The organism is Hymenobacter terrenus (genome assembly GCF_000972495.1).
Lineage (GTDB): Bacteria > Bacteroidota > Bacteroidia > Cytophagales > Hymenobacteraceae > Hymenobacter > Hymenobacter terrenus.
Genome location: NZ_LATM01000016.1, coordinates 1 through 115,343 on the forward strand (window position 1 = coordinate 1; position 115,343 = coordinate 115,343).

Consider the following 115,343-nt stretch of genomic DNA (forward strand, 5'->3'; position numbering starts at 1 on the left):
CAGGTCGGTGAAGTACCAGCAATGGCGACGGTAGCGCTTGGGCAAGGCCTGCCACAAGCGCCGGGCCGTGGCCGCGTCACGCCGGCCCGTGACCCAGGCCACGACGCGCCGGCCCACGAACGTCTACATCTCATCGAGTTCAAGCGCCTCCCAGGTGCGACGTTGGGCCTTTTTCGGCCGCAAGCGCGGCAGCGGGGGGCTGGCCGCTTGCGTTTTTTTTGCCAGCTTGGCCACCGTCATGCGCGAAACGCCGGTGGCCCGCACGATGCTGCGCTGCGAGTTGCGCTCGACCAGGAGCTTTTCCACCTGGGCGTAGCGTGCGGCCCGTTCCGGGCCCGCCGGGCGCAAGTAGCCCTGGTACCCGCACGCGGTGCACTGGTACTTGGCCCGCCCGTTGCTGCTGCCGTTCTTGCGTACCTGCTCACTGGCGCACCGTCCGCATAACTGAGTTGTGACTATCATTCCCTTCTTACGGTAATCACATCCACTTAGGGTGTGTGGACATTCAGCGCATCCAATCGATGGCGGCGAGCAGGTGGGCGAGGGCCAGAAAAGAAGTCGCGGTTTTTTCGTAGCGCGTAGCAAATCCGCGGGCTTCCTTGAGCCGGCCGAAGAAGCGTTCGACCTTGTTGCGGTCGGCGTAGAGGTTTTCATAGTAGGCCCGTTGGTCGAGGCGGTTTTTCTTGGGTGGAATCACGGACTCGGCGTTTCGATTAGCAATGGCTGCCAACACGTTGTTGGTGTCGTAGGCCTTGTCCGCCACGACGGCTCCCGGGGCTTCAGGCAAGGCCTGCAGCAAGGCCGGCAGTTGCAGGCTATCGGCTTGCTGGCCCGGGGTCAGCACCAAGTGCAGCCCATTGCCCAGGGCATCGACCACCGCGTGCAACTTGGTGGAACACCCGCCCCGGCGGCGGCCTAAGGCTTCGGCTGCGGGCGTACTTTTTTTGCCCGACGGCCGCTTTGTGGGCCTTGACCGTGGTCGAATCGACGAGCACCCAGGCGTAATCGGGCTCCTGCACGGCCTGAAAGAGCGTTTCCCACACGCCGGCCTGGGCCCAGCGGCGAAAGCGCCGGGCCACCGTGTTCCAGGCGCCAAACCGCTCGGGCAGGTCACGCCAGGAGACGCCCGTGCGTACCCGATACAAAACCGCATTGACAAACAACCGATTATTACGGCCTGTGCCCCCACCCGTGCCGGGGCGGCCCAGCGTGTGCGGTTCGACTAACTTCCATTCTCTCTCGCTTAATTCGTGGCGGCGCATGGCCCCAATTTAGCCCCCAGACTGTCCACACACCCTAGGGAGTGTTGACAATCAGAGTAGCCAGACGAAAGTAGCGGCGCATTGCGCGAAAGCCAGAAACGAAGCAGCGGTTTTGTCGTGGCGGGTGGCCAATCGGCGGTACTGCTTGAGGCGGTTAAAGAAGCGTTCCACTTTGTTGCGGTCGGCGTACAGGTTGCGGTCCAGTTCGCGGGGTGTGCGCCGGCTGCGTTTACTGGGCACGACCACCGCGGCCCCGGCCTGGCTAATGTGCGCCACAACGGCGTTGGTATCGTAGGCTTTATCGGCCAGCACGGCGCTCACCGCCAAGCCGGCCAACAAGTCGGCGGCCACGGTGCAATCGGCCTGCTGGCCCGGCGTCAGGGCCAGGCGCAACGGGTTGCCCAGCGCGTCTACGACGGCGTGGAGCTTGCTGGTGAAGCCCCCGCGGGAACGGCCGAGGGCTTCGGCCGGGGCGTTGCTTTTTTTTGCCCGGCTGCGTGCTGGTGCGCCCGCACGCTGGTCGAGTCGAGCATGGCCCAGTCCAGGTCCGGGTCCTGCACGGCCTCGAACACGCGCTGCCACACGCCTTGCTGCGCCCAGCGCCGGAAGCGCCGATAAACCGAATGCCACGGCCCGAACCGTTCGGGTAAATCGCGCCACGGCGCCCCGCTGCGGGCAATCCAGAGTACAGCATTGACAAACAGCCGGTTATCGGCGGCTGAACGACCCGCGTCCTCGACTTTGCCCGGCAACAACGGCGCTAAGCGCGCCCAATCCGCATCTTTGAGTTCATAACGTCGCACAACCCAAAGGTCGCCGATTGTCCACACACCCTAAGCGAACGAGAATGGCAACTGGTGGAACCGCACACGCGTGGACGGCTGGGCAACGGCCGCGACAATCGGCCGTTCATCAACGCGGTGCTCTACCGCGTGCGCACTGGTTGTGCTTGGCGCGACTTGCCCGAATGGGTTGGGCCGTGGAACACGGTGGCGCGGCGCTTCCGCCGCTGGGCACTGGCGGGTGTGTGGGAAACGCTCTTTCAGGCCGTGCAAGAACCGGACTACGCCTGGGTGCTGGTTGACTCGACCGCCGTCAAAGCGCACAAGGCCGCTGCTGGGCAAAAAAAGCACTGCAGCCGCCGAAGCCATCGGCCGCTCCCGCGGCTGCTTGACCACCAAGGTGCATGCCCTTGTCGATGCGTTGGGCAACGGCCTGCGCCTGGCACTCCCGCTAGGCCAACACGCAGACAGCCCGCAATTGCCGGGCTTACTAGCTGCCGCGCCGGGAGCAGTCGTGGCCGACAGCGCCGACGATACCAACGCGGTGCTTGCCGCCGTGGCCCTAACCGAGGCCGAGCCAGTGATTCCACCCAAGGTTTCGCGCAAGCAACAGCGTGCCTACGACGCAAACCGCTACGCTGACCGCAACAAAGTGGAACGCTTCTTCGGCCGGCTGAAAGAAGCACGGGGCTTCGCCACCCGGTACCAAAAGACAGCCATTTCCTTTTTAGCCGTGGCTCACTTACTCGCTGCAATCGACTGGATGCGCTACTGTCCACACACTTTAGGTCAAGGTTGGGGCTGGTAAAAAGCACCGTTTTACCAGCAGCTCGCCGCCCACGACCGACAGACGTTCACCCCCTAGCAGGCCCACTACCCCATTCCCTTCCGCACGCCCGCCGACCAGCAGCGCGCCCGCGCTGCCGTATTAGCCCGCGAGCGCCTGGCTCAGCGCCTGTTAGCTGAGGTCAATCAGTCTACTAAGGCTCTCTACGCCCCCGCCTTTAGCACTGCCCAGATGAGGTAGCTTATCCAAATGCAGGAAGCTGGGGATGTGGGCGTGCCGGGGAGGCCTGCGCCCACATCGGGCCGCCCACCAGCTTGCTGTATAGCTCAGGCATTTTCAGAAGTCCCGGCCCGTTAGTGGGCGGTTTATGGCCGCGCACCTGGGTGTGGGCCGCTCCCGCACCGTCTCGGTAGACATCCTCCGCCGGCGGCTGCCAGCCCCGGTCAGCCCGGACATCGCGCGGTTTTACCAGTTGCCCGTCGCAGCTCAGCGCCTGCAGCAGCAGCTGTTCCGCGCTCGGGCATGGCAGGACGCCGAAACAAGCCGGATATCCCACCCCGTTCCTGAGCCCAGCCGAGCAGGCCCGCCGCCGCCAGGAAGCAAAGGCGCGGGCACAGTTACAGGCACGGCTGCTGGCTCAAGCTAACCAACAACTGAAGAATTACTACCTGCCGTCTTTCCTCATCCCCCGCTTAGAAAGCACTGATGCCAAGCCCCCCGGCAGCGACTGCTTCATGCCTAATAGCTTTTGGAAATCGCAAAATCCAACCGGAAGTAAAAAGGTAGGCTGGGCGCTTTGTTGCGCGACCGTTTACGCGATGATGAGAACATTTTATGGCAAAGGCACTCAACCTACGAACCGCTACGACCTAGTAACCGAACACAAAAGTAACATATGGAAGCACGGCTATAAGGTTCATGATTACTACATGCCAGCGAAAAACAGTCAGCGAGCAACTGAAGGAATAGCTAAGTTAGACCAATATATGGACGAGCACAAACCCGTCATGGTGGGCGTCAGCCATACACTTAGTATGCTATTTTCCAGTAAAGGCGATGATGGTGTCACTCGTTACCGGGAAATTAACGATGGGACCATCGACCATTTTGTTGCCATCGTCGGCACGGGAGTGGACAGCAAGGGCAAGTATTATCGGTTTTTCGATGTAGGCACGACCAATAGCGGCAAAGACCGAGGGACTTCTGCGTTAAACCGCCTTTATTACAACCCTGCTACGGGTTTCTATGAAGGTACTAGCCAAGCAACCGGAAAGAAATACGTACTCACACAACTTCGTTTTTAGACCCTGCTTTGTTGCACGCTGAATTACTCACCAACAAAACGAAAATGAAGCACGCTTTTATGAAAAATATAAAATTACTTGCTGTTGCCGCCTGTACATTGTGCGGTTGTCGGGATAAAGAGTCTTCGGCACAAGTAGCAAAAGACACTGCTAAACCCACTCCTCAAACCTATACATCTAACCTTATTTCACAGAAGGCAAATAGCACCGTGGTATTCGATGTGCCCTCGCTGCTGCGACTTTCTATGTTAGAGGTTAAAAAAAAGCTAGGTCCACCAAATGACGAACTGCAAGCCAACGTCACAGACACAGAGCGAAGCTTGGTCTATGACAAAAAAGGATTACGGTTAACTATAAACTATTTTGTTAGAACCAATCAGATTGATAATATTTCTCTTGCTACTATAAACCACGATACAACTGCGTATAGCTATTTGGAACCCATTGGCAATCTTCGTCACCAAGATACTACCTATGTTATCAAACCTCAAGAAGGCGAAAAAGCAGGTCAGTATCATGGTCTTTTGATTACACCTAATCCGCCGGTTGAATTTCCTGTCGAACCTTAACGAAAGAAAGAGGCAGGAAGCTGGTATTTATTAAAAGTACCGCAGCTGACTAGGCTCGAGCACGACTCAATTGACACATGGCCCCACGACCCCTACGATTAGTGTTCCCTTCGCGCTCGGCTTGGTGCTCGAACATTTTATCGTGCTGACACGGAGAAGGGACGCAAATACTTCTGCTTTTCGACGTAGACACTGAGCATCTGGCTCCCCCTGACCGAGCGCCAGCCATGGCCTCACAAACAGGCTGGCCAGCTTTATACCTCCCCGGTCAGCCAGCACCCGCGGCAGGGTCGTATCTTTAGTGAGTGAATAATGATGTAGCTCAACCAGTGGTGGCCGTGCTCGGCGGCGGCGCGGCTGGTTTTTTTGGCGCCATTGCCTGCGCCGAAACCAATCCGACAATTCAAGTTCTCTTACTAGAGAAAACGGGCAAGTTGCTCAGCAAAGTGCGGATTTCAGGCGGCGGGCGCTGCAACGTGACCCATGCCTGCGACACGCCGGCGCAGTTGGTGGCGCACTACCCACGCGGCAGTAAGCAACTGAAAGCAGCCTTTCAGCAATTTGGCGTCGCCGAAACCACTGCCTGGTTTGCTAAGCGCGGCGTGCAATTGAAGGCTGAGGCCGACGGCCGCATGTTCCCCATCACTGATTCCAGCGAAACCATTGCCCGAGCCCTGGAAGACGCTGCCCACCAGGCTGGCGTCCGCATTCTCACCAACACGAGCGTGGACGAAATTCGGCCCCTACCCAATGGCAGTTTTCAGCTGCGTCTGGGCGGCAGCGGCACTGCCCGGCACGGCACTACTCTCCGGGCAACCCGCCTGCTGGTAGCCACCGGCGGCAACCCCAAAAGCGCCAACTATGACTGGCTGCGCACGCTGGGCCATACCATTGCCGAGCCAGTGCCTTCGCTTTTTACCTTCAATGTACCTAACTCGCCTTTGAGCGAGCTGATGGGAGTGAGCGTACCCCACGCCCGCGTGGTACTGGCCGGCGAAAAACTTCAGTACGAAGGCCCGCTACTCGTCACTCATTGGGGCGTGAGTGGCCCGGCCGTGCTCAAGCTTTCGGCCTGGGGCGCCCGCCGACTCAGCGAGTTGGGTTACGTAGGCACGGCACTCATCAACTGGGTTCCCGCCTTCACCGAAGAAACCCTACGGCCCTGGCTGCAACAGTTTCGGCAGGAAAACGGCAAGAAAACGGTGACTTCTAACCCGCAATTTGGCCTGCCTCAGCGCCTCTGGCGTAACCTGACCGAGCAAGCTGGCATCGCCCCGGAGACGCGCTGGAGCGACCTGCCCGCCAAGGCTCAAAACCGGCTGTTGGAAGTATTGCTGCGTACTCCACTGGCTGTGCGCGGCAAAACCACTTACAAGGAAGAGTTCGTGACCTGCGGCGGTATTTCCCTCGATGAAGTTGATTTAAAAACCATGCAGAGCCGCCGCGTACCCGGCTTATATTTTGCTGGCGAAGTGCTTGATATTGATGGCATCACTGGCGGATTCAACTTTCAGGCGGCTTGGACTACTGGCTTTCTGGCTGGCCGGGCGATGGCACTAAGTAACGAAGCAACAAGAATAGAAAAGACCAGCTTTTAAGCTTCAAAAGTCAGTTTTTTTATTCTCTTTCCTCCATTCTAATTCAGCGGAGCGGCTGTAACCTTCCCATGGTTGAGTCAGTAAAAGACTATATTATTCTCCTTACTTAATTACCCATTCCCAATGGAAGCCAAAGCCACCACTGCCCTGCTCAACGAACTGGTTGAAACCCTGAAGGACGGCCAAAAAGGTTATGCCGACGCCATGACCGACGTTGAGGATACCACGCTAAAGGATACTTTCAAAAAATACGCAGCGCAGCGCGCCAACTTCATCACTGAAATCGAGGACCAGATGTTCAAGCTGGACCTTAAGCCCGACGAAAGTTCTTCGATAACCGGCACCGTACACCGCGCTTGGATTGACCTAAAATCGGCCCTGACCAGCAAAGACAATAAAGCTGTCCTCAACGAGTGCGAGCGAGGCGAAGACTATGCCGTGAAAGCCTATCAAACTGCTTTAAAGGCTCAGGACCTGCCAAGCAACCTTAAGTCTGTAATTGAAAAGCAGTACCAAGGTGTGCAGGAAGCTCACAATACCATCCGGTCGTTGCGCGATTCGAGTAAATAAGACCGCAGATTGAACGGATTGGGACAGATTTTTTGTGGTTCCAATCGTTTAAGCATTTTCGCAATAAAAAAGTCCCCTCAATTACTTGAGGGGGCTTTTTGCTTAGCCTAGGTTTTCAACTCATTCAAACGACTGGAACCACAAAAAATCTGTCCCAATCCGTTCAATCTGCGGTCCTATTCGTCAAAGCTTTCGTTGCGGGGTGCCCGAGGAGTGCGTGGCGTTTCATACTCGCGCGGGGCGCCGTAGCTCGGCTTATTCCCGTAGCTTGGCTTATCGCCATAGCTGCCTCGGTTGCCATAGCTGGGCTTGTTGCCGTAGCCACTGCCACCTTCGCGATTACCATAGCTAGGCTTGTTGCCGTAGCCGCTGCCACCGTCACGGTTGCCTTTATAGCCCCCACCGTAGCCGCCCTCGCGGCGCTCGCCACCGCCGTAGCTACTGCCTCCGCGGTTGCCACCCTTGTAGCCACCGCCAAAACCACCTTCCCGGCGCTCGCCACCGCTGAAGGGACGCCGCTCCCGGTCGCCGCCGAACCCACCAGGCCCACCGCCGCTGCGGCTGAAGCCTTCTTCCTTGGCCGCACCTTCCTGCACGGGCGTTGCAACGCTGAAGCTGACCGGTGTGCCCTGAATGCTGGTACGGCCCAGTTTGCTCACAATTTCATCGGCGTAGTCCGACGGTACTTCCACGAAGCTGAACTTGTCGTAGAGAGCAATGTCGCCAACTTTAGCGCCGGTTAGGTTGGTCGATTCTGAAATCAAATCCACGATATCGCGGGGGTGAATCCGGTCTTTCTTGCCCATCGTTACAAACAGGCGGGTGAAGCCGGGCCGGGCAGTACCAGCCGCCTTGCTGGCGTCGAGGCTCTGCTGGGCACTCTTTTCCTCCTTCATCGTCATTTTGAGCAGCGCGGCAGCGATATCAAGCGAGGTGATTTCGTCACCTTGGTCGAGCAAGCGCTGCACGCGGCCTACATACTTATCAAGGTTACCTTTCTCGATAATTTCCTTGATTTGATTCAGGAACAGCGTAGTCTTCACTTCCGAAACATCGGCAAACGACGGCACCTGCTCCAATTTAATCTGGGCCTTGGTGAAGCGCATGATGTCACGCAGCTTGTAGATATCGCGGCCGCTCACAAACGTAAAGGCCTTGCCCGACTTGCCCGCGCGGCCCGTCCGGCCGATGCGGTGCACGTAGTATTCTTCGTCAGCGGGCAAGTCGTAGTTCACCACGGCTTCCACGTTGTCTACGTCGATGCCGCGGGCGGCAACGTCGGTAGCAACCAGTACTTCGAGGGTTGATTTACGGAATTTATCCAGCGTATTTTGGCGCTGCTGCTGGCCCATGTCACCGTGCAGCCCTTCGGCAAAATAGCCCTTGGCTTGCAAATCGGCCACAATTTCGTCCACCATGCGCTTGGTGTTCGCAAAAACAATGGTCGATTTCAGGTTGTACATGTCGAGCAAGCGGGTCAGCACGTCCTTTTTCTGGGGACCACGCACCTCGTAGTAGCTCTGCTCGATGTTGGTCACCGTCATGGTCTGATGGTTCACCTTTACAATCTGCGGCTCGCGCTGATATTTCTTGGTGAGCTCCATGATGGGCTTGCTCATCGTGGCCGAGAAAAACACCGTCTGGCGCTCCTTGGGCATCTTGGTCAGAATGAACTCGATGTCGTCGCGGAAGCCCATGTCGAGCATTTCGTCGGCTTCATCCAAGATGATTTTGGTGGTATTATCCAGCTTCAGGGTACCACGCTCGATGTGGTCCATCACCCGGCCGGGAGTGCCAATTACAATCTGCACGCCCCGCTCCAAAGCACGGAGCTGACGGTCGTAGGGGCTGCCTCCGTAAATTGGCACCACCATCAGACCGCGCTTGTATTTGCCCAGCTTCTGGATTTCGCCCGAAACCTGCACCGCGAGCTCGCGGGTGGGACACAGCACTAATACTTGCACATCGCGGCTGTCGGGGTTCACGCCTTCGATGGCGGGAATGGAGAAAGCGGCGGTTTTGCCAGTGCCCGTTTGGGCTTGGCCGATAACGTCGTGCCCGGCGAGCAGCGTGGGAATAGCGGCAGCCTGAATGGCCGAGGCTTCCTCGTAGCCCATCTCGGTGATGGCGCGTTGTACTTCCTCGGAGAGGTTCAGTTCGTCAAAACGAACTACTTTTTTTTCAGCTTCCATGAATGTGGAAATAGTAAAGGATAAGAGACTTCGCTCCGAAAACAGCCGTACTCAGCGACGTTTCCCCTCCTTCTACCGTTCACAATCAGGTGGGAAAAAACAACCAAAAAACTACGCGACCAATGCGTTATCGCCTCTCTCAGGCTTGCGCGGACTCAGGCCGTCCTCAAATGCGGGTGCAAAGGAACGGGTTTTATTTGAAAAAAGCTAAAGTAATACAAAAAGAAAGTCCTGCTGAGCGGAGCCGAAGCATCTCGCGTGCAGCAGTAATCCTTTTCTTGTGATTGGAATTACTTGCGCGAGCGAGATGCTTCGGCTCCGCTCAGCAGGACTTTCTTTTCTATCGCTCAAACTCACTCGCCCAAGCGGCACAAAAAAAAGCCCGCCAAAAGCGGGCTTTCTTATTACAAAGCTAAGGCAGGACTAAACCAGCGATACTTTTACAGCGTTCGGGCCTTTTTTGCCTTGGGCTACTTCAAATTGAACTTTGTCGTTTTCGCGAATCGAGCTTACTTGCAGGTCGCTGATGTGTACGAAAATGTCTTCGCCAGTTTCGTCGTTTTTGATGAAACCAAAGCCTTTGGTCTCATTAAAGAATTTTACCGTTCCGGTGGGCATGGTGGTTGGTTGTGGAGTTTCCCTAAGCTTTTGGGCCACCGTGGCTTGATTGCTTAGGTTGCGTCAAAGATAGGCACAATTTTCAAACCACCAAGTCGATAGATATTTTTTTCAGTAGATGTCGACCTTTGCCCGCTCATCTATTGTTGAGTACCCATGGCTGACCTTCCCGCCAATTCTTTCTCCCATGAATTTAAAGTACCGGAAAGTGCTATTGATGCGCTAGGCCACGCTAATAATGTGGAATATGTGCGCTGGGTGCAAGATGTAGCAGGGGCACATTGGCTGGCAATTTGCCCAGCGGCGGCGCGCGATAAATATATCTGGGTGGTGCGCGAACACCGCATTCGTTACCAGCAGCCAGCCTTTGCGGATGAGCTATTGCGGGCGGCTACCTGGGTAGGCGAAACCAGCGGGGCTACCTCGCAACGTTTCACCCGCATCATGCGCTTGAGTGATAATGTAGTGCTGTGTGAGGCGGAAACGACGTGGGTATTGCTTGACCCGAAGAATGGGCGGCCGGTGCGGGTGACGGCGGAGATGGTGAGTTGGTTAACAAAGAGAGCTAAGTAGCATCTATGCTTCTCCATTTGTTGCAAAGCTTAATACCTTTTTGGTATGAAGATTAATTGCCAGTTGGAAGTAGCATTTGCCTCCATCAAGGACAAATACAAGGCCGGTTCGCCACCATTTCGGCTCATCGCAAAAACAATTTACCCAAACCTCTTTCTCTCCCTCATCATTGGCCGCACAGAAATATTGTCGTCTATATTTTGCCAAGTCGATTAAAAATCTGTCTGTATTTACGTTTTGATTTTTCTCAATCCATGCTTTATATCTCGCCATTTGAGCTGCATTATAAGTTTCGACAGCATGGTGAATAAGCTGGTCGATTGTCTCAATATCCTGACTGGTAAGAGGTGTGTCCTGCTGTCCTTTTAGAATGCTTTTGTCAAACATTTTGCTGATTGACAGAACCGTATAATTTGCACTATTGGCTCGCTCTTCGTTTGGAAAGTATCCGGTTTTCATAGTTTAATTCTGACTGTTATTCGAAAACGAAAGTTTTGCAATCAAATTCGTTAGCACGATTACAAAAATGTATCGTCTTCCCTTTCTATCGAAGGCAGCGATTTTTTACTAAACATACATGCCTCCCTCCTTTCGCATCTACTCCTCTTCGGCCGGCTCGGGCAAGACGTACCAATTAACCAAAGAATACTTACTGCTGGCACTCGGCGCTGATGACCCGGCTTATTTCAAGCGCATCCTCGCCATCACATTTACCAATGATGCGGCGGGGGAAATGAAGGAGCGGATTGTGGGGGCGCTGCGGCGGTTTGCCTACCCGGAGAGTGGCAAAGTGGACGGGCTGCTGGCGGACGTGGCGGCCGAGCTAGGCAAGAGCGGGAAACTACCGCCGCACGCCCGCACGGCCGAGGAGCAGCAGCGGGAAGTACAGCGGCGGGCGGCGGCCACCTTTCGGCTGGTGCTGTACCATTATGCCGACTTTGGGGTGAGTACGATTGACTCGTTTGTACAGCGGATTGTGACGGCATTTACGCGGGAACTGGGCTTGCCGGCCACTTTTGAGGTGGAACTGGATACGGATGCGGTGCTGCAAAGTGCCGTGGCCGGGCTGCTGGATAAGGTGAACCGCGACCCGAACAGCCGGCTCCTGTCGCAGACGCTGGCGGAATATGCGCTGGGGCAGGCCGAGGAAGGCAAGAGCTGGAGCCGGCTACCCGAGGAGCTGGCGGGCTTTGGCAGGGTGCTGTTTAATGAGACGGTGCAGGAGGCGGTGGCGCAGCTAGGCAAGCTGACCCTGGCCGATTTCCGGCGGCTGGACAAGCAGATTCAGGCGAAGCGCACGGAAATTGAGGCGGCATTTGCCCAAACCAAGGAGGTGGCGGTAGCGGTGCTGGCGGAAAACGCGGCGACGGAAGCAGACTTCTTTCAGGGCAAGCGCGGCATTTTTGGCTACGTGCAGAAAGGCGTTGATTTACTAGCTCCCGATGCCGGGCCGAATAGCTATGTGCAGGCCACGCTGGCCGAGGATAAATGGTATAGCGGCAAAATAAAAACGGCCGCCGATAAGGCGCGCATTGATGCGGTGAAAGAGCCGTTGCGCGGCGTGGTGGAGGCGCTGGATAAATTACGCGCCGCGTATTTGCCGGATTATTTATTGCTGGCGGCGATGCAACCGTATTTATTTCATGCCTCGCTGCTGAGTGAATTAAATAAGCTGGTGGAGCAAATTAGCCAGGAGCGGAATGTGGTGCTGATTTCGGAGTTTAACCGGCGCATTGCCAGCATTGTGCTCACGGAGCCGGTGCCGTTTTTGTACGAGCGGCTGGGCGAGCGGTACGAGCATATTCTGATCGACGAATTTCAGGATACGTCGGTGCTGCAATGGAATAATCTGCTGCCGCTGGTGGAAAATACGCTGGCCAACGGACACTCAAGCCTGGCGGTGGGCGATGCCAAGCAGGCCATTTACCGCTGGCGCGGGGGCGAGATGGAGCAGATTCTGCGCCTGCACCAGGGCGACACGGCGGCCCTAGTGGCGCGGGCCCGTGAACCCGAGATGCGCGAGCTACTGCGGCTGCGCTACGAAACCCTCGACCCGGCGCTGGAGGCGAAGGCCTTGCAGGTGAACTACCGGTCGGCGCGGGAGATTGTCGATTTCAACAACTCCTTCTTTGAGGCGGTGAGCAGCCGGCACGCGGCGCTGGACCTGGTGGGCGGCATTTATGACGACCAGTTTGGGCAAGAGGTGCCGGGGGCCGTTCTGGCCAGCGCCTCACCCCCCGGCCCCCTCTCCGGTGGAGAGGGGGAACTTAACGACGCAAAGCCGAAATCGTCAGGCTCCCCCCTCTCCACCGGAGAGGGGGGCCGGGGGGGTGAGGCGACCGTTAGCGGCCACGTCGAACTCCTCTTTACTCAAAAAGATGCGCCTGCCCTGCGCTACGACGCGATGGCGGGCACCTATACCACCAAGACGCTGCCCGGCCACGCGCCCGACGCGCTGCTGACCTACGACGAAAGCACCTGCTACCTCACGCTGCAATTGGTGGAGCAGGCCCTGCGCGACGGCTACGCGCTGGCCGACATCGCGGTGCTGTGCCGCACGCGCTACGCCAGTAAAATCATTGCCAAGTTCCTGAAAGAGCGGGGGTACGCTATTATCTCGGCCGACTCGCTGGCGCTGGAGTTTGCGGAGGTGGTGAACCTGCTCGTGAGCATCCTGCGGGTGTTGCACCAGCCCCTCGATACACTGGCTAGGGCCGAGGCGCTGCTGCTCGTGGACAAGGTGGTGCGTGGGCTGGCCCCCACCCCGGCCCGCGCCCGGCACATTGCCGAAATAGCCAATGAGGCGGGCGGCACGGCCTTTTTTGATGAGCTGCGGCGCCTGGGCTACGACGTACGCGAGGAGGAAACCGGCAATCTGGGCCTCTACGAGCTGGCCGAGCGGCTGCTGAACCTGTTTGGCCTGCTGGGGCGCAACGGGGAGAGCGACTACCTGTTTCGCTTCCTGGATTTGACGTTGGAGTACAGCCTGAAATTCGGCAACAACCTGGGCAATTTTCTTACGCACTGGGAGGAGCGCAAGGGGCGCATCAGCATCAACGCACCGGGCGGGCGGGAGGCCATCACCATCACCACGGTGCACAAGGCCAAGGGCTTGGCGTATGGGGTAGTGATAGTGCCCTTCGCGGACTGGAGCCTGGAACCACACCGCGGCACGCTGCTGTGGGGCCACTTAGAGGAGGCGCAGAAGCCCTTGGAAGCCATGCCGGAGGTGGCGGTGGTCAGCCTCAGCAAGGGCTTGCAGCAGACGGCGCTGGCGGCGCAGTACGACGAGGAGCGCGAAAAAACCTTCCTCGAAGGGCTGAATACGCTGTACGTGGCCTTTACCCGGCCGCGCCACCGGCTCTACATCATCAGCAAGCGGCCGGAGGATAAGAAAAGCGCTAAGGCAACGGAGGAGACCGAGGCGACGGCCCCCGCCACCGTGGCCCGCAACGTGGCCGACCTGCTGCACGGCTACCTGCTGGGCCGTGGCGAATGGCAGGAAGACCGGGTGTCTTTCATCATCTCGCAAGGCACGCCGGCCCCACCAAGCACCAAGCACCAAGCCGCAAGCACCAACAGCTACCCCCTCACCAACTTGGCCGCCGCGCCCTGGGAAGACCGCCTCAAGCTGCGCCGCCACGCCAATACGCTGTTCGATTTTGATGAGCAAAAGGCCCAAGGCGAGTGGGACCGCAAGCTGCACTACGGCCTGCGCCGCCTGCTCGCGGCCACTGACGTGGGCCGGGTGGCGAGCCAGCTCGTGGCCGAGGGCATCCTCAGCGCCCGTGAGCGGCCCCGGCTGGTCGAGAGCCTCGAAAAGCTGGTGACCGACCCGCGCCTGGCCCCCTACTTCGCCCCGCACCTGAGCGTGGAAACGGAGCGCGAAATCCTGGTGGGCGGCGTGAAACTGCGCGACTACAAGCCCGACCGCGTGGTGCTCGAACCGTCACTCGAAGAGCACAACCGCATCGGCGGTCGGGTCACGCTGCTCGACTTCCGGCTGCCCCCGCCGCAGGAAAAACACAAGCGCCTGCTGCGGAATTACGCCACGCTATTCGAGCAATTGGGGTACGCGGAGGTGCGCGGGGTTATTTATTATTTCGGGTCGGGGGAAGTGGTGGAGGTGTGAATTAGGCGCCCTGTTGGCGCGCGTCTGCGGCGCGCTGCCAGTAGAAAATAACACGCTGAGGCAGCTATTTCCTAGCTACTTCCGCTGTTCTAGTGCCACCCATCACCGCAACTTTTTCTCGCAACTCCTTGTATATTTGGCACAGCAATAAAAAATAAGGGGCCGGGCACTCGGCCCAACCCCTTACCAAAGCTACCGGAGTAGTTGCGAGATGAGCAGCAGGCCCAGGCCTTTTGCCACACCTTTCAAGAACTCCAGCAAGAGCGGCGAACCGACCTTGCGAAGTAGCTTTTTCGCGCTGTCCTTTTTCATTGGAGATGAAGTAAGGGTTACCCAAGAACCCCGCTTCATGAACCCTCGGTGTCTCGCGAACGCCGGGGGTTCGCCTTTTTAGGGGCAACCGCTGGCCGGGGACTACCTACGCGTGGGGCGAAGATAGGAGCCTCTGCCACCCCGCTACGACGAGTACGAAGTCCTGCTGGGCCAAACCGATGGTCTGGTCGGCAAAGTCAGCAAGGCGGTGGGCCAGAAGGATGTCGCCAAGCAAGAGCTGCGCAAGGTGCTGCAAGCCGTGGTGTACGCATTGAAAGCCAATTTTCCGGATACCTTCGAAGCCGAGCTGCGCACTTGGGGCTTTCGGAAAGAGAATTATTAGGCTGGCCGGCGTACCTAACGGAAGAATATCCCGACGGAAACAGCCGGTCATGCAGCGAAGAAGAACGTGCTGCGGAGAAGGCCGCTCTGCCCAATTGAAAAGAACGTCATGTTAAAAAGAACGTCATGCTGAGCGCAGCCGAAGCATCTCGCGTGTGGTAGTAATCCTTTTCTTGTGATTGGATTACTTCCCCGAGCGAGATGCTTCGACTCCGCTCAGCATGACGTTCTTTTAACTGGGCGCCCTTCTCACATGATGCCCTCCGCTGCACGACTGGCAGTTGCGTTGCCTTACCAAGATAAGCGCTAAGCGCCCGCGGCGGCTACTTGCTCGCGGGAGCCGAACAGCTTCTTCGCCGCCTTGAGCACCTCCGGCGCGGCCAGGACTACCGAGGCGATGGAGAGGGCGGTGGCTACCTGGCAATACACGCACAGGGCCTTGTTCTCCTGCCACTCTTCGCGGCCCAGCTGGACGGCGGTAGCCGCGTCGGCCAAGACTTTGGCGCCCATCGCGACGGGGAGCAGCGGGCTTTCGGTGGCCCGGTGCTGGCCGCCCGCGCCGGCCAGGGCGGCAGTCAGGCCGTAGCTTACCACCATGAGCAGGGCATCGGGCGTGGCCAGGCGCTTGTAGGCATAAGTGGCCGCGTCGACTTTATCAGCATTGAAAAGCCGGTGCGGGGGTGGGTCGGGCAAGTGCTTGACGATGCCGGTTTGGTAGAGGCTGACTATTTGCCCCATGGCAGTGCCCAGCAACGAAAAGCCCAGAATCCAGCGGCGGCGGGTGAGGTCGGGCGAGGTGCCCTGGCGCAGTTCCTGGCTGAGCTGCTGCGGGGAGGGAGTAGGCATAATGGAAAGATGAAAGGTGTCCTAAAAAGTACGCACCTGCCGCAAGGGGGTTCTGGCCCAGCTTACGGCCGCTCTTTCGGAATTGAACCCCGAAAGAATACGTGGGCAACAGTGGCGCTGCCGACCTTTGCCCCTATGCACACCCTCGAACAACTGCGCACCGGGCAGCTCCTCGGCACCACCCGCCTCGACCTAAGCGCCAACCTAACCGAGTTCCCGACGGAGATTTTTGCCTTGGCCGATACCCTGGAAGTCCTCAACCTCTCCGGCAATGCCCTCTCCGCTTTGCCCGACGACCTGCCCCGGCTGCACCGGCTGCGGGTGCTCTTTTGCTCCGACAACCGCTTCACCGAAGTGCCCGCCGTGCTGGGCCAGTGCCCGCAGCTGAGCATGGTGGGCTTCAAGGCCAATCAGATACGCACCCTGCCGGCGGCCGCCCTGCCGCCGGCGCTGCGCTGGCTCATCCTCACCGATAATCAGCTGGAAGAGCTGCCGGCGGAAATTGGTAGCTGCCCGCACTTACAGAAGCTGATGCTGGCCGGCAATCAGCTCGTCACCCTGCCGGAAACCCTGGCGCGCTGCACCCACTTGGAGCTGCTGCGCATTGCCGCCAACCAGCTCACGGAGCTGCCGGCGTGGCTGCTCCGCCTGCCACGCCTAGCCTGGCTGGCCTACGCCGGCAACCCGTTTTGCGCACAGGCTGAGGCCGTAGCGGTGGCCAACCATCCCATCCAAACCATCGACTGGAGCGAGCTGGCGATAGAGCAGCAGCTGGGCGAAGGCGCCTCGGGGGTGATTTACCGGGCGCGGTGGCAGCCGCAAGCCGCCACGCCCGCGGAGGTAGCCGTCAAGCTGTTCAAAGGTGCTCTGACCAGCGACGGCCTGCCCCAGAGCGAGATGGCCGCCTGCATCAGCGCCGGCGCGCACCCCAACCTGATTGCCGTGCAGGGCCGGGTGCACCACCACCCCGCCGGCGCCGAAGGCCTGGTACTAGAACTGATTGATCCGGCCTTCGGCAACCTAGCGGGGCCGCCCAGCCTGGCCACCTGCACCCGCGACGTGTACGCGCCCGGCACGGCGTTCCACCCCGACACGGCCCTGCGCATTGCCACGGGCATTGCCGCCGCCACCGCTCACCTGCACGCCCAGGGCATTCTGCACGGCGACTTGTACGCCCACAACATTCTGACCACCGCCCCCGGCGAGGCCCTACTAGGTGATTTTGGGGCTGCCTGCTTCTTTGCGCCTACCGAGCAGCACACCGCCACAGCCCTGCAACGACTGGAAGCGCGGGCTTTCGGCTGCCTGCTCGAAGAGCTGCTGGAACGTTGCCCCGACGCAGCCACCGAAACCACCCAGACGGGCGCGGCGCTGTGGCGTTTGCAGCGGCAATGCGTATCGCCGGAGGTATCGGCGCGGCCGTTGTTTGATGAGATTTTACGGGAGCTGGAGCAGTGGCAACCGCAGGCACTCGCGGCGGCAATCCGGCTCTAGCGCAAGCACAAGGCGGCAAGCCGGACTGATGCGCCCGCGATGCGACTATTGCTCCAGCCGCTGGTACCGAATGCGGGGCGCCCGGCTGGTGGTATCGACATAAAAGGCAAATCCGCGGTTGCTGCCTTGCAGCTCGAAGCGGACTTCGGCGGCCTTTTGGGGCGGCGCGTAACGAGGCATGGCCGTAAAGCGCAGCTCGCTGGGCACGGTGGGCGTGGCGAGCGGCAGCAGGTGCAGGCCCCGCCTTTCGTCCAGCAGATAGTGCGTAGCCGTGGCCGGCAGGTAGTGCCGCGGAATGGTGAAGCCCAGCTCCTCGTAAAAGCCGCCGTAGCGGAACCGGCACAGTACCCGGCCACTGCGCGTATGCCGAACATAGGAATTGGGCGCCCGTATCTGCTGCGGTGTGGGTGTGCGGCCGTACGTCTCGGGCTCGCCCGGCGCCTTAATGACATGCGACCGGCCAGGCGTGTACACCACCAGCAGCGTGGTATCGGACAGCAGGCAAGCACCCACCAAATCGGCATTGGAGCGAGTGAGACGCAGGGGCGGCTGGTGAGGCCGCAATAGCTCGGAGCCGGTGAGCAGCGCGCGCCCGTCGGAAGCCAGGGCGGGGTCGCAGTCGGAGCCGCCGCCGGGGTTGCGTCCGTCGCTCAGGTGCAGCACCCGGCCAGATAAATCCAGTAGTACCACCACCTGCGACCCCACGTCGCTGTCGGGCACCATGAAATCAAGCGTAAAAACCAGCGCCCCAAACGGCGCGCTGTAGGCCAGCAGCTCAGGAACAAATGCTTCGCTTTCCGTCACAATGTCCTCGCCGGCGCTTCGAAAGAAATCTTTCTTGCGCAATTGCCGCCGAAATACCTGCCGGCCGCTACGGTCGCGCAGCGTGAACGTGAACCGCCCCTGGTAACCGCGCGCCTGCTCAAAGTGCCCGGCTGTGGGCTCGTAGGTAGTATTGAGGCGCTGGGTCGAATCACTTTCGGCCTCCAACAGCAAGTGGTACGGCTGCCCATTGAGCACGACCGCCGTATCGAACGACACGGGCGGGGCCCAGCCCGCCGGGTAGCTGGGTGGTGGCGCCTTCGGCACCTTGGGGCGCGAAGCAGCTGGCGGCACCGCACTCGGTTCCGGAACTACTGCCGTCGAAAGCGGAGGCGCTTTCTCGGTGACGTAAGCTTTCTGCTCACAACCAAATAATAACACAGCCGCGACCCCGGCGATAAGTATAAGTATTGCTTTCATTATCTCGTTAGCCAACCGCCCTATTTAGCCAGCCAGCCGTTGGCATCGAGCCAGTTGCGCAGCCGGTCGGTCCACCCGTCCTTGGTAGCGGTATTGTTGAGCCCAAAGCCGTGGCCGCCCTTGGGATAAAGGTGCATTTCGGCGGGCACACCGTGGCGCAGGCAGGCTTGGTAAAACACGATGCTGTTGTTGACGGGCACCACTTTATCGTCCTGAGCGTGTACCAGGAAGGCGGGCGGCGTCTGGGCCGTCACCTGCAGCTCGTTGGAATACAGCCGCACCTGCTCCGCCGATGGACTGGGGCCCAGCAAGTTGTTGCGCGAGCCCCCATGCTTCAGGCTGTCGCTAAAACTGATGACTGGATACACCAACACCTGAAATGCCGGCCGCACCGACACCGGGCCGGGGGTGGGCCCCACAGGCTGCACGAAGTGGGTGCCCGCTGTAGCCGCCAGATGGCCGCCCGCCGAAAAACCCATTATGCCAATGCGCTCAGGATTGACTTTGTACTTGGCGGCCTGCTGGCGCACCACGCGCAGGGCCTGCTGGGCATCGAGCAGCGGCGTAATCGACTTATCGGGCTGGCTTTGGTCGTTGGGCAGGCGGTATTTCAGCACGAAGGCCGCGACGCCCATCTCATTCAGGCGCTTAGCCACGTCGTAGCCTTCTTTATCGATGGCTAGCAGGCCATAGCCCCCGCCCGGGCAAATGATGATGGCCGTACCGTTGGCCGCGCCCGGCGCGGGCAAATACGCCGTCAAATTGGGTTGCACCACGTTGGAAACGTGCGTTCCACCCTCTGGGGATGTCACAGTAGTTTCCTGCACCTCGCTGGGCTTCGAATTGGGTATGGTGCCTGTGTAGATGGGGAAAGTTTGCTGGGCGAGCACAGGTCCGGAAGTAAATAGAACGAGCCCGAGGGCACGGAGGAATCGAGGTATTTTCATAAAGTATGGAATTGTACGCAAAGTAACAGCCAACAGGCATGCTCTGGATGCACGGAGTGTAAAACAATACGGCTGACGGATGGCATTATTTGGCGAACCTTCTGCACAAGGCCACCCCAGCGGAACCATGCCGGGGCACGGGCGGTCTGGGGAAAATGCGCAAGACCACTCTGCTGGCCACTGCTGCCCTCTTCGGCAGCCCCGGCCTCACCCTGGCCCAGAACACACCGGAAGAAAACAACCCCAACGTGGATGCTCCTTTCGTACGAAACATTCGCGCCGACCGCCCCGGCCAAACCATCACTGCTCAGGTGCTACGCCCCGGCCGCTTCCAGCTCGAAACTGGGTTCCAGCGGCGGTTTGGCGGCGCAGTTCCGGCTCAGAGCCGGAGCACTGCCACGATGCGCATTGGCTTTTTCAACAGCATGGAGCTGCGCGTGAGCCAACCCTACTTCCACAACGGCCCCAGAGTGCCCACCGAAACCGGCCGTATCGACTCCAGCGGCTGGGCCCCGCTGGTAGTAGGCACCAAACTCATGCTCTCGCCCAATTATGACACCCGCACCCAGGTAGCCCTCCTGGTCGAGTTGGCGGTGCCAGGCACGGGCAACAAGGTCCTGCGCGGCACTACCTGGGCTCCCGGTGGCCGCCTGCTGGTGAGCGAGCAGCTCGGCCAGCGCTTTGGCCTGGAAGCCAACTTTGGGTTCAGCCAGCCCGGCCTTAATGCCAAGGACTTTAAAAAGGGGCTTTTTTTGGGCACTCTCGCGGTAAATGGCCCCTTGGGCAACAAGGCCGGCTTCTTTGCCGAAGTCTACGGCACAGGCCGTGCAGCCCTTAGCACCGGCACTACCTCGGGGCTGTACTGGCGCCCCACTCCCCTGCTCCGCATCGACATCACGGCGGGCCATGCATTGGGTGGCGCCGACGCGGGCATGTCCACGCTCGGCGCCGGGCTCACGTTCAAAGTCGGCGAATAGAGGCCCGAAGAGCGTACCCACGTTAATGCAGACTATAGTACGCATCAAAAAGCCGGCGTAGTATTGTAGGCTTTTAGCATTAAATGAGGCATTTACTATGCGTTCTTTTTGGTTACTTCTGGCTTTAATGGCAATCAGTTGTCAGCCCCGTCCCGCTACGGAAGCGGCTAACCCGGCAGCCCGGTCTACGCGCGTCGCGCCAGACGCTCAATTACGGGAAACCCGCTGGGTACCTCGCCAAATCGGCAGCAAAGTCATTACGGTACCGGCCAATACCCGCGAGCCTTTCCTGCTGCTGCGGGCCGATGGCACGGCCGAAGGCAATGGCAGCTGTAACCGCTTCCGGGGCAATTTCTTCACCGAAACGCCGGGCGCATTACAATTTAGTCCCTTGACGAGCACCCGCATGGCCTGCCCGACGCTGGCCACTGAAGAGGAGTTCAACCGCGCCCTGGCCCAAAGCCAAACCTACCGCATCAGCGGCGATACGCTGCGGCTCTTTGACGCCACCAATGCCCCACTAGCGCGCCTGGAGGCCGTTTATCTGCGTTAGTCGTACTCGGGGGCTTATTTCCCGGCCGCTGGCTCGGGCGCGATGCGCGTGGGCGTTTGCCGACCAGCGACAATGCCGGCAGCGCTTTGCCCGATGGCTTGAATCACGGCCGTCATGTTGGTCAGATTCAGGCTCTCCACCTCGTCGTCGACGGAGTGGTAAAGCTTGTCGGTCGGAATCTGGTCGGTGCTGATGCTGTGGGCCGGCACCCCAAGCCGGGCCAGGGTGGCGTTGTCAGAGCGATAAAAGAGGTTTTGCTCGGGGTACGGGTCGGGCTCGAAGCGAAACTTGCTACCGGCCAGATTGACTTGCAGCAGCGGACCAAAATCCGACTTGTTATAGCCCGTGATAAAGGCAGTGTTCGGCCCAAACTTGGCCACTTTGCCAATCATCTCAATGTTGAACATGGCCACTACTTGCTTGGGGTCGAGCTGCTGAGAAAAGTACTGCGACCCAAAGCCCCCTACTTCCTCAGCCGCAAAGGCCACAAAAATGAGCGGACGAGCATTGTCGTTCTTTCTCTTGAAATATTCGGCCAGCGCTACCACTGCAGTCGTGCCGCTGGCATCATCGTCGGCCCCGTTGGCAATCGAGTCTCCCGCGACAGGGGCTATTGCGCCTAAATGGTCGTAGTGGGCCGAGAAAACAACATATTCCTTGCTTCGCTGCGCGTCGCGCCCGGGCAGTAGGCCCACCACGTTGCGCAGCTCTACACTGCGCGACGTGGTGCTGGCACTGATGCGGTAGGTAGACGTGGCCGGGGCGGTCGCCAGGATAAATACCGTAGAGTATGGCCCCGGTTTTTCCATGCTCGTGGTCCCGTGCCCCAGATAGTTGGCAACTTTTTCAAATACCTTGGCCTGTGATGTATCGACGAGGACCAATGTATTGGTTTGGGGCGCCAGTAGCTCCTTATTGAACTTGCGCAACTCATCTTCGCCAGGTCCAATGACCACCACGGTGGGGCGCTGGGCATCCTCGCTCGTCCAGGTCAGAGTAGGCTGCCCCGACTGCACCAGGGCCTTGCCCGGCGCTAGCGCCCGCCCATTGAGCACGACGCTAATTGGCCCAGGCTGCGTTTGGTAGGCCGTGAACGTCTGCTCAAAGCTGCTCAGCCCCGGCAATGGCTGCAAGCCGATGCGGGTGAATTCACTGGCCAGGAACTGCGCCGCTAGCAAGCCGCCGGGCTGGCCGGTGCCCCGCCCCTGCATGTCGTCGGCAGCGAGGGTGCGCACCACCCGCGCCACCGTGGCCGTCGATACTTCTGGAGCCTTAGCGGCGGGCGTTTTTACTTTAGTTTTGATTTTGGTTTGCGCCGCAACCGGCGCGGCTACCAACAGGTAGCCCAGAAAAAGCAGGAGTTTCATCCACGAAATTAGTTTAGGGTCAATACCAGGTCATCGGCCTGTACGCGGCTGCCTTCGGCCAGCACCACTTCGGCCACGGTCAGGTCTTGCGGGGCGGTGATGGTGGTTTCCATTTTCATGGCTTCGATGACGAAGAGCGGGGTGTTTTTGGGCGCCGCCTGGCCGGGCTTCACCAGCACCTTGCTGAGCATGCCTTGCAGCGGCGCGCCCATTTGGTGGGGGTTCGCCTTGTCGACCTTGGCGTTGCTGACCTTGGTGATGGCCACCGCCTGGTCACGCACCTGTAGGTTGCGCGTCTGGCCATTGAGGGTGAAGAAGATGGTGCGCTCCCCTTCCTCGTTGAGCGTGCCAATGGACTCCAGTCGCATGATAACCGTCTTGCCGCGCGCGATTTCAATCGTGGTTTCCTCGCCGGGTTGCAGGCCGTAGAAGAACACGGAGGTGGGCACGTTGCTCACGTTGCCATACTTCAGGCGGTGCGCCCAGTACTCCTCGAATACCTTGGGATAGAGCAGCGAGGAAAGCAGGTCGGTGAACTTCGCACCCGGAAACTTCTCCTGAAAAGCAACCCATTCCTCATCGAAATTGATGGGTTCCAGGTGCTCGTTGGGCCGGTCGGTGAAGGGCGTCTCGTTCTTGAGAATGAGCTTTTGCAGCTCGGCGGGCCAGCCGCCTTCGGGCTGCCCGATGTCGCCCCGGAACAGCTCACGCACCGATTCGGGGAAGTTCAAGGTTTCGCCCTTTTCCATCACGTCGGCCGGCGTGAGGCCGTTGCTGACCATAAACAGCGCCATATCACCCACTACTTTGCTGCTTGGCGTCACCTTTACAATGTCGCCAAACATGCTATTAACGTCGGCAAAGCGCTGCTTCACTTCCTCGAACTTGTCGAGCAGGCCCAGCGAAGCGGCTTGCGGGCGCAGGTTGGAGTACTGCCCGCCCGGAATCTCGTGCTGAAACACCTCCGACGTACCGGCTTTCAGGCCCGATTCGAAGGGGTAATACATCTCACGCACAGCCTCCCAGTAATTGCTGAACTCGTTCAGCGACGCCTGGTTGAACTCGCGGTGGCGGGGCGTGTGGCGCAGCATTTCCACCACCGAGTTGAAGTTGGGCTGCGAGGTGAGGCCGGATAAGGCCCCCAGTGCCACGTCGATGACGTTGACGCCGGCTTCCACGGCTTTGGCGTAGGTGGCGGCTTGCAGCGAGGACGTGTCGTGGGTGTGCAGGTGGATGGGCAGCTTCACGGTGTCGCGCAGGCCCTGAATCAGCTCGGTGGCGGCGTAGGGCTTCAGCAGGCCGGCCATGTCCTTGATGCAGAGAATATGCGCGCCGGCATCTTCGAGCTGTTTAGCAAGCTTGAGGTAGTAGTCGAGGCTGTACTTGGTGCGCTTGGGGTCGAGGATGTCGCCGGTGTAGCAGATACTGGCCTCAGCCAGCCGGTCGGTTTTGTTGCGCACGAAGCCAATGCAGGCCTCCAAGCCCTTCATCCAGTTCAGGGAGTCGAAAATGCGGAAGATATCGACGCCGGTTTCGGCTGCCTGCTGCACGAACCACTCGGTCAGGTTGTCCGGATACGCCTTGTAGCCCACGCCGTTGGCCCCGCGGATAAGCATTTGCAGCAGAATGTTCGGGATGGCTTCGCGGAGCTTGGCCAGCCGCTCCCAGGGGTCTTCGTGCAGGAAGCGCAGAGCCACATCGAAGGTAGCGCCGCCCCAGACTTCGAGCGAGAAGGTTTGGGGGTGCTGCTGGGCGTAAGCGCCTGCTACTTTCAGCATGTCCCAGGTGCGCATGCGGGTAGCCAGCAGGCTCTGGTGGGCATCGCGCAGAGTGGTGTCGGTGTAGTGAATCAGGGCTTCGTCGCGCAGCCATTGGGCGAAGCCGTCGGGACCCAGCTCATGCAGTTTTTGCTTGGTGCCGGGCGCGGGCGCGCCGTGGTCGGACTGCGGGATGTGCGGCCGGCGCGGGTTGGCGCGCGGGTCGAGCAGGTTTTTGACGTCGGCATTGCCATTCACCACCGTCTCGCCGATGAAGCCGAGCAGACGGGTAGCGCGGTCCTGCCGAGTTTCGAACTTGAACAACTCGGGGTGGTCCTTGATGAAATCGACGGTGGCCTTCCCGGTCTGGAATTCCTCGTGGCCCACGATGTTCTTTAGGAACGGGATGTTGGTACGCACGCCGCGCACCCGGAATTCGTCGAGGGCACGCAGCATTTTCTGGGCTGCGCCATGCAGCGTGGGCGCATGGGCCGAAATCTTGACCAGCATCGAGTCGAAAAACGGCGACACCACCACGCCCTGGTACACCGAGCCTTCATCGAGCCGGATGCCGAAGCCGCCGGCGGCCCGATAGGCCACGATGGTGCCGTAGTCGGGCTTGAAGTCGTTTTCGGGGTTCTCGGTGGTCACCCGGCACTGCACCGCGAAGCCTGCCCGCAGCGGCTTCACATGGGGCCCCAGGCCAATTTCGGGGTCGCTGAGGTTGTAGTTGGCCGCGATGTAAATCTGGGTTTTAATCAAATCGATGCCCGTAATCATTTCGGTTACGGTATGCTCGACTTGAATGCGCGGGTTAACTTCAATGAAATAAATTCGGTCCTGCTCGGAGTTCACCAGGAACTCCACGGTGCCCACGTTGTCGTAGCCCACGGCCCGGCCGATGCGCAGGGCGTACTCATACAGAAGATGGCGCTGGTGATCGGGCAGATTCAGGGCGGGGGCTACTTCCACCACTTTCTGAAAGCGGCGCTGCACCGAGCAGTCGCGTTCGTAGAGATGGACGAGGTTGCCGTGGTGGTCACCTACAAGTTGCACTTCGATGTGCTTGGGTCGTTCCACGAACTTCTCCAGGAACACCGTGTCGTCGCCGAAGGCATTCAGCGCTTCGTTTCGGGCTTCAAAAAAGCCTTTTTCCAGCTGCTCGTCGTCGCGGATGATGCGCATGCCGCGCCCGCCGCCACCGCTGGCGGCTTTCAGCATCACAGGGTAGCCAATGCGGTTGGCTTCGGTTTTGGCGGTTTCGAAGTCGACCAGGTCGGCCGCGCTGCTTTCAATCTGGGGCACTTGGCACTGCTGGGCCACTTCCTTGGCACGCACTTTATCGCCGAGGGCCTCCATCACCTCGGGTCGGGGGCCCACGAACACAATTCCTTCCTCGGCGCAGCGGCGCGAGAGCGTGGCGTTCTCGCTCAGGAAGCCGTAGCCGGGGTGAATAGCATTGACCCCGTTCTCCTTGGCAACGCGCAGCAAGCCTTCAATGTCCAGATACGGCTTTAGCGGCTCATCATCACGGCCGATTTGGTAGGCTTCGTCGGCTTTGTAGCGGTGCTGCGAGTACCGGTCCTCGTAGGTGTACACGGCCACCGTAGGGATGTTGAGTTCGTTGGCAGCGCGCATCACACGAATAGCGATTTCGCCGCGGTTGGCGACCAGGAGTTTAGTTATGTTCATAAGCTGAAGGTGAGGTAGGCGCGCTTACGGCGAAACTACACCAAAGGCTACTTAAAGCCGCCGCTTTGGCCACGCTACTTTCCCTGATTTATTCGAAGCCAGCATTGCGGAGGGCACTTATTGCACGCTTATCGGCCGGTTCAGCTGCCATTACCCGCCAAACCTTACTCCGCCGCCGGGGTTAGCACAGCATTCGTACTGCTTAGCTTTTCCCGCATGGACTTTACTGACAAAAACATTCTGCTCATCGGCGCTTCGTCGGGCATCGGTCTGGCCACGGCCCAGCTGCTCGCCACCCTCAACGTGAACCTCTTCACGGCTTCGCGCCACCTCTCGCCCGAGCTGCAAGCCTTGGGCACTACCCACTTCACCTACGACGCCACGCAGCCAGTCGGCACCGCTTTCGATGCGCTGCCCGACGTGCTGCATGGGGTGGCCTACTTCCCCGGCAGCATCAAGCTGCGGCCCTTCGAGCGCATCCCCACCGAGGACTTTCAGGCTGATTTCGACCTGAACGTGCTAGGGGCCGTGCGGGTAATACAAGCCACCATCAAGCGCCTGAAAAAAGCCGAGGGCGGGGCCTCCGTCGTGCTTTTCAGCACCGTGGCGGCCGACACGGGCATGAGTTTCCACGCCAGCATTGCCACCGCCAAGGCCGCCGTGGAAGGCCTCACCCGTGCCCTGGCCGCCGAGTACGCCCCCAGTGGTGTGCGCGTAAACTGCATCGCCCCCTCCCTCACCAACACGCCCCTGGCTGCCGCCCTACTCAACTCGCCCGAGAAAGCTGAAGCCGGCGCCAAGCGCCACCCCTTGCAGCGCATCGGCCAACCCCAAGACTTGGCCTACACAGCCTCTTTTCTGTTATCGTCCCACAGTTCTTTCGTGACGGGCCAAGTGTTGGCCGTGGATGGTGGCATGGGGAAACTAAAATAAGCCCAACGAAGCTGGCGGCAGTCTGAAAGGAGCACAGCGACTGGGACTGCCCGCCATAGATACGGAGGCAGTCTCCAGACTGCCGCGTTAGCCGTTACGGACTGCATACTTACGGCAGTCTGGAGACTGCTCCCGTATCCGTGGCTGACAGTCACGCTGTCTGTGACAGCTTCAGACTGTCGCCAGTAGGCACCAGTAGGCGCTAACGGGCCGTTAATTAGCACGTGACGTACATAACTGTTATTTAATCAGGAAAAATGAAAATCTGCCTCTTCTGGCACCGGCGCGACCTGCGCATCTACGACAATGCGGGCCTGGCGGCGGCGTTGGCCAGCGGGCTGCCGGTGGTACCGCTGTTCATTTACGACCAGGATATTCTCGACTATCTGCCCGATAAAGCGGATGCCCGGCTCACCTACATTTTTGATGAGGTAGAACGGTTGGCCAAAGCTACCAAAGCAGCGGGTGGCACTTTTCTAGCCCGCTATGGTAAGCCGCTGGAAGTATTGCGGGCGCTGGTGCAGGAATTCGAGGTGGCCGCCGTCCACACCAACGAGGACTATGAGCCCTACGCCACCCAGCGCGACACCGCAGTGGGCCAGATACTGCAAGCGCACGGTGTGGATTTTCTGCTGTACAAGGACCAGGTCATCTTCGCCAAAGATGATATTATGACCAAATCGGGGACCGTGCCGAAGGTGTTTGGGGCATACTACAAGAGCTATGTAGCCAAGCTCACCGATGAGGATTTGCATCCCTATGACTCGGCCGATAGGTTTATCAGTAAAAATCTACACCTCATCACTCCCGAGAAAGCCGGCCCCCGCCCCACTTTGGCTAGCATGGGTTTTGAGCGCAAGGAACAGTATGTGCCCACCTCGGACCTCCCCGCCGAAGATGTGGTGCGCAACTACCACAAAACCCGTAACACGCCCGCCCTCCAAAACGGCACCACGCGCATCTCAGTGCAGCTACGTTTCGGCACCCTCAGCGTGCGACAGGTGATGCACCAAGCCAAGGCACTGAATCCGAAGCTACTGGCTGAAATAATCTGGCGCGACTTCTTCATGATGCTGCTCTGGCACTACCCCAACACCGCTACCGAAGCCTACGACCCCAAAATGCGCCAGGTGCCCTATCGCAACAACGAGGATGAATTCCTGGCTTGGTGCGAGGGCCGCACCGGCTACCCGCTGGTCGATGCCGGCATGCGCGAGCTGAACCAGACCGGCTACCTGCCCAACCGCGTGCGCATGACTGTGGCCGGCTTCCTGGTGAAGCACTTATTCATCGACTGGCGCTGGGGCGAAAAGTATTTTGCCGACAAACTGCTCGATTATGAGTTGGCCAACAATGTGGGCAATTGGCAGTGGATGGCCGGCACCGGCGCCGTTTCGGCGCCCTGGTTTCGGGTCTACAGCCCCGAAAGCCAGTTGGCGCAAGTCGACCCCGAAATGAAATATGTGAAGCGCTGGGTGCCTGAAGTAGGCACTCCCGCTTATCCCACACCTATTGTGGAGCACAAGTTTGCGCGGGAACGGGCCGTAGAAGCCATTCGGGCAGCACGCATCACCGCTTAATGTAGAATGCAGCCTTTGCTGCGTCAGGTACTAGCACCGTCAGGTCATTTATCACGAACTGAATTGTGCAATGCCTGACGCAGCGAAGGCTGTCTCTCACAGTTGCCGAACCTATGGCCTACTGCGGCGGTTACACCACCATGGAAAAGGACCGCATCAAACAAGCTTATCTCGACTTCGTGCTCAACGAAGGCCACCCACCGCAATCGGTGTTCAAGCTCACGCAGCAACTGGGCATCGCAGAGCAGGAATTCTATCAGCATTACCCCAATTTTGAGGCGATTGACCGCGAAATCTGGGCTGATTTTGGCCGCCGGGCGCGCGAAACGGCCGCTGGCGAACCAGTGTGGGAAAGCTACGGCAGCCGCGAAAAGCTGCTGGCCTTCTACTACACACTGCTCGAAATTCTCAAGCAAAACCGCTCCTACGCCCTGATGAGCCTGCGCCGCTCCTTGCACCGCATGCCCGGCCTGTCGCCCCGCGTGCTCGACGACTTTCGGCAGGACTTCGAAAACTTCGTGAGCGACCTGCTCAGCAGCGGCCGCGTGAGTGGCGAAATTGCCAACCGCCCGCTGGTGCAGGATGGCTACCCGCGCTTCTTCTGGCAGCAGGCGCTGTTCGTGCTCGGCTTCTTTGCCAAAGACGATACTGTGAACTTCGAGCGCACCGATGCCGCCGTGGAGAAGGCTGTGACGCTGAGCTTTGACTTAGTGGGCCGCAACACGCTGGATTCGGCCGTCGATTTTGTGCGGTTTCTGGTTCGGCGGTAGGCATTTCACTTAACAATTATCATTTATCCGCCGTCGTGGCGCGGCGGTGCTGTCGTGTGCCTTAGGGGCGCCATCGTTGAAGAATCGTTTTTCGTGAACCTGCTAAATGGTAATTGCTAAATGTTAAATGACATCCCCACCACCAAGGTGGCCCGCGCCGCCCGCTTTGCCAAAACCGGCCTCAACGTGGGGGCCAACTACATAAAGCACTACGCCAAGAAGGCCGTGGGGGCCGAGTCGACCACCGAAGACCTACACGCCGCCAACGCCGCGGAGCTCTACGGCACGCTGAGCGAAATGAAGGGCTCCGTGCTGAAAGTGGCCCAGATGCTGGCCATGGAGAAAAATATGCTCCCCTCAGCCTACGCCGACCAGTTTGCCCAGGCCCAGTACCAAACACCCCCACTCTCCGGCCCGCTGGTGGTAAAGGCTTTCCGGGATGCGTTTGGCAAGTCACCGTTTCAGCTGTTTGATGAGTTTGAGCCCGAAGCACGGCAAGCTGCCAGCATTGGGCAAGTGCATTTTGCTCGTAAAAACGGCAAACAGTTGGCGGTGAAGGTGCAGTACCCCGGCGTGGCTGACAGCATCAAGTCCGATATTCGGTTGGTAAAGCCCATTGCCCTGCGGGTGATGGGCCTGAATGAGGCCCAGGTGCGGCCCTATCTGGAGGAAGTAGAAACGCGGCTGCTCGAAGAAACCGACTACGCGCTGGAGCTGCGGCGCGGCCAGGAAATTGCGGCCCAGTGCCAGGAATTGGCCCATCTGGAGTTTCCCGCCTATTACGCAGAGTTTTCTACGCCGCGTATTCTCACCATGGACTGGCTCACCGGTCAGCACCTGAAAGAGTTTCTGGTCACCAACCCCGCGCAGGACGTGCGCAACCAAATCGGTCAGGCGCTCTGGGACTTCTATCAATTCCAGTTCAACAACCTGCACCAGCTGCACGCCGACCCGCATCCCGGCAACTTCCTGATGCGCACAGAGAACGGCGGCACCCTCGGCGTGCTCGATTTCGGCTGCGTAAAGGACGTGCCGCAGGATGTTTACCAGCTCTTCACGGCGCTGCTCGCCCCCGAAACTTTTGCCGACGAAACCCGCCTGGCCGCGCTGCTCTCCGAAGCCGGCGTGCTCCGCGCCAGCGATGCGCCGGCCCTGCGGGCGCTCTACCTGCGCACCATGCACGTGTCCCTGGAGCTCGTCGGTCGTCCCTTCCGCCAAGCCACTTTCGACTTTGGCGACCCGAGCTACATGGCGGCGCTCTACGCGCTGGGCGACGACCTCATGGCCGACCCCGAGCTGCGCAAACAGCGCGAGCCACGCGGCTCCGAGCACTTCATTTACCTCAACCGGACCTACGTGGGCCTATTTGCCTTGCTCACTGAGCTGAAGGCGTCGGTACGGACGCAATAGTTGAGCTACCTTGGGGCTGTTTCATTCCCTGAGCATCCCTCGCATGTCTTTCCCCCCTTCTCATTCTACTTCGGCCCAGATAACAGCCCAAAACCGCTTCGGTCTAGCCTTGGTGCAGCAGGTGGCGCAAGCGGCCGGTACCGACAACGTATTTCTCTCGCCCCTGGGCGTATTGGCTGCCTTAGCGCTGGCCATGGGCGGCGCGGCCGGAGCTACTCGGGCAGCCTTTGCCAAAACGCTTTTTGGAGACGCCCTGGCTTCGGAAGAGATGGAGGAAACTCTCGCCAATCAGCTTCGGAAGCTGAGCCAAGCCAAGGATGGAGATGCCGTACTTAGCATTGCAAGTAGCATTTGGGCCGACCACCACTTTACCTTAGCGTCCACCTTTGTTGAGCGGGCTCATGCTCTCTACCAAGCGGACGCCGCCACGCTGGACTTTCTGTCCCCCGATGCGGCCTCCACTATCAACGCCTGGGCGCACCGGCAAACCAACGGGCGGGTGCCCGAAATTGTGTCGGCCGAGACATTGGTGGGTCCGCCGCCAGCCTCCGTGGTCCTGCTAAACGCCGTGTATTTTCTAGGGTGCTGGGAACAGAGGTTCAACCCCACCGCTACCAAGCTAGGCTTATTCCTACAGGCCGATGGCACGGTGCAGAAAGTGCCTTTCATGCAGCAGGTAAGCTCTAAGTTCGGCTACCTGGCTGGCGACGGGTGGCAGGCGGTTGCCCTGCCCTACGAAGGCTGGTCTCGCAGTAGCTCCATGCTGGTGTTTTTACCCGATGAGTACAACGGCATGCCGGCATTTCTAGCCACGCTCGATGCCTCACGTTGGGCTACCTGGTATACTGCACTTTGTATTGAACCCGAACCCGTAGAAGTTGAGCTGACGCTGCCCCGCTTCCAGCTAAAGTGGAGTGGTAACCTAGTATCAACCCTGAAAGCAATGGGCTTGGCAGACGCTTTCAGCCTAGACGCCGACTTCTCACCGTTAGGTTTTCAGACCAAGGACGGTGGATTTATCGATGCCATACTGCACCAAACCTTCCTGGCGGTAGATGAGAAAGGCACCGAAGCGGCTGCCGTAACTGCCATGGTGGCAATGCAGGGCGCTAGGTTTATACCCCGCCCGCCGCGCCGCGTGGAAGTACGAGTCGACTCGCCTTTCTTCTGCGCCATCGTTGATACTTACGACGGAGCTATTCTTTTTGCCGGTACCGTCTGCAACCTAGCCTAGCAGACCCAAGCTGCGGATGAGCCGCAATAGCAGTTTGATAGGCTGAAGCCGCAGAGCGGTGACAGAGGCGCGAGGGTTTTTGCCACGGCTACGCGGTTTTCCTCCATGATTCTGCTGCGTTGCGCAGCCGGGTGGCGTGGGAGCTGCCGAAGCTCCGTGCTGCTTCCCGGGAAGTTTTGCCGGATTAGCTGTTGGGGAAGCTCATTCATTTCAGTTCCCGCAATTTTCATGAAAAAGCTTCTTACCCTCGGCGCAGCATTGCTGAGCCTTACGTTCTCGGCTTCGGCCCAAAAAATGGCAAGCTGCTGCGCCCGGCCCGCCGGTAATTTATCGGCTTCGGCCACCGAGACCTTCGCCATGCTGGCCACCGACAAAGATTTCTCGGGCGGCCACGACGCACCGCTGCCCTACAAATTTGAAGGCGACGGCCAGGAAATCGAGTTCAAAACCCCCGATGGCAAGACTGGCAAAGGCTTCGAAATCAAAAGCGCTACGCCCAGCACCAAGTACCTGTTCGTGCTTCACGAGTGGTGGGGCCTGAACGACTACATCAAGAAGGAAGCTGCCACCTTCGCTGCCGAAATGCCTGGTGTGAACGTCATCGCGGTGGACCTATACGATGGCAAAGTAGCCACCACGGCCGATGAAGCTGGCAAATTGATGGGCGAGGTGAAGACTGAGCGCGCCGTAGCCATCCTCAAAGGCGCCCAACTGTACGCTGGCCCAAAGGCCCAGTTTGCCAGCATCGGCTGGTGCTTCGGCGGTGGCTGGAGCTTGCAGGAAGCCCTGCTCGGTGGCAAGCAAACCGTCGGCTGCGTAATGTATTATGGCATGCCAGAGAAAGACGTGGCCAAGCTCAAAACCCTGAATACCGACGTACTGGGCATTTTTGCCAGCCAGGACAAATGGATTAACCCCGAAGTAGTGGGCCAGTTTCAGAAGGATATGGCCGCGGCCGGCAAAAAGGTGACCATAGAAAGCTACGACGCCGACCACGCCTTCGCCAACCCTTCAAACCCCAAGTTCAACAAAGAATACGCTGCCAAGGCCCACGGCCAGGCCCTGACCTACCTCCGCGGCAAGTTCAAGGTGAAAGCGTAATGCTTTCCTTATCGCGCATCCAAAAAGCCTTCCCAATGGGAAGGCTTTTTTTGCTAAATTGTTAGCCTCAACTTCTCGATATTCCACTAACCCACCCCTACCATGGCACCGCTCACTTCCCTGCTCGCCGAATACGGCGAAAGCCACCAGAACCCTACCAACAAGCTGGTACACTGGGTGTGCGTGCCGCTGATTATGTTCTCGCTGCTGGGCTTGCTGTGGTCAGTGCCAGTGCCGACAGCCATCCAAAACATCAGCCCCTGGCTCAACTGGGGCACGTTGGTGATGGCATTGGCGCTGCTGTACTACGTGCGGCTGAGCGGCCGGCTGGCCTTGGGCATGGTACTGGTGTGGGTGGCCATGGCGGCAGCCCTGCGCGTGGTGGCGGGGGCGGCCGTGCTGCCGCTGTGGGCCATTTGTCTCATCATTTTCGCATTGGCCTGGGTGGGCCAGTTTTGGGGCCACAAGGTGGAAGGTAAGAAGCCAAGCTTTCTGAAAGACCTCCAGTTTCTGCTAATTGGGCCCCTGTGGCTCCTGCATTTCGTGTACCGCCGCCAGGGCTGGGGATACTAGTCGATTTATTTAGGCGGCAGCGTTCCTACTGGCTCGTAACTCATACTCAGCCCTTTGTTGTCGCCAGTCACCGTCAGGTCCAGGTTGGCAGTGGTGGCGCTGGGGTTGAGCAGCACTGCCCGGGAGCCCGCAGCAAATCGGAGGACGCCCCGCTCTCCCGGCTTGAGAGTAGCCTTGCCGAATATCCCGCCACCGCGGGGCTGCTCCTTGATTTCGACGGCCACTTTGCCCTTGTTTTTCGCTACTACTTTGAAAGCCCCGAGCTGGCCACCACCGAGCAAAAACTGCTTGCCCGGCCCGATAAATAAATCTGAATGAAGATGCCCCGATGGCCACGCCATGGCTGGAACGACCACCAAGCCAGCCGCCAGCACCATCGAAGCAGCCACCGTAGCCCTCCTGAACCGCTTTTCGGCTACGAAAGGCCAGGTCAGGGTTCGGTCACGAAGCCAGCCATCAACTGACCAGCGGCCCGCCCCAGTGGCCAGCAGCACGAAGCTCCAGAACATTTCCTGCTGCACGTACATACCCGTGAAAAACTCCGGCTTGTCGTACCACAAAAATGAGATGACAAAGAACTGAAAGGTTAGCTGCGCCGCGGCCCAGCGCGTCCCCAAACCCACTATCAGCATCACGCCACCCCCAAACTCGCCCCAGGCAGCGAGCCACGCCCACATTACCGCCGAGGGCTAGGTGAAACCGAGCTCAGCTACTTGATTGGTAAACCATTCGGACGGCTCTAGCTTGGGCAAGCCGGCTTCGACCATCACGATGCCGAGGTGCAGGCGGAAGATGAGTAGCCCCAAAGCGGCAGCGGGGCCACGCCAGGCGGCCAGGGAGGCAGTTGTCTTTTTCATCGGGATAAGCGGAATAGAAGAGGTTGGTGAATTGATGCCCCAAAATTCTTCTTTGCCCACCTTGCTCGCGCTCCAACTTACGTCTTGGGCCGTCCCAGCTTATGATTTGGACCTACCTACCTCGCCCGGCGTGCGGCCGGTCAGCTTTTTAAACACTCGATTAAAAGTAGACTTCGAGTTAAAACCACATTCCAAGGCAATGCCAACCAGCGAGTAATGAGCCAAACGCGGGTCTTGCAGCTTGCGCTCGGCCTCAACCACGCGGTAGCTGTTCACAAAGTCGTTGAAGTTCTGCCCACAACCGGTATTGATGACGTGCGAGAGCAGGGAAGTATTGGTTCGGAGGCGGTGAGCCAGTTCCGCTAAGGTCAGCTCGGGCTCCAGCCAGGGTTGCTCTTCGGCCATGAGGCGTAGTAGTTTCTCCCGCCACGGCTGCAATTCCGGCGCCAGCGTCGGCGCGGCTGGCGTCAGTGTTTCTGAGGTACTGAGACTGTCCGTCACGGGCGTTGTCGTCACTGCCAGCTCCGCTTCGCCGGGCGCAGGAACAATTATCAGAGTAGGCGCAACTACCTCTGAGGGAGTCACTCGTTGTAGTGCGGGTGCCGGGCTCTTGAGCGGCAGGTTCGGGTCCGTTTCGGGCTCGAATCGCAGGGGCACCACCGCCGCATAATTAGCCTGCAAGCCCACCACACTGAGGTAACAAATTAGCAAGTAGCAAGCCATTGGCCAGGTAAGCATACCAAGAGTCGCCGTAACCCAGCGGATCAACGAAGACATCGAGCACAACCAGCCCCAGCCACACCACCAGCGCCAGGAGCGCCGCCAGCAGCAAGTCGCGCAGGCCCCGAAACCGCAGGCGCGTCGTATCCGAAAAGTTGTCATCGAGGTAGTGGCGGTAGTGCTGGTAGCGCCGCAAAGTGGCAACGCCGTAGCCCAACATGGAAGCGTACCCGATTGTCTCGTTCAGCAAACTCACCTCATCCAAGAGAGCGGCCGCGGCTCCTTTGGTGCCGAAATGATAAGGCAGGGCTTGACCGCGAACTCCATGCTGCCAGCCCACATCGTAGACCGCCGCCGCCGCGTGGGCTCCTACGTACATCAGCCACGGCAGTAAATGCCACCAGTGCCGCCGCAGGGCAAACTCCTGGTTGGTTAAACTGCGGAAATACAGATAAAATACTGGTCCCCAAGCCAGCCACGGCCGCCACGGCACGTAAAACATCAGAGTGGAATACCCATCGTGGCTGTCATACCAGCCGGCAAACCCCAGCATCCACTGCGCTACTGGCAGCACGTTTAGCAGCAGCAACACGCCCAGTAGGCCATCGGCCAGGGCGCCCGTGCGCACGGCGCGCGCGTCAAATGAACCGCCAAGGCCAATCCTGGCGCCACAAACGGTAGCAGCAACGCACTCTGGGGTCTGAACTCGAACAGCACGCCGCGAAGCTACGAACCGTAAGCAGTGGTTCCGAACCGCCCGGCTGCTACGCTCCAGCCAGCATACCGGCCAGTTCATCCACACACTCGGTGAGCTGCTCCCAGGCAGGGAGCACGAAATACTGGTTCTGGTAGCGCGTGCCCGTCACGGGAGTGCGCAGCACGGTGGCCAAGTCGAACACTGGCCGCGGCGTGTTCTCATTCACACAATGGTGGATTTCGCCTGCCGATGACAACAGGCCCGCTCCGTACAGCCGTAATTGCCCCTCGTGCTGTAATAGTCCAAACTCCGCCGTAAAAAAATACAGCGCCCACAACTGCTCCCGTGCCGGCGAGCCTACTGGCTGCGCTTGGTACGCCTGACCCAGCATATGCAGGAAATCAGCCAAGCCCTCGTCGAGCAGCATGGGCACGTGTCCGAACAAATCGTGGAACAGATCAGGCTCCGGGCTAAAATCGAAGCTGTGCATGGGCCGGATGCGGGTCACTACCGGAAAGCGCCGCTCCGCCAGCAGCTCAAAAAAAGCGGCTGGCTCAAACGGCCGCCCTACTGGGGCCAACTCCCAGCCCGTATGTCCAAATACCTTCGCACTGAGCTCGTTGATATCAGGAATGACCTCGCGCCGCAACCCAAGCTCGGCTACTCCCTGGTTAAAAGCCGGCGCCGCCCGTCGGTGCAGCAGCGCAGTTTGGCGGTCGAACAGGATTTTCCAGACCAATTGGTCCTGGGCGGTAGTATTTGGGGAGTTGAGCTTGGTAAACATGACTATTGGGGCGAAAAAAAAGCCCGATATCCTAACGGATCCGGGCTTTTGAAGGTTTTTAGAGAAAGTAGGGCCTCATGCCTTGTTCTTCCTTAACGCCAACTGCAGCCCGCTCTTGCCTCGCTTAGGGCAGGATACCAGGATATTAATGCAGGTGACGTATTGGTGGCGCATGAGTGGAACGAAATTAGGAATCCGTTTTGAATATCCAAGTCGACTACGGAATATTTTTTTATTACTCCAGCTCACCGCGCAGCTTAAACACCCGCCGCAGATTCCGAATAAGCCGGGCCGATTCATCAAAATTCAACGTTTGTTGACCGTCCGAAGCTGCGGTTTCGGGCGTTTCGTGGGCCTCATACAGAATACCATCGGCCCCAGCCATCACGGCGGCTAGCGCCATCGCCGGCACATATTCGCGTAAGCCAATGCCGTGCGAAGGGTCCACCACAACTGGCAAATGGCTTTTTGCCTTGAGAATAGGCACAGCATTCAAATCCAAGGTGTTGCGGCTGGCCGTTTCAAACGTGCGGATGCCCCGCTCGCAAAGAATCAGCTTCTCATTACCGCCCGAGAATACGTACTCGGCCGAGGATAGCAGTTCTTCAACCGTACCTGAAATACCACGCTTGATGAGCACGGGCTTGTCTACACCGCCCAGAGCATCCAACAAATTAAAATTCTGAGTATTGCGGGCACCCACCTGGAACACGTCCACGTAATCGTGCATCTCCTCTACCTGCGACACCTGCATGACTTCGGTCACGATTTTGATGCCGCGCTCGCGGGCCATGCGGTGAAACAGCTTGAGGCCATCCATGCCCAACCCGCGGAACGAGTAGGGCGAGGAGCGGGGCTTAAAAACGCCACCGCGCATCAGGCGCACGTTATTTTCTACGAGATGCGTCATTACTTTTTCCATCTGAGCCTCGCTCTCGATGCTACACGGCCCGGCGCACAGCGCCAGCGTGCCTTCCCCGATGGTTACGCCATCGCCGAGGTCGAGCACGGTGGGCTTCACGCGCCACTTGCGGCTCACCAGCTTGTAGTCGTCGGATACGCGGTGCACGTCGCGCACGCCCGGCAGCTGGCCCACGCCGCGAATGTCCAGTTCCTTCTTCCCGATGGCCACCAGGTAGTGCGCGTGCTGGGTAGTGACTTCGGTGGTTTTGTAGCCCTGCTGCTTCAGATGCTCGGTAATGGTTGGCACGGAGGCCGCTTTTTCAAGTTGAATTATCACGGATTTTGACGGGTTTGACGAATTCGCGGATTATTGATTGGGCAAGAGTGATGCCATTAGGCGCTATGCAACAGGCTAGCCCTTAATGACCTGAACAAAATGGGCCGCCGTAGCCGGCGCATCCTCGACATCCTCCAGCGCCCGGATGAGTGCCGAGCCGATGATAGCGCCATCGGCATGGCTACAGGCATGGTCGAAGCCCTTTTTATCGGCAATGCCGAAGCCGATGAGACGCGGATTTTTTAGATTCATAGCTGCAATGCGCTCGAAGTATTCCTGTTGCGCTTCTACATCGGGCAGTGTGGTGCCGCCGGTGGTGCCGGGCCCCGAAACTAGGTAAAGAAAGGCCTCCGACAGAGCATCTAGTCGACGAATGCGAGTTTCTGAGGTTTGCGGCGTAATCAGAAATACCGCTTTCAGGCCGTATTTCTGAAATAAAGGGTGGTACGTTTCCTCATACTCATCCAACGGCAAATCGGGTAAAATCAGCCCGTCAATGCCTACATCGGCAGCCTTTTGCAGAAAGGTCTCCACGCCAAACTGAAGCACTGGGTTGAGGTAGCCCATGAGCAGTACGGGTGTGTCGGGCACGGCCGCCCGTAGCGCCTGCAACTGCCCAAATAAAACCGGTAGGTTCATACCATTGGCCAGGGCCACCGAGCTGCTGCGCTGAATAACCGGCCCATCGGCCAGCGGGTCAGAAAAAGGCATGCCGATTTCCAGGATGTCGGCCCCGGCATCCACCAGCGCCTGCGCCAGAGGCAGGGTGTCGTGCAAGCTGGGGTAGCCAGCCGTGAAGTACATATTGAGCAGGTTTTTCTTCTGCTGAAAAGCCGTTTGGATGCGATTCATTTAGCGCAAGGTTTCGCGAAATTTAAGTCTCGCGGAGTGAGAAGAAGCAGGTGGAATAAATGGATAGAAAGAAGCCCGCAGCGTAAGGTGACAAGAGCGAGGCCTCGCGAGGCTTAAATTTTAAACCTCACAAAGCATTGCGCGTTGATTTACAACAGCTTATCCATGTTCTTGAGATAGGTTTCCAGGTCCTTATCGCCACGGCCCGAAAGATTTACCACCACCACGTCGTCGGGGCCGGCGCCGAGCTGCGCCAGGGCTGCGAGCGCATGAGCCGTTTCCAAGGCCGGAATAATACCTTCGAGCCGGCTCAGTTCGCTCACGGCTTGCAGAGCTTCATCGTCGGTGATAGCAATAAACTCGGCCCGGCCTGAGGCGCCCAGATGGGCGTGCAACGGCCCGATACCCGGATAATCTAGCCCCGCGCTCAGCGAGTAGGGCTCCGTAATCTGACCGTGCTCGTCCTGCATCAGCAGCGTGCGGCTGCCGTGGATGATGCCCGGCGTGCCCAGCACTGACGTCGCCGCCGAGTGCCCCGAGTGGATGCCATGCCCGGCCGCTTCCACGGCAATGAGACGCACCGAAGGCTCATCCAGAAAATGATAGAACGCGCCGGCCGCATTGGAGCCGCCGCCCACGCAGGCTACCACAAAATCGGGCAATTCGGTGCCGGTTTTTTCCAGCAGCTGAGCCCGCATTTCTTCGCTGATGACGGCTTGCAGGCGGGCTACCAAATCGGGGTACGGGTGCGGCCCCACCACCGAGCCGATGATGTAGTGCGTATCCACGGGATTGGCAATCCAGTCGCGAATGGCCTCGTTAGTAGCGTCTTTCAGGGTTTGACTACCGCTGGTGACGCGGCGAACTTCGGCCCCGAGCAGGCGCATGCGAGCCACGTTGGGCGCCTGCCGTTCGATGTCGGTGGCCCCCATATATACTACGCAGGGCAACCCCATCAGGGCACAGACGGTGGCCGTGGCTACGCCGTGCTGCCCAGCCCCGGTTTCGGCAATAATGCGTTTCTTGCCCAGCCGCTGGGCCAGCAAAATCTGCCCCACGGTGTTGTTGATTTTATGAGCGCCGGTATGGCACAGGTCTTCTCGCTTCAGGAAAACCCGCGTGCCGTAGCGTTCCGATAGTCGCTTGGCCTCAAACAGCGGCGTGGGTCGGCCCACGTAATCGCGCAGCAAATGCTGTAGGTCAATTTGAAAATCCGGGTCAGCCAGAATTTCCAGGTAGCGGGTGCGCAGTTCTTCCACATTGGGAAAGAGCATTTCGGGCACGAAAGCGCCGCCGAATTCGCCGTAGTAGCCACGGGCGCTAGGTTGCTGGTAGGATGGAGTCATGGCAATTCGTATTCAGTACTAATCAGTATTTAAGCCAGTATCATGCAGCGCAACGAGGCAGTGAGTGGACAGCAGTAACTCAAGCATTAGCACCGCTGACCTGCGGTTCAACAATAGCGAGTGAGATGCTCCGCTGTCGCTGCATGAGTTTCATTGCAGTGATTGTTTGTAAGTCATGTGTTTGCCGCCGGGCGCAAGGCTGCCAGCATCTGCCCTACCCTACCAGCGTCTTTCACGCCCGGCGCGGTTTCAAAGCTGCTGTTCAAATCGACGCCGACCAAGCCTGGTAGGTGTAGAGCCACTAGCTCGGAGGCGTGTTCCAGGCCCAGCCCACCGGCCAGAAAGTATGGCACCGGCAGATTGTAGCCGGCCAATAAATTCCAGTCGAAAACGGCCCCATTACCGCCGGGTGCCGCACCTTTGGTATCAAAAAGAAAGAAGTCACAATACGGCACGTAGGGCAGTAGTGCATCGAAATTAACCGCATTGCCCACCGAAAAAGCCTTCATCACCAGCAAGCCGGCCTCGCTCAATTCTTCGCACTGCGCAGGAGTTTCCTGGCCATGTAGCTGCACCGCGCCCAACCCAAAGCGTTGCGCGGTAGCCAAGATATTTTCGATAGTCTCATTCACGAAAACGCCAACCTTCCAGATACCAGGGGGCAGGGCTTGCACTAGTTCGGGCCTCAGCACCTCGCCCACGAAGCGCGGCGAATTGGGTGCAAAAATGAACCCCAGAAAATCCGGGGCCAGTTCGGCTACGGCAGCCAGCGCCGCCACGTCGCGCATGCCGCACACCTTCACCAGCAGCCGCGACGCCCCCAGGGGCCGCCGCGAGGTGTCGGCCGCGGGCAGGCCAGCAGCCAGGGCAACATCAGCGGGAAGATGACGGGGCGTTTTCATCAGCGAACAGTTTAGGCAACGAGCGCAGCGGGCTGGGGTAAGGCGGCAATTTCCTGGACCAGCGCGGCGCAGGCGCGCTCCGGACGGGCGTGGCGCATGAAGGCCTCACCCAACAGAAAGCCCCGGTAGCCAGCCTCGCGCAGTTGCCCGATTGCGGCGACTGTAGAAATTCCGCTTTCCGAAACCTTCACAAACTCGTTCGGAATGGCAACCGCCAGCTCCAGGGAAGTATCCAGGCTCAGGCTGAAATCGTTCAGGTTGCGGTTGTTGACACCGATTAAATCCACGGCTTCGGCATTGATTGAGCGGGCCAGCTCTTCAGCGTCGTGTACTTCAAGCAGCACCTCCAGGCCCAGCGACCGTGCCAGCCCGCCCAGCGTAGCAATTTCCGCCGGGGTAAGCACGGCCGCGATGAGCAGCACGGCATCAGCCCCAATGCTCTTGGCTTCGAGAATCTGATATTCGTCGACCACGAAATCCTTGCGCAGAATGGGACAGAAATTGAAGCGGCGCGCAGTGGTCAGGTCCTCGTTTTTACCTCCGAAAAACTCCCCATCCGTGAGGATGGACAGAGCTACCGCGCCGGCCTGCATGTAGCCCAGCGTGGTGCGTTCCACCGGGGCGTATTGATTAATCCAACCCTTGGAAGGCGACTTGCGCTTGAACTCAGCGATGAGGCCGCTGCCGTTTTCACGCAGCAGGTACTGCCGTAGCGACAGCGGCTCAGAATTGAAATACAGGCTGGTTTCGAGCAGCTTGGTGGGCACCAGCTCGCGGCGGGTGGCTACTTCTTTCCGCTTGTGCGCAACGATATTTTGGAGAATGGAGGACATAATTGAGGGGAAGAAGGGTAGAGTGAGAAGGAAGAATTAGTGGTTTGATGCAGAATGAAAAGGCTGTGTTGAAGGTTTGTTTCAACCTGATAACTCTTCCATTAATTAATTGTAAGCATAGTTTCAAAAGCTCGTTTGGCCGCGCCCGAATCCAGCGACTCGCGGCTTTGCGCCAGGGCCGTTTCCCAGCTTAGACTGGGACGAGCACATTGGAGTGCCAGGGCAGCATTGGCCGTCACCACATTGCGTTGTGCAGGCGTGCTGCCCCCGTCCAACACCTGCTTGAAGAGCCCGGCGGCCGCGGCTACGGTGCTGCCGCCAACTAGGTCGGCAGCGGTGCAGGCGGCTAGGCCCAGCGTGTCGGCAGTCAGCAGCCGCTCACCCTCGAACGAGGAAACGACCTTGGCCAAACTAGTCAGCGCCAATTCATCGTACCCGTCAAGGGCGTGCACCACGGCGTAGCGGGTGCCCGTGGGCTGCATCAGATAGTGATAGACGCGCTGCAATTCTAGGCTGAACACACCCAACAACTGCGAGGCCGGCCGGGCCGGATTCACCAGTGGGCCGAGGATATTGAAGAAGGTGCGCAGGCCCAGCTCCCGGCGCACCGGTCCGGCGTGGCGCATGGCCGGATGAAAGGCCGGCGCGTGCAGGAAACAGATGCCTGCCCGCTCTAGCTGCCGCCGCATCTGGTCGGAGCTAGCCTCAAAATCATAGCCAAAATGCGCCAGCACGTTGGACGCCCCGGACACCGAGGACACGCCAAAGTTGCCGTGCTTGGCTACCGGCATGCCCGCCCCGGCTACCACAAAACACGCCAACGTAGAGATATTGAGCGTGTTTTTACCGTCGCCGCCAGTTCCCACGATGTCGAGCACCTCATTGGTGCCCAACCCCGGGTCGCGGCTCAAATCGAGCAGAGCCTGCCGAAAGCCCGCCAGTTCAGCTACCGTGATGGGCCGCATGCGGTACACGGCCAGAAAGGCTGCCGTTTCGGCCGGGTTGGCCCCACCTTCGCCCAACTGACGCATGGCAGCATGAGCCTCCACGTGGGTCAGGGGCTGGTGGTCAAATAACTTGGTGAGAATCTGTTTCAAAATCGCTGAATGTAGCGCGGAGCCTTTGCCCCGTGTCGTGAGAACGATTTCGTTCTTAACTTAAAATACTCAAAGCAAAATCTGCAAGCTACTGACTAGCTGAGCCAGTTTTCCAGCATCTTCGCGCCGTGCTCCGTAAGAATGCTTTCAGGATGAAACTGCACGCCGCGCACGTCGTATTGCCGGTGCCGGAAGGCCAGCACCTCGCCGTTGCCATCACGAGCCGTCACTTCCAGCGTGGCTGGCATCGACTCCGGGCGCACGGCCCAGGAGTGGTAGCGCCCCACCTGAAACCGGGACGGCAGACCCGTAAAAAGGCGCTCCTCGGCAACTGTCACTTCGGCCTCATTGGCCACGCCGTGCAATACGGCGGGAATATTGTAAAGCTCCGCCCCGAAGCTTTCGGCCAATCCCTGATGGCCCAGACACACCCCCAGAATCCGCTTGCTGGGCGCGTATCGCTCGATAATAGCTGGCATCAGGCCCGCTTCGGCTGGAATACCTGGGCCAGGCGACAGCAGAACGGCGTCGTACGCAGCCACCGCTTCGAGAGGCAACTGGTCGTTGCGCGTCACGGTCAGGCGGGGGCCGTGGCCAAGCTCGCGTAGCAGGTGCACCAGGTTGTAGGTGAAGGAGTCGTAGTTGTCGAGAACGAGGATTTTCATATCTTTTAGCAATCAATAATTCAGTTACTAACCGCGCGATAAGTTCATTTTTTGAAATGGAACAGCTACCTGATAACTGCTACATGACCTGAGTAGCTGCCAAGAGGGCCGCTCGCAGGGCCCCTAGCTTATGGTGTACTTCCTCCAACTCCGATTGCACGTTGGAAGCCGCCACCACGCCCGCGCCAGCCTGGAAATACAACTGGTTGCCAGTGCTCAAAAACGAGCGAATCATGATGGCGTGGTTAAAGCTGCCATCGAAGCCCAGATGACCCAGGCAGCCGCCGTAATAGCCTCGAGCCGTGGGTTCCAGCCCATCAATCAGCTGAATAGCCCGGTGCTTGGGCGCGCCCGAGAGCGTACCCGCCGGGAACGTATCGGCGACGACCTGCAAGGTGTCGGTGCCCGCATCAAGCTCGGCCGTGACGTGGCTGACCAAGTGGATGACGTGCGAGTAAAACTGGATTTCACGCAGCGTGCGCACCTGTACCTGGGTGCCGTGGCGCGCTAAGTCGTTGCGGGCCAAATCCACCAGCATTACGTGCTCAGCGTTTTCCTTGGGGTCGGCGGCTAGTCGCTGAGCCGCGGCGGCATCGGCGGCGTCATCGCCGGTGCGGCGATAAGTGCCAGCTATTGGGTAAAGGCTGGCTTCACGGCCCTGCACCAATACTTGGGCCTCGGGCGAGGAACCGAAGATTTTGTAGTCGCCATAGTCGAAATAAAAGAGGTAGGGCGAGGGGTTGATGGAGCGCAGGGCGCGGTACACGTTGAACTCGTCGCCCGAAAAGCCTTGCTGAAACCGGCGTGAGAGCACAATCTGAAACACGTCGCCGCGCAGGCAGTGGGCCTGGCCCTGGGTGAGCCGTGCCAGAAACTCGGCGTCGGTCTGATTACTGGCTTCTCCACCTACGGTGGCAAAGCTGAAGGCCGGTACGCTAGGGTTGCGCACCAGATTTTCGAGGCGGTCCAGCCCATCAACCTCGGTATCGAGGGCTCTTTCGCCGGCCACACTGTGCTCAAATAAGTGAAGCTCCTGCCGAAAGTGGTTGAAGGCAATGACGTAACGGTACACGCCGTAGCGAATGAGGGGCACGTCGCCGGCTGGCACTTTGGCCGGGTCCAGGGCCACGTCCTCAAAGCTTTGCACAGCTTCGTAGCCAATGTAGCCAAACAAACCGGTGCTGATAAAAGGAAACTTCGTCGCCGATTCATCCGGCGCAAAAGCCGCCGCGAATTCGCGCAGCCGGGTGAGCCCCTGGCGCGGGTGCGCTAAGGTTTCGGTGGTTTCGTGGCCACCCGGAAAGGACTGGCGCAGCACCCCGCCGCGGCGCAGTTCAAATGTGCCCAGCGGCTCGCATACCAAGTAGCTGAAAGCATTTTGTTGGCCGTGATAGTCAGCACTTTCCAGCAATAAGCAATTGGTACTTTGGTCCCGCAGACGCAGGTATAGGCCCACCGGCGTTACGGTATCGGCCAGGAGGCGGCGGGTGCGGGTGGTGAGTTGGTAAGACACGGAAGCGTGAAATAAACTGGAGGGACGAAATTGGTGGCCCTAGCTAAACAATTAGAATGCAAAAAGCCCGGCGGTAGGCCGGGCTTTTGTGGTCAAAGGCAAAATCAAAGGTGACTTCACTAAGCGCACAGGCAGTCCGGTCCGATGTTTCGGAGCTGCCACCACCAAGCTTGAGAAGTACGATATGAAGTCATATTGAAAAAACGTTTAGTAGAAACGCGATGCAAATATAAAGGTGCTTTTTTTAAAATACCAGCAAGCTCACCTAAAATTTACTGCCAGCTTGGTAGCAAAATCAATCAGTCATCAGCAATATCACAACGACTCAACTCTGACCTTGTTACTTTTATTTACTTCTGCTTTCGAGCTTTATTCTTCACGGGAGCCATTTTGTCAAACAGAAAGGCATAGGCATCGGTAAACTCCCGTCGCCAAAACCACTCGCGGTGCTGCCCATCGGCAGGCGCATGAAAAGAAAGATTGACGGCCAGGACGCCACCGGTCTGCAACTCGTCACGCCAAGCCGTCATCAGCGGCAGCATGGTTTCTGACTCCTTCAGCCCACAAACGAAATAGAACCGCGTTGTGGCGGCCGCCGGATGCGTTTTAGCAAATGCTTGCAGCGAATCATTACACGCCCAGAAAGCAGGCGAGAATGCCCCTACCCGACCAAAGATGAGTGGGTATTTCAGGGCTGCATATACTGAAATCAACCCGCCCAGGCTGGAACCGGCGATACCGGTATACGGTGCGTCGGGCCGGGTACGGTAATGCGCGTCGATATAGGGCTTCAGCGTTTGAGCCAGGAAATCGACGTACTGCCCGCCCTGACCACCGGCTTTGAGTTCAGCGTTATACCACGGGATGTACTCATCGGCGCGGTGCTGCTCGTCGCTGTCGATGGCAACCACGATGCTGCCCGTTGGGTCCTGACCTGTGGCCCGGAGGTGGTCGAGAATTTCATCAACCCCCCATTCCCCGCTAAAGCTGGTGGCGTCGTCAAACACGTTCTGACCGTCATGCATGTAGAGCACGGGGTAGCGCTGGTTTGATCTTTTGGCGTAGTCGGCGGGCAGGTACACCAGCACGCGGCGGTTACGCTCTAGTTGCGGGATGCGAAAGGATTCGTCTACAACCCGCACTTGGGGTGTGGTCGTGTGCTTTTGGGGCCCGGACGGCCGGGCCGCGTTCCACGTCAGTACCTCGTGGGTAATTTCGCCCTTTTGGCGCAAATCGGCCTTGCGGTTGGCTAGCTGCTGCTTGTCGGCTCCTACCTCGACTGTTTTCCAACTGCCTCGGGTAAATTTATATTCAATGGCTCCCAGGCTGTCCGGTAGGGTAATTTGGTAGGTCCCGTCAGTGCTTTTTGTTAGAGAGTACGCGGTATTGCGGGGGTTCCAGGCATTGAAGGAGCCTGCCACAAAAAGCGTATCGGACGGCGGAGTATTCGTCGGAACGCGAACAATTTTCAGCACGGTTTGCGCCGCTAAGGACCCGGCCCTCAGGGTGAGCAGCAAGAGCCCCACACTAATGCCTACCGTAACTCTTTTTATTGTCCTCACGCTGTAACTATTTTATCGGATGGTTTCGCCGGTGCCCGCGCCACGCTCCGATGAATCCATCTTGCGCAACGTGTATACGGCTCTTACTGAATCAATACCAGGCAAGCTATTAGCCTGAAAATCAAGAAATGAACCCTTTTTCTGGGGACCTTTTACAAAGTGGCGGTACTCCTCGGCCGACTCGCGCACCACGTACAGCACCCCCGACGGTACCTTTAACCGGGAGTAAAAGCTGCGACCATCGCCCACAGGGCGACGATTTGCTTCGGCTACCACGCTGGTGCCCAGCAAACGGTACTTGGTAACGTCGCTACCCGGCAAAGCTAAATTACCGAGGCCATCTACAAATACTTCGCGGCGCGTCATGAGGTGCTCCAGGTCCAGCGTTTTGAGCAGGCCCAGGTTCGCCTCGGCCATGATGAGCTGCTGCACGGATTTGCCTGGGGCTGGCTCTTCATAATACACGAGCACTGGCTTATTAAGCTTAATCTTACTCACCTGCACGGGCGGCGTGTCTTCATCGTCGCTGGCTCCTTGCGTGGTGATGGGAGAATACACGGGTGGGGGCTTCACTGCACCTTTGGCACCAGAAGCAGCTTTGCCTTTGGGCACGGGCTTGCGCGAACCGGGCCGGGACTGGGCCAAGACGCTGGTCAGAGTAGTAACCAGCAGCAATACGAGAAGCAGTAAGTGTTTTTTCATTTTCTAAGGAAAAGCCAAAAGTAACGATGATATATTGCCCTTGCAAGGTCCCTACCCTACCGATTAACCAGCAGTAGTGCTAATCTGAATACTGATAAGTGGTAGAGTAGCGTACCTGGTCAAAGCAGCAAAATGCACCTTTCGCAGTTGGATCATACATGTGCGCTCACGTACTTGGTCCTAACTATTATATAGCTCAGCAGGGCTACAAGCCGGTACCCAATTATCTATTACATGGGCTTTGACAATCCCATGGTTATCAACACAGGCCGGGTAGTATGCGATAAAAAGTAACAGTTGTATAATTAAAGAAGCAAACAAGAATTCATCAAGGCACATAATACAACACTGGCCCCAATCGTTTGCAAAACAAAATGCGGCAAACCCAAGCAGCAGGCATCAACATAACCCTTTGTATTTAAGTCTGTTTAATTTATTTTTGTTGTTCTTATCACGTTTCTATTATTCATGCAAAACATTGCATACTTTAGGGAAGTATTAATGAGCCCAACAGGTAGTATCTCAATACATGTGGAGAGCGGCCTATAACCTCGTCGATGCCATTTTTTTGGTACCTTGCAGGCCTTTTATTTCAAACTTCTTTAGAATTTCCCACCATTCATTTTTCCCACCAACCCTATTTTCCATGAAACACCCTTATCTAGCGAAGCTCCTGTTTCTGCTATTGTTCGCAGGCTTCGGCTTCCCCTCTGGGGCCTTCGCCCAAACTGGCTCGGTAAGTGGCCGGGTCACCGACGGTAAGAACCAAGGCATTCCGGGTGCTACTGTACTTATTGAAGGATCCTCATTGGGTAGCTCATCCAATGTGGACGGTACTTATAACATCCAGAACGTACCTGCCGGGCCTCATACTCTCATCTTTTCGTTCGTAGGCTATAACTCTGTACGCCTCCCTGTGACGGTGGTAGCTGGCCAAAATGCTGAAGTGTCGACGGATCTGGCGGAAAGTGCGACCCAGTTGGCGGAAGCAGTAGTGGTAGGCTACGGCACGCAGCGTCGACAAGACGTGACCGGTTCGATTGCAACGGTTGATTCGCGAGAGTTTGTAAAAGGACAGGTAACAACACCTGAACAGCTCATTCAGGGTAAGGTGGCAGGCGTAGCCATTACGACCAATGGCGGTGCTCCGGGAGCTGGGGCGCAGATTCGTATCCGGGGGGGCTCATCGGTTACGGCGTCTAACGACCCGCTCATAGTTATTGATGGTGTGCCGGTTGATAATAACGTGGTAGCTGGTTCACCCAATGCATTGAACCTCATCAATCCTAACGACATTGAGACTTTCACCGTCTTAAAAGATGCCTCTGCAACTGCCATCTACGGCTCGCGAGCTTCTAATGGCGTCATTTTAATTACGACCAAGAAGGGCGCCATTGGCGACAAATTCGCTGTTAATTTCAGTTCGCAATTTTCCGTTTCTCAAAAAACCAAAACCATCGATGTCTTAACTGGCGACCAGTTCCGGGCGGCAGTGGCGGCCAGGGATCCGGCCCTAGCTGCCAAGCTGGGAACGGCTAACACCGACTGGCAAGATGCCATCTACCGCACAGCCTACACCTTCGATAATAATATTAACTTCACAGGAGCCGTGGGCAAAGTGCCCTATCGCGTCAGCTATGGCAACCTTAACCAAGAGGGTATCCTGAAGACCTCGTCGCTGGTTCGTAACTCGGTGGCCGTGGGCATCACTCCCCGCTTATTTAACGACAAGCTCCGCATCAACCTCAATCTGAAGGGAGCCATTACCGATAGCCGCTTTGCTAAATCTGACGCTATTGGCGCGGCCGTGCAGTTTGACCCCACTCGCCCCGTTCGCGTCGATACGGCTGGGGCACCCTATGGTGGCTACTACGAACACGTGCAAAGCAATGGTACTCCTATCTCCATAGCCACGGCAAACCCGCTGGGCATCCTGGAGCAGCAGCGCGACCGCAGCACGGTGAAACGCAGCTTAGGTAACATTCAACTTGATTACCAGCTACCCTTCGTACCCGGTTTAAGAGCCAATTTTAACCTTGGCTACGATATTTCTCGTGGCGATGGTACTGAGTTCATTCTTCCCAGCTCGCGCAATGGCTACAGCGCTACGCCAGCTAGCGCTGGCACCAACCGGTCTTATGGCCAAAACCGTTCCAACTGGTTGAATGAATTCTACTTGAACTACACTCGTGATTTTGATGCATTTGGCCGTTTGGAGTTACTGGCCGGTCACTCCTACCAGAACTTTTACCGCTACGCACCGCGCAACCCAACCTACGCAGCCAACGGAACAACAATACGTACGCCTCCGGCTCTGCCCTATCCCGATGGGGGCGAATACGCACTTGAATCGTACTATGGTCGCTTAAACTACAGCTTGAAGAACCGCTACTTGCTGACGGCTACATTGCGCGCTGACCGTTCATCCCGCTTTGCCCCCCGTTACCGGACGGGCTATTTCCCAGCTGTGGGCCTGGCTTGGCGCTTGAAGGAAGAAAACTTTCTAAAGGATGTATCCTTCTTATCGGACCTCAAGCTTCGGGGTGGCTACGGCCGCACTGGTCAGCAGGATATTGGAGAGACGCGTTACTATGGCTACTTGGCCGTCTACACCGCCGGAGGCTTGGATGCCCGCTACCAGTTTGGGCCAGACTTCTACAATACACTACGGGCGGGCGGATATGTAGCTGACCTGAAATGGGAGGAAACAGCTACGTATAATGCAGGCTTGGATTTGAGCTTCCTGGATGGCCGCCTGACGGCGACTGCCGACGTTTACCTGCGCAAGACCGAAGACCTCTTGTTTGAGGGTCCGGTACCTGCTGGCTCCAACCTGACAAACGAGTTGACCGCAAACGTAGGTAGCTTAGAAAATCGGGGCCTTGAAATAGCCCTGACTGGCAGCATCATCCGCAGTGAGAATGTGGATTGGACCGTGAATGTCAATGCAACCCACAACGATAACAAAATCACGAGTCTCTCGCTTATTAATAACCCAACCTCTATTGGTATTCTAACGGGTGGCATTTCCGGTGGCGGCCAGAGCCGACGTATCCAAATCAATTCGGTAGGCCACCCTACTAACTCATTCTACGTGATGAAGCAGGTATATGGAGACGATGGTAAGCCCCTGGAGGGCAAATACGAAGACCTGAACAATGATGGTAAAGTAGATGAAAAAGATTTGTACCGCTTCAAGTCGCCAGCGCCGCAGGTTTCGCTGGGTCTTAGCTCTAATCTGCGTTACCATCAGCTCAATTTGGCATTCACCATGCGTAGCTACATCGGCAACTATGTGTACAATAACACCAAATCACAGTTGGGCAACTACAATAACACCTACAACACAGCGGATGGTGGTTTCTTCTCAAATGCCAATCCTGATTATCTGTACACAAACTTCACGGCTAACCAATTCGCGTCGGATTACTATGTCGAGAAGGCATCGTTCCTGCGTATGGAGAACGTGACGCTGGGCTACAACCTTGGTAAGGTGGGCAAAGGTACCGTTGGGCTTTCCCTGGCTGTACAGAATGCCTTCCTGATTACCTCCTACTCAGGCATCAACCCTGAGATTGGGACTTCGACTGCTCCCGGAATTGATAACAATTTTTACCCGGTACCTAGAACTTATACCTTCGGTGTGAACGTAGGTTTCTAATTATCTTAAACTTAAGAACCATGAAATACTCTTTCACCAGGAGCCTGGCAACCCTAGGGGTAGCAGCTTCTTTGTCTCTGGTATCGGGCTGTGATCTAGACCGCTCCCCTATCTACGACCCCAACACAGAGTCGGTATATAGCGACCCATCAAGCTATAAAAATGTGCTTGCTAAGCTATACGGCGGTCTTATTCTGAGTGGACAGCAAGGTGGCTCGGGTATTCCGGACATTGTTGCCGACGACGAAGGCTTCACGGTGTACACGCGCCAACTCTGGAATGCGCAGGAAATCACGACTGATGAGGCAACCCTGACCTGGGGGGACGCTGGCGCGCAGGAGTACAACATCATCGGCTGGCAACCTAACAACTCGTTTCTTGGGATGATGTACAACCGTATCTTCTTCCAGGTTTCGGCCTGTAACGAGTTCTTACGGCAAACTACTGATGGCAAGCTCAGCGACCGCGGCATTACGAATGCGCAAGACTTGGCCAACATCAAGACCTACCGCGCCGAAGCACGCTTCCTGCGCGCTTTAAGCTACTGGCATGCCATCGACATGTTTGGCAACGTCCCCTTCACCACTGAAAACGACCTGGTAGGCTTTATACAGCCCAACCAGATTTCCCGGGCGGACCTATTTAAATATATCGAGTCAGAGTTGCAAGCCATCGAAGGTGATTTGATAGCTCCCCGCCAGAACGAGTATGCCCGCGCCGATAAGGCTGCGGCATGGATGCTCTTAGCAAAGCTTTACCTCAATGCTAAGGTGTATACAGGTCAGGAACGTAACACCGACTGCCTGACGTACTGTAATCTTATTCTTAAGCCTCAGACTGCCCAGAATAGGTATACTCTTTCGGATGAGTATCGTAAAAACTTCCTGGCTGATAATAATACCTCACCCGAACTCATCTTCCCAGTAGTGGCCGATGGCCTTGCCAGTCGTTCCTTCGGTGGGACTACTTATCTGGTACATGCGGCTGTGGGAGGTGCCATGAGCCCCTCAGTCTATGGCGTGGACGGTGGCTGGGGCGGTTTACGTGCCCGTCGTGAGTTCGTGCTCAGCTTTGCCGATACCACTGGCAAAACCGACCGCCGAGCCATGTTCTTTCAGAAAGGACAGTCAATCGACCTGAATAAACTGGTGAATAATTTTACGGACGGAATTCCAGTTACGAAATACAAGAATATAACTTCGGCCGGAGCCGACGGCAAGGATCCCGACAAAAGATTCGTCGATGTTGATTACCCCATGTTCCGCCTCGCCGATGTGTACTTGATGTATGCTGAAGCAGTGCTTCGTGGCGGGCAAGGTGGTGACCAAGCCACGGCCATTGGCTATGTAAATGAGTTGCGTCAACGGGCCTACAACGGCAATTCAGGCAACGTGAGCAGTATCGACCTCGACTTCATTCTGGCCGAACGTGGCCGTGAGTTGTACTGGGAAGGTCATCGCCGTACTGACCTGATTCGCTTCGATAAATTCACCTCAAACGCAAAGCTATGGCAGTGGAAAGGAGCTACGGTTCAAGAAGTTAACGACCCCACTCGCACAGTTATCCCAATGCGGTCGGTAGCTGATACTTATAACCTGTTTCCTATTCCAACCAAGGATATTGCGGTTAACCCCAAACTAAAGCAGAATCCGGGGTATTAGGTTTACCTACTGATTTCAGAAAAATGCCTTGTGCTAAGAGCACAAGGCATTTTTTTTAAGTATGAGTGACCTTACTCCACACTGCCCAAGTACTGTAGCCGGCAAAAAACCATTATTATCCTAGTTATTAATTATACGATTTCTCCGGCTCGCATACACGATGCAGGCGGAAAACCTCACCCCGTATGCTCCCGGTTTGCTTAGAGCGCGAAACCAAGAGAGAGAGGAGCCTAATGAAGTATACATCAGCTGGAGAAGTGCTTTAGGTGCAGAAGTTCCAAATAGCCTCGTCCTCAACCAGAATCAAGGAATAATATAGTGGTGTGCTGGGTGCAACCTGAAAGTGGCGCTACCACCTACCTTATTTTGTATATAAATCTCAAGGTTAAATAATTGCCACTCAATCTAGTTGAGCCTATGAGCGCGCTGATAACACTGATCCGTATTCCATTGACTCACTTTCATAGTCCTATATCCGCGTAAAATTGCTCCACCCAACTTTCAGTCATAAAAAAAGCCCTGCCGCAAATGCGGCAGGGCTTTTTTTATGACTGAAAACTCGAAGCCTACAGCAGCACTACTTTACGAGTTGAGATATTTTCGCCCACTTGTACCTGTACCAAATAGGTGCCGGCAGCCACCGCAGCCGTACTTACGGTCGTGAGTTGCGTACCAGTACTTTTCACGCTATTTTCCAACACGCGCACTTGGCGGCCCATTAGGTCAGTCAGGACCACGTTCACAGCATCCGACTTATTAGCTACATTGTAGGCAATAGTGACGGCGTCAATGGCGGGGTTGGGGTACACGGCCATTGCCACAGCAGCTTCGGCTGCTTTATTGCCCAATATTCCACTCGCACCCAAGGTGATGGTAGTGGCTTGGCGGCCGGGAACAATGGCGAAATCAACGGCACCACCAGTATTACCAGCGCCGCTATTATTGTCTGGCCCACCCAGGTTGGGCGAGGGGAAACCACCAGAAGCGGGGAGTGCTCCTGTGCTCTGCGGAATATAGTCTGACGACAAAAAGCCACCCGTGGGGTTATTTTGCACGACAAAAATGCTTAGTGTAGGAGTGCCGGTGGCAAGCGTAAAGTTCGCACGGTCTAGTTCGATTTCCCAGCCAAAGGAGCCGGCCGCGCCATAAGCAGGAGTCGCAGTCGAGGCATTATAGCCAGGGTTGGTCAGAACTTTTCCACTAGTAGTGGTTCTATACGCCACTCGGGCACCAGCCAGTTTGCTGTAGCCCGTACCGGTGGGAGTAGGTAGGGTTAGGGCGGTGCCGGTACCAGATACAGGAGCGGCAGTGGTGGTGAGCTTGCGGGAGGTAGCAGCGGTGGCCGAAGTGTAGACAGCGCCTTCTACCTGAAAGCCCGTGCCATCGCTACGCAAGGCTAAAGCCATATCAGCAGGCAAGTCCAGCTTAGCCGTCATTTTCTCAAAGGACGTACCAGCGGCTCCGGCTGGCAGCGAAACACCGGTGGTTGCGCCGGTTACGCCGGGCAGGTCCATATAAAGCTGCAAAGCGTTACCATTGTTTTCCACAGTGCCCGCCACGAAGAAATAAAACTTGGTAGGGCTGCTGGCAGCATACAAGCTTAGCAGACCATAGTCACCGAACCCACGGGGAGTAGTAAACTTGCCAACAAGCTGGTAGTTAGCAGTGCTGATTTCAGCTGCTGACAGAACCCCATCGACCGTTACCTGAGCCTGGGCGGTGAGTGAACCAACTGCCATAGTACCGGCAGCGGCAAGAGTAAAAAGTTTCTTCATGGTGGGTTTTTATTTAGAAAAGGTGAGAAAAGTTGAATGAATGGCACAATATCCTCCGGAAAGGATGGATGAATAATGAAAGTGCTCTAAATATAACGGATTATGGGGTCCAACCACATGTTTTCGTCGGCGAAAGCTGCGAAGTAGAGAGTTCATTTGGTGTACTACTGCCATTATGATTCAGTAATTACGAACCATTTCCTGGCTGGTCACTACTTTCGTCGTCTTTCCCAGCACAATCCTGTTTTTATGATTCTAATTGCCGACGGTGGCTCAACCAAGACAAACTGGTGTCAACTTGATGATGCGCATAACCGCGTCTATTTCAATACTGAAGGGTACAACCCCGATTTTGTGGATACCACGGCCATCGTGGCATCCCTCAACCAGCACTTACCCGACACGTTGCCGCGGGGGGAAGTAACGGAAATCTTCTTCTACGGCGCGGGGGTTTCGTCTGAGCAGAAGGCTGAGGTAATAGCGGCGGCATTGCGCCAGCTTTTTCCTCAGGCGAAGGCAAACGTGACGGAAGACCTGCTGGCGGCGGCTCGGGCCCTGCTCGGCCGCAAACCTGGTTTTGCTGCTATCCTAGGTACGGGCACCAATTCCTGCATCTATGACGGCGAAAAAATCACGCACAATGTGGATTCGTTGGGGTATTTCTTAGGTGATGAGGGTTCGGGCTCGTTCTTTGGAAAGCGGCTGCTGCGCGACTACATGCGTGGGCTGCTGCCCGATGGCCTTCAAGAGTCATTCCGCGAGACGTATAACCTAGGCTCCCGTAATGATATTCTTGACCGGCTCTACAACCAGCCCCTGCCCAATCGCTTCCTGGCAAGCTTCTCTAAGTTTGCCTACGACCACAATAACGTGAGCTATTGCCGCGAAATCGTGCTCGAAGGCTTTGAGACGTTCTTCCAGAACCTCGTGCTTCACTATCCGCGCTACCAGGACTACACGTTCAACTGCATCGGCTCGGTGGGCTACAACTTTCGCGATGTGCTGACGCACGTGGCCCGCAAACACGGCATGGAGGTAGGCAAGATTAGCCGCTCCCCTATTGATGACCTAGTGAGCTACCACGAAGAGAAATAGAGTACCCTTTATAAATGAAAAGCCCGCCTGGAGTCACTAGGCGGGCTTTTCACTTTTGGAGTTTAACGCTCTACTCTACCACTAGCCGGAGCGTTTGTTGACGGCTGTCGGCACGGAGCTGCACGATGTAGATGCCGGGAGCAAGCTTGCCCAGTGGCAGCTCGCGGCTGTGGGTGCCGGCAGCTTCGCGGGTCGTGGGCTGGTCCAGCACACGTTGACCCAGCACGTTGCGAACAGTGAGTTGTACGAGACCGGTAGCGGGCAGTTGGTACTGCACCGTGGTAGTCCCGCGGGCGGGATTGGGTGCCGCGCTGAGGTGAAATACATTGGCTAACTCGGTGGCACGGGTGGCTAAAACAGTGCGACGAATGCGGCGGGAAGTATACACAGCAAACTCGCCGGGATTGAGGCTCAGCAAATCGTGCGTCCCTACTACTGTGATACTATCGCCGGAGAGGTAGTTGTACCACTTGCCGGCCTGTTGGAAATCAGGGTCAATCTGGTCGCTAAAAATGCCGAAGTTGCCTACTACCGTCACGTTGGTGGTGGGAGCGGTGAGGTGCATTGCTTTCGACTGGCTTCCTAGTTGGTAGGTAAAAGTGGCCGTGCTGAGCCCCGGCTGCTTGCGCAGGGCAATAAGGTCAACATAGGTATCGTGCAGGCGGCGGCGGTCGGTACTCTGGAAGTAGTTCCAGAGGATGGGTTTAGGGCCGGTACGTCCGTTCTGGTTGATATCAATGTCGTAGCCTAGTTCGCCAAACTGCCATATCATTTTGGGACCGGGAATGGGCAGGAAGAAAGCCGCATTCATTTCCATGCGCGCCAGCGCCGTAGGCAGGTTTTTAATATCGTAGCCGGAGCCATCGTTCAGGCCAGAGGTTAGAGCATCGTACATATTACGCTGCTCATCGTGGCTTTCCATGTAGCTAACCAGGCCGGGCTGTAGCCACCCGCGCGCAGCATAGTAGCCGCCACTAAAATCGGTATTATTGGTACGGCCCTGGCCGGCTTGGCTGTAGGCCCCGCTCATGTTACCCCACAACATCATACCAGCGTTGGCTAGCACGGTTTCCTCGCTGTTGTCAGCAAAGTGTTCTAAGATAACGTAAGTACCGGCGCGGTTTGCCTGAATGTGATTATTGTAGTCCAGCCAGATGTTGATGCGCGACTGGTCGTAATTGCCCCAGGCCCCCACGCTATTGCCCGAATTTACTTGGGTAAAGCCCTTGCTTAAGTCGAAGCGGTAGCCGTCGATGCGATACTCATTCACCCAGAAGTCCATCACATTCTTGCTGAAGGTCTTTGTGAATGCGCTTTCGTGGTTGAAGTCGTTGCAGACATTGAATGGGTGGGTAGCTACGCGGTTGAACCACGGACTATCGGCCGTCGGCCCGCCGCCGTCGGAGTATAGCTGCACCATGGGGCTTTGGCCGCAGGAATGGTTGAGCACCATATCAAGCACTACGGCCATACCACGGCGGTGAGCTTCGTCGATGAGCGCCTTAAGGGCGTCCTTCGTGCCGTAATACTTGTCGGGGGCAAAATAGAAGCTTGGGTTATAGCCCCAGCTGTCGTTACCTTCAAACTCATTCACTGGCATCAGCTCAATGCAGTTTACGCCCAGGCGCTGGATGTAACGCAACGTATCGCGCAGTGTCTCATAATCGTGTCGGTCGACGAAGTCACGCACGTGCAGCTCGTAAATCACGAGGTCGGTCTTGGCTGGAGGCGTGAAGTTATTTACCTGCCACGGGTAGGGCGTTTGGTTGGTCTGGAAAGTCGCCATGATGCCGGTTTGGCCGGCGGGGTAACGCAAGCCAGGGTAGGTCACCGCCGGAATAAACCGGTCATTGTTAGGGTCAAGGACTTTCTCCGTGTACGGGTCGGCCACACGCAAGCTGCCATCTACTAGATACTGATAGGCGTATTCCCGGCCGGGGGTGAGGCCGTTGAGCTGCACCCACCACATATTGCCATCGGGAGTTTTGTTCATAAAGCCATTGTTGGTCGTCTCGAAATTGTTGAACTCCCCAACAGCATATACAAACTGCTTATTAGGTGCCGTGAGGGCCAGAATGACCGACGTGCCGCCAGGCAGGTAGGTCACGCCTTCGCGGGCGCCAGCAGGCAGAGCAGCCACCGTCACAGTAGGCCGCACCACCAGGATAACAGAATCAGACACGGCCGCCGCACCAGTACCAGCCGTTAACTTGACTACATTGCGACCTGGCAACGAGGGTGTGACGCTGCTGCTGATGGTGGTAGCGTTGGTAGCCTGGGCAATCTGGGTTCCATTGAGGGTCAGGACCAGATTGGCCGCCTGGGCGCTTTCGCCGGTGATGGGCAGGGCCGCGCCGGGAGTCACAAACTGCGGATTAGCGGCCCGTGCTGGATTGGTGATGCGAACGGCGGGCCCGCCTTGGTACACATCCACGAAGATGTCGTCGCCACCGGCTGCCCGGCCTACTACGGAGCCATCGGCATTCTTGAAAATCATGCCCAGCCGCAGGATGGTTTCGCCGGTGGGTACCGGGTAAAAGGTGCGGGGCGTGAAGGTGATGCGGTAGAGGTTAGGATTGACGGCGTCGCGGGTCATGAGTGCGGCGGGGTCGGCTTGCCCGAAATTGGGGCTTTTTACATTGCGCCACGTGATATTAGTGGCACTGAGGTTGGTCACGGTACCGGTCCAGATATAAACGTCGCCCGTGAAGTTGAGCAAGCCGCCATTGCCCTGGCTGGCGTCGAAACTGATGGTAACGGGCGTGTTTTCGGTAAAGAAAACCGGTTGGTTGGTAACTACTTGTGCCTGGGTGGTCCAGGCCAGTAGTGTCAGCAGCAGGGCTGCCAAGCGTCGAAATGTTTGCATTGAGAAATTATAAAAAGGTGGGACAGATAAGGCGGAAACAGCAGAACGGGGCAAATTGTCTGGCTTTGTGAAAGCGGGGCCACCGTTGGTCGTGCAAGATACGGTGCCGCCCCGGTGCAGGGCGGCCTTGCTCACGGCCTGGCGTACCTTCGCAGCCCAGTAATGCCCGCATGAAGCTATTTATTCGCCTTTTAACTCAGTTGCGGCAGTGGCACACGGCGGGGCTAGCGGCCGCCCTACTGCTTGCGCCGTTAGCGCCCGGCGCGGCCCAAGCAATTGCCCGCCCCGACAGTGCCGTGACGCCTGCGGTCCTCCCGGCCGCCACTCCCACCCCTGCTCCGATTGATTCGGCGGCTTGGCGTAAGCGGCGCCTGCGCTTGCTGGTGGGCGGCTCGGCGCTCAGCTATGGCGTTATTTACACTAGCCTCACCACAAGCTGGTACACCGGAGAGCGGGTGCCACTGCATTGGTTCAACGACTTGCCCCAGTGGCAGCAGCTTGATAAGTGCGGCCACTTCTGGGGGGCCTTTCAGGAAAGCCGCGGGGCCGTGGACATGCTGCGCTGGGCCGGCCTGAGCGAGAAAAAGGCCATTTGGTATGGTTCTTTCGTGGGGTTCGTCATCCAGAGCCCACTCGAACTACTGGATGGCCGCGACCCCGCCTACGGCGCGTCGGCTACCGACTTGGCAGCCAATTTTCTGGGCTCGGCCGGGCTGCTGGCCCAGCAACTGGCCTGGCACGACGTGCGCATCATGCCCAAATGGTCGTTTCACCTCACCAGCTACGCCCGGCAGCGCCCCAATGTGCTCGGCAAAAGCGTGCCCGAGCGCCTGCTCAAAGACTACAATGGCCAGACGTATTGGCTGTGCACTGATGTGGGGGCTTTTCTTAAGCCCGGCAACCGCTGGCCCCGCTGGCTGCAACCCGCCGTGGGCTACGGCGGCGAAGACATGGTGTACAATGACGACGGGACCAATGCGGCGGCCGGCCTGCGCCCCTACCGCCAGTATTACCTGTCGCTCGACGTGGATTTGCGCCGCATTCCTACTCGCAGTGTATTCCTGAAGCGGGTATTTTACGTCCTCAGCATCTTTCACCTGCCCGCCCCGGCCCTGGAATACAACGGCCGCAACGGGTTCAGCTTTCACGGCCTCTACCAATAATCACGGATTTAGCAGGATTTAGTGAATTTCACGGGCTGTTTGTTGAGCAGCCGTGGCAGGGAGGTTGTTTAGCTGTTTTGACTGACAGGCATCAACTTGAATCCTACGGCTCTAGTTGCCGAAACGCTTGCGGACGATGGCCCAAAGCGCCTGGAACGACCAACGCCCTGGCAAAAACGTACTTTTGCAAACCCCGGGCCCCATCGGCCTGGAAAAACGACGCGGATTGTCCCAACCGATAATCCGTGAAATCCCTAAAATTCGACTAAATCCGCGATACATGAATGTAGGAGATAGAGTCCGCCTGCTCACCGGCACCGAGGAAGGAATTGTTACCCGCCTGCTCGACAGCGAGCTGGTGGAAGTGGCCATCGACAACGATTTCACCATTCCCGTGCTGCGGCGCGAAGTAGTGGTGGTGGCCCAGGAAGAAGGCAAGAACTTCGACCGCACCGCCCCCGACTACGGCCCCGGCCAGACGCCCGGCAAAAGCGCCAACGCCAGCAAGAAGGATAAAAGCAAAAGCCAGCTCAAACCGGGCGGGGCGCCCAAGCCCCCGCAGCCTTCTCTGCAAGAAGCGCTGGCCGCCGTGGCATCCAGCGGGGCCGGGGTGGCCAAGCCGGCCGGCACCCCACCAGTGGGCAAGCAGGCGCCGGCGGCCAAGGGCCTGTTCCTGGCCCTGGTGCACCAGTCGCCCGAGCTGCTGGGCGTCACGCTCATCAACAACACGGAGGCTGACGTGCTGTATACCTACGGCGAGGCAACCAGCACCCGCCCCTACCGCGCCTTGGCCGCCGACAAGCTGGGCCCCAAAGCTTCAACCAGGCCCCTCTCCTTCCTGCACCTGAAGGATTTCGAGACTTGGCCCGCCGTCATCTTTCAGCTCCTGCCTACCCGCCTCAACGGTGATGCGGCCTACGAGCTGCTCACCAAACGGCAGGCTTTCAAGGCCAGCACGTTCTACTCCAGCCAGCGGCCCGCGCCGGTTATTCAGAAGGATGCCTACCTCTTTCAGCTCGATGAAAAGGCAGCGGCGGCCATTGCGCCCGAACAGCTAGCCCAGGAAACACCAGCGCCCGCCCCCGCCCCGACCAAGCCCGCGGGCATCGATGCCGCCGCGCTGAAAGCCCAGCTCAGCGGCGACGCGCCGGCCAGGCCGGCCGCGGTGGTAGCCGCCGCCACTCCGGCGCCCGCCGCTCCGGTAGTCGCGCCGCCGCACGAGTTCGACCTGCACCTGGAGGCCCTGCGGCCCGATAACAAGGAGGAGCTGTCCAACACGGCCATCCTGCGCCTGCAGCTCGATGCCTTTGAGGATGCGCTAAGCCGGGCGCTGGCCACCAACATGCACGAAATCGTCTTTATCCACGGCATGGGCAATGGGGTGCTACGCAAGGAAATCCACCGCCAGCTGAGCCGCAACAAGGACATCAAGTTTTTCGAGGACGCCCGCAAGGAGAAGTTTGGCTTCGGGGCCACGCTGGTGCGGCTGAAGTAACTTTTTGCTGCTACTGCCCAGCTGAGTAAGCAAGCCGTCATGCGGCGCAGAGCGAGGCTTCGCTCTGCGCCGCATGACATTTTTGATTTAGATTAAGCACCAGGCACCAAAACCATGTACGACCTTATCGGTGATATTCACGGCCACGCGGCGGAGCTCCATCGGCTGCTTGAAAAGCTTGGCTACGTGCCCGATGCCCAGGGCATCTACCGCCACCCGGCGGGCCGGCAGATAATATTTGTGGGTGATTTTATTGACCGCGGCCCGGCCATTCGCGAAACGCTGCAAGTGGTGCGGGGCATGGTAGAGGGTGGCGCGGCCCTGGCCGTGATGGGTAACCACGAGTACAACGCGCTGGCCTTTTGGGCGCTGGACCCCAGCGGCGGCCACTTGCGACCCCACCGGCCGCACCATATTTTGCAACACCTGCGCACCATTGAGGAGTTCAGTACCAAGGAGCGGTTTGCGGAGTGGCTGGATTATTTGGCGTGGTTTCAGACGCTGCCGCTGTTTCTGGAGCTGCCCGGCCTGCGCGTGGTGCACGCCTGCTGGGATGCCCGCTACATTGCCTACCTGCGCGAGCAGCTGCCCGACGCCCGCGTGACACCCGACTTTCTGCTGGCAGCCAGCCGGATAGGCTCCGCGGAGTTTACGGCCATCGAAGTCACCTTGAAAGGGCACGAGGCGGCGCTACCCAGCGGCCACCATTTCTTCGACAAAGACGGCCACCGCCGCACCATGGTCCGCACCGCGTGGTGGCTGAACCCGGCGGCGGCCACCTACCGAAACTATTACCTGGAGTCCATCGAAGCGCTGGCAGACCAAGCCGTGGACCTGGCCGCCTTACCCGATGCCAGCTACTACCAGGACGAAACGCCGGTGTTTTTCGGCCACTACTGGCTGCACGGGCAGCCGGTGCTGCTCACGCCGCACTCCGTGTGCCTCGACTACAGCGTGGCCAAAGGCGGCGAGCTGGTGGCCTACCGCTGGCACGGCGAGCAGGAGCTGACGGCGGCCGGCCTGGTGTGGGTGTAGCCGGGTGCCGGCTAGAAGTTGAAGTCGCGCGGCTCGCCGGCCAGTTCGCGGCCGCGCAAAATGAACTTGGGCTGGTAGGTTTCTTCCTCGGCCCAGTCCAGCTCCTCAAACGGCTTGCGGTCACCGTACACCTTAGGACCCGTCACGGACAAGCCCAGGGCGCGGTTTTGTTCCTGCTCCTGCCAGACCTCGGCCAGCACCTCGGCCAGCCGGTGCCCCCAGGCCCGCTGCCCGGCGGTTATCACCGCCAGCCGCCAGTCGGCGTGGGCGGCAATGGGCCACGGCGCCGCTTGGTCTTCCAGCGCACGTTCTATCCAGTGAGTGGCCTCGAACAGATAGCCCTGGCGGCGGCGCACGTCGGCGCGGTCGGCCTCGTACCAGCGCAGCAGGCGCGGCAGCTCGGCCGGGTCCTCAAACTGCCGGAAATACGGGCTGCAATCCGAGCTGCTGATAAACGGGTGCCACGGCAAGCTGGCGGCCATGTCGCCGCGGGCGCGCTGGGCCGCCAGCTTCTCCGCTTTGTCGGCTTCGGTCAGGCCGATGTAGTATGCCTCCTTCTCGCCGCGCACGTCGGGCAGGGCCAGCAGCGAGCCCGCGCCGGTGGCCTCGTCGTGGTAGCGGTACCAGGCCGGCAGGGTGCGGTAGGCCCGGCGTTCGGCCGTGGTGTAGCCGTCGTCGCTGTCGTCGTCATCGGCGTCGTCGCCGCTGCCCTCAGCGGTGCGCCGGAAGGTATCGTAGGCCTGCCATGACCAGTTACGGCTGGGCTCGTAGGCGTCGGAGCGCAGATAGGCTTCGTAAAGGGCCACTTCGTCGGCGGTGATCGGGGGCAGCCACGGGCAGTGTTCAGGATACTTTTCCCACTGCCGAAATTCCTCGGTGTGGCGCACGCCGGGCAGCGTGATTTGCTCGGCCCGCCAGCGGCATTGCAGGTCGAAGAGCTTCTTCTGCTGAATCTCCCACAGGTCGTGGGCCGCCTCTTCGCGGACTTCCAGGAAGCGCGCGCCCGTCCGCTTCAGCAGCATCGGCCCCTTGATGTAAGCACCGGCTTTGGCGTTGGCGTACATGCGAGCCACGTGCGGCCGGCTTTGGACGAAGTACGGCTCCATGGCCTCGGCAAATGCCGGCTGCGCCAGCAGCTCGGCCTCGAACAGACGCGACAGCCCGGTAAAGTCACGCTTAGTCTGCGCTTCTTTGATGTAGGCCGCCCGCGCCTCGGGCGTGTCCGGCATCGTGGGGTCGGCGGGAGCGGGCGGCAGGTCTTCCATAATCAAAGGGTTGAGCACCTCGTGGGTGAGGCGCCGCTAAAGTAATGATCAGCTTTCAGAACGGGCGGCGGGGCGGTGGTTCGGGACCCGGAACCAAGCCGGGGCAATGGCGCTTTGGTTGTTCTTTTGTTGCTCAACCGCCACCCAGCGCCTCATCCAGCGCTATTGCTCCCCTCATGCGCCTCCTACCCTTCCTTTGCCTGCTGCTTCCCCTCTCTACCCTGGCCCAGCAGCCGCTGCCCGTGCCGCGCAACCTGCAAGCCACCTACGCCAAAGGCACCCGCGCCGAGAGTGGCCAGCCCGGCCCCAGCTACTGGCAAAACACCGCCGACTACAACATTCGCGTCAGCTTCGACCCCACCACCCGGCTGGTGGCGGGCAGCGTGGCTATCAAGTACACCAATAGCAGTCCCGATTCGCTCCGCGAGCTGTGGTTCAAGCTCTACCCCAACCTGTATAAAAAGGGGGCGCCCCGCAGCTCGGCCTTCCGGCGGGAAGACATCGGCGACGGCGTCAAGATTGAGCGGATGACCCTCAACGGGAAGGCCGTGGGCTTCAGCAAACTCGATGCGAAAGACACCAACCTGACGATATCGCTCTCGCAACCCCTGGGCCCCGGCCAGGCAATGCAGGTGGTGGTCGACTACCGCTACACGCTCAATCAAACCTCCCACATGCGCACGGGCCAGGTGGAGCCAGGGGCGGCCTTCGTGGCGTACTTCTTCCCGCGCATTGCCGTGTACGACGACGTGGATGGCTGGAACAAATTCCCCTACAATGGCTCGCAGGAGTTTTATAACGACTTCTGCAATTTTTCGGTCGACGTGACCGTGCCCCGGCACTTTGTGGTGTGGGCCACCGGCGACCTCACCAACGCCGACCAGGTACTGACCGCCCCCTACGCCCAACGCCTGCGCGAAGCCGACCAACAGGACGCGCCGCGTTTCATCATCAGCACCGCCGACGCGCAACGGCGCGACGTGACAGCCGCTAGTCCGCAAAACACCTGGCATTTCGAGGCCCGCAACGTCACCGATTTTGTCTTCGCCACGGCCGACCATTACGTGTGGGAAGCCACCAGCCTGGTGGTCGACCCCGCCACCGGGCGGCGCACCCGTGTCGATGCCGTTTACTCTCCTAAGCACCGCAGCTACGGCGAAGTGCTCGGCATTGCCCGCAAAACGGTGGAGGCCATGAGCTACACCTTCCCCAAGTGGCCCTTCCCTTACGCCCACGAAACCGTGTTCGACGGCCTCGACCAGATGGAGTACCCGATGATGGTGAACGACAACCCCACCGCCACCCGCGAGGACGCCATCACCCTCACCGACCACGAAATCTTCCACACGATGTTCCCCTTCTACATGGGCATCAACGAAACCAAGTACGGCTGGATGGACGAGGGCTGGGCCACCATCGGCGAGTGGCTGATTTCCTCCCTCATCGACCCCAAGCTGGACGACAACTACGGCGTGGCCGCGTACGCCAAGGCCGCCGCTACCGAAAACGACTCGCCCGTCGTCACGCTCAGCACCCAGCAAAGCGGCGTGCCCTTCTTCCTCAATTCCTATCCCAAGCCCGGTCTGGGCTACCTCTACGTGAAGGATTTGCTCGGCGACGAGCTGTTCACCAAGGCCCTGCACACCTACATCCGCAACTGGAACGGCAAGCACCCCATGCCCTACGACTTTTTCAACAGCATGAATACGGGCGCCGGCCGCAACCTCAACTGGTTCTGGCAGCGCTGGTTTTTCGACGGTGGCTACCCCGACCTGGCCATCGCCAGCGTCAACAAAACCGCCGCTGGCTACGACATCGTGGTGCAAGCCAAAGGCAGCAAGCCCGTCCCCATCGATGTAGTGGTGAGTTTCGCGGATAATTCCACCCAGAAATTCCACCGCAGCATCGCCGTCTGGGAATCGGGCGCTACGTCCGTCACCGTCCCAGTGGCCACCAAGCAACCCGTGAAGCGCGTGACGCTGGGCAGCACGCTGGTACCAGATAGTTTCCCGAAGGATAATGTGTGGGAGGGAAAACAGAAAAACTAACGGTTGAATTTATTTTTCAGCACCTAAAATCATCACAATAAGCACATACCTTTGCTAGAATACTTTTTCCATTTTTTACTTATTTTTAAAAACACTGATTCATGAAACACTTTTTCTTCACGATTCTACTGGCTTTGTTTGCTGGTTTTTCACTTGTGTTATCCTCGTGCAGCGATGACAAAAAAGCGGACCCTACCCCCACCACTGGCACGGTGAACGGGCAGATTACACCGGCCAACTCAGTAACCACCGTCACAGCCACCAGCACCGCCACCCCGACTACCACCGCCACGGCCACCCCCACCGCCAGTGGCACCTACACCTTCACCAACATGGCCGCCGGCACCTACACGCTGAGCTTCACTCCGGCCACGGGCTTCACGGCCCCGGCCACGCAAACCGTGGCCGTGACGGCGGGCGGCACGGCCACGGCCACGCCGGTGACGGTAACGATGGGCAGCACGGGCGGCACGGCTACTTTCACCTACACCATCAACGGCACAGCTACCACGGCAAACCTGGCCTCGGCCAACGTGCTGTCCGGCTCGTTGTTCATTCAGAGTAGCAGTGGCACGGGCAGCCGGATTGTTACCCTCAGCCTGGACGTATTGCCGACTGGCCCCCGTTCCTACACGTTTGGCGGGGCAAGCAGCACGTCGGAAATCAACGTTATAGAGGCGGCTGGCAGCAATCTGGTAGAATGGAGCACCTCAGCCACGGGGGGCACCGGCACCGTCACCATCACGTCGGTGACCACGAACCCGCGGCGGGTTTCGGGCACGTTTAGCGCCGTAGCCCAGCCCGACGGGTCCGGCGCTACCGGGACGCGCACCATCACGGCCGGTACGTTCAGCAATCTGGAATTCTAACCACATTGGCTAAGCTGCCGCTCCTCATCAAAAACCAGTCGGCCTAGCCGGCTGGTTTTTTTAATATTATAATTGGTAAGCAACCTATGACAGGCACGCCCCTGGGCAGTACGCAAGTGCCGCAAGTGCCGGATAGTTTCCCGAAGGATAATGAGTGGGAGGGGAAGTAGCTGCGAGAGTATATTACACCGATTAATCAGTAAGCCCGTCTAATTATGCCGCATGCAACTCGACTTCTGCTCGTAGTTTTTCTATTGATTTCAGTTGTAGATAAAGCGAAAAGCTGCTCCTGCTCTACAATCACAAGTAATATTAAATCTCAAGTGAGGTGGCACAATCTAATTTTCTCTGGCAAACTAGTCAGTGCAAAAATTACGAAGAAAACAGAAAACGGCCATATAATGAGTGATGTTACATTCAAGTTTGTACCTAGCAAATTTTGGAGAGGAACGAAAGTTGATACAATTGTGGTGAAGCAAGAGTATTCCTTTTGCGGCATCCCTTTAGTACAAGCAGGCAAGTCGTACGTCATTTATGCTACGGCAAATCACGCATTGCATTCGTGTGGCAGTAGATTAATTGGAGAAGGTGGTATCGAGCACGAATCGAAAAGATTAGACAAGCTTTTCACCAGAAAACGCTTCAAGCAACTTCAAGCCGCCAGTTAGTACATTTGGCCGCAGTGATGATTCGCCCCACCGCGACGCTTTCGGGCGACGACGAAAGTCCGGGCAACGCAGAGTATCCTGCTCGCGGCGCAAGGCGGCTTAGAACCACCTATTAACTTGTTCATTCTGCCATGAGCTGGTTTCGCCAAACCATTTTTTTATTGCCACTCGCGCTACTTGGTTGCACTACCTCCCCCGATTCGTCAGCGGTTGAAGCGGGCGATGCACCGCCAGTGGCATTAGTGCAGGAAAATTGCCAAAAGGCAGACGCCATCATACAGGGGAAGGTAGTAGCGGTGCAAGACGGGCAAAATGGGTATTCTTCCGCATTGCTGAAAGTCGCCCAGGCATATCGGGGCCCATTCCACTCGGGCGATACCGTTCGCTATTATTCTTTCAGAAGCGAAAAATATGACCCATCGACGCTCGGTAAACCGTTCATTGTGTTCCTGAGTACCCGAAAAGAAGAAGAGCAGACCAGTTGGGGCACCGCCACTGACTTAGCTGAATTTCCAGACAACCCGGCCACTGAAAAGCTTTTCCGTCAAACTTTAAAATAATCCCCTTTATGCCTTCTTTAATTCTACCAACCTTTGAGCAATTAAAAAAGAACTATCCGACTGGTTCAAGCTTCTCGCAAGTCAAAAAAGATATTGGCGGAGGGGTGACGCAAGAATAGCTAGGCGATAACACCTGTGTTATTCGAATGAGTAAGGCATTTAATTACGAAGGCTCTGGAAATCTTATTCCTGGTAGCTATCCAGGGTTACTGACGGTAAAGGGTGCTGATAAGCTTAATTATGCTGTTCGGGTCACTGAGTTCATTGATTATTTAAGCAAACAGTATGGTGCGGCCGATATTATTAAATTAGGCGAAGCTATTGAAGAAGATGCTTTTTGGGGCAAAACTGGAATTATTGCCTGGAGTGTAAATGGCTAGGGCGACGCTCGTGGTCATTTCACCCTCTGGGATGGTCAGAAGGGCCTGTATGTGGGTGGGCATGACTACTGGGCCATGCCGAAAAAGAAACTTCCTGCCGTGAAAGGCGTCGTGCCGCCCTATCTAATTAAATCGCAACTCTGGCTTTGCTAACCGCAGCTGGCAATCCCTATCTTTGCCCGCAGTGATGAGTCGCCCCACCGCGGCGCTTTCGGGCGACGAGGAAAGTCCGGGCAACGCAGAGCACCCTGCTTCCTAACGGGAAGGCCTAGCACGCCGCAAGGCAACCTAGGACAGCCAGTGCCACAGAAAACTACCGCCTACGTGGCCTTTCGAGGCCGCCGGTAAGGGTGAAAAGGTGCGGTAAGAGCGCACCAGCGGGCGGGTGACCGTCCCGGCTGGGTAAACCTCAGGGGTTGAAAGACCAAATAAGCTGGTACGCCGGCGCGGCCTTCGGGCGGCACCGGCACCGGGCGGCTCGTCCGGCGCCAGCGGGTAGGTTGATGGAGCCTTTCCGCGAGGACTGGCCTAGATAAATGGTGGGGACGCGCCCCCAGGCACGGACAAAACCCGGCTTACAGACCCATCACCACTCATCAAAAGGGCCGTCGCAATTGTATTGCGGCGGCCCTTTTGATTTTGGCGAAGACCAGAGTGTCATGCCGAGCGCAGCTTTTACTTCTTGTTTGCCGTCCGCACGGCTTTCACTTCGGCCGCCGTCACGGCGCTGGCTTTGTTGCCGAAGTTGTTGCGCACGTAGGTCAGGACGTCGGCCATTTGCTGGTCGGTGAGAAAGTCCTGCGAGGGCATCACGTTGTTGTAGGGCTCGTCGTTGATATCCACGCCTTGCAGGCCGTTGACCAGCACGTTTATCAGGCGGGTTTTGTCGCCCAGCACGTAGTCAGTTTTGGTGAGGGGCGGGTTCAGGCCGTCTACCCCACCACCATCAGCCTGGTGACAGGTCAGGCAATATTGGGTGTAAATGGATTTGCCCTTGAGCAGGGAAGCCGCCGGTATACCGGCGGTAGCCGCCATTTTGGCGGCGGGTTTTTTCTGGGCCAACACTGGCCCGCTACCCAGCGCAAGCAGGGCCATTATAGCGAGAGTCTTCTTCACGAAAGCACTTATTTCTTGTTGTATACGATGCGGTAAATGGTTCCTGCCTTGTCGTCGGAAACGTAGAGCGAGCCGTCCGGGCCCTGGGCCAGGCCGCAGGGCTTGTGGTCGGCCCGACCGGTGGCTATTTTTTCGGGCGAGCCCGCGAAGTTATCCGCGAACACCTCCCAATCACCGGCCGGCTTGCCGTCTTTGAAGGGCTGAAAGACTACGTAATAGCCTTTCTGGGGCTCGGGCGCCCGGTTCCAGGAGCCGTGGAAAGCGATGAAGGCACCGTTGCGATACTTCTCGGGGAACATGGTGCCGGTATAGAACAGCAAGCCGTTGGGGGCCATGTGCGCAGGGTAAGCGGCAGCGGGCTCCAGGTACTTGGGGTCGGCTTCCTTCTTGCCGTCGCCGCCATACTCGGGGGCCAGCATCTTCTTGCGCTGAATAGGGTCGTAGTACAGGTAGGGCCAGCCGGCATTATCGCCTTTCTTGAGGGCGTAGAGGCACTCTGCCGGTCGCTCAGCCGACTGTTTCGTGTCGTACAGCTCCGGAAAAGTGTCGTGCAGCTGGTCGCGGCCGTGCTGCATCACAAAGAGCCCGTTGACCTGCTGGTTCCAGTCGAGGCCCACCACATTGCGCAGGCCGGTGGCGTAACGGGTGCCACTGCCGTAACCCTGATTGAGCTTGTCGGCCCGAAACTGCCAGATGCCCCCCGCCGAATCCAGCACGGGGCAATTCGGCTGGCCGAGCGAGCCTTTCTGGCGGTCCTTCACCTGGCAGGAGTTGGAATACGCCCCGATGTTAACGTAGATATTTCCCGCGTTATCGAGCGCAATAGATTTGCTCTCGTGCTGACGGCGATTAATCAGCCCCGTAATTATTTTCTCGGGCTGCGCGGGGTTGGTTACTTCACCCTTGGCATCCAGCTTGTAGCGAAATACTTCCTGGTCGGACGAGGCGTACAGATAACCGTCTTTGGTGGCGATGCCCGTGCCCCCGTAGCTGCCAAAGCCACCCGTGACGGTGGCTTTGCCGGTGGGCGCCTCATGTAGCACCAGAATGCCTTTGCCGTCTTTGGTGGGCCGGTTCAGCTTGACGTAAATGTTGCCCTGCGGCGTCACGGTGAGGTGCCGGGTGCGGGCACCGGTTTCGGCCACCACCAAGGCTCCGAAGCCGGTGGGCAGCTTCAGTCCCGCGTTGTCGGGGTCGGCCACCACGGTCGTCCCCTTGTTGGTAAGGGCATAAAGGGACAGGCTGCCGACCAGGACCGTCGAGAGTAACAAGGGACGAAGCAGGGTGCTTTTCATAAAGGAATTGGTGTAAGAATGATTTAGACCGGTTTTCTCGCTGGCGTATGCGGCGCGGCTACGAAATCTCATGTGCCCCACCTAACGGGCCCGGCCCCGAACCCCGGGGAGTCTGATGGCCGGCACCCCAACCGGAGAAGGACGATAGTAGTTAACGATTAAACTGCCCAAAAGCAGCAAAAGCTGAGTCGACGGGCGAATATAGCGGCTGCCGATTAGGTTGGCGGTTTGCAGAGGTAGAATCATGGCGCCCGGCTTTATTGTTACCTTCGCTTTGTTCCGTGCGCTTCTATTCTCTTTTCATTTCCCATGCCCCGTATTCTCATCATCGACGACGAAAAAGCCATCCGCAATACGCTGAAAGAAATTCTGGAGTTCGAAAGTTACACCGTTGACCAAGCTGAGGACGGCCCCGCCGGCCTCGACATGCTCATCCAGCAGCGCTACGACGTGGTACTCTGCGACATTAGAATGCCCAAGATGGATGGCCTCGAAGTTCTCACCCGCGCCCAGGCCATGGGCACGGATGCGGCCTTTATCATGGTCTCGGCCCACGGCAGCATCGACACGGCCGTGGAAGCCACCAAGAAAGGCGCCTACGACTTCCTGCCCAAGCCGCCCGACCTGAACCGCCTGCTCGTCACGGTGCGCAACGCCCTCGACCGCACCAAGCTGGTGACCGAAACGAAGACGCTGAAAAAGAAGCTCTCCGTCGCCAAAGGCTCGGCAATGGTGGGCTCCTCGGCCGCCCTGGGTGCCGTGCGCAAAGCCATCGAAAAAGTAGCGCCCACTGACGCCCGGGTACTCATCACCGGCCCCAACGGCGCCGGCAAAGAAATGGTGGCCCGCCAGCTCCACGAGCTAAGCCAGCGCGCCCAGGGACCCATGGTGGAGGTAAACTGCGCCGCCATTCCCTCTGAGCTGATTGAGAGCGAGCTGTTCGGCCACGAAAAAGGCTCCTTCACCTCGGCCGTGAAACAGCGCATCGGCAAGTTTGAGCAAGCCGATGGTGGCACGCTCTTTCTCGACGAAATCGGCGACATGAGCCTCTCGGCCCAGGCCAAAGTACTCCGCGCTTTGCAGGAAAACAAAATCACCCGCGTGGGCGGCGAAAAAGAAATTTCGGTGAACGTGCGCGTGCTCGCCGCCACCAACAAAGACCTGATGCAGGAAATCGCCGACCGTAATTTCCGCGAAGACCTGTACCACCGCCTCTCGGTCATTCTAATTCAGGTACCAGCCCTGAACGACCGCCGCGACGACATTCCCGAACTCATTCAGAAGTTCCTCAACGACATTGCCGCCGACTACGGTAACAAGCCCAAGAAAATAGACGCTGCAGCCCTGGAGTACTTAAAAGGCCTGGACTGGCGCGGCAACATCCGCGAGCTGCGCAACGTGGTAGAACGCCTCGTCATTATGAGCGACGATACCATTTCGGAAGGCGACGCACGAGCCTTCGCGGGGAAGTAAAACGGATGATAAGTTGATGACACGGAGTCGTACCAGGTACGACTCCGTGTCATCAAGAGGGCCTTCCCAAGAAAAGAGCCTTATCCGCTAATTTGATGCGCGGCGCCTGCGAACAGAGGTACCAATGCCACTCTGGCTTCTTACATCACTCATTTTTATCTAAAATTCATGCTATTCAGCCCCGCATATCGACGGTTACTCTTATTATTACTCCTGCTTTTCAGTGCCGGAACAGCGAATGCCATCCGGGTCAGTGCTTACCAAGTAGCTGCGCAAATTAATGCTGACCAGAAGCTCGTAACCGTTGACATGACCCTCACGCTTCAGTCCAATGGGGAAGACAGCGTTTATCTCCTTTTGAATAAGAACGCCCAAATAATGAGCATTACCTCTGGCAAACAGGCACTGCCCTATATTTTCAGAGTAAAAGGAACCAGCGACAATATGTTTTTGGAAGATGGCCGCCGACTAACGATTAAAACAACTTCACTGGCGGCTGGAACAAATCAACTCCGCTTTCGCTACAGCTGCATCTTCTCGGACCTACGGCACGGCGGCACTTCGTTCACAGATGACTTAATAGAGCTGAACCTGTATGCGGCATGGTTTCCTTTAAATTTTGACTATGGACGCTTTACCCATCACATTCGCCTTCAAGTACCGCCCGACTTTACGGTCTCGGGCACTGGCGTTGTCAGCCACAAGTCGGATAATTGGGAGCTTGTACGGACCCAGCCTGATAATGACATGGTAGTGCTAGCTTCAAAAAAAATAAAAACCAAATTATTTCAGCAAAACAACGGCGCCATTCGAATTCATTATATCAATTTGACTGATGCCCAGGCTGACTCTACGCTGGCTTTGTGCAAAGACGTTTATAGTTACCTGCAAAGCCTGTTTGGGAGTGCGAACGGACGTAATTTAACCGTGTTTATTGATCCGACCAAAGGCATTACTTCCTATTCCCGCAGTGGTTTTATTGCCTTACAAACCAAAGGCAAGACACCAGCCGAAATTAGCTTTTTAATTGGCCATGAGATTGGCCATTTTTGGTGGAACAAAGCCAACAAGACCACGTGGGAGGACTGGCTTAATGAATCCTTTGCCGAATACAGTGCCCTACTATATCTAAAGCGGCAGCGGGGCCAGGTGGCATTCGACCAGAAAATAGAGTCTTATCAAAAACAAACACAGACTTCGCCGCCGATTCGCAACCTGAATCGGGAGGCTAACGGGGCTGGAAATGTTTTGTATAAGAAGGGACCGGTAGTGCTGTACGGCATACAGCAACAAGTTGGAGAAGAGAAATTCCTTAACTGGTTGAAGTTCGTAGCAGAACAAAAGACCTCAACCACTGCTGAACTACTTCAAGGAATCGAAACCACATTCTCTGCTGACATGCGGCAATCCGTGGAACAAGCATTAGTGAAATAATCAACAAATCAGGATTTATGCAGCTACAAGCGCCAGGATGGCGCGGGGTCGTACCCCAGTAGGGTTCTACCCCGCGCCATCAACTTGCCAGCTGGTTGCATCCGCGCACGTCCGAATTATCCATCCGGCCCAGCACCTCAAATGAGCCATCGGGGTGCATACGCGCTAAGTCCTTGGTTTCGATGAATGCGCAGGAATCGATGTTAGCCAAGTCAATAACGTTGATGGCCCCATCTCCCCGGCTGCTGCCAACCGAGAATGGGTCCGACGGGTCGCGCAGCAGCACGCGCAGCGGGGCGGGACAATGAAACTGGCCATCGCCCAACGAATAGGCCTGGCTGAGCAACTCGGTCATGCCATACTCCGAATGAATGCCTGCCGGGCCGAACGCTGCTTGCAGCTCCTGGTGCAGCTCTTCCCGAATCATTTCGCGGCGACGGCCCTTCATCCCCCCGGTTTCGAGTACGGTGAGGCCTTGCAGCTCCGGCGCAGGGCCTGCTTCGGTGGCAAAATCGAGCAGCGCATAGCTCACGCCAATGAGCATGACGCGGCGGCCGGATACCTGCTTGGCGGCGGCCAGGGCAGCGCGCAGAGCCGCGTGGTCGTGCAGGAAAAATGCGGGCTGCGTCTGGCCCGATTGCCGGGCAAAATAGTCCACCATTGCAACCAGCGACGACTGCCCTTGCTCCAGATAAGAGGGCAGCAGCGCCAGAAACGTCCAATTAGTGAGCAGGCCGTAGCTTTCCTCAAAAATTCGGGCGGCGTTTTCGCGGTACAAAGCGGGGTCGCGCACGAGGTGGCGGCTGCGCTGCTGAAGCGTCGTGCCGCTGCTCAAAAACACTTCCTGGGGCTCCCACTCGGTGGGCGCGGTACGCACGTCGTGGGTTTTAAAGAATTCGATGGGCAGGAAGGGAATATCCGTTATCCGCGTCACGGCCGCCGGGTCGCGGGCCAGCCGCGCCAGATATTCGGCGTAGGGTGGGCAGTGGGTCGCCTGGTGCCGAAACAGCGCCAGCGCGGCCGCGTCGAAAGCGGCGGCAGTCACTGTGGGTAGGGTCCGCAAAAAATCATTTCGGAAACTCATGGCTGGGCAACGTGGTTAGCAACGCAAGTCGAACCAACAACCCTCGCCATTCGTTGGAAAAAATGTACTTTGGGACCGCGTCGGCCGTTGTATTCCTGACTTATCACTTTCTGTACTTATGAATCTGCTTCGTACCCTGAGTAGGACCGCCCTTCTTTCTTTACTTGGAGCGAGCCTCAATGGCTGCGTCAACGCTCCCGACTACGATCTTACGCCAGCTATTGACTTCAAGGAGATTCAGGTGACGCGGATTCCGGCGGCGGGTGGCTCGCTAGCCGTCGATGAGATAAACTTCTCGCTCAACTTTCGCGACGGCGATGGCGACCTGGGCTTATCGGACGACGACATCAAAGTAGCACCGTGGAATGCTACCAAGGGCGGCCCAAACGACCGCGGGTTTAGTTTCAACTATTTCATTCAGCCCTATAGAAATGTCGGCGGGACGTGGGTGAAGTTTGTCGTTCCGGGCAGCTTTGAGGGCGAGTACAACGGCCGGTTTCTGCGCCTCGACCCTGCCGATGCCAAGCCCGCTCCCCTGAAAGGCCAGCTGAACTATAAGCTTCCCATAAACCTGGATGGGGCTATTTACAGACCCGGCCAGGTTTTTCGGTTTGAAATCAGCATTATGGACCGGGCCTTACGCCAAAGCAACACCATCACGACCAGTGAGGTAACGCTTTAGAGCTACGCCCGGTCCGTTACTGGTCTCAGTAAATTTCCGGAAACCGCTCGGGCTCCGCTTCGCTCATCAGCTCATACACGGTGTCGAAGATGTCCTCCGCGTTGGGCTTGCTGAAATAGTCACCATCTGAGCTATAAGCCGGGCGGTGGGGCTGGGCGGCCAGGCAGCGGGGCTGCGCATCCAGGAAACGGTAGGCGCCTTGCTCGTCCAGCACGTGTTGCATCATGAAGGCGGTACCGCCGCCGGGCACGTCCTCGTCGGCAAACACTACGCGGTTGGTTTTTTGCAGACTGTCGGCAATCAGGTGCTCTACGTCGAAGGGCAGCAGGGTTTGCACGTCGATTACCTCCACCGAAATGCCAGCTTCGGCCAATTGCCGGGCGGCCTCCAGCACAATGCGGCACATCGAGCCGTAGGTTACCACCGTCACGTCGGTGCCGGCTTGCAGCACTTCGGGGCGGCCCAGGGGCAGGGTAAACTCACCCACGTTGGTCGGGATAGTTTCCTTTAGGCGGTAGCCGTTCAGGCACTCAATCACGATGGCGGGTTCGTCGCTGCGCAGCAGTGTGTTGTAGAAGCCCGCCGCCTGCGTCATGTTGCGGGGCACGCACAAATGGATGCCGCGGATGCTGCCCAGAATCATGCTCATGGGCGAGCCGGAGTGCCAGATGCCTTCCAGCCGGTGCCCACGCGTGCGCACGATGAGCGGAGCTTTCTGGCCGCCTTTGGTGCGGTACTGCAGGTTGGCGAGGTCATCGCTCAGAATCTGAATAGCGTAGAGCAGGTAATCCAGATACTGTATTTCGGTGATGGGACGCAAGCCGCGCAGCGCAGCGCCGATGCCCTGCCCCACGATGGTGCACTCTCGAATGCCGGTATCGGTGATGCGCAGCTCCCCAAATTTCTCCTGTAAGCCCGCAAAGGCCTGGTTTACATCCCCAATCTTGCCCACGTCCTCGCCAATAGCGAAGATGCTGGGGTCGCGCTGGAAGTTGGCGTCGAAGCAGGCTTGCAGCACCTCGCGGGCATCAACCTGCGGCGCGCCCGGCACGAACTTGGCGGGCACTTCTTCGATGTTGCCAACGGCGTATTCGCTCTGGCTGAACAGGTTGGAATTATAGCGGTCGGCGTTTTCAGCCAGCAACTGCTCCAAATGACGCTGCACGGCGCGGCGGCCGGAGCTGCGCTTCTCGTTACGCACCTGGCGCAGCACCCGCCGTAGAGTCCGCACGATGTCGGCCCGGATGGGCGTGGGGTTTACTCTAAGCTGCTCAACCAGCTCATGCAAGCTGTTTTCGGTGCCGGTGTCGGCCACCAGCTTGTCGAGCAGGGCCACGGCTTCGTCGCGCTCGGCTTTGATGGGGTCGAAGAAAGCAGCCCAGGCGGCGGTACGCGCCATTTTGATGGTAGCCGCCGCGTTTTTTTCGATTTCGTCCAGCTCAATTTCGGTGGCGTGGCCCTCGGCCAGCAGCCACTCGCGCAGCTTATGCAGGCAGTCGTGGGTCTCCTCCCAGCTCAGCCGGTCCTTGCTCTTGTAGCGCTCGTGTGAGCCGCTGGTGCTGTGGCCCTGGGGCTGCGTGAGTTCTGTGACGTGGATGAGCACGGGTACGTGCTGCTCGCGGCACACGGTAGCGGCGCGCTGGTAGGTATCCACCAGCCCGGCGTAGTCCCAGCCGCGCACCACGTAAATCTCGAAGCCCGGCTGGCCTTCGCCGTCGCGCTGCAGGCCCATCATGATTTCAGAAATGCTCTGCTTGGTGGTCTGGTACTCGGCAGGGACAGAGATGCCATAATGGTCGTCCCACACGCTGACCAGCATGGGCACTTGCAGCACCCCGGCCGCGTTCAGGGCCTCGAAAAACATGCCCTCCGACGTGCTGGCATTGCCAATGGTGCCGAAAGCCACCTCGTTGCCGTTAGTGGAAAGGTCCGTGAATTGGTGCAAGTCCGGGTTTTGCCTGAACAGCTTGGAAGCGTAGGCCATGCCCAGCAGGCGCGGCATTTGCGCGCCGGTGGGCGAGACGTCGGCGGAGGAATTCTTGGTGTGGGCAAGGGCCGTGAGGTTGCCGTCCTCGTCCAGCATACGGGTGGCGAAGTGGCCGTTCATGGCGCGGCCGGCGGTGGCGGGCTCGGCTTCCACGTCAGGGTTGGCGTAGAGCTGGGCAAAATACTGCTCCCAGGTGAGCTGGCCGATGGCCACCATAAACGTTTGGTCGCGGTAGTAGCCGGCACGGAAATCACCGTTCTGGAAGGCGCGGGCCATGGCTAGCTGCGGCACTTCCTTGCCATCGCCAAAAATGCCAAACTTGGCCTTGCCCATAAATACTTCCTTGCGGCCAGCGAGCGAAGCGTGACGGCTTTCCCAAGCCAAGCGGTAATCAGTGAGGAAGTCGACCTTGGTGAGAGGCGCGGCTAGCGCAGGCAGGGCGGTTTCGGCAGTAGGCATAGTGGAAATTGACAAGGAGAAGAGTGGGAATTCAGAATAGGAAGGACGAGCGGGCCGGAGCCGTGGCGCAAAAATACGGAATTGAGGCCGGGTAGGTGGTACGAGGGGTTTGGCCGTATATTTGGCCCGTAATAGCTTGGCCGGCCGGACACTGCTGGCTAACCCACTCCATTTGTTGGCTTCTTAATTTAACAAAACCCCGCCGCGGTCCTGCCGCGCAGACGCTTGGTGGGTAGTTCAGGTTTTAGAATCATGAAAAAACTCTTCACTCTTTGCCTTCTGGCATTCGCTTTCACGGCCCGCGCCCAGGGCGTGATGAAGTTTGAAACCGATAACCACGACTTCGGCAACGTGCCCGAGGGCACCATGGCCACCCACGAGTTCCGGTTCAAGAACACCGGCAACCAGCCCGTGGTTATCGCCAACGTGCAGGCCAGCTGCGGCTGCACCACCCCAGACTGGACCAAAACGCCGGTGCTGCCTGGCAAGTCCGGCATCATCAAGGCCATGTATAGCAGCGCGGGCCGCCCCGGCGTGTTCAACAAAACCGTGACTGTGACCAGCAACGCCAGCGAGCCCAGCAAAGTACTCAGTATCAAAGGCACGGTGCTCACCAAAGAAGAAATTAAGCCCACACTCACGCCGGCGCAGCTTGCCAAATCGCCGCACCTGGTGCTCGACAAAACCAGCCACGATTTCGGCAAGATGGAAGCGGGTCAGCAGCCCGCTGCCCGCTTCGTGGTGAAGAATACCGGCAAGACGGACCTGGTGCTCGGCACCCTCAGTGCCAGCTGCTACTGCGTGGGCTACAAAACGCCCCCCGCCCCCATCGCGCCCGGCCAAAGCGCCGTTATCGAGTTGCTCTACAGCCAGCGCCAGCTCGGCCAGGTGAGCGACGCCGTCACCATCACTTCCAACGACCTGAGCGGCGACGCCAAGGTCACGCTCAAGGCCAACATTGTGCGCGACCTCATCGGCAACAGCATGGTAAAGGAAAGCGGCACGGCGGTTCCGTTTAAGTAAGTCTGACCCGGAGGAAGGCGCAGCCAACGACGGACTAGCTCCTTTTTGATCAAATTCCCGGAACGGTTTCCGTAGTTATTTTTAAAGGCCCTGCTGGTTTAGCAGGGCCTTTTTCTTTGGCCAAATGTTAGTACGTCTTTCAAATGACTTATTTAACGCATGGAAAACTCAGCATCAACTACCGCTTCGGAAGCGGGCGCGGCTTACCAAGTGCCAGCCCAGACGCGCATTGGCCACGTTCACTTGCAGGTGACGGACCTGGATAAAGCACTGGCATTTTATCAGGGCATCCTGGGTTTCCAGGTCGTGCAGCGGTTTGGCAACCAAGTGGCATTTATTTCGGCCGGGGGCTACCACCACCATATCGGGCTGAATACCTGGAACAGCCTGGGCGGACCGCCAGCCCGCAAGCACGGCGCGGGCCTGTACCACACGGCCATCCTGTACGCCACGCAGGCCGAACTGGCCGGGGCGCTACGGCAACTAGTGGCGGCCAATTACCCCATCACCGGTTCGGCCGACCACGGCGTGTCGGAAGCCATTTACCTGGATGACCCCGATGGGAACGGCGTGGAGCTGTACTGGGACCGGCCGCGCGAGCAATGGCCCCAGGCGCCCGATGGTAGTGTGCAGATGTACACCCGCGCCCTAAACCTGGCCGAGCTACTAGCGCAGTAGGGCGCAGCCTTTGCTGAGCCGCGGCCGTACCGTTGGCAATTTGGTTGCGTTGCCTGGGGGGGTTGTTCGGGAGTGAGACGCAGCAAAGGCTGCGTGCTACTTGGCGGAAAAGAAGCTTTACGCGCAAGCCGAGACGCAGCAAAGGCTGCGCGCTACTCCCCTATCTTTGTGGCTCGAATTTTTACGTCCCCGCACCACCATCATTCCCACCTCTCCGCTCATGATAATCGGCGTTCCTAAGGAAATTAAAAACAACGAAAACCGCGTGGGCCTCACGCCTGCCGGCGTTGCCGAATTGCGCAAGCACGGCCACACGCTACTGGTACAAAGCACCGCTGGCGAAGGCAGCGGCTTCGCCGATGAAGAATATCAAACGGCTGGCGCCACGCTGCTCCCCACCATCGCCGAAGTGTATGAGCAGGCCGAGATGATTATCAAAGTAAAAGAGCCGATTGCGGAAGAGTATCCGCTCATCAAAGAGAATCAGCTGTTGTTCACTTACTTCCACTTTGCCAGCGGCGAGGAATTGACCCACGCCATGATAGAGCGCAAGGCCATTTGCCTGGCCTACGAGACGGTGGAGCTGAGCAACCGCGCCCTACCCTTGCTCATCCCGATGAGCGAAGTGGCCGGCCGTATGGCCCCGCAGGAAGGCGCCAAATACCTGGAGAAACCCCTCAAAGGCCGCGGCATTCTGCTAGGCGGCGTGCCCGGCGTGAAGCCCGCGCACGTCCTCATTCTCGGGGCGGGCATCGTGGGCACGCAGGCCGCTAAAGTAGCCGCCGGCCTCGGCGCACAGGTAACGGTGATGGACATTAGCCTGAACCGTCTGCGCGAGCTCGACGACTTCATGCCCAAGAACGTGGTGACGCAGTATTCGAACGAGTATAACATCCGCGAAGCCATCAAGACCGCCGACCTGATTGTGGGCGCCGTGCTGATTCCCGGAGCCAAGGCGCCGCACCTCATCACGCGCGACATGCTGAAGACCATGCGGCCCGGCACGGTCGTAGTGGATGTGGCGGTGGACCAGGGCGGCTGCATCGAAACCTGCCACCCCACCACCCACGAAAACCCAACCTTCATCATCGACGATGTAGTGCATTACTGCGTGGCCAACATGCCTGGCGCCGTGCCCTACACCAGCACCCTGGCGCTCACCAACGCTACCCTGCCCTACGCCGTGAAATTGGCTAACCAGGGCTGGCAGGAAGCCTGCCGCCGCGACGAGGCCCTGCGCCTCGGCCTGAACGTGGTGCACGGCGAGGTGGTTTACAAAGGCGTAGCCGATGCCTGGGGCCTGCCCCTAGTTTCTGTGGATTCGGTATTGGAAGCAGCCGCTGTTTGAGTTAACAGGTAAGAGATACGAGGTAAAGCCTTCCTGACCCCTGCGTCGGGAAGGCTTTACCATGTTGTTGCTTCTTCTCTAATTTCAGAGGTTTTAATAAACTTAACCAGAAGTAACCGCATCAACAAGCCGGTTATGCTGAGCGGAGCGAGGTGTCTCGCGTGCTACCACTAATTCAATCGATTGGTCTACTTCCCCGAGCGAGATGCTTCGGCTCCGCTCCGCATGACGGTGACGGACTGGTATGCTCAAACTAGTAGCCGACCACTTACCTTTCACTTTTAACACTTCACTCCTTGGTTCCTTCGCCTGCCATCCGCCTGCTGTTGCGCCGTTTTGCTCTGCTGATGGGCGTGTACACGCTGCTTCGGCTGGGTTTCTACTTGTTAAACTTAAACACGTTTCGGGGCATCGACACGGGCGCGGTGCTACTGGCTTTCGTGCACGGGCTGCGGTTTGATGTTGCGGGGCTGCTGTGGCTGAATTTATTACTGGTACTACTCTCACTGCTCGTGCCAGTATCGGCACGCCGAGGGCAGCAGTGGCTGCGCGGGCTGTTTGTGCTGGTCAACATTCCGGGGTTTTTGCTCAACGTCATCGACTGGGAGTATTTCAAATTCATCGGCCGACGACTCAGCAACGAGTGGAGCACCATCGGCGAAGACTTACAGCGCCAGGCCGGCCAAATTGGGGCGCACTACTGGTACCTGGCGGTGCCACTGGCGGCACTGGTGTACCTGTTGTGGCGATTATGCCCCATGCCTCGGCCCACAGAGGCTGCCGCACCAGCGAGCCGGCACCAATGGGGGCAGCGTCTGGTGGAATTTGGCCTAGTGGTTGGGTTGGTAGTACTGGGCCTACGTGGTGGCTTGCAATACAAACCGCTACGCACCGGCGCGGCATTCGACCAGCAGCCCGCCGTGCTGGGCCACCTGACGCTGAACAGCACGTTCACCGTCCTAAAATCATTCGACCAAGTCCCGGTGGAGCGCAAAAATTACTTTGCCACCGAAGCCGGACTACGCCCCTTCCTGGGCGCGGCGCCGCTCCCGGTTCGTGCCCACAGCGCCATGCCCGATAACGTGGTGGTGCTATTGCTCGAAAGCTTTGCCTCAGAATACACGGGCGTCGAAAATGGTGGCAAAGGTGGCTACACCCCGTTTTTTGACTCGCTGACGGCCGCACCGGGCGCGCTGCTCATGTGGGAGAATTATGCCAACGGCCGCCGCTCCATCGAGGCGCTGCCGGCCGTGCTCTCGGGCCTGCCCTCGCTGATGGACGAGCCGTTTATCACCTCGAGCTTCCAAACGGCCGAGATGCACGGCCTGGGCGAAATTCTGGGCCGCCACGGCTACGCCACCGCCATGTACCACGGCGGCACCAATGGCACCATGGGATTCGACATGTTTGCCGGCATCGCCGGAATACAGCACTACTACGGCCTGAACGAGTACCCCGGCGGGGCCACCAGCCCCGATTACGACGGCCACTGGGGCATTTTCGACGAGCCGTATCTGCAGTACTTCAACCGCCAGCTCAGCACAACCAAGCAGCCATTTTTTGCCACGCTGTTCACGCTTAGTGCCCACGAGCCGTTCACGGTGCCGGCGCCGTACCGGGGCAAATTTCCGGTCGGCACGCAGCCCATTCACCCTACCATTGCTTACGCCGACATGGCGTTGCGGCGCTTTTTTCGGGCGGCCAGCCAGCAGCCGTGGTATGCCCATACCCTGTTTGTGCTCACGGCCGACCACACCTCACAGTCGGACCAGCCGGGCTACCAAAACCCACTCGGCTACCACAAAACGCCGCTGCTTCTTTTCCGCCCCGGCCAAAACCTGCCGGCCGCCAATCCGCACCGCATCACCCAGCAGGCCGATGTGCCGGCTTCGGTGCTCGATATTCTGGGGCTGCAACCGGAGCAAAAGTTCCTGCTCCCGTTCGGCTCCTCGGTATTTGATACGGCCAGCCCCGGCCGCGCTATTTTCCACGACGGCGACTCGTACTATCTGGTGCATTCGGATTTCGTGACCGAGCTAAAGAACGATAACTCCGTCCTACTGTACCCCTATCAAACCCATTTTATTCCGACCCAACCGGTTGCGAATCCCGACCCGAAACTGGTGCAGAAATACGGTAATGAGCTGCGCGCCTGCGTGCAGTTTTATGTGAATGGACTGGTGGATAATCGGCTGTACAAATAGTGGCAGCTACTTCCACTCTCTGTTCAAGCTGCAAACGCTGCAGTTAGAGCCGTTCTATATTTCGTGTGCTATTGTATATATTCGTTCGGCTTCCCTCTCCTTAGAAGAGGGGCCCAGGGTGAGGTTCCTCAGCCGCGCCAAGTACTCCAATCCCAAGAACCACAATCAGAACTTCAATCACAGTCCAATTGCCGCAGCAAACGTCGGAATTTCCTCCAGCCGCTCATTGGTTCGCTTCTCAAAATCAACCCGCCAGCAGTAGTGCACCAGCCCATTGGTGAGCAGCAGCAGCGGTGCGCCAATGGTTTGATTGTAGGTAGTAGCCTGCCGGGCAACGGCCGCCGTGATGGGCACCAAGGGCGCTTTGCACTCCACCAACAGCAGAGGTTTGCCGTCGGGGTCGAGGGCCAGCAGATCGGTGCGCTTGTGGCGCTGGTTGTAGCGCAGGCCACGCTCCAGGGCCAGCAGACCGCGCGGGTAGCCGAGGTGGTCAATCAGGTAGTGTACCACGTGCTGCCGTACCCATTCTTCGGGAGTGAGAACGACGTGTTTACGGCGCAGTCCGTCCCAGATGAGGGGTTGGTTCGTGGGCGATTGTGTAAGTTTGGCCTCGAAAGGCGGCAGGTCCAGCACTTGCATCACCTCCAAAAGTAGTGCTTGGTGCTTTGTGCCTGGTGCTTGGTGTACTTCGCCTGGTGCCAAACGATGACAAAGCCGGGGAGTCGCAGCCGCCAGATGATGGCAGCCGCAGGCCCTTTGCTAACTCACAGCCAAGTACTGAGGCATCATCAACCAAGCACCTTTTATATTTCATGAAGACCAAAGAAGAAATTGTTAATAACTGGCTGCCCCGTTATACCGGCGTGCCGCTGAGTGAGTTTGGGCAATACATCCTGCTCACCAATTTCAGCAACTACGTGCACATGTTTGCCGAGCAGTTTGGGGCCGAAGTGCGCGGCCTCGACAAGCCCATGCAAACGGCTACCGCCAACGGCATCACCATCATCAACTTCGGGATGGGCTCGCCCATGGCGGCTACCGTCATGGACTTGCTCTCGGCCATTAAGCCCAAGGCGGCGCTGTTTTTGGGCAAGTGCGGCGGCCTGAAAAAGACCAAGCTGGGTGATTTGGTACTGCCCATCGCAGCCATTCGCGGCGATGGTACTTCGGATGACTACCTGCCCAAGGAAATCCCGGCCCTCCCCTCCTTCCGCCTGCAGCGCGCGGTATCGTCGATGATTAAGAAGCACGAGCTGGACTACTACACCGGCACCGTGTACACCACCAACCGCCGCGTGTGGGAACACGACATGGAGTTTAAGGACTACCTGCGCCGGGTGCGCGCTCTGGCCGTAGACATGGAAACGGCCACCATTTTCGTAGTCGGCTTCATGAACGACATCCCCCACGGCGCCCTGCTGCTAGTGAGCGACAACCCGATGACGCCCGAAGGCGTGAAAACCTCTGAATCGGACTCGAAAGTGACGACCAACTTCGTGAAGCAGCACTTGCAAATCGGCATTGAGTCGCTGCAGGAACTGCAAAACTCGGGCGAGTCGGTGAAGCACATGCGCTTCGAGTAAGCCCGCTCTTTTTCAGAACGTCATGCTGAGCGGAGCCGAAGCATCTCGCGTGCAATAGTAAACCAATCGGTTGATCTACTATATCATGCGAGATGCTTCGGCTCCGCTCAGCATGACGTTCTTTTGTTTTGCTCATTTCAATTCCTACCTCTTCCGTATGGCCATTTTCTCTCCGTCTCTTCTTTCTAAACTTACCGCGCCGCTGCTGGCGCTAGGCCTCTTGGCTAGCTGCCAGACCAAGCGCGAAGCGGTGGATTTGCTAGTGACCAATGCCACGGTTTACACCGTGGATTCTACCTTTTCCAAAGCTCAGGCTTTTGCGGTGAAGAATGGGAAGTTTGTGGCCGTGGGGCCGGCGGCCGACCTCAAGGCCCGCTTCGCGGCGGCCAAAGAGGTGGACGCGGGTGGGAAGTTTATTTACCCTGGTTTTTACGACGCGCACTGCCATTTCTACCGTTACGCCCTGGCCCTGCCCAGTACCGATTTGGTGGGCACTAAATCGTGGCAGGAAGTTATCCGAAAGCTTCAGCAGAACCGCCAGCAATACCCGCAGGCAGCCTGGCTCACCGGCCGGGGCTGGGATCAGAACGACTGGCCCGGCAAGCAGTTCCCCACCAAGGACACGCTTGACCAGCTATTTCCGGATGTGCCGGTGCTCCTCACCCGCGTGGATGGGCACGCCGCGCTGGCCAATCAGAAGGCTCTGGATTTGGCGGGTGTCACGGCGCGTACGCCCATCAGCGGCGGCACCATTACGCGCGATGCCCGGGGTCGCCTCACCGGCTTGCTCGTGGATAATGCCACGCGGCTGGTCAGCAGCAAAATCCCCGAACCCACGCCGGCCGAAGCCGCCCCGCTGCTGCTGCAAGCCCAGCAGCAGTGCCTCGCCGTAGGTCTCACCAGCCTCGCCGATGCGGGCCTCGACAAGACCGACATCGACCAGCTGGCCGCCCTGCAGCAGCAGGGCCAGCTCAAGCTGCGCCTCTACGCCATGCTGAACCCGACGCCCGCCAATCGGGACTTCTACCTGAAAAACGGGCCCGTACTTACCGACCACCTCACCATCAACTCCTTCAAAGTATACGCCGATGGGGCCCTTGGCTCCCGCGGGGCCTGCCTGGTGGAGCCGTATGCCGACCGGCCCAGAGAAACCGGCTTCCTGCTCTCAACGGAGCAGGAATACCGCGCCCTGGCCAAGGAGCTGGCCGCATCGAAGTTTCAGATGAACACCCACGCCATCGGCGACTCGGCCAATCGCATCATCCTGAATATTTACGGGGAGGCCCTGCGGGGCCAGAAGGACCGGCGCTGGCGCATTGAGCACGCCCAAGTCATCACGCCGGCCGACATGCCCAAGTTCGGGCAGTTTGGCATCGTGCCTTCGGTGCAGCCCACCCACGCTACTTCCGATATGTACTGGGCCGGCGAGCGGCTCGGCGCGGCCCGCCTCAAAACTGCTTATGCCTATGCGGAATTGCTGAAACAGTACGGCCAGTTGGCCCTGGGCTCCGACTTTCCGGTGGAAAACATCAATCCGCTCTTCGGCTTCCACGCGGCCGTGGCCCGGCAGGATGCCAAGAACTATCCCACTCCCGGCTTCCAGATGGAAAACGCCATTTCCCGCCCCGACGCCCTACGCGGCATGACCACCTGGGCCGCGCACGCCGGCTTCGAGGAGCAGCGCAAGGGCCAGATTAAGCCCGGCCTGCTGGCCGATTTCGTAGTGGTCGAAACTGATTTGCTGACGGCCCCGAACGAGAAGCTGCGCGACGCCAAGGTTCTGCAAACGTGGATTGGCGGGCAGCAGGTGTTTTCAGTTAACAAGTAACCGTTACCATTTAACAGACCGTTTTCTTGCCCGCTTCGTGCTGGGAGTTCTAGTCAACGCTCTGTTAAATAGTAACGGTTGCTTGCTGAATAAATTAAAACTGACCTTGCTCGTCGGCGCTTGGGCCGTAGAGGCCGGGCACGGGGATATCGAGCAGCCGCAGGTAGACCGACAGCTGGCCGCGGTGGTGAATGCTATGATTGAGGCCCATGATGCGCAGAGCCGCGCCTTTGGGCCGGGTCATTAGCACCTGCTCGCCGCGGCGGAGCTGAAATTCGTGGGTTAGCTTTTCGTCGTCGCTTTCTTGCAGGGCCTGGCGAAGGGCCGTACTGTACTGGTCGAAGCGGGCCAATAGTTCCTCGGTGCTGGTGGGCGTGGGGCCGGGCTTGGGCGCGTTAGGGTCGAGGAAGTCGCGCATATCAGCCTTTACAAATGTGGTTTTCATGCCCAGCAGGTTAACGATGTGGGCAGCCAGCTTGCCCAGCGACATACTCTTGGGGTGGGGCGTGTAGTCGGCCTTGTCGTAAGGCACGCGTTCGAGTAATTTGCGGGTAGTAGCTAGCTCGTGGTCCAGCTCAGCGAGGATGTTTTGTTGCAGGGAGGCAGTGTGCATTTCTGACTTAAAAGTTACGGGTAGGATTAGAAGTAGTATTTCTGACGGGGGTGCACTATAAACTGTTTCTACAGAAGCAGAATCTCAGAGCTGTTCTACGTTATTAGCTTTTAACGCCCGATGGCGTGCTGGCCACGGCCGAAGCGGGCGGCGGACCGGGAAATACAGCGGGCGCCGTAGCGGAGTCTTCACGCAACTTCTTGCCGCGTAGCGTGAGTAGGAAGATGAAACCCAGGATAAAGAATACAATCAGCGACAGAATGCTGTTGCGCATCGAGCCCGTGATTTGGGCAATGATGCCGAACACGGCCGTTCCGATAACGATGCTGAGCTTCTCGGTCACGTCGAAAAAGCTGAAGAAGGCGGCGGAGTTGGGGGTGTTTTCGGGGATGATTTTCGAGTAGGTGCTGCGGCTCAAGCTCTGGATGCCGCCCATGGTGAGGCCGATGACGGACGCCAGCGCGTAGAAGCTCCACCCGGCTTGCACGAAGTAGCCAGCCACGCAAATCAGCCCCCAGATGGCCACCGACCAGCTCAGCGCCCGCGTGTTGCCGATGCGCTCCGAGAGCTTGGCAAACAGATAGGCGCCTAGAATTGCCACCACTTGCAGCAGCAGAATGGTGACGATGAGCGCGGTGCTTTCCAGGTGCAATTCCTTGTCGCCGAAGATAGTGGCCACGTACATCACCGTTTGCACGCCCATATTGTAGGTAAAGTAGGCCAGCAGAAACTTCTTGAGGTTGGGCAGTTGGCTGAGCTGGTCCCAGACCTTGCCCAACTCGCGGAACCCGTTCAGCACCCAGCCACCTTCGGCGGCGGGAGCATCGGCGGCCCGGCCGGCATCGGGGGGCAGCGTGAAGAAGGGAATCTGGGCAAAGCCCGCCCACCAGAAGCCCGTGAGCAGGAAGCTCAGGCGGGTGGCGAAGCCTTTCTCGATGCCCAACTCTTTGTTGAACGTAACCAGCAGCAGGCAGATAATAAGTAGAATAACCGAGCCGACGTAGCCCATCGAAAAGCCCTGGGCTGAGAGTGAGTCGAACTTCTCCTCCGAGCTGATATCGGGCAGGTAGGAATTATAGAACACGATGCTGCCGCTAAAGCCCACCGTGGCCGCAATGAACACGAATGTTGAGAGCGTGAGTGTGTCTTTGGTGAAGAAGAACAGCCCCGCGCAACTGATGGCCCCGATGTAGCAGAAGATTTGCAGGAACAGCTTCTTGCGGCCCGAGAAGTCGGCCAGCGAGGTCAGGAATGGGCTAACCAGGGCAATGAGCAGGAAGGAAAACGAGATGGCGTAGGTGAGCAGCGACGAGCCTGGCACCTGGAAGCCCAGGAAATCAACCGTATTGCCCTCAGCGGGGTTGATATCGGCCGTGACGGCGCCCCAGTAAATCGGGAAGATGCTGCTCGTAATCACGAGCGGATACACCGAGTTGGCCCAGTCGTAGAACGTCCAGCCGGTGGTGATGCGCTTGTTGTCTTTTTCGATGCCGAGGGGCGCGGCGGGGGGGAGAGTCGAAGGCTGAGCCATAAGGAACGACGGGGATTGTGAGCTTGCGCCGGGCAAGGTAACGGGTTTTTAGGGTTCAGGTTGGGGTGGGCATTGGCTATGAGTTCGCCAGCCGTTGAAAATAGGCCCGCGTCATTCCGGCAAACTCAGCCGAATCTAAAGCTGCCTCGTCCCAAATACGCTGAGCCTCCGTGACCATTGCGGCAGCATCGGCCGTGCTCAACTTCAATTCCTGGAGGAAGTCGGTAATGGCTGGGGCTAGTGGTTTACTCAAATCGAGACTGGCCATGAACCGGGCTTGCTTCAATGACTTCAATCGTTCCTGCCGACGCTTGAGTAGCTCAGGCCGGTCGAGGCCGAACACGACGATGCAGCTTGCTCCACGAGCATCTAGCGCCTGGACGGCATCTTCTACGAATGTGAGGTGACTGGCCGGGTCTTCGGTGGCCGGGTCGGGCAATAGGGGCTGCTCAACGGCTATTGAGTCGGCATGGGTTCGGGCGCGGCTGGCAGGGTTGGCCAAGGGGAAATAATTGCCTTTGAAGCGCTGGTTGCAGAGCTGGCAGGCGAAATACAAGTTGCTCCAGGCATACGCCAGCCAGTAGTAGCCCGGCTTATGCAAGGCATCAGTAGTGTCTTGCTGATAGCCGCCTTTGGGCCGAAAATGCTCCACGTCGCCGTAGCTGGTGCTGCTGAAATATGATTCGCAATAGCAGCATTTGTCGTGCTGGTCGGCGCGCAGTCGCTCCTTCACGCGGGCATCGTTGTAGATGCCATCACGGGATTCCAGCAGCGTATTGCCAGCTACCTCGCAAGCGGGCGGGTCGGCTTCCTGGGTTTCTTTCAGCTTCTTGAGGTGCCGGGCACCGCTGGTGGGCAGCGGTGCCGGCGTGGGCTGGCTTTTCCTAATTCGAATCATAGCCGCGCTATTCCAATAGGTCGGATTTGCCCAGGTTGCGGGCTAGTTGGGCCAGCAGGTCTTCGGCCCGGCGCTCGGGGCGGGTAGTGCCCACGGGCTGGTCGGCTACGCTGGTGTTCAGGCGCGCCAACTCGTCTTTCTCCTTTGCGGTGAGGCGCTTCTTGAGCAGCAGCTCGTTGCGGCGGGTGAGGTCGGCTTCGGTTTGGGGCGAGAGCGGTGGCGTATCGTCGAACAGTTCGCTGCTGAAGATTTGCTCCAGACGCCAGTGACGCACATCGGGCAGGTCGCGGCCCTGGTACACTTTGGTTTGGTCGCCCTCCCGTTTCAGCAGCACCACATTTGCCCCCTCATCACCGGCGGATTGCACCACCAGCGGGCTATGCGCCGTAGCAATGAACTGGGTATTCTTGAAGATGCCGCTCAGAAAACCAATCAGCTTGCGTTGCCAGTTGGGGTGCAAATGCAGGTCGATTTCATCAATAAGCACGATGGCCGGCTCTTCCAGCGGGTTCTTGCTATCGGGATAGCGGATGAAGAGCTTGCTGGCGAAGTCGGTGAGCCATACCACCAGAGTTTGGTAGCCCAAGCTCATATCGCGCAGGCGCACCCAGCCGTAAGGCGTTTCTAATTCTAATTGCTGTTGATGCTTTTCAGTTGTCTTGATTTGGATATCTGTTACATCAGGAAGGACTTTTAATAAAGCTCGTCGAACCCTTTTTAAGGAGACTGCTGCTCGACTATTCTCTTTGAGCGAACTGTACTCCATTTGTAAAAACCATTCTTCGGGGTTAAGTAGATTGGTAGCTTCATCAAATAGACTAAGGCATGTATCATCTGTTTCAGAGGTTTCACTTAAACTAGAACTCCCAACGGAACGGCCTGCACCATATCCATATGGAATCAATCCAACACGACCTAGCCCAAACCCAGACCCGCCCCCGAAATGCCCATTCCAAGTAATGTCCGAATTCCTTTCAATGCCGTATTCATATAAGGGCGCTGACTTTAAACTGAAATCACCCTCTGTGTCATTAACTATTCTATAAAAGCATTTAATTCTCCCAGCGCCTTTTCCCAAGTCTTCACTACTAGGTACCCAATTATTTCTATTAAGGTCCCACTTGTTCCTTAACGACTCGAAAAACCTAGAAGCATATGGTGGATTGAACTCAAGTGGACCAGTTAGTTTTGGCTTAGGAAATATAGGTGTTTGCATAGGGCTCAACGCTGCCAACGCCTTCAATACCGTCGTCTTCCCTACCCCATTATCTCCAAGAATAATCGTCCACTGCGCGGGCCTTCCATCCGGCCGGGCGAACGAAATTGTCTGTTTCTCCCCGAAGCTGCGCACGTTTTCCAGGCTCAGGGAAAGGAAGTAGGCCGGGGGCGGCGAGGTGGTTTTGTCGGTCATCACAAGAAGAAACGAGGCGAGGCGCGTAAGCCCCAAAAGTAGCAGGCCCACCGGGTTCCGGTGAGCTACGGCATAAAGAAAGCTTCTTGGGCGCGGTGGGCTGGCCGGGGTTGCCGCGCTCAACCAAAGAATACTCTATTAGTCTTATACAGGTGGGAAAATAGTGAGGCGGCAAGCTACACGATTTGCGGGGGTTGGCAAGAGCTTATTCCAAAAAATCAGCCAGTTGACCCGGCATTCTACGCACCAGACCGCCACGAGGCTGCCCCTACCGTTCCACGATGTCACTACCGCTCCCGCGCAAGATGGTTGGCCGTGGGTGTTTCGGCTCGGCGAGGGGCAGGCAAGGACTTCCCGTCTAAAAGCACCACCAAACCTGCGGCTCCAACTAAGCCCCAGGTGGCAGCCCCATGCCATAACGCAATAAAAAAGCCCGTTTCCAGGTCGGAAACGGGCTTTCTGCTGAGAGGATGGGATTCGAACCCACGATGACCTTTTGAGCCATACACACTTTCCAGGCGTGCTCCTTCGACCACTCGGACACCTCTCAAGGTTGGTGGTTGGTGGCGCAAAGATAGGGCAAGGCCGCTAGCCGGGCAAGTAGCCCGCCGGCTTTGCTGCCTTGGGCAGCGTGGGGCGCAGCCTTTGCTGCGCCAGCTTCGAGCCGTGCCATTGGCTTTTATGTCCCTGCTCACCCCTGCGTTCGCGGCGCTGGGTTCGTGCTAATGAGGTTCTGTTTGGGTCGTTCTGCCAGGCGAAGCGAAGGCTTCGCCCTACGGGGTGATTTCGCCGCGCAGGTCCTGTGTGAGCAGTTTCCGCGTGCGCTCCTCCCCTAGCCCGAGGCCGAGGACGAACATGAGCTTGGTGACCGCGGCTTCGGTCGTGATGTCGTCGCCGCCCACCACGCCCAGCCCGGCGAAGTAGGAGCTGGTTTCGTACTTGCCCTGCACCACCCGGCCTTCCTCGCACTGGCTCACGTTGAGCAGCCACACGCCGCGGGCGCGGGCCTCGGCCAGGCACTGCAGAAACCAGGGCGACGTGGGCGCATTACCCGAGCCGTAGGTTTCGAGCACGCAGCCGCGCAGGCCCTCAATGCCCAGAATGGCCGATACGACTGCCTCTGTAATGCCGGGGAAGAGGCGCAGTACGGCCACGCCGGTCTCGAGGTGCTGGTGTACGTTGAGGTGGGCGCCGGGCAGCAGCCGAATGCTTTTGTCGGCAAACTCCAGATTGATGCCGGCGCGGGCCAGCGGCGGGTAATTCTCGCTTTTGAAGGCGGCAAACTGCTGGCTCTCGACCTTCTTGGCCCGCGTGCCGCGAATGAGCACGTCGTTGAAGAACACGCATACCTCGGGCACCCGCACGGTGCGGGCGCGGGGGTGCCGCGCCGCCGCTATTTCGAGAGCCGTGACGAGGTTACGCTGGGCATCGGAGCGGCTGGCGCCCATGGGCACCTGCGCCCCGGTGAAAACCACCGGCTTGCCCAAATGCTCCAGCACGTAGCTCAGCGCCGCCGCCGAATACGCCATGGTATCGGTGCCGTGCAGTACCACGAAGCCGTCGAAATCGGCATAGTGCCGGCCGATGAGCTGAGCCAGAAACAGCCAGTTGGCGGGCGTCACGTTGCTGCTGTCGATGGGCGCGGGCAGGCTGACCAGCTCAATCCGAAACGGTAGGCGCGCCAGCTCGGGCATCTTGTGGTCGAGGCGCTCGAATTGCATTGGGACCAGCTCGCCGGCTTCGCTCAGGGCCATGCCCACCGTGCCCCCGGTGTAGATGATGAGCAGCCGCGGCGCCGCGGCATCAGTAGGTTCGGCCCGCGTGGGCAACGACAGGAGCGGCAAGGCAAGATTGAGCATGGAATAGGAAGCCAAAAGACACGAAGGAACGACAAACTCCCGTCCTTACCAAAGCAGCGGACGTGTTGCCACGGGCAAAATTGGGCAGTTGCGGGTGTTGCACCGCCCCCGTCGTCGCGGACGCGACAACAGCCCCTCCCCGGCTGAGCGGGAGCGTAGTGCAAGGTAGTCGCTCTTTTTTTCCGCAAACAAGCAGCCTTCTTTTCTGTCTGCCGTATTGCCAGGGGCTAATCCCCTGCCCTTTTTCTATGCCTGCAACTAAATTGTCTTCTGACAAACCCGTTTCCGACGTCATCCTGATTGGCGCGGGCATTATGAGTGCCACGCTCGGCGTGCTGCTCAAATCCCTCGACCCTAACCTCACCATTTCGGGTTACGAGCGCCTCGACGCTGTGGCCGCCGAAAGCTCCGATGCCTGGAACAACGCCGGCACCGGCCACTCGGCCTTCTGCGAGCTGAACTACACGCCCGAGCGCCCGGACGGCTCCATTGACATCTCAAAAGCCGAGAAAATTGCCGAGCAGTTCGAGCTGAGCAAGCAATTCTGGGCCTCGCTGGTGCAGGAAGGCCCGCTGCCCGACCCCAAGTCGTTCATTCGCACCATCCCGCACATGAGCTTCGTGTGGGGCGCGGCCAACGTCGAATACCTGCGCAAGCGCTATAATGCCCTGCTGCACTCGCCCCTATTTAAGGGCATGGAATTCAGCGACGACCCCGCCCAGATTGCCGCCTGGATTCCGCTGGTGATGGACGGCCGCGACCCCGCCACGCCCGTGGCCGCCACCCGCATGGCCGTGGGTACCGACGTGAACTTTGGCACCCTCACCCGCAGCCTGTTCAACCACCTGAAAGGCCTGCCCGGCGTCGACTTTCACCTGGGCCACGAAATAGAAGACTTTCGGCGCAAAGCCGACGGCATCTGGCGCCTCAAAATCCGCAACCTCGCCTCGGGCGAAAGCAGCATCGTGCGCGGCCGCTTTGTGTTCATCGGGGCCGGGGGCGGTTCGCTGCCGCTGCTCGAAAAGTCGGGCATTCCCGAGGCCAACGGCTTCGGCGGCTTCCCCGTGAGCGGGCAGTGGCTGAAGTGCCGCAACCCAGCCATCATTGCCCGGCACGAGGCCAAAGTGTACGGCAAACCCGCCGTGGGCTCGCCGCCCATGTCGATGCCCCACCTCGATTCGCGCCACATAAACGGGCAGAAAGAGCTGCTGTTTGGGCCCTACGCGGGCTTCAGCACCAAGTTTTTGAAGAAGGGCTCTTACACCGATTTGTTCCGCTCGATTGAACTGGGCAACATCCGGCCGCTGCTCTATGCCGGGGCGCGCAACCTGGGCCTCACCCGCTACCTCATCGGCCAGGTCCTGCAATCGCCGGAAGACCGCACCGCCGCCCTGCGCGAATATTATCCCGCCGCCGACCCCGCCGACTGGCAGTTGGAAGTGGCTGGCCAGCGCGTCCAGGTCATCAAAAAAGATAAGAAAGAAGGCGGAGTGCTCGAATTCGGTACCGAGATGGTGACTGCCGCCGACGGCTCCATTGCCGCGTTGCTGGGTGCCTCGCCGGGCGCCAGCACAGCCGTAGCCATCATGCTGGATTTGGTGCAGAAGTGCTTCCCCGACCGCGCCGCCACGTCCGAGTGGCAGGCCCGGTTCCGGCAGCTGGTGCCCTCCTTCGGCCAGCACCTGGCCGACAGCCCCGGTCTGACTGCGGCTGTGCGTGAGCATAGCCGCGGCGTGTTGCAGTTGGATGCCTGAGGACCAGTTCTGCTGAGTTAAAAAAGACCGTCATGCCTGCTTCTAGCTCCGCATGACGGTCTTTTTTATACCCATGCTTTTTGCCCACGACAGTTTCGCATGTTGGTTGCTAGCCAACTTCTCCCAAACAACTAACCCAATCGCGCCATAATACCAAATGCAATAAAAGATGTACAAGGAGCAAATCATTGCTGATTTGCTAGCAAAACAATAATTCTTCATTGCTCGTATTTCCGGCATGTTAGTTTAGTAATAAAACCTGACACTACTTATCCATTTCTGGCTCTGCTGGCTAACTAGTCTTTCTCTCACCTGAACCCCTCTCCGATTTGGCTAAATATACCCATTCCTAGATTATACTTCTCACCTTTCCAACCCACCAAATTCCACCCATGAAGTCACTGATTTCTACCCTCAGCTTATTGCTTGGCAGCACCGCCAGCCTGCTGGCACAATCGCTACCCGACCGCTACCGCAGCGACATTGCCACCGCCGTAACCGTCACCCCCGGCGTGGTGTTTAGCACCAACATTCCGCAGGTAAGCACCACCAACCTGGCGGGTGTCCGCTTTGCCAATGAGCAGACTTACGGCAACGTCCGCGTGACGTTGAAGATGGACATCTACCAGCCCCAGGGCGACACGCTCTCGAAACGCCCCGTCATTATCTTCTGCTTCGGCGGCGGATTTGTGGGTGGCAGCCGCGATGCCGCCGATATGGTGGCCCTGGCGCAGTCTTTTGCCAAACGCGGCTACGTCACAGCCAGCATCGACTACCGCCTAGGCATGAATCTCTCGGACCCGGAGAAGGCCAAGCGCGCCGTATACCGCGCCTTGCAAGACGGCCGGGCCGCCGTGCGCTTCTTCCGCAACAATGCCCGCACCTACGGCGTCGACCCCAACCAAGTGTACATTTCCGGCCATAGCGCCGGCGCCTTCGTGGCCTGCAACAACGCCTACGTCGACCAGGAATCTGAGCGGCCCGCTTCTACCTTCGGAGTCAACGGCCTGGCCGACCTGGGCACCCTGGATGGAATCGGCGACAACCAAACCGACACCGCCGGCAATCCGGTGAGCGGGAAAGCCAATGCCGTGCTGAGCTTCGCCGGCGCGCTGGGCAGCGTGAATGACATTGAAGGCCCCAACGACGTGCCGGTGGCATTATTCCACAGCGTGAACGACCCAATCGTACCTTATTACCAAGGTCAGCCCTTCTCGTTCCTGAACTTCGTACCTGGCATTAACCTACCGGTCGTGTACGGCGGCGACCCTATCAACGCCCGTGCTAACGCCGTGGGGGCCCCGCACGCCCTTTACACGTATTACCTCCGCGGCCACGACGTTCACTACAACCGCCTGACCCTCCCGGCTTACCTGTATTCCGATATCGTGCCGCAGGGCAGTGGGTTTTTATATGATTTTCGCCTGAAACCGGGCGCGGCTATCCTTACTGGCCCCGCTACTGTGTGCGCCAGCACCCTCGCCCAAACGTACAGCATCGGCGCGGGCTTTGGCTACTGCGACTGGCAGGTGGCAGGCGGCACCATCACGGCTCGCGATGCCGCTACCAACAGCGTGACCGTAGCTTGGAGCGAAACGGCCGTTATCCGCCGCCTCACCGCCACCCCCTACAGCCGCCAGCTGGCCCGGGGCGCAGCGGTGGGCCTCACGGTGAACCTCACCGACTGCCCAACCCTGCTGACCAATGCTAACGCGTTCAGCACCTACCCCAACCCAACCAGCGGCACCCTGCAAGTGCAGCTGACAGAGAGCCTTACCGGCCCGGCCACCATACGCCTGCTGGACAAGCTCGGCACCGTACGGACCAGCACCGAGCTGCCCGATGCCAGCGCGGCTTCCACGCAAACCCTGGACTTGAGTGCTCTGCCCGCTGGCGTATACTACGTGCAGTTAACCACCGCGCAGAAAGTAATAACGCAACGCGTACAGAAGGAGTAATTAGCTGTTCTGCTGACCTAAAAGGCGGCCGATGCGACTTGCATCGGCCGCCTTTTTGCTTTATCCAGTGGCTGAACGGAGCACGACCTTTTACGCAAACAACTCCTCAGAGTCGTTTCGAGGTCTGTGTACCGCCCCGCTGTAGCGCGGACTAAAAGTCCGCGCTACGGTACTCTAGGGATGACCGCCTACTTAAAAACAATTTGTGCTGAAGGTCAAAAGCTTATCAAGGCCAATACTATTTAGTTGTACACAATTAAAACTTAGGCAATCGTTCTGAGTTTATCACCTCGAAAATCATGAAAGAACTTCCCGAATCTGCGCTAAACCCTTTGCTCAAGCTGGACAACCAGCTGTGCTTTTCAGTCTATGCCCTTTCGCGGCTCATTACCAAGGCCTACCAGCCCCTACTCGAAAGCCTCGACGTAACGTACCCGCAGTACCTGGTGCTGCTGCTACTGTGGGAGCACGACGCGCTGACAGTAAAGCAACTGGGCGAGAAGCTGCTCTTGGACTCAGGCACGCTCACGCCCCTGCTCAAGCGCATGGAGCAGCGCCAGTGGCTCAGCCGCCGCCGCGACCTGCGCGACGAACGGTCGGTGGTGGTGGAGTTGCAGCCCGCCGCTCGGGCCCTGCAACTCAAAGCCCACGAGATACCCGTGCAACTCGCGGAGAAGATGCAAATGACCATTCCCGAAATAGACGCTTTGCGCACCCAGCTGCGCCAGCTCATCACCCTACTTGCCTGACGCCGGCTTGGCGTTTCTTACTTTTTCTCAACCCTCCATTACCCTAAACTCCATGAGCATTGAACGCTTGTATACCGCCAAAGCCACCACTACCGGCGGGCGCGACGGCCGCACCATCTCTTCCGACCACGTTATCGACCTGCCCCTGAGCACGCCCAAGGAGATGGGCGGCCCCGGCAAACCCAACACTACCAACCCCGAGCAGCTTTTCGCCGCCGGCTATTCCGCCTGCTTCGACGGCGCCCTGAACCTGGTGGCACGCCTGGCCAAAACCCCCATCACCGGCAGCACCGTGGAGGCCGATGTGAGCTTCGGCAAAGACGGCGAGAACTACGGCATCGAGGTCGACCTGCGGGTGAACATTCCCAATATAGACCAGAAACAAGCCGAAGAGCTAGTGGCTAAAGCTCACCAGGTGTGCCCCTACTCCCGCGCTACCCGCGGCAACATTGAGGTGAACCTGAGCACGACGACCAATAGCTAGCATCTGGCAGTCCATGGTTATTGAATGACCGCAAAGAAAAAGCCCGCCTGAATCAGGTGGGCTTTTTCTTTGTGACAGAAGCTTTCAAAGCCGCCCGGTTTATACTGAAGCTGTTTGAGTTCGTTGAAAATCCTGTTGAAACGGTCATGCTTCGGCAAGCTAAGCATGACCGTTTTTATTAATTCAAACACCTTCTTAGGAAGTCAGGGAAATTATCGAGCCTGTCATGGCCGCCTCAATCGAATTGCTAGCGCACGCAGTTTCGGCATCCGTGTACAGCGAGCCGTAGCGCGAACTTTGTGGTTCGCGTGCCAGAACGAAGCCCGACCGACGCGGGGACGCGGACTACAAAGTTCGCCCTACAGTACACCGACTCCGAAACCGCTCTAAACAGCTCACTAGCTCCGGTTATTCATTAGCCGGAACTGCTCGTCCAGCTCGGCGCGAGAGGCCAGGCGGGACTTTTCCGACGTGCCGTAGCCAACCTCCTGCTCACCAGCCGCCAGACGGGCCATAACGGAATCGGCGAAGGCATCGACGGGCACGCCGAAGGTGTGCAGGCCAGGGCCGCCAAGGTCGGTATCCACGGCTGGAGGCACGATTTCGAGCACCGAGATACCAGTGGGCGCAAGCTGGTGGCGCAGCGAAAGCGTGAACGAGTGCAACGCCGCCTTGGTGGCGCTATAGATGGGCACAAAGGCCGCTGGCGCAAACGACAAGCCCGATGTAACGTTGATAATGGCTGCCAGGGGCTGCTCCCGTAAGTGCGGGATGAGCAGCGTGGCTAAGTGAATCGGCGCCTCCACATTGATGACAATTTCCTGCCGACGGGTTTCCCAATCGGTAGCATCATCGGCCAGCTGGACGCGGTTTTGGATGCCGGCGTTGTTGACCAGCACGTTCAGGCGGGGAAATTTCGTGGTGGCCCAACGTACCAGCTCCATGCGTTCAGCGGCATTGGCCACGTCGCATACGTACGTATGCAGGCTCGGGTGCCGCTGCTGCGCTTCGGCCAGCTTATCGGCACGCCGGCCGCAGATGATGACTTCGCTGCCGGCCTGCAGGAAACGCACGGCCAGCGCCAGGCCGATGCCGGAGGCGCCGCCGGTAAGGAGAACGGTGTTGTTGGATAGATTCATGAAAGGGCCTTTTTAGGAAAGTAGGCCGCTAACAACCATTCCGCCCGGATGGTTGACCGAGGTGTTGCCGGCGTCCGCTACCTTGCGGGCTTATTACTGGCCTTCTTTCCCGCGTCTGCGCGCTTTTATGATTAAACTAGAACCTTTCACTGCCGACGACTTCACACAACTGATGGAATGGGTCAACGACGAGCGGCTGATGAAAGAATGGAGCGGGTCCATGTTTTCGTTTCCGCTGAGCGAGGCCGGACTGGCCTGGTACGTAGAAGGCTCCAACAACGTAGACGACCCCAACGTATTTATTTATAAGGCTGTCGACACCAAAACCGGCATCACGGTGGGGCACATTTCCCTGGGCGGCATCAGCCAACGCGACCGGGCTGGGCGCATCACCCGCGTGCTGGTAGGCAACACAACCGAGCGGCGCCGCGGCATCTGCCAGAGCATGGTGAAAGCCCTGCTGCGCATCGGCTTCGAAGACCTCCAACTGCACCGCATCAGCCTGGGGGTGTACGACTTCAACCATGCGGCCATCAACTGCTACCTGAAATGCGGCTTCCGGCAGGAAGGCGTGCTGCGCGACGTGGTACGGCATGGCGACGGCTACTGGACCCTCATCGAAATGGGTATTCTGGAAGACGAGTGGCGGGCTTCGTACTCGAAAGGCAGCACCGCAGGCTGAGTCTTTTAGTCGGCCGGGAAGCGGGCAGAGAGAAATGCCCGACCCCGCCATAACGAAACATATCGGCCGGGCCTGCGCATCTGGCGTCCACGGAGCCGAACCGGAGGTCGCCGTAGGCGAGCATCTGGCGTGAAGTAGTAAATTAGTTTTTAGTCGCCAGCCCGGCGGCGATGGGCTCGGGAGCGTGTTGTGGAAGGCTAGCGTGAGGGCCCGCTTGCGGGAGGCAGGTGGGCAGCGGCACGGGGCGGATACCGCGCTCTACCTGTGAGGTCATCGTTCGGCTCAGCCCAGGCAGTAGCCCACCTCAAGCTGACTCAAGTTGAAATGAGCCTGTAGGCACGGGAGCAAGCGGGTGCTTGCTAAAGGTGGCATATTGCTTTCGCTTTTTAGCCTGCTTCAAAAAGCGAAAGCAATTGTATGAGCCGTTTTGCTTTCGCTTTTTGAAGCAGGCTAAAAAACGAGAGCAACCCTGCAAAAGAAAGGCCTCGTTTTCAGCGAGGCCTTTCTTTTGCAGGGTTGCGGACGCCAGATGAGCCGGACTCTTTGCAACAGAGCCTTCTGCTACTTCACGCTACGCGTAGGCCGGCAAGGGTGCGGGCAAACGGATACCGAAATACGTTGCCAGCGCCTGCTCGTATGCTTCGGCATCGGGCAGGGTGGTGGCGGTGATGGTGCCATCGGGCCGCCGGATTTTTAACTCCTGGTCGACTAAGCTGACCCGAAAATCAGGCGCCGCCAGTGTGCAGATGCGCTGTTTGCGAAAAGGCGAGTCCGGGGATTGGGAATAAAAGAAATTCATCATCTGGAAGTCGCTGGGCTGGGCCTCGTCGAGCGTGAACGTATAGAGGCTTTGCCATTCGCCCTGCATGTGCAACTGGAGGTGGTAGTTGTGCTGAGACGCGGCTTGCAGACGGTAGCGGTCGAAGAATTGGTCATGCTCCGGGCCCACGGCCAAGGGGATGGGCTCGATGAGGCCATTGGTCCCAAAACCGAGGTCGACCAGCCACGGCTGCCCGGCTACTTCTACCAACAGCAGCTGGTGGGCCCGGGGCCGCAGCGGGGGGCCGGCAATCAGGTTGCGGCCCACCAGGCAGGTCACGGGGAAGCCCAGCTCCAGCAGCACCAGCCGAAACAGACCATTAAGCTCGTAGCAGTAGCCCCCACGCCGCTCGTAGATGAGTTTCTGCACCAGGCTGGCCGGGTCCAGGCCAATGGGATGGCTAAGGTGAATATTGAGGTTTTCGAAAGGGATGCTAAGCGCCTGCGCCCGGTGCAACCCAACCAGCGTTTCGAGGGAATGCGTCAGCGGGCCGTGGTAACCCACCCGGGCAGTATAAGCAGCAAGGTCGATGGCGGAATCGGACATGAGAGGATATCGGGGAAAGCACAGGTGATTTGAAAGTCAGCGGCATTTCAGGGTCGGCGTACCGTAGCGCGAAATGGCGCTCTAACTGCCCAAACGGCTGTAATTTACGGTAGAAACTGGGTGCCGGTCAGCTGCTCGCTGAGCTTCCAGAGCTGCCGGGCGTGGTCAGACGTGTTGAAGCTGTGTTTCACTGGTTCGGCTTTTTGCTTGGCAAAGTAGCCCCCACTTATGGTTGCTACTTCGGGGGCCGAGGCCAGGTAGATGCTGGTTTCTGCGCCTTTTTCCACTGAGAGAAGTAATGGGCGGGCCAGTTGCATGAGCGAGCTCAACCAGCCGCCACTACTGGCGCCGAAGCTGCTGGCTACCGCCCCCGGATGCACGGCATTGGTCGTCACGTTGGTGATGCCGTGGGCCCGCAGGCGGCGCGCCAGCTCCTGCGTGAACATGATATTGAAAAGCTTGGTGTTGCTGTAGATGCGAGTCGCACTGTAATGCCCTTCCGACTGAATATCCGCCAGATTGGGCTTGGCAAATTTGTAACCTATGGACGCCAAGTTGACCACCCGGGCGGCGGGGCTGGCCCTGAGCTTATCGAAAAGGAGCGCCGTAAGCAAGAACGGACCGAGGTGGTTGGTGGCCAGGCCCAACTCGTAGCCATCGGCGGACACCTGACGCTGGGCGCCAAAAATCACCCCGGCATTGTTGACCAGCACGTCAAGCCGGGGGTAGCGGGCATTAAACTCGGCGGCTACGCGGCGCACCTGGCTTTGGTCGGCGAGGTCGGCCAGCAATACGTCGACCCGGTCGTGACCGGCTGCGGCTTCTATTTCGCGCTGGGTAGCGTCGGCCTTTTCAGCGTTGCGGGCCAGAATTATTACCTGGGCCCCCATTCTGGCCAGTGCGGTGGCCGTTACTTTGCCAATGCCAGACGTGGCACCGGTAACGAGGATAATCTGATTCTGAAGGTTGGGCATGATAGGCTGAAAAAAGCGTGTCGTTGTTTAGACGTAATGCACACCCCAATACTTGGTTTACCTTTATCCAATCATGACCTTACTCTCCTTATGAAAGCCCTGCTGCTCATCGATATTCAAAACGATTTCCTGCCCGGTGGCCGGCTCGCCGTGGCCGATGGCGACGCCATCATTCCCATTGCCAACGCCTTGCAGGCGCAGTTCGACCTCGTGGTAGCCACCCAGGACTGGCACCCGGCCGGCCACCAAAGTTTCGCCAGCAGCCACGCCGGCCGCAGCCAGTTCGAGCAAATTGACTTGTATGGCCTGCCGCAGGTGCTCTGGCCCGACCACTGCACCCAGGCCAGCACGGGCGCCGAGCTGGTCCCCGCCCTGCACGCGGAGCGCATCGAAGCCATTTTCCGCAAAGGCACCAACCCCGAAATCGACAGCTACAGCGCGTTTTTCGACAATGGCCACCGCAAAAGCACTGGCCTGGCCGATTACCTGCGCGGCCGCGGCGTGACGGAAGTGTACGTGGCCGGCTTGGCCGCCGATTACTGCGTGTATTTCACCGCCAAAGACGCCCTGGCCGAAGGCTTTGCCGCCACCGTTATTGAAGACGCCACCCGCGCCATTTCGGCCGACGGCTGGGCCCAGGCCAAAGCTGATTTGCAGCAGCGCGGCGGGCAGCTAATAAACAGTACTGAAGTGCTGGCTGGCTGATTTTTTTGGGGGTGACAGCCTTTCGGACGCCCTCCTGAAGTGGAATGCGCATGGTGGCACCACCAAGTCTGACAAGCACTGAGCTCCGTAGCTCTTCGGTTTGCAGTTCCCCGGTGACTCACCGCTGATTCTTTTCCTGAATTATTTAACAACCTGCTAACATGTCTTTTGGGAGATTTGCATCGCTGCTCTTTTTCTTCGCCGCTGGCGCGATGCTGATTTACTTTGGGCTGCACTGGCTGCAAGTGCCCATTGGCAGCCTGATTGACTGGTTGGTGGGCGTAGCCGTGGTGTGGTGGCTGGCCATTGTTTCTACCCTGCCGTGGAACGCGCATTTTACGGCCCTCCGCGTGGTGCAGGAAGCGACGGCGTCGCGCCAGAAAGGCATCACCCTGAACGAGGAGAACGTGGCCTTTGCCCAACGCATAGCCACGCGTTTTCGGTTTGTGGCCATCGCCCTGCACCTCATCACGGCGCTGGTGCTGTTTGTGCTGGCCTACAACCAGCTGGTAGCGGTGGGGTACCCGGCAGCCGTCGCGGCGCTGATTCTCACCTTCGCCCGTCCCATTATCCGGGCCTACGAGCATTTGGCCGAGCGGCTGCGCCTGATGCAGCACCAGATTCACTACCCTCGCGAAGACGTGGTGGAGCTGCGCACCCGCGTAGCCGACCTGGAACAGCAAATAAAAAGCCTCAGCCATTCGCTGAACGCAGAAAAATCAGATTCGTGGGCCTACTCACTGACCCAAAACCAAGTCGCCAGCCAGCGCCATTTCGACCGCCTCGATTCGCTGCTGGAAGAGCTCACGCGCCAGAACGCCCGCGACCACGAAGCCCTGGCCCGCCAAACCGCCCAGGAAATCGCCAAGCTTTCCGAAGATGCCCGCTTCCTGAACCAAGTGCGTGAGCTGATTCGGTTCGTGAAGACGGCTTAGCGGCTGATTTTACTACCACACAGAAGGCCCGGTAACACGCCGGGCCTTCTGTGTACCTTTTTGCCTGAGCAGTTCCGGGGTCGGGGTACAGCTTGTTCTCGTTGAGTTCTCCATTATCAGAAATGCGCATCCAGTGTTTTTCGGGGCCGTGCCTGGCAGGGCCTCGCCCCAGAGGGGTACCGTGAGGTGTACGCCAGAACGATAAGGTATACCGACTCTGAAACCGCCCTAAAGTGTTGGCGTCATTCCGCTGCAGGAACTAATAGTCAAAATCGCCTTGGCCCGATAAAACAGCCTACCCCGGCCCATCGGGCGCTACAGCTGCTTACTCAGCAGCAGACCGCTGTAGGCGTGGCCGTTCACGTTCAGGCCCTGCATGGGCAGCAGGGAAACGCCGGCGCGGCCCGCTACTTTGTGTAGCTGCGGCACCACGATACCCACTGTGGCGCCCAAGGTGTAGCCCACGATGTTATCGGAGAGAAAGTGCTTGCCGGCCTCAAGGCGGTAGTAAGCCACGGCGGCCGGCAAGAGGGCGGCCGCGCCCCACACGTAGGGCTGGGCCGGCGAATCGGGGTTGAAATCGTGGAAAACCTTGGCGGCGAAAAACGTGGCCGTGGCCGAGTGCGCCGTGTGGCCGGCAAAAAATGAGTTGGTCGCAACCTTGCCCGAGCGGCTGCGGCCGCCCTCGGTACCATAGAGGTAAGGACGGTAGCGGTAGATGGTGCCCACGGTCATCGTGAACAGGGCATCGGTGGCCAGCATTGTTTGCAGGTATAAGCCAAGGACCTGGCCGTAGCGGCCGCGAATGTTGGCGTTCAGCGCCAACAGGCCGGGTGCTGCCGTCATCGCGGCACCGTAGCAGAGAATGTCGCTGGTAGTCTGGGCGCGGGCGCTGTACCAGCCAGCCGAAAACCGGTCGAAGCGCGGCACGTCGTTTTTATTGAGGGCGGCCAGCTCGGTCTCGTTCAGGCCTTTTTTTTGCTGAACCAGGTACAGGCCGGTTACGCTCACGGCGGTTAGCCCGGCGGTAATGGCACCATCCTTCAGCAGGTCGGTACGATAAGGCGACGCAGACTGCTGGGCACAGGCAGCGGGGGCTGGCGCCAAGTGCAAGGCACTGACTAACAGGAACGGGGCAAGGAGCTTCATTTACAAAAACAGGAGTAAAAAGAAGCTCAAACGGAGAAGTAACGAGCCAGGTTTGTTGCCCTGGCGCACAACTACACCTAATCGTACCAGACGGTCAGGCTGCGCGTACCAGGCGGTCATGCTGAGCGGAGCCGAAGCATCTCGCTCGGGGAAGTGACTCTTTCGTTCAACGATTGAATTAGTGGTGGCACGCGAGATGCTTCGGCTCCGCTCAGCATGACCGCCTGGCATACTCAGATGACTGCCAGGCCTGCCAGAACACGGCCACCAGCCCCGCAAATATGGATGCCGCTCCCCCTACTCTTTCACGGTGGCGCCGCGCACGGCCAGCGCCTCACCCAGGAGCCAGCGGCGCACGAAACCATCGTCTTCCGACACCTTGCCTATGACACGGTACTTGGACTCCAGCGCTTCGCTGGTTTCGGCGGCCTCGCGCACCACCGCGACGGGGCCAACGTAAGACGAATGCACCATCTGCACGGCGCCGCCCTCGCGCACCCGCAGGAAACCCACGTGGAAATCGAGCCCCAGCACGTAGAGGCCCGGCCCCAGCGCCCGCACCTGCCGCACGAAATCGGCGGGCGTCACGCCCCAATACCGGTAAATGTGGGCTTCCGATGTCAGGTTTTTGATGATAACTTCGGAGGCTTGCTTGGCCAGCAGGGTGCGTTGCAGGCGCAGGCCGGCATCGTGCAGGGTGGTGGTGACGAAGTAGCCGCAGGCGATGCTGCCGCGCCGGGGCTCCCAAGTGGTGCCGTAGAATGCCCAGGGGGTGCCTTCCCAGGCGGGAAATACGGTGCTGTCGAGGGCTGTGAGGAAGAGCTGGCGGGCTTCGGCGAGGCGGGCGGCGCGGGTGGCGGGCGTAGTGGCCAGCCGGTAGCGGCGGGCGAGGTGGGCACGCCGGACATCGAAGCGGCGCAAGGTGGCGTGGTACTTCGGCCCGGAGTAGGACGACAGCCCGGTGGCCGAATTGGAGCCGATGGCGGCCGTATCGGGGGTGGAAACTTGGGCCAGGCAGCTGCGCAAGCCGGCCAGTAGCAGCAAAACCAAGGTGCTGATTTTCATACCAGGAGGTGGCCGGTGGCTGAATGCCCGACAGCTACTACGCACAACGTTAGATAGTACCTTTATTATTGTTAAAGTTAGATATTATTTTGATTGATTCCTGCTCTAGCCGGGACAACGGCAGCAGCCGGAGTACTTCATGCGGCGTCTGCGTATTGACCCTGGGCAGGCGCTAGCGCTACGGATTTTGGGCCGATTAATACGCAAAAAGCGGTCTGGCGAACACTGAGAGGCATGCTGGCTCGTAGTGACAGAAGACTACTTGCCTTGGTTATTATGATTATTCTGGAGCCTCTTACCGAAGCTGACTTCCCTCAGCTTATTGCCTGGATTGACAGTGAGCGGCTGCTGAAGGAGCGGTCGGGGGCGCTGTTTACGTTTCCGCTCACGGAGGAGAAGCTGCGCGGGTATATTCAGGGAGCCAACGACCTGCAACGGCCGGAGGTGTTTGCCTACAAAGCGGTGGATACGAGTACTGGGGAGGTGGTAGGGCACATTTCGCTGGCGTATCAGCCAGCACAACCGGAGTGGGCGCATTACCCGCGCACTGGTGGGCAACACGGCCGTGCGCGGCCGGGGCTACTGCCGGGAGATGGTGAAGGCCGTGCTGGCCGTCAGGCTTGGCGAGCTGGGCCGGCATGCCATCACGCTGGGCGTGTACGACTTCAACACGGCGGCCATTCGCTGCTACCTGCGCTGCGGCTTTCACCACGATGGTACGCTGCGCCACTCGGTGCGCTACCAGGACGAGTACTGGTCATCGGTCGAAATGAGCGTGCTGGAGCACGAATGGCGCCAAAGCATGGCCGCACAGGCCCAGGCGGCGTAGGGACTTGCCTGGCCAGTAACGCCGCCAATCAAAGAACTACTTATACAGCCCACGCATGACTGGCGAGCAGCCGAACCGGACACAAGAACCCGCCCCGCAACCGCCGATTTCCTCCCCTGGCATGGCCTGGATTGTGGAGCGCAACATTGAGGAGCTGCTGAAGCGGCGGCAGGCCGAGGAACAGCGCAAAACCTGGCAAGACAAGCTGGCCGATGCCGTGACAACCTTCACGGGTAGCTTGGCGTTTGTGTTCATTCACCTGGCCCTGTTTGGGGTGTGGATAGGCTGGAATGTGGGCTGGCTGGGCCTGAAGCCATTTGACCCCTCGTTTGTGGTGCTGGCCATGTTTGCCTCGGTGGAGGCTATTTTCCTTTCCACTTTCGTGCTGATTAGCCAAAACCGCATGGCGGCGCAGGCTGATAAGCGGGCCGAGCTGAACCTGCAAGTCAGCCTGCTGAGTGAGCACGAGATTACGCGGCTCATCGTGCTGGTGGCGGAGATGGCCAAGAAGCTGGGCATTGAGGAGGCCCACGACCCCGAAATCCCCGATTTGGCGAAGGATGTGCAGCCCGAAAAAGTGCTGGACACGATTGAGAATTACAAGCAGCGTCTTCCGCAAGACGGGCGGCCGGGCTAGCGCGAGCTGGCTGCGGACGGGCAGCCGCTAACCTTTCGGGGCTGTCGAGGGTACACTTCTCTCACCTGAATGCGCCCTGCTCGATTAGTGTGGCAATTGGTATGAAAGAAGAATTTGCTCATTTCCTGGTTCATTTTCCCGATATGGTGGCCACCTGCGCCGTTTTGCTCAGCGGCTTGGCGCTGGGGCTGGTGGCGAAGTTTCTGCTTTTTGGTGCGCTGCGGCGCTACGGGCAGCGCCAGGATGCCGTGCTGGCGCAGTCGGTGAACCGGCACCTGCGCCAGGTTAGCACCTGGTTTCTGCCGGCGCTGGCCGTGTCGCTGCTGCTGCCGCTGGTGCAGCTGCCCCCGAAACCGCTCGAAGTACTGCGCCGGGTGGTTGAAACCGGCCTGATTCTGACGTTTGCCTGGGGCCTGATTAAGACGCTGGACGTGCTGGAGGACCTGGTGCAAAGCCGCTACCAGCTGGGGCGGGCCGACAACCTGCGGGTGCGCAAGCTGTTCACCCAGCTGCAATTCATCAAGAAGCTGGCGGGGTCGATTGTCTTGTTTGTAGCCGTGGGGCTGGTATTGATGAGTTTTGAGACGGTGCGCCGCTTGGGCACGGGGCTACTCACTTCGGCCGGCATTGCCAGCGTGATTGTGGGTTTTGCGGCCCAGCGCTCCATCGGCAACCTGCTGGCGGGCTTTCAGCTGGCCTTCACCCAACCCATTCGCATCGACGATGTGCTGGTGGTGGAGGGCGAGTGGGGCCGGGTGGAGGAAATCACGTTCACGTACGTGGTACTGAGCATTTGGGACGAGCGCCGGCTGGTATTGCCGCTGAATTATTTTATCGAAAAGCCCTTCCAGAACTGGACCCGCAATAGCTCTCAAATCCTGGGGACGGTGTTTGTGCAGGCCGATTATACGGTGCCCGTCGAGGCGGTGCGGGAGGAGCTGAAGCGCATTGTGCAAACGACTTCGTACTGGGACGGCCGCGTGTGCCTGCTCCACGTGACGGATGCCAAGGAGCGCACCGTGGAGCTGCGTGCTCTGGTGAGTGCCCCCGACGCTAGCTCGGCGTGGGAGCTGCGCTGCGTGGTGCGCGAGCATTTGGTGGCTTTTTTGCAGCGTGAATACCCCGAGAGCCTGCCCCGCACGCGGGCGGTGGTGGAGGCGCCGGTGGCGGCTATTGGCGGGTGAGGAGCCTCACTCCTGGCTCCTGCCGGGCATGGCCCCTCTCCAAAAAGCCAGAGGGAGCCGAACGAGCAAAACCGAGCAAGCATGCAAAGCAGAACTGAATGGCTCTGCCAGAGGCCTATTCCTTTTGGTCCGGGGAGCCTGATGGTGGTGGATGGTGAAAGTGGGGAATACGGTGCTGGGGTGGTGGTAATGAGTGCACCGTACTTTCGTAGCCGAAACCTCAACCCTGCGCGGAAGCGTGGGACCTTCTATCACTTCTACTGGCTATGAGCAAACAATTCACTGAAATAGACGCGGCCACGCAAGCATTTATTGAAGAGCAGAGACTTTTCTTCGTGGGGACGGCGGCTCCGGAGGGACGGGTCAACGTTTCGCCGAAGGGACTGGATACGTTCCGGGTGCTCGGCAGCAAACGGGTGGCCTGGCTCAACCTGACGGGCAGCGGCAACGAAACGGCCGCGCACCTGCTGGAGCAGAATCGAATTACCATCATGTTTTGTGCTTTTGATGGCCGGCCAAACATTCTGCGGCTGTACGGCGAGGCCACGGTTTTTCATCCGCGCGATGCGCAGTGGGAGGAGCTGATTGGGCTGTTTCCCAAGCTGCCGGGCGCCCGGCAGATTATGGTGGTCGACGTGGACCTGGTGACGAGCTCCTGCGGCATGGCGGTGCCCTTTATGGAGTACCAGGCAGAGCGTGAGGAGCTGAACCGCTCGATGGAAAAGCGGGGGCCGGAAAAGGTGCAGGAGTACTGGGAGCAGCGTAACATTCGCAGCCTGGACGGCAAGCCTACGGGGATTTAGCGGGTGGTGCGGGGGCCTCAGCCGTTGGCAGTGAAGTGGGCTGCGTGGCATGTGCTCTGACCCAGGATACTGACGTTGCCAATTATCTGGCGCTACGCCCGTGGCTGAACCGCCCCGTGCCGCTCAACGCCCGGCCGTTATTTACCGCGCTGACAAGGGCATGTACCAATTTCGGGAGTTGGTACTGGCGGAGGTGCAGGGCTACCCCTACCCTGGCCTAATACGATACGAGCTGCCGGCGGACACTCTGCTCACGCTGCGGCAATTTAAGCGCTATACCAACAGCGTATCCGGGTTTACGCACTTGTTTGCTTTGGGTGAAGCGGTGCTGTGTTAACCCCAAGAAATTTAGGAAGGACTACGCCAACTTGCCGCTGGAGGCTGCCCTGTGGCAGGAAAGACGCCCCCGATAGGCCGCGGCGCCTTAGGCCTTGGTTGGCGCGGGAGTATTTCACACGGAAGCCTATCTTTAGAAACTCTCGTTTCTTTTCGGTTATTCGATATGCTTCAAGCGCAAACTATTATAGGCTACACTGAAAATCTATTTGTAACCGAGTGTCTGTTCTTGGGACTAATCATTTTGGCTGTCCGGCAACGGGGCGACCTATCGACGCTTATTTTGAGCGCAACCTTTTTGTGGGTGGTAGCACGCAGCTTGGTTTCCGGGATAGTAGATGAAGCTCTTCTGACTCAGTATCCGCGGCTTTATTACCTGCCCCAGCTGCAAGGATTTGAAATTCCCATTTTCTACCTGTACACCCGTTATCTGCTTCAGCTTCCCACCAGTCGTCGGCATTGGCTGGTATTGCTTCCCTCTGTGCTGCTATTTCTAGCTTATAGCGTTGCGTTTGTGCTGGGCATAGAACAAGTGCCGTTTTTAAAAAGCATCCTTAATTATCAAAACACCTTGCTGGAGGTAGGCCAAGCGGGCTACGACCTGCTGCTGTTTGCACTAGCATTTCGTATTATTTACCAACAAGAACATCGTTTGCAGCAGTATTTATCGGACTTGCAAGCCGTGCGCCTTAATTGGCTTAAAGCTTTTTTCATTGCTGTATTGCTTGTTTCTACTTACGAAACTACAAGATACTTTCTGCATCATTTTCGGGGAATTAATGTGGAAGAGAATTTATGGACTTCCATTATTCCACTCTTAATTTATAGCTTCTTCTTTTTTATTATCACTTATTATGGGCTGAAATATCCGGTGATTCTGCGAAGCGTATTAGCTCCCGAGCCCGGACCAGCTCCCGCACCGGCATTGGAGGAGAGCACCAGGCCTCGGTACGAAAAATCTAAGCTGCCAGGCACCCGGGCGCAAGAACTATACGGCCAGATCATCACCTATCTGGAATCAGAGGCGGAGCCTTATCGAGAGCCAGAGCTTCGGCTTTCGGAGCTGGCAGCGCAGCTCAACCAGGCCACGGCATACTTGTCGCAGGCCATTGGGCAATGCAGCCCACACGGCAACTTTTATAATCTGGTGAACCACTACCGGGTGGAGGCCGTGAAGCACCGCTTGCGGCAGCCCGGCAGCGACCGGCTAACGCTCTTGGGTATTGCGCAGGAATGCGGCTTCACCAATAACCAAACCTTTGGCAAGGCGTTCAAGCAAGCCACTGGTATGACTCCAAGCCAGTACCGGGTTCAGCACCGAAGTGAGCAAGAAAATGCGGCTCAGGCCCCGCAAAAGGCATCAATCCTAATTAGGCCTGACGCAAACGGGGTGGATTGATGGCCAGCCTCGGGGGGCGAGGGGGGAGATTTGTAGGCGAATCCAAACCGTCTTTTATTTCTCTAGAAGCAATGCTCAAGTTGCCAAATGCCAGCCGCCGACTCCCCTCTGCGCCCCTCCCCCAACGCTACGCCTGTGTGTTGGCCGCTAGGGCCTGGAGGGTGGCTAGGCCGAGGTGGCTCGTGGTGCCAGCCAGTGATGGCAATCATACGGTTTAGAGGGCAGAAGGCTAGTGGGATACTTTCGAGTACATTTTTTTCTTAAAGGATAATTTAATTCATGAGACGATTTGCTGTAGTTGTTGTAGTCGTTCTGACAAGCTGCCTATCCTTGATGGCACAAACCAATGCGGGTACTTCTGTAAGTAAAACGAAAATATCAGGGGATATAGACTTTATTGTTGGGAAATACCAGCGGATACACCCAGTTCCCTATTTATATACCGACAGCTTATCCATCCTCAGAAAGTGTGACAGCCTGAAAGCAACCTTGCCCAATACCTTATCGACAGTCGAAGCAAAAAGGGCGTTGGGCAAAGTCGGCGCTTTTTTTAGTTTCGGCCATAGCACCCTGGACGAATTTAGTCTTATTAAAGATTCGACGAATCATTTCCCTTTCGCGGTTCGCATCGAAGGCACCCGGGCTTTTGTGGTCAAGAATTACACGAACGACTCTACCATCAGGAAAAATGACGAAATCATGCGCATTAACGGTGTAAATACCGAAAACGTGGTGACGGAATTGATGCGTTGTAGCAGCTTTGAACGACCTGAAACAAAAGCATATTATATGGGTACGTATTTTAGTTATTACCTTAGATTCTATTACGAGTGGCATTCGGCCTTGTTCAAACTAAGCATTAAAAACCAGGCTGGGGAAGTGAAGAACTATACGCTGGCCCGCATCCAACCCAAAGAAAAAAAGGCTTTCCAAGATTACAATTTGTATTTCAAAGAGCCTTCTGTAGCGGTGATGAAAATTTCCATATTTCGAAACCGAAAGAAATTCAAGAACTTTCTTAGAAGCTCTTTCGACAGCCTGAAAAAAAATAAAACGAAAAAATTGCTGATTGACCTGAGGGGCAATCCGGGCGGCAACTCAGACCTGGTCTGGGATTTGGCTGCCTACCTCACCAACAACGAAATATCGGTGGAGGGGGCCGGCATTATCAAGACGAGTACCGAAAGCAAAAAACAGAACAGGAAAGCGTACATCAAGTGGTACATGTACCCGGTATATCCGTTTGTTTATCTGATTTCGGATGCCCGTCCGCTTTTCTTCAAAAAGGACGGTGCCGTAACGGTGTATAGGGAAGAGAAAAAGAAACCACGTCGCGTTGGTGAACTATTCAAAGGGCAGGTCTTTGTGTTGGTGGACAGGGGCACCTACTCAACGGCCTCGTTACTGACCTCCAGTTTTCAGTGCCATAACATTGCCCGGATTGTCGGCGTTGGCACGGGCGAACCCGTGATTGGTGATGGCAATGCCGTTTCGGTGCAACTGCCAAACACTAAGTATAAGTTTGATATAGGCACTGAGGTATTTTATAACGCTTGTTACCGAAATGCCGACTCGAATAGGATGCTTATTCCAGATATCAATAGCAGTGGAATTGATGATTTGCTAAAGCGTCTGGAACATCAACAGTAAAACTATCAATCAAGTCTGTTCATCCCTCGGAGGTCCTGACGCTGCTACGGCGCTACCTACCGCCGAGCGACCCGCTCCTGGATTATGGCTGCGGCTACGACCGCTCCTTCCATGAACTGCAAGCGGTGGACCTGCTTCTCAACGGCTGCTACGACCTGCTGGAGCGGGGCTACCCCGAGCTGCAGCCCCTCTTCGACAAGTACGCGCCGCCCATGTCGGCGGAAGAGGATGCCGAGGCCGAACGGCAAACCGCCGAGGCCATGAAGCAGCTGTTTGCCACCAGGCACCAGAAACCGACGAAAGAAGCCAGCGCCAAGGGCAGCAGCAGGGGTAAGTAGGGGCTCATGCTACCTCATACGCGCCAAGTAGGCTGAACGGCTGATGTGGTAATGGGGGCGCTGCCTGGCGCTTCGTTCCGGGCCCGCGTTGGAAACGCGAACCCAGGCGGCAGCGCGTGGGAGATGCGCGCCAGCTGGGTGACTCTGACGGGGGCGGGCAGGCGGCAGTACTTGCCCAAGCCAGCGTAGCGGCGGGCACGGCCAAACAGCGTGTTTGGGCAAAACATCGTCTTCACGCCAAACAGTGTGTTTTGGTCCGTGCAGCGTGTTTTGGTAGAAACAGGGCCCATTAGGGGATTTGCGGGGCCCATGGACCGATTTACAAGGGCCATGCAGCGGTTTGCGGGATCCATGCGGCGATTTACAAGGCCCACGTGCCGATTTGCGGGGGCCATGTGGGGATTTGCGGGGCCCATGGATGGATTTGCGGGGGCCACGTACGGATTTGCGGGGCCCATGCGCGGGTTGGCGGCCTACTACGAGGGCTTAGCGGGGCCGGTGGGGGCATGCGCGGGCGGCTTGTTTATGGCGGTCCTTTCACTACATTTGGCGCGGCCGCGCTACGGTGGCGCGGATGCTTATACTCAGTGGAATAATGGCAACAACTACCGCAGCAACGACCCGACTTTTCCGGTGCCGGCTCGAAGAACTGGGTCCGCTCAATAACATGGTGCTGGCCATGTTCGAGACGGACCAACAAGATTTTGGCAAGGCTTCGCCCGATTATGCGGACGCGGCTTACCTCCAGGAGTGGACGGTGAGGCAGGCGGCCTTCACGGCGCTGGTGCCCACGGGCCTGCGCCAGGCGTCGGCGAAGGAGGTGACCCGGACGATGACGGAGGTATCGAAGAGCCTGCGCGACCCGCTGAACTGGCTGAACATCCGGCTGAACCGGGCCGAAAAGAAAGGGGGCCTCTCGGTCAGCGTTGCTGATTTTGGGCTGGGCAAGGTGCGCAACGAAATCACGACCCGCGACATGGAAGGCCTCGACGGGGCCCTGAGCTACCTGCTGAAACTGCTGGCCGTGCCCGCCAACCAGGCGGCCCTCGCGGCCCAGGGTCACTCGGCCGCCGACACGCAAGGCTTCGTGGCCGCGCAGCAGCAGCTCAGCGCCTTCAACACGGACCAGAACAGCAGCCTCAACGCTACGCTTGAACTCACGGATGAGAACATCAAGGCGGGTAATGCGCTCTGGGAGTACATCGTGGACGTGCTGGGCACGGGGACGCTGCTATATAAGGAAACCAATCCCAAAAAGGCGAAGACGTATGCGGTGGCGACGCTGCTGAAGCGGATTCGGAAGGAGAACAGCAGCACATTCGGGATAACACCGAATCCTACGACGTAGGGTTAGGAGGGGAACGGGAACGGCCCCGCTGCGAGTGCAGCGGGGCCGTTTTTTTTGCAAAGTAATAATCTTGTAAATTAGTTAAAAGTCAAGCTCTGGGGTATACCATGATACGGGCACGCCTAATTCAGTGGATTGAACAACAGAAAACCCTTCCCTTTTTGCACGTAATAAACAGTCGTTTTTTAGATCTTCAAAGTCAATGCTCACTTTGAGAGCCCGAGAGTTGTTCTCTTTTAATTCTCGCCATTTGCTATCGCTACCTTGTCTAAGGTATCTTAATTGAACTTGATTCCCCGCCAGTTTTTTCTTTTTTAAATAATCCTGGTCTTTTATACTTATAAGTTTCAAAGCCTTTGAAACCAATAGGTCATATGCTAGGCAGAATGAAATAGATTCGTTTTTATATGCTTTTAATTCGCTATACTCTGTATTTGTATTAATTCGATGAGCTGCTGTATGCCTTCTCTTGGTCGCATTCTCAAAGGCTTGCTTTGGAGCTAATATACCTAAACCTAGTCTCGTAACTATTCCACTTAATGAGTTCCAAGGGCTTTCTATCCTAAAAGCCACTAATACATCTTCTATTTCTTTGGAAGAAAGGTTAGTATAGCTATTCGCAAAAGCAATTTTGGATATTTTAAAAGGATTTGACATTGTGCTAGCTATCAGTTGGGAGTGATGCTGATAAAAAGCTGAAACATGTGCTTTATCTATGAAGTTTGATTGAAATCGCATTGCATCAATTACACCTTCAATTGCTGCTGTTTTCAGGCCTTCTGGCAATTCTTCGAAAGGCGTAAGACCATTACCAATTTTTTCTAAAATCTCTCCGGTCCTTTCTTTCACAAATTCTTCGACCATGGCAAAACCTGAAACAGCTAAGCCATTCCTTAAAAATCTAGCTCGTTCATTATGCTTTCTGTCAACAATAGGATCTTTAGATGTTATATCGTTTGATTCTAAGGCATAAGAAAAGGCTGAAATGCTTTCATATAATGCTTGTCTTGCTGAGCTCATTACTTAACTTTTAAAACCTCAACAATTCTTTCCACTCTATATTTTATCCTTCTATTTTGATTCGTTGCTTGCCTAACTGCCTCATCGAATGCAATATCATCAAAAAGCAATTTTGTATCAGTTGTTATTTTAGTGGCGTTTTTTATTGCACGGAGCAACTCAGCATCTGTAAGTCCATCAACTGCTATCATCTCAGCATCATACATGCCAGATATGAATTGATCACGCCATATATTTGCATAAGGCCTTTTAAAAGCATTATCTCCCCATATCTGCTCACATGCTTCGATTGCTCGCTTAAAACCCATCTCTAAAGAATTAACTGTTTGTTTATTTGCATGCTGATTTTTGGCCATAAACAGGTCCATACCTACCCGAAAATCACCTGAAAATGTACGCCATCTCTCACGAAGCATAAAGAAACGCAAAACTGTTTCAGCATCAGTCATTAACTTGTAACCTGCTGATTTATCATCTTTGATCTTCAGCTGTTGCTTCAAAAAAG

The 115,343-nt window shown here is 57.9% G+C and carries 102 protein-coding genes, 1 tRNA gene, 1 other RNA gene and 2 pseudogenes (1 of these 106 running past the window's edge); 57 read left to right on the plus strand and 49 right to left on the minus strand.

Features of this window, described 5'->3' with window-relative positions; translation table 11 throughout:
• Positions 1–123 precede the first annotated feature (123 nt).
• From WX88_RS17365 to WX88_RS17375, 4 genes are all read right to left on the minus strand, one after another.
• Positions 124–462 (minus strand): transposase-like zinc-binding domain-containing protein, encoded by a 339-nt coding sequence (locus WX88_RS17365; RefSeq protein WP_046245677.1) that lies wholly within the window; start codon positions 460–462, stop codon positions 124–126.
• A 43-nt stretch (positions 463–505) separates the two neighbouring features.
• The gene (locus tag WX88_RS31475) at positions 506–886 is read right to left on the minus strand and encodes an IS5 family transposase (RefSeq protein ID WP_052732812.1); all 381 of its coding nucleotides are present in this window, start codon (positions 884–886) and stop codon (positions 506–508) included.
• Positions 816–1,262, minus strand: coding sequence for an IS5 family transposase (locus WX88_RS32130; protein WP_394331754.1), 447 nt, complete (start codon positions 1,260–1,262; stop codon positions 816–818). Before WX88_RS32130 ends, WX88_RS31475 begins: the two co-directional genes overlap by 71 nt.
• A 51-nt stretch (positions 1,263–1,313) precedes the next feature.
• A protein-coding gene (locus tag WX88_RS17375) for an IS5 family transposase (RefSeq protein WP_394331755.1) occupies positions 1,314–2,065 on the minus strand; the annotation gives its coding sequence in 2 pieces (ribosomal slippage) (positions 1,314–1,732 and positions 1,732–2,065; 753 coding nt in all).
• Between WX88_RS17375 and WX88_RS32135 the strand changes: the two are divergent.
• The 6 genes and pseudogenes from WX88_RS32135 to WX88_RS17405 all read left to right on the plus strand — a co-directional run.
• Positions 2,054–2,293: pseudogene (locus WX88_RS32135) on the plus strand (transposase); the annotation flags it as partial. The gene WX88_RS17375 and the pseudogene WX88_RS32135 sit on opposite strands and share 12 nt — an antisense overlap.
• A 49-nt stretch (positions 2,294–2,342) precedes the next feature.
• Positions 2,343–2,852 (plus strand): IS5 family transposase, encoded by a 510-nt coding sequence (locus WX88_RS31485; RefSeq protein WP_231590734.1) that lies wholly within the window; start codon positions 2,343–2,345, stop codon positions 2,850–2,852.
• Positions 2,853–3,565: 713 nt separating this feature from the next.
• Entirely contained in the window at positions 3,566–4,135 is a 570-nt protein-coding gene (locus WX88_RS17395; protein WP_156176227.1) for a hypothetical protein, read from the plus strand.
• A 44-nt stretch (positions 4,136–4,179) separates the two neighbouring features.
• On the plus strand, positions 4,180–4,704 hold the full coding sequence (locus WX88_RS30200; RefSeq protein ID WP_156176228.1) for a hypothetical protein: 525 nt from the start codon (positions 4,180–4,182) through the stop codon (positions 4,702–4,704).
• A gap of 305 nt (positions 4,705–5,009) precedes the next feature.
• Positions 5,010–6,302, plus strand: coding sequence for a BaiN/RdsA family NAD(P)/FAD-dependent oxidoreductase (locus tag WX88_RS17400; protein WP_046245681.1), 1,293 nt, complete (start codon positions 5,010–5,012; stop codon positions 6,300–6,302).
• Positions 6,303–6,425: 123 nt separating this feature from the next.
• Positions 6,426–6,872 carry a ferritin-like domain-containing protein gene (locus WX88_RS17405; RefSeq protein WP_046245682.1) on the plus strand — a complete coding sequence of 149 codons (447 nt, stop codon included), beginning with the start codon at positions 6,426–6,428 and terminating at the stop codon, positions 6,870–6,872.
• Positions 6,873–7,048: 176 nt separating this feature from the next.
• Here the strand turns inward: WX88_RS17405 and WX88_RS17410 are convergent, their stop codons facing one another.
• Positions 7,049–9,064, minus strand: a complete 2,016-nt coding sequence (locus WX88_RS17410; protein ID WP_082116123.1) for a DEAD/DEAH box helicase — start codon at positions 9,062–9,064, stop codon at positions 7,049–7,051.
• 423 nt (positions 9,065–9,487) lie between these two features.
• The gene (locus WX88_RS17415; RefSeq protein WP_035564390.1) at positions 9,488–9,682 is read right to left on the minus strand and encodes a cold-shock protein; all 195 of its coding nucleotides are present in this window, start codon (positions 9,680–9,682) and stop codon (positions 9,488–9,490) included.
• Positions 9,683–9,838: 156 nt separating this feature from the next.
• Here WX88_RS17415 and WX88_RS17420 point away from each other — a divergent pair, with 156 nt between their 5' ends.
• Complete coding sequence (locus WX88_RS17420) at positions 9,839–10,255, plus strand: acyl-CoA thioesterase (protein ID WP_046245683.1); 417 nt, start codon at positions 9,839–9,841, stop codon at positions 10,253–10,255.
• 3 nt (positions 10,256–10,258) lie between these two features.
• Here WX88_RS17420 and WX88_RS17425 read toward each other — a convergent pair whose 3' ends face one another.
• Positions 10,259–10,714 (minus strand): hypothetical protein, encoded by a 456-nt coding sequence (locus WX88_RS17425; RefSeq protein ID WP_046245684.1) that lies wholly within the window; start codon positions 10,712–10,714, stop codon positions 10,259–10,261.
• Positions 10,715–10,832: 118 nt separating this feature from the next.
• Here WX88_RS17425 and WX88_RS17430 point away from each other — a divergent pair, with 118 nt between their 5' ends.
• Both WX88_RS17430 and WX88_RS31815 read left to right on the plus strand, forming a co-directional pair.
• Positions 10,833–14,387, plus strand: coding sequence for a UvrD-helicase domain-containing protein (locus WX88_RS17430; RefSeq protein WP_046245685.1), 3,555 nt, complete (start codon positions 10,833–10,835; stop codon positions 14,385–14,387).
• A 520-nt stretch (positions 14,388–14,907) separates the two neighbouring features.
• Complete coding sequence (locus tag WX88_RS31815) at positions 14,908–15,042, plus strand: hypothetical protein (protein ID WP_262489848.1); 135 nt, start codon at positions 14,908–14,910, stop codon at positions 15,040–15,042.
• A 305-nt stretch (positions 15,043–15,347) separates the two neighbouring features.
• Here WX88_RS31815 and WX88_RS17440 read toward each other — a convergent pair whose 3' ends face one another.
• Positions 15,348–15,887, minus strand: coding sequence for a vitamin K epoxide reductase family protein (locus WX88_RS17440; RefSeq protein ID WP_046245687.1), 540 nt, complete (start codon positions 15,885–15,887; stop codon positions 15,348–15,350).
• A 135-nt stretch (positions 15,888–16,022) separates the two neighbouring features.
• Between WX88_RS17440 and WX88_RS17445 the strand changes: the two genes are divergently transcribed.
• Entirely contained in the window at positions 16,023–17,381 is a 1,359-nt protein-coding gene (locus WX88_RS17445) for a leucine-rich repeat-containing protein kinase family protein (protein WP_046245688.1), read from the plus strand.
• 45 nt (positions 17,382–17,426) lie between these two features.
• Here WX88_RS17445 and WX88_RS17450 read toward each other — a convergent pair whose 3' ends face one another.
• Both WX88_RS17450 and WX88_RS17455 read right to left on the minus strand, forming a co-directional pair.
• Positions 17,427–18,623 (minus strand): hypothetical protein, encoded by a 1,197-nt coding sequence (locus WX88_RS17450; RefSeq protein WP_156176229.1) that lies wholly within the window; start codon positions 18,621–18,623, stop codon positions 17,427–17,429.
• 20 nt (positions 18,624–18,643) lie between these two features.
• Positions 18,644–19,570, minus strand: coding sequence for an alpha/beta hydrolase (locus WX88_RS17455; RefSeq protein WP_046245690.1), 927 nt, complete (start codon positions 19,568–19,570; stop codon positions 18,644–18,646).
• 155 nt (positions 19,571–19,725) lie between these two features.
• On the opposite strand from WX88_RS17455, the gene WX88_RS17460 reads away from it, so the two are divergent.
• Complete coding sequence (locus WX88_RS17460) at positions 19,726–20,547, plus strand: transporter (protein ID WP_156176230.1); 822 nt, start codon at positions 19,726–19,728, stop codon at positions 20,545–20,547.
• A gap of 127 nt (positions 20,548–20,674) precedes the next feature.
• On the plus strand, positions 20,675–21,100 hold the full coding sequence (locus WX88_RS27925) for an META domain-containing protein (protein WP_052732814.1): 426 nt from the start codon (positions 20,675–20,677) through the stop codon (positions 21,098–21,100).
• 14 nt (positions 21,101–21,114) lie between these two features.
• On the opposite strand, the gene WX88_RS17470 is transcribed toward WX88_RS27925, so the two are convergent.
• Both WX88_RS17470 and WX88_RS17475 read right to left on the minus strand, forming a co-directional pair.
• Positions 21,115–22,467: a M20/M25/M40 family metallo-hydrolase gene (locus WX88_RS17470; RefSeq protein WP_052732815.1), complete on the minus strand. Its 1,353-nt coding sequence runs from the start codon at positions 22,465–22,467 to the stop codon at positions 21,115–21,117.
• Positions 22,468–22,475: 8 nt separating this feature from the next.
• Positions 22,476–25,916, minus strand: coding sequence for a pyruvate carboxylase (locus tag WX88_RS17475; protein ID WP_046245692.1), 3,441 nt, complete (start codon positions 25,914–25,916; stop codon positions 22,476–22,478).
• Between the two features lie 216 nt (positions 25,917–26,132).
• Between WX88_RS17475 and WX88_RS17480 the strand changes: the two genes are divergently transcribed.
• The 7 genes from WX88_RS17480 to WX88_RS17515 all read left to right on the plus strand — a co-directional run bounded on the left by WX88_RS17480 (position 26,133) and on the right by WX88_RS17515 (position 33,517).
• Positions 26,133–26,849, plus strand: a complete 717-nt coding sequence (locus WX88_RS17480) for an SDR family NAD(P)-dependent oxidoreductase (RefSeq protein ID WP_046245693.1) — start codon at positions 26,133–26,135, stop codon at positions 26,847–26,849.
• Between the two features lie 257 nt (positions 26,850–27,106).
• Positions 27,107–28,429: a cryptochrome/photolyase family protein gene (locus WX88_RS17485; RefSeq protein ID WP_046245694.1), complete on the plus strand. Its 1,323-nt coding sequence runs from the start codon at positions 27,107–27,109 to the stop codon at positions 28,427–28,429.
• A 113-nt stretch (positions 28,430–28,542) separates the two neighbouring features.
• A complete protein-coding gene (locus WX88_RS17490; RefSeq protein ID WP_046245695.1) occupies positions 28,543–29,199 on the plus strand; it encodes a TetR/AcrR family transcriptional regulator in 657 nt (218 codons plus the stop codon).
• 120 nt (positions 29,200–29,319) lie between these two features.
• Positions 29,320–30,609: an ABC1 kinase family protein gene (locus tag WX88_RS17495; protein WP_046245696.1), complete on the plus strand. Its 1,290-nt coding sequence runs from the start codon at positions 29,320–29,322 to the stop codon at positions 30,607–30,609.
• 43 nt (positions 30,610–30,652) lie between these two features.
• A complete protein-coding gene (locus tag WX88_RS17500; protein ID WP_046245697.1) occupies positions 30,653–31,843 on the plus strand; it encodes a serpin family protein in 1,191 nt (396 codons plus the stop codon).
• 228 nt (positions 31,844–32,071) lie between these two features.
• On the plus strand, positions 32,072–32,944 hold the full coding sequence (locus WX88_RS17510) for a dienelactone hydrolase family protein (protein WP_046245699.1): 873 nt from the start codon (positions 32,072–32,074) through the stop codon (positions 32,942–32,944).
• Positions 32,945–33,046: 102 nt separating this feature from the next.
• The gene (locus WX88_RS17515) at positions 33,047–33,517 is read left to right on the plus strand and encodes an Mpo1 family 2-hydroxy fatty acid dioxygenase (protein ID WP_046245700.1); all 471 of its coding nucleotides are present in this window, start codon (positions 33,047–33,049) and stop codon (positions 33,515–33,517) included.
• Positions 33,518–33,522: 5 nt separating this feature from the next.
• Here the strand turns inward: WX88_RS17515 and WX88_RS17520 are convergent, their stop codons facing one another.
• The 15 genes from WX88_RS17520 to WX88_RS17585 all read right to left on the minus strand — a co-directional run bounded on the left by WX88_RS17520 (position 33,523) and on the right by WX88_RS17585 (position 47,287).
• Positions 33,523–34,194: a DoxX family protein gene (locus tag WX88_RS17520; RefSeq protein WP_046245701.1), complete on the minus strand. Its 672-nt coding sequence runs from the start codon at positions 34,192–34,194 to the stop codon at positions 33,523–33,525.
• 12 nt (positions 34,195–34,206) lie between these two features.
• On the minus strand, positions 34,207–34,374 hold the full coding sequence (locus WX88_RS30205) for a hypothetical protein (protein WP_156176231.1): 168 nt from the start codon (positions 34,372–34,374) through the stop codon (positions 34,207–34,209).
• Between the two features lie 99 nt (positions 34,375–34,473).
• The gene (locus WX88_RS17525; protein WP_231590735.1) at positions 34,474–35,055 is read right to left on the minus strand and encodes a helix-turn-helix domain-containing protein; all 582 of its coding nucleotides are present in this window, start codon (positions 35,053–35,055) and stop codon (positions 34,474–34,476) included.
• The gene (locus WX88_RS31490) at positions 35,045–35,722 is read right to left on the minus strand and encodes a hypothetical protein (protein ID WP_046245703.1); all 678 of its coding nucleotides are present in this window, start codon (positions 35,720–35,722) and stop codon (positions 35,045–35,047) included. The genes WX88_RS17525 and WX88_RS31490 overlap by 11 nt, the downstream gene beginning before the upstream one ends.
• 136 nt (positions 35,723–35,858) lie before the next feature.
• Positions 35,859–36,575, minus strand: a complete 717-nt coding sequence (locus WX88_RS17535; RefSeq protein WP_046245704.1) for a hypothetical protein — start codon at positions 36,573–36,575, stop codon at positions 35,859–35,861.
• Between the two features lie 235 nt (positions 36,576–36,810).
• Complete coding sequence (gene aroF, locus WX88_RS17540; RefSeq protein WP_046245705.1) at positions 36,811–37,815, minus strand: 3-deoxy-7-phosphoheptulonate synthase; 1,005 nt, start codon at positions 37,813–37,815, stop codon at positions 36,811–36,813.
• 75 nt (positions 37,816–37,890) lie between these two features.
• Positions 37,891–38,667, minus strand: coding sequence for a tryptophan synthase subunit alpha (gene trpA, locus WX88_RS17545; RefSeq protein ID WP_046245706.1), 777 nt, complete (start codon positions 38,665–38,667; stop codon positions 37,891–37,893).
• A gap of 149 nt (positions 38,668–38,816) precedes the next feature.
• On the minus strand, positions 38,817–40,013 hold the full coding sequence (gene trpB / locus WX88_RS17550) for a tryptophan synthase subunit beta (protein ID WP_046245707.1): 1,197 nt from the start codon (positions 40,011–40,013) through the stop codon (positions 38,817–38,819).
• A gap of 173 nt (positions 40,014–40,186) precedes the next feature.
• A complete protein-coding gene (locus WX88_RS17555) occupies positions 40,187–40,915 on the minus strand; it encodes a phosphoribosylanthranilate isomerase (protein ID WP_231590736.1) in 729 nt (242 codons plus the stop codon).
• 11 nt (positions 40,916–40,926) lie between these two features.
• Positions 40,927–41,748, minus strand: coding sequence for an indole-3-glycerol phosphate synthase TrpC (gene trpC / locus WX88_RS17560; protein WP_046245708.1), 822 nt, complete (start codon positions 41,746–41,748; stop codon positions 40,927–40,929).
• Positions 41,749–41,849: 101 nt separating this feature from the next.
• Entirely contained in the window at positions 41,850–42,845 is a 996-nt protein-coding gene (gene trpD / locus WX88_RS17565) for an anthranilate phosphoribosyltransferase (protein ID WP_046245709.1), read from the minus strand.
• Between the two features lie 95 nt (positions 42,846–42,940).
• A complete protein-coding gene (locus tag WX88_RS17570; protein WP_046245710.1) occupies positions 42,941–43,510 on the minus strand; it encodes an anthranilate synthase component II in 570 nt (189 codons plus the stop codon).
• 79 nt (positions 43,511–43,589) lie between these two features.
• Positions 43,590–45,023 carry an anthranilate synthase component I family protein gene (locus WX88_RS17575; protein WP_046245711.1) on the minus strand — a complete coding sequence of 478 codons (1,434 nt, stop codon included), beginning with the start codon at positions 45,021–45,023 and terminating at the stop codon, positions 43,590–43,592.
• A 350-nt stretch (positions 45,024–45,373) separates the two neighbouring features.
• Positions 45,374–46,498 carry an alpha/beta hydrolase-fold protein gene (locus WX88_RS17580; protein WP_197076831.1) on the minus strand — a complete coding sequence of 375 codons (1,125 nt, stop codon included), beginning with the start codon at positions 46,496–46,498 and terminating at the stop codon, positions 45,374–45,376.
• A gap of 99 nt (positions 46,499–46,597) precedes the next feature.
• Positions 46,598–47,287 (minus strand): hypothetical protein, encoded by a 690-nt coding sequence (locus WX88_RS17585; RefSeq protein WP_046245713.1) that lies wholly within the window; start codon positions 47,285–47,287, stop codon positions 46,598–46,600.
• Positions 47,288–47,933: 646 nt separating this feature from the next.
• Between WX88_RS17585 and WX88_RS17590 the strand changes: the two genes are divergently transcribed.
• Both WX88_RS17590 and WX88_RS17595 read left to right on the plus strand, forming a co-directional pair.
• A complete protein-coding gene (locus WX88_RS17590) occupies positions 47,934–50,948 on the plus strand; it encodes a SusC/RagA family TonB-linked outer membrane protein (RefSeq protein WP_046245714.1) in 3,015 nt (1,004 codons plus the stop codon).
• A 20-nt stretch (positions 50,949–50,968) separates the two neighbouring features.
• Positions 50,969–52,609 carry a RagB/SusD family nutrient uptake outer membrane protein gene (locus WX88_RS17595; RefSeq protein ID WP_046245715.1) on the plus strand — a complete coding sequence of 547 codons (1,641 nt, stop codon included), beginning with the start codon at positions 50,969–50,971 and terminating at the stop codon, positions 52,607–52,609.
• 566 nt (positions 52,610–53,175) lie between these two features.
• Here the strand turns inward: WX88_RS17595 and WX88_RS17600 are convergent.
• Positions 53,176–54,384, minus strand: a complete 1,209-nt coding sequence (locus tag WX88_RS17600) for a T9SS type A sorting domain-containing protein (RefSeq protein WP_046245716.1) — start codon at positions 54,382–54,384, stop codon at positions 53,176–53,178.
• Positions 54,385–54,633: 249 nt separating this feature from the next.
• On the opposite strand from WX88_RS17600, the gene WX88_RS17605 reads away from it, so the two are divergent.
• Entirely contained in the window at positions 54,634–55,479 is an 846-nt protein-coding gene (locus WX88_RS17605) for an N-acetylglucosamine kinase (RefSeq protein WP_046245717.1), read from the plus strand.
• A 70-nt stretch (positions 55,480–55,549) separates the two neighbouring features.
• Here WX88_RS17605 and WX88_RS17610 read toward each other — a convergent pair whose 3' ends face one another.
• Entirely contained in the window at positions 55,550–58,345 is a 2,796-nt protein-coding gene (locus WX88_RS17610) for a DUF4961 domain-containing protein (protein ID WP_046245718.1), read from the minus strand.
• Positions 58,346–58,515: 170 nt separating this feature from the next.
• Here WX88_RS17610 and WX88_RS17615 point away from each other — a divergent pair, with 170 nt between their 5' ends.
• From WX88_RS17615 to WX88_RS17625, 3 genes are all read left to right on the plus strand, one after another.
• On the plus strand, positions 58,516–59,508 hold the full coding sequence (locus WX88_RS17615; protein WP_082116128.1) for a DUF2279 domain-containing protein: 993 nt from the start codon (positions 58,516–58,518) through the stop codon (positions 59,506–59,508).
• A 280-nt stretch (positions 59,509–59,788) separates the two neighbouring features.
• Positions 59,789–61,003, plus strand: a complete 1,215-nt coding sequence (locus WX88_RS17620) for a Smr/MutS family protein (protein WP_046245719.1) — start codon at positions 59,789–59,791, stop codon at positions 61,001–61,003.
• 114 nt (positions 61,004–61,117) lie between these two features.
• A complete protein-coding gene (locus WX88_RS17625; protein WP_046245720.1) occupies positions 61,118–62,038 on the plus strand; it encodes a metallophosphoesterase in 921 nt (306 codons plus the stop codon).
• 11 nt (positions 62,039–62,049) lie between these two features.
• Here WX88_RS17625 and WX88_RS17630 read toward each other — a convergent pair whose 3' ends face one another.
• Positions 62,050–63,303 carry a hypothetical protein gene (locus WX88_RS17630; protein ID WP_156176232.1) on the minus strand — a complete coding sequence of 418 codons (1,254 nt, stop codon included), beginning with the start codon at positions 63,301–63,303 and terminating at the stop codon, positions 62,050–62,052.
• Between the two features lie 176 nt (positions 63,304–63,479).
• Here WX88_RS17630 and WX88_RS17635 point away from each other — a divergent pair, with 176 nt between their 5' ends.
• The 6 genes and pseudogenes from WX88_RS17635 to rnpB all read left to right on the plus strand — a co-directional run bounded on the left by WX88_RS17635 (position 63,480) and on the right by rnpB (position 68,422).
• Positions 63,480–65,351, plus strand: coding sequence for a M1 family metallopeptidase (locus WX88_RS17635; protein ID WP_046245722.1), 1,872 nt, complete (start codon positions 63,480–63,482; stop codon positions 65,349–65,351).
• 101 nt (positions 65,352–65,452) lie between these two features.
• A complete protein-coding gene (locus WX88_RS27930) occupies positions 65,453–66,220 on the plus strand; it encodes a hypothetical protein (RefSeq protein ID WP_052732817.1) in 768 nt (255 codons plus the stop codon).
• 215 nt (positions 66,221–66,435) lie between these two features.
• The gene (locus WX88_RS30210; protein WP_156176233.1) at positions 66,436–66,888 is read left to right on the plus strand and encodes a hypothetical protein; all 453 of its coding nucleotides are present in this window, start codon (positions 66,436–66,438) and stop codon (positions 66,886–66,888) included.
• 131 nt (positions 66,889–67,019) lie between these two features.
• Positions 67,020–67,448: a hypothetical protein gene (locus WX88_RS17645; RefSeq protein ID WP_046245723.1), complete on the plus strand. Its 429-nt coding sequence runs from the start codon at positions 67,020–67,022 to the stop codon at positions 67,446–67,448.
• A 137-nt stretch (positions 67,449–67,585) separates the two neighbouring features.
• A pseudogene (locus WX88_RS28885) lies at positions 67,586–67,828 on the plus strand (T6SS effector amidase Tae4 family protein); the annotation flags it as partial.
• Between the two features lie 184 nt (positions 67,829–68,012).
• Positions 68,013–68,422: RNase P RNA component class A (gene rnpB / locus WX88_RS28890), an RNA gene on the plus strand.
• An 81-nt stretch (positions 68,423–68,503) separates the two neighbouring features.
• On the opposite strand, the gene WX88_RS17650 is transcribed toward rnpB, so the two are convergent.
• A complete protein-coding gene (locus WX88_RS17650) occupies positions 68,504–68,944 on the minus strand; it encodes a c-type cytochrome (protein ID WP_046245724.1) in 441 nt (146 codons plus the stop codon).
• Between the two features lie 8 nt (positions 68,945–68,952).
• Positions 68,953–70,239 (minus strand): PQQ-dependent sugar dehydrogenase, encoded by a 1,287-nt coding sequence (locus tag WX88_RS17655; protein WP_046245725.1) that lies wholly within the window; start codon positions 70,237–70,239, stop codon positions 68,953–68,955.
• 309 nt (positions 70,240–70,548) lie between these two features.
• On the opposite strand from WX88_RS17655, the gene WX88_RS17660 reads away from it, so the two are divergent.
• Both WX88_RS17660 and WX88_RS17665 read left to right on the plus strand, forming a co-directional pair.
• On the plus strand, positions 70,549–71,712 hold the full coding sequence (locus WX88_RS17660; protein WP_046245726.1) for a sigma-54-dependent transcriptional regulator: 1,164 nt from the start codon (positions 70,549–70,551) through the stop codon (positions 71,710–71,712).
• Positions 71,713–71,880: 168 nt separating this feature from the next.
• Entirely contained in the window at positions 71,881–73,146 is a 1,266-nt protein-coding gene (locus WX88_RS17665) for a M1 family aminopeptidase (protein WP_156176234.1), read from the plus strand.
• Between the two features lie 79 nt (positions 73,147–73,225).
• Here WX88_RS17665 and WX88_RS17670 read toward each other — a convergent pair whose 3' ends face one another.
• On the minus strand, positions 73,226–74,230 hold the full coding sequence (locus tag WX88_RS17670; RefSeq protein ID WP_052732818.1) for an acyltransferase: 1,005 nt from the start codon (positions 74,228–74,230) through the stop codon (positions 73,226–73,228).
• 118 nt (positions 74,231–74,348) lie between these two features.
• Here WX88_RS17670 and WX88_RS17675 point away from each other — a divergent pair, with 118 nt between their 5' ends.
• Complete coding sequence (locus WX88_RS17675; RefSeq protein ID WP_046245729.1) at positions 74,349–74,912, plus strand: hypothetical protein; 564 nt, start codon at positions 74,349–74,351, stop codon at positions 74,910–74,912.
• Between the two features lie 25 nt (positions 74,913–74,937).
• Here the strand turns inward: WX88_RS17675 and WX88_RS17680 are convergent, their stop codons facing one another.
• Entirely contained in the window at positions 74,938–77,358 is a 2,421-nt protein-coding gene (locus tag WX88_RS17680) for an alpha-ketoacid dehydrogenase subunit alpha/beta (protein WP_046245730.1), read from the minus strand.
• A gap of 252 nt (positions 77,359–77,610) precedes the next feature.
• Here WX88_RS17680 and WX88_RS28895 point away from each other — a divergent pair, with 252 nt between their 5' ends.
• The 4 genes from WX88_RS28895 to WX88_RS17700 all read left to right on the plus strand — a co-directional run bounded on the left by WX88_RS28895 (position 77,611) and on the right by WX88_RS17700 (position 82,611).
• On the plus strand, positions 77,611–78,381 hold the full coding sequence (locus WX88_RS28895) for a DUF1573 domain-containing protein (protein ID WP_046245731.1): 771 nt from the start codon (positions 77,611–77,613) through the stop codon (positions 78,379–78,381).
• A 159-nt stretch (positions 78,382–78,540) separates the two neighbouring features.
• A complete protein-coding gene (locus WX88_RS17690; RefSeq protein ID WP_046245732.1) occupies positions 78,541–79,059 on the plus strand; it encodes a VOC family protein in 519 nt (172 codons plus the stop codon).
• A gap of 220 nt (positions 79,060–79,279) precedes the next feature.
• Complete coding sequence (gene ald, locus WX88_RS17695; RefSeq protein ID WP_046245775.1) at positions 79,280–80,407, plus strand: alanine dehydrogenase; 1,128 nt, start codon at positions 79,280–79,282, stop codon at positions 80,405–80,407.
• A gap of 296 nt (positions 80,408–80,703) precedes the next feature.
• Entirely contained in the window at positions 80,704–82,611 is a 1,908-nt protein-coding gene (locus tag WX88_RS17700; protein WP_052732819.1) for an LTA synthase family protein, read from the plus strand.
• A gap of 177 nt (positions 82,612–82,788) precedes the next feature.
• Here the strand turns inward: WX88_RS17700 and WX88_RS17705 are convergent, their stop codons facing one another.
• Positions 82,789–83,250: a type I restriction enzyme HsdR N-terminal domain-containing protein gene (locus tag WX88_RS17705; protein WP_046245733.1), complete on the minus strand. Its 462-nt coding sequence runs from the start codon at positions 83,248–83,250 to the stop codon at positions 82,789–82,791.
• A 173-nt stretch (positions 83,251–83,423) separates the two neighbouring features.
• Here WX88_RS17705 and WX88_RS17710 point away from each other — a divergent pair, with 173 nt between their 5' ends.
• Both WX88_RS17710 and WX88_RS17715 read left to right on the plus strand, forming a co-directional pair.
• Positions 83,424–84,194: an AMP nucleosidase gene (locus WX88_RS17710; RefSeq protein WP_046245734.1), complete on the plus strand. Its 771-nt coding sequence runs from the start codon at positions 83,424–83,426 to the stop codon at positions 84,192–84,194.
• A gap of 157 nt (positions 84,195–84,351) precedes the next feature.
• Positions 84,352–86,022: an amidohydrolase gene (locus WX88_RS17715; RefSeq protein ID WP_046245735.1), complete on the plus strand. Its 1,671-nt coding sequence runs from the start codon at positions 84,352–84,354 to the stop codon at positions 86,020–86,022.
• Positions 86,023–86,116: 94 nt separating this feature from the next.
• Here WX88_RS17715 and WX88_RS17720 read toward each other — a convergent pair whose 3' ends face one another.
• The 6 genes from WX88_RS17720 to WX88_RS17745 all read right to left on the minus strand — a co-directional run bounded on the left by WX88_RS17720 (position 86,117) and on the right by WX88_RS17745 (position 92,334).
• Positions 86,117–86,635, minus strand: coding sequence for a DinB family protein (locus WX88_RS17720; RefSeq protein WP_046245736.1), 519 nt, complete (start codon positions 86,633–86,635; stop codon positions 86,117–86,119).
• A gap of 103 nt (positions 86,636–86,738) precedes the next feature.
• Positions 86,739–88,166, minus strand: coding sequence for an MFS transporter (locus tag WX88_RS17725; protein WP_046245737.1), 1,428 nt, complete (start codon positions 88,164–88,166; stop codon positions 86,739–86,741).
• 76 nt (positions 88,167–88,242) lie between these two features.
• Complete coding sequence (locus tag WX88_RS17730) at positions 88,243–89,064, minus strand: HNH endonuclease family protein (RefSeq protein WP_052732820.1); 822 nt, start codon at positions 89,062–89,064, stop codon at positions 88,243–88,245.
• 7 nt (positions 89,065–89,071) lie between these two features.
• Positions 89,072–90,475: an AAA family ATPase gene (locus WX88_RS31820; protein ID WP_156176235.1), complete on the minus strand. Its 1,404-nt coding sequence runs from the start codon at positions 90,473–90,475 to the stop codon at positions 89,072–89,074.
• A 462-nt stretch (positions 90,476–90,937) separates the two neighbouring features.
• Positions 90,938–91,025 (minus strand) — tRNA-Ser (locus WX88_RS17740).
• A gap of 223 nt (positions 91,026–91,248) precedes the next feature.
• A complete protein-coding gene (locus WX88_RS17745; protein ID WP_046245739.1) occupies positions 91,249–92,334 on the minus strand; it encodes an asparaginase in 1,086 nt (361 codons plus the stop codon).
• Positions 92,335–92,582: 248 nt separating this feature from the next.
• On the opposite strand from WX88_RS17745, the gene mqo reads away from it, so the two are divergent.
• The 5 genes from mqo (at position 92,583) to WX88_RS30215 (ending at position 97,461) form a co-directional block, all read left to right on the plus strand.
• Positions 92,583–94,088, plus strand: coding sequence for a malate dehydrogenase (quinone) (mqo, locus tag WX88_RS17750; RefSeq protein ID WP_046245740.1), 1,506 nt, complete (start codon positions 92,583–92,585; stop codon positions 94,086–94,088).
• Positions 94,089–94,480: 392 nt separating this feature from the next.
• Positions 94,481–96,046, plus strand: a complete 1,566-nt coding sequence (locus WX88_RS27940; protein WP_052732821.1) for a carboxylesterase family protein — start codon at positions 94,481–94,483, stop codon at positions 96,044–96,046.
• A gap of 299 nt (positions 96,047–96,345) precedes the next feature.
• A complete protein-coding gene (locus WX88_RS17760) occupies positions 96,346–96,795 on the plus strand; it encodes a MarR family winged helix-turn-helix transcriptional regulator (RefSeq protein WP_046245741.1) in 450 nt (149 codons plus the stop codon).
• 52 nt (positions 96,796–96,847) lie between these two features.
• Entirely contained in the window at positions 96,848–97,279 is a 432-nt protein-coding gene (locus WX88_RS17765; protein ID WP_046245742.1) for an organic hydroperoxide resistance protein, read from the plus strand.
• 20 nt (positions 97,280–97,299) lie between these two features.
• Complete coding sequence (locus WX88_RS30215) at positions 97,300–97,461, plus strand: hypothetical protein (protein WP_156176236.1); 162 nt, start codon at positions 97,300–97,302, stop codon at positions 97,459–97,461.
• 216 nt (positions 97,462–97,677) lie between these two features.
• On the opposite strand, the gene WX88_RS17770 is transcribed toward WX88_RS30215, so the two are convergent.
• Positions 97,678–98,418, minus strand: coding sequence for an SDR family oxidoreductase (locus WX88_RS17770; RefSeq protein ID WP_046245743.1), 741 nt, complete (start codon positions 98,416–98,418; stop codon positions 97,678–97,680).
• Between the two features lie 127 nt (positions 98,419–98,545).
• Here WX88_RS17770 and WX88_RS17775 point away from each other — a divergent pair, with 127 nt between their 5' ends.
• Positions 98,546–99,100, plus strand: a complete 555-nt coding sequence (locus WX88_RS17775) for a GNAT family N-acetyltransferase (protein ID WP_046245744.1) — start codon at positions 98,546–98,548, stop codon at positions 99,098–99,100.
• Positions 99,101–99,671: 571 nt separating this feature from the next.
• Here the strand turns inward: WX88_RS17775 and WX88_RS17780 are convergent.
• Complete coding sequence (locus WX88_RS17780) at positions 99,672–100,466, minus strand: arylamine N-acetyltransferase family protein (RefSeq protein ID WP_046245745.1); 795 nt, start codon at positions 100,464–100,466, stop codon at positions 99,672–99,674.
• Positions 100,467–100,570: 104 nt separating this feature from the next.
• The gene (locus WX88_RS17785; protein ID WP_046245746.1) at positions 100,571–101,440 is read right to left on the minus strand and encodes an SDR family oxidoreductase; all 870 of its coding nucleotides are present in this window, start codon (positions 101,438–101,440) and stop codon (positions 100,571–100,573) included.
• A 90-nt stretch (positions 101,441–101,530) separates the two neighbouring features.
• Here WX88_RS17785 and pncA point away from each other — a divergent pair, with 90 nt between their 5' ends.
• Positions 101,531–102,145, plus strand: coding sequence for a bifunctional nicotinamidase/pyrazinamidase (gene pncA, locus WX88_RS17790; RefSeq protein WP_046245747.1), 615 nt, complete (start codon positions 101,531–101,533; stop codon positions 102,143–102,145).
• Between the two features lie 161 nt (positions 102,146–102,306).
• Complete coding sequence (locus WX88_RS17795) at positions 102,307–103,080, plus strand: hypothetical protein (RefSeq protein WP_046245748.1); 774 nt, start codon at positions 102,307–102,309, stop codon at positions 103,078–103,080.
• 315 nt (positions 103,081–103,395) lie between these two features.
• On the opposite strand, the gene WX88_RS17800 is transcribed toward WX88_RS17795, so the two are convergent.
• Both WX88_RS17800 and WX88_RS30220 read right to left on the minus strand, forming a co-directional pair.
• Entirely contained in the window at positions 103,396–104,229 is an 834-nt protein-coding gene (locus tag WX88_RS17800) for a phosphatase PAP2 family protein (RefSeq protein WP_046245749.1), read from the minus strand.
• A 297-nt stretch (positions 104,230–104,526) separates the two neighbouring features.
• Complete coding sequence (locus tag WX88_RS30220) at positions 104,527–105,294, minus strand: hypothetical protein (protein WP_052732822.1); 768 nt, start codon at positions 105,292–105,294, stop codon at positions 104,527–104,529.
• 550 nt (positions 105,295–105,844) lie between these two features.
• Between WX88_RS30220 and WX88_RS30900 the strand changes: the two genes are divergently transcribed.
• The 8 genes from WX88_RS30900 (at position 105,845) to WX88_RS17840 (ending at position 112,470) form a co-directional block, all read left to right on the plus strand.
• The gene (locus tag WX88_RS30900) at positions 105,845–106,123 is read left to right on the plus strand and encodes a GNAT family N-acetyltransferase (RefSeq protein WP_197076832.1); all 279 of its coding nucleotides are present in this window, start codon (positions 105,845–105,847) and stop codon (positions 106,121–106,123) included.
• A gap of 55 nt (positions 106,124–106,178) precedes the next feature.
• Positions 106,179–106,760: a DUF1003 domain-containing protein gene (locus WX88_RS17815; RefSeq protein WP_046245750.1), complete on the plus strand. Its 582-nt coding sequence runs from the start codon at positions 106,179–106,181 to the stop codon at positions 106,758–106,760.
• A gap of 101 nt (positions 106,761–106,861) precedes the next feature.
• Positions 106,862–107,944, plus strand: a complete 1,083-nt coding sequence (locus WX88_RS17820; protein WP_046245751.1) for a mechanosensitive ion channel family protein — start codon at positions 106,862–106,864, stop codon at positions 107,942–107,944.
• A gap of 266 nt (positions 107,945–108,210) precedes the next feature.
• A complete protein-coding gene (locus WX88_RS17825) occupies positions 108,211–108,747 on the plus strand; it encodes a pyridoxamine 5'-phosphate oxidase family protein (protein ID WP_046245752.1) in 537 nt (178 codons plus the stop codon).
• A gap of 100 nt (positions 108,748–108,847) precedes the next feature.
• Complete coding sequence (locus WX88_RS30225; protein ID WP_156176237.1) at positions 108,848–109,084, plus strand: hypothetical protein; 237 nt, start codon at positions 108,848–108,850, stop codon at positions 109,082–109,084.
• A gap of 165 nt (positions 109,085–109,249) precedes the next feature.
• Positions 109,250–110,482, plus strand: coding sequence for a helix-turn-helix domain-containing protein (locus WX88_RS17830; protein WP_046245753.1), 1,233 nt, complete (start codon positions 109,250–109,252; stop codon positions 110,480–110,482).
• Positions 110,483–110,761: 279 nt separating this feature from the next.
• The gene (locus WX88_RS17835; RefSeq protein WP_082116132.1) at positions 110,762–112,132 is read left to right on the plus strand and encodes a S41 family peptidase; all 1,371 of its coding nucleotides are present in this window, start codon (positions 110,762–110,764) and stop codon (positions 112,130–112,132) included.
• Between the two features lie 125 nt (positions 112,133–112,257).
• Positions 112,258–112,470 (plus strand): hypothetical protein, encoded by a 213-nt coding sequence (locus tag WX88_RS17840; protein WP_046245755.1) that lies wholly within the window; start codon positions 112,258–112,260, stop codon positions 112,468–112,470.
• Positions 112,471–112,484: 14 nt separating this feature from the next.
• Here the strand turns inward: WX88_RS17840 and WX88_RS17845 are convergent, their stop codons facing one another.
• Entirely contained in the window at positions 112,485–112,760 is a 276-nt protein-coding gene (locus WX88_RS17845) for a hypothetical protein (RefSeq protein ID WP_046245756.1), read from the minus strand.
• A 305-nt stretch (positions 112,761–113,065) separates the two neighbouring features.
• On the opposite strand from WX88_RS17845, the gene WX88_RS17855 reads away from it, so the two are divergent.
• Complete coding sequence (locus WX88_RS17855; RefSeq protein ID WP_156176238.1) at positions 113,066–113,818, plus strand: hypothetical protein; 753 nt, start codon at positions 113,066–113,068, stop codon at positions 113,816–113,818.
• Positions 113,819–113,899: 81 nt separating this feature from the next.
• Here WX88_RS17855 and WX88_RS30230 read toward each other — a convergent pair whose 3' ends face one another.
• Together WX88_RS30230 and WX88_RS17860 are read right to left on the minus strand one after the other, a co-directional pair.
• Positions 113,900–114,838: a HEPN domain-containing protein gene (locus tag WX88_RS30230; RefSeq protein WP_156176239.1), complete on the minus strand. Its 939-nt coding sequence runs from the start codon at positions 114,836–114,838 to the stop codon at positions 113,900–113,902.
• Positions 114,838–115,343, minus strand: the end of a protein-coding gene (locus WX88_RS17860; protein ID WP_046245759.1) for a DUF262 domain-containing protein. It continues 556 nt past the right edge of the window; only the last 506 of its 1,062 coding nucleotides appear in the window; the start codon falls outside the window, past its right edge; its stop codon occupies positions 114,838–114,840. The genes WX88_RS30230 and WX88_RS17860 overlap by 1 nt, the downstream gene beginning before the upstream one ends.

Bases quoted from the DNA above. Each gene is read 5' to 3' on its own strand.
- WX88_RS17845 (WP_046245756.1), bottom strand. From the start codon at position 112,760: ATGGGCCCTGTTTCTACCAAAACACGCTGCACGGACCAAAACACACTG.
- WX88_RS30205 (WP_156176231.1), bottom strand. From the start codon at position 34,374: ATGAAAAAGACAACTGCCTCCCTGGCCGCCTGGCGTGGCCCCGCTGCC.
- WX88_RS17555 (WP_231590736.1), bottom strand. From the start codon at position 40,915: ATGAAAACGCCCCGTCATCTTCCCGCTGATGTTGCCCTGGCTGCTGGC.
- WX88_RS28895 (WP_046245731.1), top strand. From the start codon at position 77,611: ATGAAAAAACTCTTCACTCTTTGCCTTCTGGCATTCGCTTTCACGGCC.
- WX88_RS17770 (WP_046245743.1), bottom strand. From the start codon at position 98,418: ATGAATCTATCCAACAACACCGTTCTCCTTACCGGCGGCGCCTCCGGC.
- WX88_RS17665 (WP_156176234.1), top strand. From the start codon at position 71,881: ATGCTATTCAGCCCCGCATATCGACGGTTACTCTTATTATTACTCCTG.
- pncA (WP_046245747.1), top strand. From the start codon at position 101,531: ATGAAAGCCCTGCTGCTCATCGATATTCAAAACGATTTCCTGCCCGGT.
- WX88_RS17590 (WP_046245714.1), top strand. From the start codon at position 47,934: ATGAAACACCCTTATCTAGCGAAGCTCCTGTTTCTGCTATTGTTCGCA.
- WX88_RS17515 (WP_046245700.1), top strand. From the start codon at position 33,047: ATGGCACCGCTCACTTCCCTGCTCGCCGAATACGGCGAAAGCCACCAG.
- WX88_RS17825 (WP_046245752.1), top strand. From the start codon at position 108,211: ATGAGCAAACAATTCACTGAAATAGACGCGGCCACGCAAGCATTTATT.
- WX88_RS17615 (WP_082116128.1), top strand. From the start codon at position 58,516: ATGAAGCTATTTATTCGCCTTTTAACTCAGTTGCGGCAGTGGCACACG.
- WX88_RS17780 (WP_046245745.1), bottom strand. From the start codon at position 100,466: ATGTCCGATTCCGCCATCGACCTTGCTGCTTATACTGCCCGGGTGGGT.
- WX88_RS30230 (WP_156176239.1), bottom strand. From the start codon at position 114,838: ATGAGCTCAGCAAGACAAGCATTATATGAAAGCATTTCAGCCTTTTCT.
- WX88_RS17490 (WP_046245695.1), top strand. From the start codon at position 28,543: ATGGCCTACTGCGGCGGTTACACCACCATGGAAAAGGACCGCATCAAA.
- WX88_RS17410 (WP_082116123.1), bottom strand. From the start codon at position 9,064: ATGGAAGCTGAAAAAAAAGTAGTTCGTTTTGACGAACTGAACCTCTCC.
- WX88_RS17585 (WP_046245713.1), bottom strand. From the start codon at position 47,287: ATGAAAAAACACTTACTGCTTCTCGTATTGCTGCTGGTTACTACTCTG.
- WX88_RS17535 (WP_046245704.1), bottom strand. From the start codon at position 36,575: ATGTTTACCAAGCTCAACTCCCCAAATACTACCGCCCAGGACCAATTG.
- WX88_RS17645 (WP_046245723.1), top strand. From the start codon at position 67,020: ATGAGCTGGTTTCGCCAAACCATTTTTTTATTGCCACTCGCGCTACTT.
- WX88_RS17595 (WP_046245715.1), top strand. From the start codon at position 50,969: ATGAAATACTCTTTCACCAGGAGCCTGGCAACCCTAGGGGTAGCAGCT.
- WX88_RS17450 (WP_156176229.1), bottom strand. From the start codon at position 18,623: ATGAAAGCAATACTTATACTTATCGCCGGGGTCGCGGCTGTGTTATTA.
- WX88_RS17775 (WP_046245744.1), top strand. From the start codon at position 98,546: ATGATTAAACTAGAACCTTTCACTGCCGACGACTTCACACAACTGATG.
- trpB (WP_046245707.1), bottom strand. From the start codon at position 40,013: ATGACTCCATCCTACCAGCAACCTAGCGCCCGTGGCTACTACGGCGAA.
- WX88_RS17690 (WP_046245732.1), top strand. From the start codon at position 78,541: ATGGAAAACTCAGCATCAACTACCGCTTCGGAAGCGGGCGCGGCTTAC.
- WX88_RS17455 (WP_046245690.1), bottom strand. From the start codon at position 19,570: ATGAAAATACCTCGATTCCTCCGTGCCCTCGGGCTCGTTCTATTTACT.
- WX88_RS17730 (WP_052732820.1), bottom strand. From the start codon at position 89,064: ATGATTCGAATTAGGAAAAGCCAGCCCACGCCGGCACCGCTGCCCACC.
- WX88_RS32130 (WP_394331754.1), bottom strand. From the start codon at position 1,262: ATGCGCCGCCACGAATTAAGCGAGAGAGAATGGAAGTTAGTCGAACCG.
- WX88_RS17420 (WP_046245683.1), top strand. From the start codon at position 9,839: ATGGCTGACCTTCCCGCCAATTCTTTCTCCCATGAATTTAAAGTACCG.
- WX88_RS17745 (WP_046245739.1), bottom strand. From the start codon at position 92,334: ATGCTCAATCTTGCCTTGCCGCTCCTGTCGTTGCCCACGCGGGCCGAA.
- WX88_RS17415 (WP_035564390.1), bottom strand. From the start codon at position 9,682: ATGCCCACCGGAACGGTAAAATTCTTTAATGAGACCAAAGGCTTTGGT.
- WX88_RS17715 (WP_046245735.1), top strand. From the start codon at position 84,352: ATGGCCATTTTCTCTCCGTCTCTTCTTTCTAAACTTACCGCGCCGCTG.
- WX88_RS30210 (WP_156176233.1), top strand. From the start codon at position 66,436: ATGCCGCATGCAACTCGACTTCTGCTCGTAGTTTTTCTATTGATTTCA.
- WX88_RS17670 (WP_052732818.1), bottom strand. From the start codon at position 74,230: ATGAGTTTCCGAAATGATTTTTTGCGGACCCTACCCACAGTGACTGCC.
- WX88_RS17365 (WP_046245677.1), bottom strand. From the start codon at position 462: ATGATAGTCACAACTCAGTTATGCGGACGGTGCGCCAGTGAGCAGGTA.
- WX88_RS17820 (WP_046245751.1), top strand. From the start codon at position 106,862: ATGAAAGAAGAATTTGCTCATTTCCTGGTTCATTTTCCCGATATGGTG.
- WX88_RS17475 (WP_046245692.1), bottom strand. From the start codon at position 25,916: ATGAACATAACTAAACTCCTGGTCGCCAACCGCGGCGAAATCGCTATT.
- WX88_RS17660 (WP_046245726.1), top strand. From the start codon at position 70,549: ATGCCCCGTATTCTCATCATCGACGACGAAAAAGCCATCCGCAATACG.
- WX88_RS17440 (WP_046245687.1), bottom strand. From the start codon at position 15,887: ATGCCTACTCCCTCCCCGCAGCAGCTCAGCCAGGAACTGCGCCAGGGC.
- WX88_RS17765 (WP_046245742.1), top strand. From the start codon at position 96,848: ATGAGCATTGAACGCTTGTATACCGCCAAAGCCACCACTACCGGCGGG.
- WX88_RS17620 (WP_046245719.1), top strand. From the start codon at position 59,789: ATGAATGTAGGAGATAGAGTCCGCCTGCTCACCGGCACCGAGGAAGGA.
- WX88_RS17795 (WP_046245748.1), top strand. From the start codon at position 102,307: ATGTCTTTTGGGAGATTTGCATCGCTGCTCTTTTTCTTCGCCGCTGGC.
- WX88_RS17705 (WP_046245733.1), bottom strand. From the start codon at position 83,250: ATGCAAGTGCTGGACCTGCCGCCTTTCGAGGCCAAACTTACACAATCG.
- WX88_RS17655 (WP_046245725.1), bottom strand. From the start codon at position 70,239: ATGAAAAGCACCCTGCTTCGTCCCTTGTTACTCTCGACGGTCCTGGTC.
- WX88_RS17405 (WP_046245682.1), top strand. From the start codon at position 6,426: ATGGAAGCCAAAGCCACCACTGCCCTGCTCAACGAACTGGTTGAAACC.
- WX88_RS17675 (WP_046245729.1), top strand. From the start codon at position 74,349: ATGAATCTGCTTCGTACCCTGAGTAGGACCGCCCTTCTTTCTTTACTT.
- WX88_RS17630 (WP_156176232.1), bottom strand. From the start codon at position 63,303: ATGGAAGACCTGCCGCCCGCTCCCGCCGACCCCACGATGCCGGACACG.
- WX88_RS17430 (WP_046245685.1), top strand. From the start codon at position 10,833: ATGCCTCCCTCCTTTCGCATCTACTCCTCTTCGGCCGGCTCGGGCAAG.
- trpA (WP_046245706.1), bottom strand. From the start codon at position 38,667: ATGAATCGCATCCAAACGGCTTTTCAGCAGAAGAAAAACCTGCTCAAT.
- WX88_RS17830 (WP_046245753.1), top strand. From the start codon at position 109,250: ATGCTTCAAGCGCAAACTATTATAGGCTACACTGAAAATCTATTTGTA.
- WX88_RS17570 (WP_046245710.1), bottom strand. From the start codon at position 43,510: ATGAAAATCCTCGTTCTCGACAACTACGACTCCTTCACCTACAACCTG.
- WX88_RS17600 (WP_046245716.1), bottom strand. From the start codon at position 54,384: ATGAAGAAACTTTTTACTCTTGCCGCTGCCGGTACTATGGCAGTTGGT.
- WX88_RS17445 (WP_046245688.1), top strand. From the start codon at position 16,023: ATGCACACCCTCGAACAACTGCGCACCGGGCAGCTCCTCGGCACCACC.
- WX88_RS17480 (WP_046245693.1), top strand. From the start codon at position 26,133: ATGGACTTTACTGACAAAAACATTCTGCTCATCGGCGCTTCGTCGGGC.
- WX88_RS17835 (WP_082116132.1), top strand. From the start codon at position 110,762: ATGAGACGATTTGCTGTAGTTGTTGTAGTCGTTCTGACAAGCTGCCTA.
- WX88_RS17710 (WP_046245734.1), top strand. From the start codon at position 83,424: ATGAAGACCAAAGAAGAAATTGTTAATAACTGGCTGCCCCGTTATACC.
- WX88_RS30220 (WP_052732822.1), bottom strand. From the start codon at position 105,294: ATGAAAATCAGCACCTTGGTTTTGCTGCTACTGGCCGGCTTGCGCAGC.
- WX88_RS17815 (WP_046245750.1), top strand. From the start codon at position 106,179: ATGACTGGCGAGCAGCCGAACCGGACACAAGAACCCGCCCCGCAACCG.
- WX88_RS17800 (WP_046245749.1), bottom strand. From the start codon at position 104,229: ATGAAGCTCCTTGCCCCGTTCCTGTTAGTCAGTGCCTTGCACTTGGCG.
- WX88_RS17460 (WP_156176230.1), top strand. From the start codon at position 19,726: ATGCGCAAGACCACTCTGCTGGCCACTGCTGCCCTCTTCGGCAGCCCC.
- WX88_RS27925 (WP_052732814.1), top strand. From the start codon at position 20,675: ATGGCAATCAGTTGTCAGCCCCGTCCCGCTACGGAAGCGGCTAACCCG.
- WX88_RS27940 (WP_052732821.1), top strand. From the start codon at position 94,481: ATGAAGTCACTGATTTCTACCCTCAGCTTATTGCTTGGCAGCACCGCC.
- WX88_RS17500 (WP_046245697.1), top strand. From the start codon at position 30,653: ATGTCTTTCCCCCCTTCTCATTCTACTTCGGCCCAGATAACAGCCCAA.
- WX88_RS17485 (WP_046245694.1), top strand. From the start codon at position 27,107: ATGAAAATCTGCCTCTTCTGGCACCGGCGCGACCTGCGCATCTACGAC.
- WX88_RS17495 (WP_046245696.1), top strand. From the start codon at position 29,320: ATGTTAAATGACATCCCCACCACCAAGGTGGCCCGCGCCGCCCGCTTT.
- trpC (WP_046245708.1), bottom strand. From the start codon at position 41,748: ATGTCCTCCATTCTCCAAAATATCGTTGCGCACAAGCGGAAAGAAGTA.
- WX88_RS17785 (WP_046245746.1), bottom strand. From the start codon at position 101,440: ATGCCCAACCTTCAGAATCAGATTATCCTCGTTACCGGTGCCACGTCT.
- WX88_RS27930 (WP_052732817.1), top strand. From the start codon at position 65,453: ATGAAACACTTTTTCTTCACGATTCTACTGGCTTTGTTTGCTGGTTTT.
- WX88_RS17635 (WP_046245722.1), top strand. From the start codon at position 63,480: ATGCGCCTCCTACCCTTCCTTTGCCTGCTGCTTCCCCTCTCTACCCTG.
- mqo (WP_046245740.1), top strand. From the start codon at position 92,583: ATGCCTGCAACTAAATTGTCTTCTGACAAACCCGTTTCCGACGTCATC.
- WX88_RS17610 (WP_046245718.1), bottom strand. From the start codon at position 58,345: ATGCAAACATTTCGACGCTTGGCAGCCCTGCTGCTGACACTACTGGCC.
- WX88_RS17425 (WP_046245684.1), bottom strand. From the start codon at position 10,714: ATGAAAACCGGATACTTTCCAAACGAAGAGCGAGCCAATAGTGCAAAT.
- WX88_RS17680 (WP_046245730.1), bottom strand. From the start codon at position 77,358: ATGCCTACTGCCGAAACCGCCCTGCCTGCGCTAGCCGCGCCTCTCACC.
- WX88_RS17510 (WP_046245699.1), top strand. From the start codon at position 32,072: ATGAAAAAGCTTCTTACCCTCGGCGCAGCATTGCTGAGCCTTACGTTC.
- WX88_RS30200 (WP_156176228.1), top strand. From the start codon at position 4,180: ATGAAGCACGCTTTTATGAAAAATATAAAATTACTTGCTGTTGCCGCC.
- WX88_RS17470 (WP_052732815.1), bottom strand. From the start codon at position 22,467: ATGAAACTCCTGCTTTTTCTGGGCTACCTGTTGGTAGCCGCGCCGGTT.
- ald (WP_046245775.1), top strand. From the start codon at position 79,280: ATGATAATCGGCGTTCCTAAGGAAATTAAAAACAACGAAAACCGCGTG.
- WX88_RS31820 (WP_156176235.1), bottom strand. From the start codon at position 90,475: ATGACCGACAAAACCACCTCGCCGCCCCCGGCCTACTTCCTTTCCCTG.
- WX88_RS17625 (WP_046245720.1), top strand. From the start codon at position 61,118: ATGTACGACCTTATCGGTGATATTCACGGCCACGCGGCGGAGCTCCAT.
- WX88_RS17605 (WP_046245717.1), top strand. From the start codon at position 54,634: ATGATTCTAATTGCCGACGGTGGCTCAACCAAGACAAACTGGTGTCAA.
- WX88_RS17720 (WP_046245736.1), bottom strand. From the start codon at position 86,635: ATGCACACTGCCTCCCTGCAACAAAACATCCTCGCTGAGCTGGACCAC.
- WX88_RS17395 (WP_156176227.1), top strand. From the start codon at position 3,566: ATGCCTAATAGCTTTTGGAAATCGCAAAATCCAACCGGAAGTAAAAAG.
- WX88_RS17760 (WP_046245741.1), top strand. From the start codon at position 96,346: ATGAAAGAACTTCCCGAATCTGCGCTAAACCCTTTGCTCAAGCTGGAC.
- WX88_RS17725 (WP_046245737.1), bottom strand. From the start codon at position 88,166: ATGGCTCAGCCTTCGACTCTCCCCCCCGCCGCGCCCCTCGGCATCGAA.
- WX88_RS17855 (WP_156176238.1), top strand. From the start codon at position 113,066: ATGGCAACAACTACCGCAGCAACGACCCGACTTTTCCGGTGCCGGCTC.
- WX88_RS17520 (WP_046245701.1), bottom strand. From the start codon at position 34,194: ATGTGGGCGTGGCTCGCTGCCTGGGGCGAGTTTGGGGGTGGCGTGATG.